Source organism: Psychrobacter sp. M13 (genome assembly GCF_030718935.1).
GTDB lineage: Bacteria > Pseudomonadota > Gammaproteobacteria > Pseudomonadales > Moraxellaceae > Psychrobacter > Psychrobacter immobilis_G.
The window spans coordinates 2,017,572-2,132,914 of record NZ_CP132194.1 but is presented as its reverse complement, the minus strand read 5'-3'; the positions used below and the strand labels follow the sequence as shown (position 1 = coordinate 2,132,914).

General features: G+C 43.2%; 103 protein-coding genes, 1 tRNA gene and 2 riboswitches (2 of these 106 cut by a window edge). Of the genes, 54 read left to right on the top strand and 50 right to left on the bottom strand.

The genetic code is table 11. From position 1 onward, the window contains the following. On the top strand, positions 1-1,252 hold the 3' portion of the coding sequence (locus Q9G97_RS08915; RefSeq protein ID WP_305898514.1) for an HRDC domain-containing protein. Its footprint begins 53 nt before the window's first position; the window shows 1,252 of its 1,305 coding nt (coding positions 54-1,305); the start codon falls outside the window, past its left edge; the stop codon is at positions 1,250-1,252. A gap of 9 nt (positions 1,253-1,261) precedes the next feature. Here Q9G97_RS08915 and Q9G97_RS08910 read toward each other — a convergent pair whose 3' ends face one another. From Q9G97_RS08910 to gcvT, 5 genes are all read right to left on the bottom strand, one after another. Further along, a complete protein-coding gene (locus Q9G97_RS08910; RefSeq protein WP_305898513.1) occupies positions 1,262-1,936 on the bottom strand; it encodes a triacylglycerol lipase in 675 nt (224 codons plus the stop codon). Between the two features lie 268 nt (positions 1,937-2,204). Further along, on the bottom strand, positions 2,205-5,105 hold the full coding sequence (gene gcvP / locus Q9G97_RS08905; protein ID WP_305898512.1) for an aminomethyl-transferring glycine dehydrogenase: 2,901 nt from the start codon (positions 5,103-5,105) through the stop codon (positions 2,205-2,207). Between the two features lie 274 nt (positions 5,106-5,379). Continuing rightward, on the bottom strand, positions 5,380-6,165 hold the full coding sequence (locus Q9G97_RS08900) for a nitroreductase family protein (RefSeq protein WP_201569571.1): 786 nt from the start codon (positions 6,163-6,165) through the stop codon (positions 5,380-5,382). Between the two features lie 124 nt (positions 6,166-6,289). Further along, a complete protein-coding gene (gene gcvH, locus Q9G97_RS08895) occupies positions 6,290-6,670 on the bottom strand; it encodes a glycine cleavage system protein GcvH (RefSeq protein WP_201569569.1) in 381 nt (126 codons plus the stop codon). A gap of 117 nt (positions 6,671-6,787) precedes the next feature. After that, positions 6,788-7,963, bottom strand: a complete 1,176-nt coding sequence (gcvT, locus tag Q9G97_RS08890) for a glycine cleavage system aminomethyltransferase GcvT (RefSeq protein WP_305898511.1) — start codon at positions 7,961-7,963, stop codon at positions 6,788-6,790. A gap of 172 nt (positions 7,964-8,135) precedes the next feature. Continuing rightward, positions 8,136-8,281, bottom strand: a riboswitch (glycine riboswitch). A 56-nt stretch (positions 8,282-8,337) separates the two neighbouring features. Next, positions 8,338-8,468: riboswitch (glycine riboswitch) on the bottom strand. Positions 8,469-8,837: 369 nt separating this feature from the next. Here gcvT and Q9G97_RS08885 point away from each other — a divergent pair. The 4 genes from Q9G97_RS08885 to Q9G97_RS08870 all read left to right on the top strand — a co-directional run bounded on the left by Q9G97_RS08885 (position 8,838) and on the right by Q9G97_RS08870 (position 12,595). Beyond that, positions 8,838-9,158 (top strand): YcgL domain-containing protein, encoded by a 321-nt coding sequence (locus Q9G97_RS08885; protein WP_201569565.1) that lies wholly within the window; start codon positions 8,838-8,840, stop codon positions 9,156-9,158. A gap of 183 nt (positions 9,159-9,341) precedes the next feature. Continuing rightward, entirely contained in the window at positions 9,342-10,163 is an 822-nt protein-coding gene (locus Q9G97_RS08880; protein ID WP_305898510.1) for a hypothetical protein, read from the top strand. 287 nt (positions 10,164-10,450) lie between these two features. Then, a complete protein-coding gene (locus tag Q9G97_RS08875; RefSeq protein WP_201569563.1) occupies positions 10,451-11,299 on the top strand; it encodes a MoxR family ATPase in 849 nt (282 codons plus the stop codon). 60 nt (positions 11,300-11,359) lie between these two features. Next, positions 11,360-12,595 (top strand): VWA domain-containing protein, encoded by a 1,236-nt coding sequence (locus tag Q9G97_RS08870; RefSeq protein ID WP_305898509.1) that lies wholly within the window; start codon positions 11,360-11,362, stop codon positions 12,593-12,595. 27 nt (positions 12,596-12,622) lie between these two features. Here Q9G97_RS08870 and Q9G97_RS08865 read toward each other — a convergent pair whose 3' ends face one another. Together Q9G97_RS08865 and Q9G97_RS08860 are read right to left on the bottom strand one after the other, a co-directional pair. Continuing rightward, a complete protein-coding gene (locus tag Q9G97_RS08865; protein WP_305898508.1) occupies positions 12,623-13,399 on the bottom strand; it encodes a sulfite exporter TauE/SafE family protein in 777 nt (258 codons plus the stop codon). A 16-nt stretch (positions 13,400-13,415) separates the two neighbouring features. After that, on the bottom strand, positions 13,416-14,312 hold the full coding sequence (locus Q9G97_RS08860) for a LysR family transcriptional regulator (RefSeq protein ID WP_305898507.1): 897 nt from the start codon (positions 14,310-14,312) through the stop codon (positions 13,416-13,418). 182 nt (positions 14,313-14,494) lie between these two features. On the opposite strand from Q9G97_RS08860, the gene Q9G97_RS08855 reads away from it, so the two are divergent. From Q9G97_RS08855 to Q9G97_RS08805, 11 genes are all read left to right on the top strand, one after another. Beyond that, positions 14,495-14,884, top strand: coding sequence for a RidA family protein (locus Q9G97_RS08855; protein WP_305898506.1), 390 nt, complete (start codon positions 14,495-14,497; stop codon positions 14,882-14,884). An 88-nt stretch (positions 14,885-14,972) separates the two neighbouring features. After that, positions 14,973-16,448, top strand: coding sequence for an aldehyde dehydrogenase family protein (locus Q9G97_RS08850; protein ID WP_305898505.1), 1,476 nt, complete (start codon positions 14,973-14,975; stop codon positions 16,446-16,448). 39 nt (positions 16,449-16,487) lie between these two features. Continuing rightward, positions 16,488-17,477 carry a membrane dipeptidase gene (locus Q9G97_RS08845; protein ID WP_305898504.1) on the top strand — a complete coding sequence of 330 codons (990 nt, stop codon included), beginning with the start codon at positions 16,488-16,490 and terminating at the stop codon, positions 17,475-17,477. 43 nt (positions 17,478-17,520) lie between these two features. Beyond that, positions 17,521-19,176, top strand: a complete 1,656-nt coding sequence (locus Q9G97_RS08840; RefSeq protein ID WP_305898503.1) for a BCCT family transporter — start codon at positions 17,521-17,523, stop codon at positions 19,174-19,176. A gap of 103 nt (positions 19,177-19,279) precedes the next feature. Next, complete coding sequence (locus Q9G97_RS08835; RefSeq protein WP_305900311.1) at positions 19,280-21,037, top strand: hypothetical protein; 1,758 nt, start codon at positions 19,280-19,282, stop codon at positions 21,035-21,037. A gap of 3 nt (positions 21,038-21,040) precedes the next feature. After that, the gene (locus Q9G97_RS08830) at positions 21,041-21,781 is read left to right on the top strand and encodes a DUF3726 domain-containing protein (RefSeq protein ID WP_305898502.1); all 741 of its coding nucleotides are present in this window, start codon (positions 21,041-21,043) and stop codon (positions 21,779-21,781) included. A 46-nt stretch (positions 21,782-21,827) separates the two neighbouring features. Then, on the top strand, positions 21,828-22,163 hold the full coding sequence (locus tag Q9G97_RS08825) for a GlpM family protein (RefSeq protein ID WP_201569547.1): 336 nt from the start codon (positions 21,828-21,830) through the stop codon (positions 22,161-22,163). 385 nt (positions 22,164-22,548) lie between these two features. Then, a complete protein-coding gene (locus Q9G97_RS08820; RefSeq protein ID WP_305898501.1) occupies positions 22,549-23,160 on the top strand; it encodes a DUF411 domain-containing protein in 612 nt (203 codons plus the stop codon). Positions 23,161-23,292: 132 nt separating this feature from the next. After that, entirely contained in the window at positions 23,293-24,039 is a 747-nt protein-coding gene (locus tag Q9G97_RS08815) for a DUF305 domain-containing protein (protein ID WP_305898500.1), read from the top strand. 247 nt (positions 24,040-24,286) lie between these two features. After that, on the top strand, positions 24,287-24,553 hold the full coding sequence (locus tag Q9G97_RS08810; protein ID WP_305898499.1) for a hypothetical protein: 267 nt from the start codon (positions 24,287-24,289) through the stop codon (positions 24,551-24,553). Positions 24,554-24,849: 296 nt separating this feature from the next. Then, positions 24,850-25,527, top strand: a complete 678-nt coding sequence (locus Q9G97_RS08805) for a hypothetical protein (RefSeq protein ID WP_305898498.1) — start codon at positions 24,850-24,852, stop codon at positions 25,525-25,527. Between the two features lie 84 nt (positions 25,528-25,611). Here the strand turns inward: Q9G97_RS08805 and Q9G97_RS08800 are convergent. Next, a tRNA-Leu gene (locus Q9G97_RS08800) sits at positions 25,612-25,696 on the bottom strand. Between the two features lie 148 nt (positions 25,697-25,844). Then, positions 25,845-26,618, bottom strand: a complete 774-nt coding sequence (locus tag Q9G97_RS08795) for a ferredoxin--NADP reductase (RefSeq protein WP_305898497.1) — start codon at positions 26,616-26,618, stop codon at positions 25,845-25,847. Positions 26,619-27,015: 397 nt separating this feature from the next. Here Q9G97_RS08795 and tsaA point away from each other — a divergent pair, with 397 nt between their 5' ends. The 8 genes from tsaA to gspK all read left to right on the top strand — a co-directional run bounded on the left by tsaA (position 27,016) and on the right by gspK (position 35,116). Then, complete coding sequence (gene tsaA, locus Q9G97_RS08790; RefSeq protein WP_305898496.1) at positions 27,016-27,846, top strand: tRNA (N6-threonylcarbamoyladenosine(37)-N6)-methyltransferase TrmO; 831 nt, start codon at positions 27,016-27,018, stop codon at positions 27,844-27,846. A 95-nt stretch (positions 27,847-27,941) separates the two neighbouring features. Then, positions 27,942-29,780 carry a GspE/PulE family protein gene (locus Q9G97_RS08785; protein ID WP_305898495.1) on the top strand — a complete coding sequence of 613 codons (1,839 nt, stop codon included), beginning with the start codon at positions 27,942-27,944 and terminating at the stop codon, positions 29,778-29,780. Between the two features lie 187 nt (positions 29,781-29,967). Next, the gene (locus Q9G97_RS08780) at positions 29,968-30,756 is read left to right on the top strand and encodes a TatD family hydrolase (protein WP_305898494.1); all 789 of its coding nucleotides are present in this window, start codon (positions 29,968-29,970) and stop codon (positions 30,754-30,756) included. A gap of 283 nt (positions 30,757-31,039) precedes the next feature. Further along, entirely contained in the window at positions 31,040-31,729 is a 690-nt protein-coding gene (locus Q9G97_RS08775; protein ID WP_305898493.1) for a TetR/AcrR family transcriptional regulator, read from the top strand. Between the two features lie 37 nt (positions 31,730-31,766). Continuing rightward, the gene (locus Q9G97_RS08770) at positions 31,767-32,660 is read left to right on the top strand and encodes a prepilin-type N-terminal cleavage/methylation domain-containing protein (protein ID WP_305898492.1); all 894 of its coding nucleotides are present in this window, start codon (positions 31,767-31,769) and stop codon (positions 32,658-32,660) included. Positions 32,661-32,663: 3 nt separating this feature from the next. Next, a complete protein-coding gene (gspI, locus tag Q9G97_RS08765) occupies positions 32,664-33,113 on the top strand; it encodes a type II secretion system minor pseudopilin GspI (RefSeq protein WP_305898491.1) in 450 nt (149 codons plus the stop codon). Between the two features lie 5 nt (positions 33,114-33,118). Next, the gene (locus Q9G97_RS08760; protein WP_305898490.1) at positions 33,119-34,021 is read left to right on the top strand and encodes a type II secretion system protein J; all 903 of its coding nucleotides are present in this window, start codon (positions 33,119-33,121) and stop codon (positions 34,019-34,021) included. Between the two features lie 9 nt (positions 34,022-34,030). Continuing rightward, a complete protein-coding gene (gspK, locus tag Q9G97_RS08755) occupies positions 34,031-35,116 on the top strand; it encodes a type II secretion system minor pseudopilin GspK (protein WP_305898489.1) in 1,086 nt (361 codons plus the stop codon). 74 nt (positions 35,117-35,190) lie between these two features. On the opposite strand, the gene Q9G97_RS08750 is transcribed toward gspK, so the two are convergent. The 4 genes from Q9G97_RS08750 to ychF form a co-directional block, all read right to left on the bottom strand. After that, positions 35,191-35,871: a TetR family transcriptional regulator gene (locus tag Q9G97_RS08750; RefSeq protein ID WP_201569515.1), complete on the bottom strand. Its 681-nt coding sequence runs from the start codon at positions 35,869-35,871 to the stop codon at positions 35,191-35,193. A gap of 94 nt (positions 35,872-35,965) precedes the next feature. Continuing rightward, positions 35,966-37,366, bottom strand: coding sequence for a deoxyguanosinetriphosphate triphosphohydrolase (locus Q9G97_RS08745; protein ID WP_305898488.1), 1,401 nt, complete (start codon positions 37,364-37,366; stop codon positions 35,966-35,968). A gap of 137 nt (positions 37,367-37,503) precedes the next feature. After that, on the bottom strand, positions 37,504-38,076 hold the full coding sequence (locus Q9G97_RS08740) for a hypothetical protein (RefSeq protein WP_305898487.1): 573 nt from the start codon (positions 38,074-38,076) through the stop codon (positions 37,504-37,506). Positions 38,077-38,191: 115 nt separating this feature from the next. Beyond that, the gene (gene ychF / locus Q9G97_RS08735; protein WP_201569509.1) at positions 38,192-39,283 is read right to left on the bottom strand and encodes a redox-regulated ATPase YchF; all 1,092 of its coding nucleotides are present in this window, start codon (positions 39,281-39,283) and stop codon (positions 38,192-38,194) included. A 156-nt stretch (positions 39,284-39,439) separates the two neighbouring features. On the opposite strand from ychF, the gene Q9G97_RS08730 reads away from it, so the two are divergent. Beyond that, positions 39,440-39,844: a hypothetical protein gene (locus Q9G97_RS08730; protein ID WP_305898486.1), complete on the top strand. Its 405-nt coding sequence runs from the start codon at positions 39,440-39,442 to the stop codon at positions 39,842-39,844. Between the two features lie 45 nt (positions 39,845-39,889). Here Q9G97_RS08730 and Q9G97_RS08725 read toward each other — a convergent pair whose 3' ends face one another. The 5 genes from Q9G97_RS08725 to Q9G97_RS08705 form a co-directional block, all read right to left on the bottom strand. Next, positions 39,890-40,714, bottom strand: coding sequence for a phosphodiester glycosidase family protein (locus tag Q9G97_RS08725; RefSeq protein ID WP_305898485.1), 825 nt, complete (start codon positions 40,712-40,714; stop codon positions 39,890-39,892). 134 nt (positions 40,715-40,848) lie between these two features. Then, positions 40,849-42,642: an FMN-binding glutamate synthase family protein gene (locus Q9G97_RS08720; protein WP_305898484.1), complete on the bottom strand. Its 1,794-nt coding sequence runs from the start codon at positions 42,640-42,642 to the stop codon at positions 40,849-40,851. A 203-nt stretch (positions 42,643-42,845) separates the two neighbouring features. Continuing rightward, positions 42,846-43,940 (bottom strand): RNA 3'-terminal phosphate cyclase, encoded by a 1,095-nt coding sequence (gene rtcA, locus Q9G97_RS08715; RefSeq protein WP_305898483.1) that lies wholly within the window; start codon positions 43,938-43,940, stop codon positions 42,846-42,848. Positions 43,941-43,979: 39 nt separating this feature from the next. Next, positions 43,980-44,510 carry a hypothetical protein gene (locus Q9G97_RS08710; protein ID WP_305898482.1) on the bottom strand — a complete coding sequence of 177 codons (531 nt, stop codon included), beginning with the start codon at positions 44,508-44,510 and terminating at the stop codon, positions 43,980-43,982. 333 nt (positions 44,511-44,843) lie between these two features. Beyond that, the gene (locus Q9G97_RS08705; protein WP_305898481.1) at positions 44,844-45,302 is read right to left on the bottom strand and encodes a DIP1984 family protein; all 459 of its coding nucleotides are present in this window, start codon (positions 45,300-45,302) and stop codon (positions 44,844-44,846) included. A 147-nt stretch (positions 45,303-45,449) separates the two neighbouring features. Between Q9G97_RS08705 and Q9G97_RS08700 the strand changes: the two genes are divergently transcribed. After that, the gene (locus Q9G97_RS08700) at positions 45,450-45,902 is read left to right on the top strand and encodes a hypothetical protein (RefSeq protein WP_201569497.1); all 453 of its coding nucleotides are present in this window, start codon (positions 45,450-45,452) and stop codon (positions 45,900-45,902) included. 168 nt (positions 45,903-46,070) lie between these two features. After that, a complete protein-coding gene (locus tag Q9G97_RS08695) occupies positions 46,071-46,754 on the top strand; it encodes a hypothetical protein (RefSeq protein ID WP_305898480.1) in 684 nt (227 codons plus the stop codon). 129 nt (positions 46,755-46,883) lie between these two features. Here Q9G97_RS08695 and Q9G97_RS08690 read toward each other — a convergent pair whose 3' ends face one another. The 3 genes from Q9G97_RS08690 to Q9G97_RS08680 form a co-directional block, all read right to left on the bottom strand. Next, positions 46,884-47,453, bottom strand: coding sequence for an SMI1/KNR4 family protein (locus Q9G97_RS08690; RefSeq protein ID WP_201607235.1), 570 nt, complete (start codon positions 47,451-47,453; stop codon positions 46,884-46,886). Between the two features lie 22 nt (positions 47,454-47,475). After that, the gene (locus Q9G97_RS08685; protein WP_201577172.1) at positions 47,476-47,922 is read right to left on the bottom strand and encodes a hypothetical protein; all 447 of its coding nucleotides are present in this window, start codon (positions 47,920-47,922) and stop codon (positions 47,476-47,478) included. Between the two features lie 298 nt (positions 47,923-48,220). After that, entirely contained in the window at positions 48,221-49,441 is a 1,221-nt protein-coding gene (locus tag Q9G97_RS08680) for an RtcB family protein (protein ID WP_305898479.1), read from the bottom strand. A 243-nt stretch (positions 49,442-49,684) separates the two neighbouring features. Between Q9G97_RS08680 and rtcR the strand changes: the two genes are divergently transcribed. Together rtcR and Q9G97_RS08670 are read left to right on the top strand one after the other, a co-directional pair. Beyond that, positions 49,685-51,367, top strand: coding sequence for an RNA repair transcriptional activator RtcR (rtcR, locus tag Q9G97_RS08675; protein WP_305898478.1), 1,683 nt, complete (start codon positions 49,685-49,687; stop codon positions 51,365-51,367). A gap of 77 nt (positions 51,368-51,444) precedes the next feature. After that, complete coding sequence (locus Q9G97_RS08670; RefSeq protein WP_305898477.1) at positions 51,445-52,173, top strand: ubiquinone/menaquinone biosynthesis methyltransferase; 729 nt, start codon at positions 51,445-51,447, stop codon at positions 52,171-52,173. A 30-nt stretch (positions 52,174-52,203) separates the two neighbouring features. Here the strand turns inward: Q9G97_RS08670 and Q9G97_RS08665 are convergent, their stop codons facing one another. Together Q9G97_RS08665 and Q9G97_RS08660 are read right to left on the bottom strand one after the other, a co-directional pair. Next, complete coding sequence (locus Q9G97_RS08665; RefSeq protein ID WP_305898476.1) at positions 52,204-53,112, bottom strand: hypothetical protein; 909 nt, start codon at positions 53,110-53,112, stop codon at positions 52,204-52,206. 113 nt (positions 53,113-53,225) lie between these two features. Then, entirely contained in the window at positions 53,226-54,041 is an 816-nt protein-coding gene (locus Q9G97_RS08660) for an IclR family transcriptional regulator (RefSeq protein WP_305898475.1), read from the bottom strand. A 223-nt stretch (positions 54,042-54,264) separates the two neighbouring features. Between Q9G97_RS08660 and Q9G97_RS08655 the strand changes: the two genes are divergently transcribed. Both Q9G97_RS08655 and Q9G97_RS08650 read left to right on the top strand, forming a co-directional pair. After that, positions 54,265-55,467, top strand: coding sequence for an acyl-CoA dehydrogenase (locus tag Q9G97_RS08655; protein WP_305898474.1), 1,203 nt, complete (start codon positions 54,265-54,267; stop codon positions 55,465-55,467). 201 nt (positions 55,468-55,668) lie between these two features. Then, positions 55,669-56,913: a CaiB/BaiF CoA-transferase family protein gene (locus Q9G97_RS08650; RefSeq protein ID WP_305898473.1), complete on the top strand. Its 1,245-nt coding sequence runs from the start codon at positions 55,669-55,671 to the stop codon at positions 56,911-56,913. 58 nt (positions 56,914-56,971) lie between these two features. On the opposite strand, the gene Q9G97_RS08645 is transcribed toward Q9G97_RS08650, so the two are convergent. Next, on the bottom strand, positions 56,972-57,742 hold the full coding sequence (locus tag Q9G97_RS08645; protein WP_305898472.1) for an IclR family transcriptional regulator: 771 nt from the start codon (positions 57,740-57,742) through the stop codon (positions 56,972-56,974). Positions 57,743-57,997: 255 nt separating this feature from the next. Between Q9G97_RS08645 and Q9G97_RS08640 the strand changes: the two genes are divergently transcribed. From Q9G97_RS08640 to Q9G97_RS08630, 3 genes are all read left to right on the top strand, one after another. Next, positions 57,998-59,476 carry an NAD-dependent succinate-semialdehyde dehydrogenase gene (locus tag Q9G97_RS08640; RefSeq protein ID WP_305898471.1) on the top strand — a complete coding sequence of 493 codons (1,479 nt, stop codon included), beginning with the start codon at positions 57,998-58,000 and terminating at the stop codon, positions 59,474-59,476. 67 nt (positions 59,477-59,543) lie between these two features. Next, complete coding sequence (gabT, locus tag Q9G97_RS08635) at positions 59,544-60,815, top strand: 4-aminobutyrate--2-oxoglutarate transaminase (protein ID WP_305898470.1); 1,272 nt, start codon at positions 59,544-59,546, stop codon at positions 60,813-60,815. A gap of 371 nt (positions 60,816-61,186) precedes the next feature. Continuing rightward, on the top strand, positions 61,187-62,629 hold the full coding sequence (locus tag Q9G97_RS08630; protein WP_305898469.1) for an APC family permease: 1,443 nt from the start codon (positions 61,187-61,189) through the stop codon (positions 62,627-62,629). An 88-nt stretch (positions 62,630-62,717) separates the two neighbouring features. On the opposite strand, the gene Q9G97_RS08625 is transcribed toward Q9G97_RS08630, so the two are convergent. The 6 genes from Q9G97_RS08625 to Q9G97_RS08600 all read right to left on the bottom strand — a co-directional run bounded on the left by Q9G97_RS08625 (position 62,718) and on the right by Q9G97_RS08600 (position 70,652). After that, entirely contained in the window at positions 62,718-64,091 is a 1,374-nt protein-coding gene (locus tag Q9G97_RS08625; RefSeq protein WP_305898468.1) for an NAD-dependent succinate-semialdehyde dehydrogenase, read from the bottom strand. 88 nt (positions 64,092-64,179) lie between these two features. After that, positions 64,180-65,286: an agmatine deiminase gene (gene aguA / locus Q9G97_RS08620; protein ID WP_305898467.1), complete on the bottom strand. Its 1,107-nt coding sequence runs from the start codon at positions 65,284-65,286 to the stop codon at positions 64,180-64,182. A 57-nt stretch (positions 65,287-65,343) separates the two neighbouring features. Next, positions 65,344-66,216, bottom strand: a complete 873-nt coding sequence (gene aguB / locus Q9G97_RS08615) for an N-carbamoylputrescine amidase (RefSeq protein ID WP_305900310.1) — start codon at positions 66,214-66,216, stop codon at positions 65,344-65,346. Between the two features lie 104 nt (positions 66,217-66,320). Further along, positions 66,321-67,814, bottom strand: coding sequence for a Na+/H+ antiporter NhaC family protein (locus tag Q9G97_RS08610; protein ID WP_305898466.1), 1,494 nt, complete (start codon positions 67,812-67,814; stop codon positions 66,321-66,323). Between the two features lie 143 nt (positions 67,815-67,957). Further along, positions 67,958-69,307, bottom strand: coding sequence for an FAD-binding oxidoreductase (locus Q9G97_RS08605; RefSeq protein ID WP_305898465.1), 1,350 nt, complete (start codon positions 69,305-69,307; stop codon positions 67,958-67,960). Between the two features lies 1 nt (position 69,308). After that, on the bottom strand, positions 69,309-70,652 hold the full coding sequence (locus Q9G97_RS08600) for a glutamine synthetase family protein (protein ID WP_305898464.1): 1,344 nt from the start codon (positions 70,650-70,652) through the stop codon (positions 69,309-69,311). A gap of 330 nt (positions 70,653-70,982) precedes the next feature. On the opposite strand from Q9G97_RS08600, the gene Q9G97_RS08595 reads away from it, so the two are divergent. After that, positions 70,983-71,720 carry a gamma-glutamyl-gamma-aminobutyrate hydrolase family protein gene (locus Q9G97_RS08595; RefSeq protein ID WP_305898463.1) on the top strand — a complete coding sequence of 246 codons (738 nt, stop codon included), beginning with the start codon at positions 70,983-70,985 and terminating at the stop codon, positions 71,718-71,720. Next, on the top strand, positions 71,698-72,375 hold the full coding sequence (locus Q9G97_RS08590) for a cupin domain-containing protein (RefSeq protein WP_305898462.1): 678 nt from the start codon (positions 71,698-71,700) through the stop codon (positions 72,373-72,375). The genes Q9G97_RS08595 and Q9G97_RS08590 overlap by 23 nt, the downstream gene beginning before the upstream one ends. 120 nt (positions 72,376-72,495) lie before the next feature. Here Q9G97_RS08590 and Q9G97_RS08585 read toward each other — a convergent pair whose 3' ends face one another. The 10 genes from Q9G97_RS08585 to Q9G97_RS08540 all read right to left on the bottom strand — a co-directional run bounded on the left by Q9G97_RS08585 (position 72,496) and on the right by Q9G97_RS08540 (position 85,633). Then, positions 72,496-73,827 carry a glycosyltransferase gene (locus tag Q9G97_RS08585; protein WP_305898461.1) on the bottom strand — a complete coding sequence of 444 codons (1,332 nt, stop codon included), beginning with the start codon at positions 73,825-73,827 and terminating at the stop codon, positions 72,496-72,498. Between the two features lie 114 nt (positions 73,828-73,941). Next, on the bottom strand, positions 73,942-74,814 hold the full coding sequence (locus tag Q9G97_RS08580; RefSeq protein ID WP_305898460.1) for a TIGR03915 family putative DNA repair protein: 873 nt from the start codon (positions 74,812-74,814) through the stop codon (positions 73,942-73,944). 60 nt (positions 74,815-74,874) lie between these two features. After that, positions 74,875-76,143: a putative DNA modification/repair radical SAM protein gene (locus tag Q9G97_RS08575; protein ID WP_201569479.1), complete on the bottom strand. Its 1,269-nt coding sequence runs from the start codon at positions 76,141-76,143 to the stop codon at positions 74,875-74,877. Positions 76,144-76,360: 217 nt separating this feature from the next. Next, positions 76,361-77,257, bottom strand: coding sequence for a hypothetical protein (locus tag Q9G97_RS08570; protein ID WP_305898459.1), 897 nt, complete (start codon positions 77,255-77,257; stop codon positions 76,361-76,363). 230 nt (positions 77,258-77,487) lie between these two features. Beyond that, positions 77,488-77,964, bottom strand: a complete 477-nt coding sequence (gene greA, locus Q9G97_RS08565; RefSeq protein ID WP_305898458.1) for a transcription elongation factor GreA — start codon at positions 77,962-77,964, stop codon at positions 77,488-77,490. 247 nt (positions 77,965-78,211) lie between these two features. Next, entirely contained in the window at positions 78,212-81,490 is a 3,279-nt protein-coding gene (gene carB, locus Q9G97_RS08560) for a carbamoyl-phosphate synthase large subunit (protein ID WP_305898457.1), read from the bottom strand. 55 nt (positions 81,491-81,545) lie between these two features. Then, positions 81,546-82,328, bottom strand: a complete 783-nt coding sequence (locus Q9G97_RS08555; protein WP_305898456.1) for a hypothetical protein — start codon at positions 82,326-82,328, stop codon at positions 81,546-81,548. Positions 82,329-82,549: 221 nt separating this feature from the next. Continuing rightward, positions 82,550-83,509 (bottom strand): restriction endonuclease, encoded by a 960-nt coding sequence (locus Q9G97_RS08550; protein WP_305898455.1) that lies wholly within the window; start codon positions 83,507-83,509, stop codon positions 82,550-82,552. A gap of 2 nt (positions 83,510-83,511) precedes the next feature. After that, positions 83,512-84,744: a glutamine-hydrolyzing carbamoyl-phosphate synthase small subunit gene (carA, locus tag Q9G97_RS08545; RefSeq protein WP_305898454.1), complete on the bottom strand. Its 1,233-nt coding sequence runs from the start codon at positions 84,742-84,744 to the stop codon at positions 83,512-83,514. A 337-nt stretch (positions 84,745-85,081) separates the two neighbouring features. Continuing rightward, positions 85,082-85,633, bottom strand: coding sequence for a phosphatase PAP2 family protein (locus Q9G97_RS08540; protein WP_305898453.1), 552 nt, complete (start codon positions 85,631-85,633; stop codon positions 85,082-85,084). A gap of 294 nt (positions 85,634-85,927) precedes the next feature. Here Q9G97_RS08540 and Q9G97_RS08535 point away from each other — a divergent pair, with 294 nt between their 5' ends. The 11 genes from Q9G97_RS08535 (at position 85,928) to Q9G97_RS08485 (ending at position 99,725) form a co-directional block, all read left to right on the top strand. Continuing rightward, positions 85,928-86,464 carry a gamma carbonic anhydrase family protein gene (locus Q9G97_RS08535; protein ID WP_201569462.1) on the top strand — a complete coding sequence of 179 codons (537 nt, stop codon included), beginning with the start codon at positions 85,928-85,930 and terminating at the stop codon, positions 86,462-86,464. Between the two features lie 60 nt (positions 86,465-86,524). After that, positions 86,525-87,199 carry an HAD family phosphatase gene (locus Q9G97_RS08530; RefSeq protein WP_305898452.1) on the top strand — a complete coding sequence of 225 codons (675 nt, stop codon included), beginning with the start codon at positions 86,525-86,527 and terminating at the stop codon, positions 87,197-87,199. Between the two features lie 201 nt (positions 87,200-87,400). Continuing rightward, a protein-coding gene (gene prfB, locus Q9G97_RS08525; RefSeq protein WP_201569458.1) for a peptide chain release factor 2 occupies positions 87,401-88,496 on the top strand; the annotation gives its coding sequence in 2 pieces (ribosomal slippage) (positions 87,401-87,472 and positions 87,474-88,496; 1,095 coding nt in all). 50 nt (positions 88,497-88,546) lie between these two features. Then, positions 88,547-88,831: a pyrimidine/purine nucleoside phosphorylase gene (locus Q9G97_RS08520; RefSeq protein WP_305898451.1), complete on the top strand. Its 285-nt coding sequence runs from the start codon at positions 88,547-88,549 to the stop codon at positions 88,829-88,831. A 207-nt stretch (positions 88,832-89,038) separates the two neighbouring features. Then, complete coding sequence (locus Q9G97_RS08515; protein ID WP_305898450.1) at positions 89,039-90,193, top strand: DNA topoisomerase IB; 1,155 nt, start codon at positions 89,039-89,041, stop codon at positions 90,191-90,193. A gap of 33 nt (positions 90,194-90,226) precedes the next feature. Next, positions 90,227-91,015, top strand: coding sequence for an SDR family NAD(P)-dependent oxidoreductase (locus tag Q9G97_RS08510; protein WP_305898449.1), 789 nt, complete (start codon positions 90,227-90,229; stop codon positions 91,013-91,015). A 108-nt stretch (positions 91,016-91,123) separates the two neighbouring features. Then, the gene (locus Q9G97_RS08505; RefSeq protein ID WP_305898448.1) at positions 91,124-91,699 is read left to right on the top strand and encodes a murein L,D-transpeptidase family protein; all 576 of its coding nucleotides are present in this window, start codon (positions 91,124-91,126) and stop codon (positions 91,697-91,699) included. 295 nt (positions 91,700-91,994) lie between these two features. Beyond that, positions 91,995-94,592, top strand: a complete 2,598-nt coding sequence (clpB, locus tag Q9G97_RS08500) for an ATP-dependent chaperone ClpB (RefSeq protein WP_305898447.1) — start codon at positions 91,995-91,997, stop codon at positions 94,590-94,592. 154 nt (positions 94,593-94,746) lie between these two features. After that, positions 94,747-96,015, top strand: a complete 1,269-nt coding sequence (locus Q9G97_RS08495) for a PQQ-dependent sugar dehydrogenase (RefSeq protein WP_305898446.1) — start codon at positions 94,747-94,749, stop codon at positions 96,013-96,015. 180 nt (positions 96,016-96,195) lie between these two features. Continuing rightward, positions 96,196-97,845, top strand: a complete 1,650-nt coding sequence (locus tag Q9G97_RS08490; protein ID WP_305898445.1) for a BCCT family transporter — start codon at positions 96,196-96,198, stop codon at positions 97,843-97,845. A 227-nt stretch (positions 97,846-98,072) separates the two neighbouring features. Next, complete coding sequence (locus tag Q9G97_RS08485) at positions 98,073-99,725, top strand: BCCT family transporter (RefSeq protein WP_305898444.1); 1,653 nt, start codon at positions 98,073-98,075, stop codon at positions 99,723-99,725. 127 nt (positions 99,726-99,852) lie between these two features. On the opposite strand, the gene Q9G97_RS08480 is transcribed toward Q9G97_RS08485, so the two are convergent. The 8 genes from Q9G97_RS08480 to dnaQ form a co-directional block, all read right to left on the bottom strand. Then, positions 99,853-100,203, bottom strand: coding sequence for a hypothetical protein (locus tag Q9G97_RS08480; protein WP_305898443.1), 351 nt, complete (start codon positions 100,201-100,203; stop codon positions 99,853-99,855). A 193-nt stretch (positions 100,204-100,396) separates the two neighbouring features. Further along, on the bottom strand, positions 100,397-100,741 hold the full coding sequence (locus Q9G97_RS08475; protein ID WP_305898442.1) for a DUF3144 domain-containing protein: 345 nt from the start codon (positions 100,739-100,741) through the stop codon (positions 100,397-100,399). 108 nt (positions 100,742-100,849) lie between these two features. Further along, positions 100,850-102,016, bottom strand: a complete 1,167-nt coding sequence (gene metK, locus Q9G97_RS08470; RefSeq protein ID WP_305898441.1) for a methionine adenosyltransferase — start codon at positions 102,014-102,016, stop codon at positions 100,850-100,852. Between the two features lie 282 nt (positions 102,017-102,298). Further along, positions 102,299-102,994, bottom strand: coding sequence for an endonuclease III (nth, locus tag Q9G97_RS08465; protein WP_305898440.1), 696 nt, complete (start codon positions 102,992-102,994; stop codon positions 102,299-102,301). A 58-nt stretch (positions 102,995-103,052) separates the two neighbouring features. Beyond that, positions 103,053-103,898 (bottom strand): RnfABCDGE type electron transport complex subunit B, encoded by an 846-nt coding sequence (locus tag Q9G97_RS08460; RefSeq protein ID WP_201569436.1) that lies wholly within the window; start codon positions 103,896-103,898, stop codon positions 103,053-103,055. Positions 103,899-103,999: 101 nt separating this feature from the next. Further along, the gene (gene nudC / locus Q9G97_RS08455) at positions 104,000-104,971 is read right to left on the bottom strand and encodes an NAD(+) diphosphatase (protein ID WP_305898439.1); all 972 of its coding nucleotides are present in this window, start codon (positions 104,969-104,971) and stop codon (positions 104,000-104,002) included. 46 nt (positions 104,972-105,017) lie between these two features. Next, positions 105,018-106,712, bottom strand: coding sequence for a hypothetical protein (locus Q9G97_RS08450; protein ID WP_305898438.1), 1,695 nt, complete (start codon positions 106,710-106,712; stop codon positions 105,018-105,020). Between the two features lie 66 nt (positions 106,713-106,778). Beyond that, complete coding sequence (dnaQ, locus tag Q9G97_RS08445) at positions 106,779-108,440, bottom strand: DNA polymerase III subunit epsilon (RefSeq protein ID WP_305898437.1); 1,662 nt, start codon at positions 108,438-108,440, stop codon at positions 106,779-106,781. Positions 108,441-108,720: 280 nt separating this feature from the next. On the opposite strand from dnaQ, the gene Q9G97_RS08440 reads away from it, so the two are divergent. Together Q9G97_RS08440 and Q9G97_RS08435 are read left to right on the top strand one after the other, a co-directional pair. Beyond that, a complete protein-coding gene (locus tag Q9G97_RS08440) occupies positions 108,721-109,290 on the top strand; it encodes a hypothetical protein (RefSeq protein WP_371747868.1) in 570 nt (189 codons plus the stop codon). A 57-nt stretch (positions 109,291-109,347) separates the two neighbouring features. Further along, complete coding sequence (locus Q9G97_RS08435) at positions 109,348-109,641, top strand: hypothetical protein (RefSeq protein ID WP_305898436.1); 294 nt, start codon at positions 109,348-109,350, stop codon at positions 109,639-109,641. A 133-nt stretch (positions 109,642-109,774) separates the two neighbouring features. Here Q9G97_RS08435 and Q9G97_RS08430 read toward each other — a convergent pair whose 3' ends face one another. After that, complete coding sequence (locus tag Q9G97_RS08430; RefSeq protein ID WP_305898435.1) at positions 109,775-110,326, bottom strand: YkvA family protein; 552 nt, start codon at positions 110,324-110,326, stop codon at positions 109,775-109,777. Positions 110,327-110,578: 252 nt separating this feature from the next. Here Q9G97_RS08430 and Q9G97_RS08425 point away from each other — a divergent pair, with 252 nt between their 5' ends. Then, the gene (locus tag Q9G97_RS08425; protein WP_305898434.1) at positions 110,579-111,835 is read left to right on the top strand and encodes an LD-carboxypeptidase; all 1,257 of its coding nucleotides are present in this window, start codon (positions 110,579-110,581) and stop codon (positions 111,833-111,835) included. 138 nt (positions 111,836-111,973) lie between these two features. Here Q9G97_RS08425 and Q9G97_RS08420 read toward each other — a convergent pair whose 3' ends face one another. Next, the gene (locus Q9G97_RS08420; protein ID WP_305898433.1) at positions 111,974-112,891 is read right to left on the bottom strand and encodes a LysR family transcriptional regulator; all 918 of its coding nucleotides are present in this window, start codon (positions 112,889-112,891) and stop codon (positions 111,974-111,976) included. Between the two features lie 161 nt (positions 112,892-113,052). Between Q9G97_RS08420 and Q9G97_RS08415 the strand changes: the two genes are divergently transcribed. The 4 genes from Q9G97_RS08415 to Q9G97_RS08400 all read left to right on the top strand — a co-directional run. Beyond that, positions 113,053-113,505, top strand: a complete 453-nt coding sequence (locus Q9G97_RS08415; protein WP_305898432.1) for a DoxX family protein — start codon at positions 113,053-113,055, stop codon at positions 113,503-113,505. 26 nt (positions 113,506-113,531) lie between these two features. Continuing rightward, the gene (locus Q9G97_RS08410) at positions 113,532-114,350 is read left to right on the top strand and encodes a class III extradiol ring-cleavage dioxygenase (RefSeq protein WP_305898431.1); all 819 of its coding nucleotides are present in this window, start codon (positions 113,532-113,534) and stop codon (positions 114,348-114,350) included. 66 nt (positions 114,351-114,416) lie between these two features. Next, complete coding sequence (locus Q9G97_RS08405; RefSeq protein ID WP_305898430.1) at positions 114,417-114,713, top strand: DUF2218 domain-containing protein; 297 nt, start codon at positions 114,417-114,419, stop codon at positions 114,711-114,713. Between the two features lie 240 nt (positions 114,714-114,953). Continuing rightward, positions 114,954-115,343, top strand: the start of a protein-coding gene (locus Q9G97_RS08400; protein WP_305898429.1) for an aldehyde dehydrogenase family protein. It continues 1,137 nt past the right edge of the window; 390 of the gene's 1,527 nt are visible here — the first part of the coding sequence; it begins with the start codon at positions 114,954-114,956; the stop codon falls past the right edge of the window.

Sequence of the window (115,343 nt, the reverse complement as noted above, 5' to 3'; positions counted from 1 at the left end):
TTCTACAATTAATAAAGATAATGCTGCAAAAAATACTGCTCTAACTATTTTGCCTGTAGAGCCTGATATTGACGCCTTGCTTGATATTGCTGACGCAGCAGCAGTCACTTGGATACGTGAACAGTATCAGCTAGATGAAGTCATTGAGGCGCTAGAAGGCTGCGGACGTGTGGCGCTAGATACTGAGTTTATCAAGCGTGATACTTATTATCCGATCTTGGCGCTCGTGCAGCTTAATACAGGTGATCATGTTTACCTTATAGATGCGCCAAAGTTGCAACTTGACGCGCTATGGCAAGCACTGCTCGAAGTCGATGTCGCCATTTGGCATGCCTGTGGTGAGGATTTGGGGATATTCTATTTACTCTCAGGTTGCCCGCCACTGACCAATATCTTTGATACTCAAATTGCGCTGTCTTATTTGACTGGGCAATTGCAAATGGGCTATCAACAAGCGCTCGATGACCAGCTTGATATGCATATCGATAAAGAGCAGAGCCAGTCCGACTGGTTACGTCGTCCATTATCAGATGAGCAAGAGCAATATGCGATAGATGATGTGCGCTTTCTGCCAGCGCTATACTTAAGTCTTGAGTATGCGCTAAAGTCAAAAGGGCTATATGATTATGTCTGGGCGGATTGTCAGCTATATGCCGCTGAGCTTTACGCTACTCAGCACGTTGAAGACGACGCTATGTATCTAACCATGGCAGATTATCGCTACAACTCGCAGCAAATGGCGATATTGCAGGCGGTGGCGACTTGGCGTGAACAACTGGCGCGCGCGACCAATCAACCGCGCACCTTTGTCATCAAAAAACAAGCGGTGCGTGAGATTATCACCGAAAAGCCGAGCACTATGCGCGAGCTTGCTCATAAAACTACAATGCATCGCAGTATGCTCAGACTATATGGCGAAGAGCTATTAAAGATTATTACCGATGCCAAAGCGTTGTCTGTTGCTGAACATCCAAAGTTATTGCCAGCGCCTTATCGCTCAAAAAATAAAGTGCTGTCAAAAGCGGTACAACAAGCTGTCGCAACTCAAGCTGAACAAATCGGTGTGCCAGAGAGCGTATTAATGCGCAAAAAGTGGCTGAGTCAACTCTATGAAGTGATTGCCTATGATAAAGACTTGTCAGAATTGCCTTTAGGCTTGCAAGGCTGGCGTCATGACTGGGTGACTCAGACTTTAATACCAGCGATTGCAGCACATAAGGTTGAGCTTAAACAGGGGATGGGCGTTAAGTAGTTTGTCTTACTACCGTTCAAACTCACCATGTATTAAAAAGTAAATAGCTTGCTGTGCGACGTTTTTATCGATCAACATGCCAGTATGAGTGACAGGCAGGATAATGTGATCAGAGGCGCTATCAAGTTTAGTCTCTGAGATATAGACCGTGCCATCATGAGCGAGCTTTTCTAAGGGTGTCTCTACGTCCGCTTTGCGCAATTTTCGATTATGATAGGCTAGGATAGGTTGTCCCAAACCCTGCGCTTTATTACCAGCTATAACGCCAAGCTCAATACCTTTTGGCAGCGGTGCAACCGTACCATCTAAAGCTTGCTCATACGATTTGCCTACAATAGCAGGGAGTAGCTGCCAGATATAATCGCCACTAACGCTACCGTTATGCGGTGTTCCTAAAGTAACGCAGCGTCCGATATTCCATTCAGGATAATGCGCTATAAAGTCGCGAATAATTAGCCCACCTAAACTATGCCCGATAAGATCAAAGGGCTTTGCAGGGTTGTGATTGACTTTAAGCCAAGCGTTTAAACGCTGACTATTTACTTTAATACCATCGCGCATACTGCGGTAACTAAATTGATGAGTAGCAAAGCCTTGGGTTTGTAAGCACTTCGCCATTGGACGCATAATGAAGGGCGCTTGATGTAGACCATGAATAAGAATAACGAGGTTTTTTTGGCTCATGTTTAGTCCGAAGTTTTTTAAACTGATTAGTTGTTTATTATAGCGTTAAATTTTATTAGCATACCGCACTCTTAACTTAAAGCAAATGCTTATAGGTTAATGCGCTTAGTCTAAAAAGCGTCAAAATAGTAGAGTTTAAATTTAATTGAGAGTGATTTAAGCATTGTTATTTCTATTAACGATAGACAAAATAAAACCTCCAAATCAGTGACTGACTTGGAGGTTTTTATGATTAAGGAAGGCTGACTTATCAACCTTCAATGCCGTACTACATATAGTTTTCGATACTTGGGCATGAGCACATTAGGTTCTTATCACCATAAGCATCATCGACACGGGCAACGCTTGGCCAAAACTTATTATTACGTATATAAGGGAGTGGGAACGCTGCCGTATCACGGCTATAAGGATGTGACCACTCACCATCAGTAATCATAGCAGCCGTATGCGGTGCGTTGACTAATGGGTTGTCCTCCAAGGTCCAGCCATCATCGCCAGCTTTGGCTTTCATAGCTTCTGCATGGATAGCGATCAGCGCATCGATAAAGCGATCTAGCTCTTCTTTAGATTCAGACTCAGTCGGCTCAATCATAAGCGTACCTGATACTGGGAAGCTCATCGTTGGTGAATGGAAGCCATAATCCATCAAGCGTTTAGCGATATCACTTTCAGTAATGCCTGTTTCTTCTTTGAGTGGGCGAATATCGATGATACATTCGTGCGCGACGCGGCCGTTTTTGCCAGCATAAAGAATCGGATAGACGCTCTTTAGCTTGTCCGCTACATAGTTAGCATTGAGTAGTGCCAAATTAGTCGCTTTTAATAAGCCATCACGACCCATCATGGCAATATACATCCATGAAATCGGTAGAATACTTGCTGAACCATAAGGCGCTGCTGATACCGCTGAGTTGCCTCTTTGAGCATTATGCACAGGTATCAACGTATGATCCGCCATAAACGGTGCCAAATGCGCTTGCATACCGATAGGACCCATACCTGGTCCACCGCCGCCATGAGGAATACAGAAGGTTTTATGCAAGTTCATGTGCAGTACGTCAGCACCAACGTCAGCAGGCTGCATGATAGCGACCTGAGCATTCATGTTGGCGCCATCCATATAGACTTGACCGCCATGACTATGAATAAGGTCACAAATCTTACGAATACCTTCTTCAAATACACCATGCGTCGAGGGATAAGTGATCATCAAGGCACCAAGATTGGCGCTGTGCTCTTCAGCCTTAGCAGTTAAGTCATCAATATCGACGTTACCGTTGTCATCTGTTCTAACGACAACGACTTTCATGCCCATCATAATGGCGGTCGCAGGGTTGGTGCCGTGGGCTGACTGCGGAATCAAACAGACATCACGATTAGTCTCATCACGTGACTCATGATAACGACGAATGGCTAATAGACCAGCATATTCACCAGAAGCCCCTGAGTTTGGCTGCATAGAAACGTCATCAAAACCAGTGATGGCTTTGAGCTGCTCCTGCAAGCTATCAATCATCTCAATGTAACCACTGACTTGATCTAAAGGCGCAAACGGATGAACGTTGGCAAATTCAGGCCAAGTAATCGGTAGCATCTCGCTAGTGGCGTTGAGCTTCATCGTACAGCTACCCAATGAAATCATACTACGGTTCATAGCCAAATCTTTATCTTCTAAAGACTTAAGATAGCGTAGCATTTCATGTTCGGTATGGTGCGAGTTAAATACGGGATGGGTCAAGATATCATCCGTACGTAAATGCTCCGCATCTAAAGAAACCGTCGCTGTCTCAGGTAAGTTATGTGACTTGTTAACGAATAGCTGAGTCAAGACATTGAAGTCTTGTTGATCGCTGGTTTCACTAAAGGCAACGCCTAATTTGGTCTCATCAAGACGCCATAGGTTATAGCCAACATTGTCCGCATTTTCAAAGATTTGGGTGGCAAGCTTTTCAGAGCCACAATCAACAACGACAGTGTCAAAGAACTGCTCATGAACGACAGTTAGTTGGTTATCACCTTTAGCCGTGGTAATGACATCAGCGAAAGCAGTCGCAAAGGCATGGATACGAGTGGCGATGCGCTTCACGCCAGTAGGGCCATGATAGACCGCATACATACCCGCAAGATTAGCTAACAATACTTGTGAGGTACAGATGTTTGAGTTGGCTTTTTCGCGGCGAATATGCTGCTCACGAGTTTGTAGTGCCATACGTAGTGCCGTATTGCCTTGCGAGTCTTTTGACACCCCAATGATACGACCAGGCGCTGAACGTTTCGCTTTATCAGAAAAAGCAAAATAGGCGGCGTGTGGACCACCGTAACCCATAGGAATACCAAAGCGCTGCGTGCTACCTAATGCGACATCAGCACCCATGTCGGCGGGCGACTTGAGTAATACTAAGCTCATGATGTCACTAGCAACCGCAACGTAAGTTTTGTTTTGTTTGACAGCGCTGATAACGTCGGTTAAATCTTTGACATCACCCTCGCGACCAACATATTGGAAAAACGCCCCAAAATAATCGCCAGATTTAGCCAATTCAAAATCACCAACAACGATTTCAAAACCGAAATATTTGGCGCGAGTACGCATGACATCCAAGGTTTGTGGATAAACACGGTCATCAACGAAGTACTGAGTTGATTTGCTTTTGCTCATACGTTTTGACATCGCCATCGCTTCGGCAGCGGCAGTCGCTTCATCAAGTAGTGAGGCACCAGCAAGCTCAAGACCAGACAGATCAATACAAACTTGTTGGAAGTTAAGCAAAGCTTCCAAGCGGCCTTGAGCGATCTCAGCTTGATACGGCGTATAAGCGGTGTACCAGCCTGGATTTTCTAACACGTTACGTTGAATAACGGCTGGCATGCGTACAGGCGAGTAGCCTTGACCGATATAGCTTTTATTAACGGTAACTTTATCCGCCATTTTGCGTAGTTTGGCAAGGGCGGCGTGCTCACTCATAGCCAATGGCAAATCTAACTCTTTATGCAAACGAACAGGCTCTGGCACGGTATCATCGATAAAAGCCGACATTTCTTTATAGCCGATGGCGCTAAGTAGATCCGCTTGTTTGTTGTCGTTTGAGCCTAAGTGACGATAGACAAATTCTGACTCATTAAATAAACCTTCAAAAGTATCAAAGGTAGGGCTGTAAGAGCTGGTCATAATAATCCTTGTTAGCTTCTATAAAGCAAGCTGAAAATGTAGAGCATGTCCCTAATCTGAACGTCTAAGACTAAATTGGCTAAAAAAGGCTAAATATTGGCAGAGCGGTGTCAAATAGCTCATCAATATCTCGATATTAATAGCGCTATTATCCTGGCTTTGCTGCAATTTATCTCATTTTTATCATCATTTTCAAATTGAGGACACGCTCTAATAAGAATAAATAAAAAGGGTTCAAGCTGAATAATATCAGCCTAAAAAGCAACTTTTAATACTAAACATAATGCACAAACTGCTGTTGATTAAAGCGAAACTGAGAATGGTAAACACCATTATCAGCACGTTCGCCGGCACCAATCATCATCACTATATGATGATCATCGCTTAAGTTTAATAAGCGCTTCATCGCAGGTTCATCGAAACCGCCCATCGGGCAGCTATCAAAACCATGAGCGCGTAATGCAAGCATTAAGTTTTGGGCGCCCAAAGCGGTGTTATTAGTCGCCCAGTTTTTGACATCATCAAAGGTATAATAAGGCGATTTTATTGGCCCTTTGACCCGTCTAACCACTTGCGTAGCGCTCCATTTGGCAACCGATAGTGCGTTTACTGGTCCCCGTAAAAAGTCTAAGGTCACAACTTTAGTGTAGTAATCTTTGACTTTTTTGGGTACAGGGTTCGTAGGGTATTCACGCAACACTTGCTGTGCGTGTTCATGCCAAGTATCTGTACGAGCGACGACAGCGATCAAACGTGCTGCGGTTTTCGCAGCGTTCTGATTCATACAGTTTTTAACAGCCAGCTTACGCTTCTCTACGCTATCTATCACATAGAATTCCCACGGCTGTAGGTTACTTGAGTTTGGCGCGAGCATAGCTAGACGTAGACAATCTGCCAACACCGCATCAGGAATCGGAGTATCAGTAAAGCGGCGCACTGAACGACGTGACTCGACTACTTGCTGAAAGGCTTGCAGTTGCGGGGTATGATTAGGGGTTGCCATATCGTTGCCGTTTATATCAGCAGCAATATGGTCATGACTAGTATCAGCTGGTTTCATAAGTGACTCCAGAACAAGATAACGTTAGATGACAGCGAGTGAGGGTTGTAAATGATGGCAGATACTAACTGACGCTAATATCTGCAACTAGCTATTTGGTTAAGTTTGAATTGGCTTATAAAGCTTATAATTCGTTTTCGTACTCTTCAGCGCTAAGTAGTGCTTCATAGTCTGCCATGTTGTCAGGCTTCATTCTAAAGAACCACCCTTCGCCATAAGGATCAGAGTTGATGATTTCAGGATCATCTTCTAGCGCTTCGTTAATAGCAACGACTTCACCTGAGATTGGCGCATAAACATCAGAGGCCGCTTTTACTGATTCGACCACCGAGATCTCATCATCAACAGCGATAGTATCGCCTACATCTGGTAATTCAACGAATACCACATCACCTAGTAAGTCTTGTGCATGGTCAGTGATACCAACGGTAATAGTGCCGTCGTCTTCTAAACGTAACCATTCGTGGCTAGCGATGTACTTTAATTCTGCTGGGACGTTGCTCATAAAAGACTCCTTGGAGGATTATTAAAATAAAAATGATTAATCATATTCTATGACTAACCCACTTACTTAGTCAAAACGTTAACTCAAGATTTTGATCAATTATCAATAAAACGAAAACTAGTCAAATTGCTTTTTGCCATTACGTACAAAAGGCAGCTTTAGAACACGTACGTCTACGAATTTACCTTTACCACGCAAGTCAATTTGCACGCTATCATCTTCTGATAAGCTCATAGGAACACGGGCAATAGCGATAGAATTTTTTAGGCTTGGAGAAAAAGTACCACTAGTAATAATACCCGTTTGCTCGTTATCCGTGCCTTGATTGATGGTCACTGCCATGCCTTCACGGATGACACCACGAGTCGTCAATAGTAAGCCAACTTGCTTCATAGCAGTGTTGTCTTCTTTAGCTTGCTTACGCTTACTGACTAAGGCTTCACGACCGACAAAATCACGCTCGTCTTTTAGCGCCAAGGTCCAACCCATGTTGCACTCATACGGGCTGATGGTCTCATCCATATCATGACCGTATAGGTTCATGCCCGCTTCCATACGTAGCGTATCACGAGCGCCAAGGCCAGCAGGGGTAATGCCAGCTGCTTTTAATTGTTCGAAAAAGGCAGGCGCGTCATCGGCATGCATGATAACTTCGACGCCATCTTCACCAGTATAGCCAGTACGCGCTACGAACCAATCCTGTCCTTCGATATCCGTGAGATCAGCACCAACAAAAGGCGTTATGCGCGCTAGAGTATCCGCCCAAGCAGGCTTAGCTTGCGCCAGTTTTTCAACCGCATTAGGGCCTTGAACCGCAAGCATAGCCAGCTCAGTACGCTCAGTAAGGCTGACATCAAAACCTTCAGCAACCTTGTGGAACTGTGCAATGTCTTTATCACGAGTTGCTGCGTTTGAGACGATACGATAAGCCGTTTGCGCCTCGTTTGATAAATAGACAATTAAGTCATCGATGACGCCACCTTGCTCGTTGAGCATAGGCGAGTAGAGCGCTTTGCCCACTAGCTTTAATTTATCAACATCATTGGCCAGCAGTTTTTGTAACCATGCTTTGGCATCTGCGCCTGTAACATCGACGATGACCATATGAGAGACGTCAAACATACCCGCGTCAGTACGAACCGCTTCGTGTTCTTCGATTTGTGAGCCGTAATTGATTGGCAGCTCCCAACCAGAAAAGTCTACTAATTTGCCATTGCTATCGACATGAGACTGATAAAAAGGAGTGCGCTGAGGGGCGTGAGTTGCAGAGCTTTGAGAAGGGGTATCGGTCATAACGAATCCTTATATATACATAACATCAATGCGCTCTATAAAAGTCGCAAAACTGATATGTTAAAGTAATGAGAAGCAATAGGGCTAGGCGTCAGTGCTAAGCTTTATCGCTACCAAGAGTGTCATAAAATAAAGCCGTCAGTCAACAAAACGCTGAACGTCTCGTTGAACTATAGCCCTATCTGTCCTGTGACCTGAGATTTTCAACACGAACTATCCTAACAATATATCAGATATACGTCGGATATCGCGTTTTCTCCCCTTCGGTGGGTAAGGCATTGATTAAAATCATCCTTACCGCTCTCCAGATTTGTTATGCCGTTGTATTTATGATGACAGCTTAAAAATAAAAACTGCAAATAAATATTAGTGACATGCGTTTTTCAGTCCGTTTACCTGAGCGATTGGCAGGGTAGATGCGCCTTCGGTGGTTTTGCAGCGTATTCTGACAATATATATAATAAATATTGCGCTTTGCCGCAAAACACTCTCCTGAGAAACGCTATTATTATGAAAGGTTCACCGGCCTTTTACAAGTCACTAAATAGATTAAAAGTAACAACTGCTATAAAAAGTTAGTTTTATGGCTAATTTATGGCTACTTAGATTTATAGTGGCATAGTATTTACAACATAATAGTGCTCAGGCGTCAAAGTATAGATAAAATCATGTACTGACTTTTGCCTATTAATCTATCTGTATTACTTGCAAAAAATTTGTGTCCGATGCCCAACGTATGAACGGTTAAGGTAAAAGCGATAATGCTACTCATACGTCATACATAATGTCACTACTGATATAAAAGAGATTTATGCTAGGCTAGCAACCATTACCTATACATTGCTCAAATTCCATTCTTATAGAGGTCTATTCTATGCATTGTGATATTTATAAATTCCCTAAGCATGATGATATGTATGTTTATATTGCTCGTCCAGATTATCCTAATGATACTGACGAGATCAAAGATTGGCTAAGCGTGTTGCCAAAAGACTTTCGGGCCGGTTTGGGTGTTAGTAAGTTTGTGATGCATTTAGACCTAGACGCTACCCCAAAGCTGGCGCGAGTCGATAAAGAGGAAGTATTAGCAAAATTGCAGTCGCAAGGCTACTTTGTACAGCTGCCACCGCAAGACGTTATGCGTAAACAAGCTGAGATGCGTGCTCGCGAGGCTCAAGATAATATTTATGATTAGTATTGTCACTGCTATTGTCATAAGGATGAGTTATTGATGGTTAGCTACTGACAGTTAGTTGCTGATAAAGCTTATCTTGATAGGTAGTTAATGTTTAACATGGTCTATAAAGTCGTGATAAACTAGCGCTTATTAGAGTGTACAACTTTTTCATTAAAGCATAATTCAGGTAGCTAAATCGTCATGGACTTTTTTAGAAGTATCTTACAAAGCTTACCACTTGAGGGGCTAAGCGACATTCTCGGTGAGATTGTTATTTGGTGGAGCCAGATGGTGAGTGGTGTACCCGCTGATGATCTGCCTATGTATGCTTATCTTGGCTTCTCTATCATCGTATTGATACTTTGGCTATTAGTCGCTCGGGTAATACCGCGTCCACTCGGTGGTATGAGCTGGATGGTGCTATTTGCGGTACTGCTTGCACCAGGCACGGCACTGAGTGATCCGAGCACTATTGCACCTGCTAGCATCAGTGTCGTTTATGCGGTTATGATGAAAGATACTGCAGGCGCAGTAGCTAATGCGATACCAATACTAGTCGTATTAGTTGCAGGACTGTTCATCGGTTTTGTTTGGCAATTGATCCGCGGGGCCTTTGAGTCAAGCTTAGATAAAGCGCGCCAACATGCTTCTGCTGATACTATCGCGAACATGCAGCTGGCGGGCGGTAACTATTTAGCAAAAGACATGGTAGCAACAGATGAGCCAATACCGACCTCAGTACCAGCCAAAGATAAAGAGCTGTTGCCCTTTGCCATGCTCAAAAAGAATGCTGCCAAAAAATCAGCTTTTGCGCCTACAGAGTCTATAACCGCTAAAAGTGAGCCTGAATTTGAGCTTAAAGACGAGGCAGTCAGTGACATTGCGCCAACTACTCCTATTATTCCAACTGCTCCTACTATCAAAGAAGAACGTGTAGCTAGAAAGCCAGTTGAAGGTTTTTATAGTAGAAAAATGACGAAAGATATCGTAACTGTCGAAAACAACAGTGACGATGACAAGTAGTATTTTGCTGATAGTATAACTTGCTAATGATATAACTTGTTCAATGAAAAAAAGACACAGTTTCGTGTCTTTTTTTATGGGCGCTATTTGATAGGTCTTTTAAAAGTTAGTCAGTGATCATTTACTCATATCATTTATGCTATTTATAAAAGCGCAGACGCATGAGTATTTTGGCATTGTTAGATGCTGTGCTACTCTAAATCACTATTTATAACCCCTTTTTACGACAGCTTTGAACAACAGCCAAAACACTTAACTCTACCTAAGAAAATACTGAGATCTATACTATGTCAAAAAAAAGATTTACAGGCACTGATAGCTATATCGCCACTGATGATCTGCAGTTAGCAGTCAATGCCGCGATGACCTTGCAAAAACCACTACTTATCAAAGGTGAGCCGGGTACGGGTAAGACGTTACTGGCAGAAGAAGTTGCCGCTAGTTTGGGTATGCCATTAATTACTTGGCATATCAAATCGACGACTAAAGCTGAGCAAGGTCTGTATGAGTACGATGCGGTATCGCGGTTGCGTGATTCGCAGTTGGGCGATGATAAAGTCTATGAGATTGGTAATTATATCAAGCCCGGTAAACTATGGGATGCTTTTACTAGTAAAGAGCGTAGTGTGCTATTGATCGATGAAGTAGATAAAGCAGATATTGAGTTTCCCAATGATTTACTGCATGAGCTGGATAAAATGTCATTTTATGTCTATGAGACAGGCGAGACCATCACTGCTGAGCAGCGTCCCGTGGTTATCATTACTTCCAACAATGAAAAAGAGCTGCCTGATGCCTTTTTGCGTCGTTGTTTCTTTCACTACATTGACTTCCCTGATGAGTCAACGATGCGTCAGATTATCGATGTGCATTTTCCTAATATTCAAGAAAAATTAGTTAACGATGCGCTCGATATTTTCTACAAATTGCGTAATGTGCAAGGCCTCAAAAAGCCACCTTCAACATCTGAGTTAGTCGATTGGCTGACATTGTTATTAGCAGACGACATGGCGCAAGAAGAGCTGGAAGAAAACTTGCGCGGCGCGAAGTCAATTCCACCGCTATATGGTGCATTGCTTAAGAACGAAGCGGATGTCAATCTGTTGCAGCGCTTTGCCAATATGATGCGTCGTTAAAGACTGCGATTTATCAGCTAATAAAATTCGCTACACTTATTTATTGATAGGGCTTGCCTTATGTTTATAAAACTTTTCTATACCTTGCGTAGTTACGGCGTGCCTGTCAGCACTCGCGAATTGCTCGATCTAAATGCTGCGCTTGATCAGGGTCTGATGATGCAGGCGAGTTTTGACGTTCAAACTTCAGAAAGTTCAGAGCCAGCTTTTGCCAGCCGTGAAGATATGTATCGACTTATTCGCTTGTGTATGGTCAAAAATGAGCGTCATTTTGATAAGTTCGATCGGGCTATGGCGGATTATTTTGAAGGGGTTGATAGCTTAGATATCGATGAGCTGATGAATAAGTTGACAGACATCCCACAAGAGTGGTTAGATTTAAAACTTGATCCCAAAAATCTAACCGAAGAGCAGCGACGCCTACTCAAAAAATACGGCTCGCTTGAGGAGTTGATGAAAGCTTTACAGGAGCGCTTAGAGGAACAAAAAGAGCGCCATCAAGGCGGTAGTAAATGGGTCGGTACGGGTGGCAGCTCACCCTTTGGTGCTCATGGTGATCACCCAGAAGGGGTGCGCGTTGGCGGTGAATCCCGTAAAGGTAGCGCGGTCAAAGTCTGGGAGCAGCGTAAATATCGTAACTTGGATGATGACAAGCAGTTGGGTACGCGGCAGATTCAGATGGCGCTACGTAGTCTGCGTCAGTTCGCGCGTACTGGTCAAGCAGATGAATTGGACATCAAAGAGACGGTACGCCGCACGGCCAAAAAAAGTGTGCTTGATATTCATATGCAAGCGGAGCGCCGTAATCGAGTCAAAGTGCTGATGCTGTTCGATGTTGGTGGCAGTATGGATATCCATGTTGAGGCGTTAGAAAAGCTATTTTCTGCCGCTAAGAATGAATTTAAAACGCTGGACTTTTTTTATTTTCATAACTGTCTTTATGATTATGTATGGAAGGATAATAACCGTCGTCACAGTGCGCCGATGCCGACCTATGAGCTATTAAATAAATATGGTCGTGAGTATCGGGTGATATTCGTTGGAGACGCGTCGATGTCGCCCTATGAGCTTTTTACCGTCGGTGGTAGCGTTGAGTATATGAATAATGAGGCGGGTGTGGTTTGGCTAAAGCGGGTATTATCGCACTTTGATAAAGTGGCATGGTTAAATCCAGAAGAAGCTGCGTTTTGGTCGTATACCCAAACCATTAATGAGATTCAAAAGCTATTCGATAATAAGATGTATCCGATGACCTTGCATGGGGTTGAAGATATGACGGCTTATTTGGCGAGGTAGTTGATAATTTATTAGACTAATGATGCTTTAAAGCAACACGTCGATATTTTCGATAATCATAACTAAACCACTAATCACCATCAATAGAATAACCATCACTCTAAACTGGCGAATACTCATACCTGCCAAAAACCGTTTGCCAATGATATTACCAATCACTGCGCCTAGTCCCAACGCCAGACCATAAATCCAAAGCTGCGCGGTTAAGATGCCAAAAAAAGCATAGCTGCCTATTTGAGCGATACCCACAAAAAACGAATTAGCGGTTTTGGTGGCGATAAGATCTTCTTTTTGTAGCCCAGTATTCATATAAAAAGGATTCAATATAGGCCCAAGCCCTCCAACTAAGGTACTAATAAAAGCGGTTACAAATCCTAAAGGTATAAAGCCTATTTTTGGCATAGCAAAGGCTTTAGACACTTTGCCAAACCGATATTGAAAAACGGTAGAGACCAAGAACACGCCGACCAATAATTGAATCCATTCGGCATTCAAACGGCTAAATAATAATGCTGATAGCCAAGCGCCGACAATCGCACTTGGCGCATAGTATTTAATCAATGACCAGTCGATATCCTGCCAAAATAGATAGAGACGGGCAGGACGGCTGATAAAAGTACCTACATTAATCACGGGAGGCGCTGCGGAAGCACCAAGCATCCAAGCTGTCACCGGAATAAGTAATAACGCACCGCCACCACCTGAAATAGTAGAAATAATAAAAGCGATCATGCCCGCTAAGAACAACCCTACCAAATGCCAAGTAGGAATAGCTTGCACAAGATCTAAAATCATAAGCATCATAAATTTTTTTAACCCTTTATATCGAGTAATGTTCTTGCACGTGCTCAATACATAGCTCATAAAAAGCCCCAGCAGCGGGCGAAACTGATTTGTTAGCCAGCTTAAAAATACCAATCTGACGGGTCAATACGGGTTCAAGCAAAGGTAACCAGACTAATTCTGGCTCATTGGTTGGAAAAGCCAGCTCAGGCAAAGTGGTAATACCCAAATCGTTACGTAATAAAGAGAATAGGGATGTGATGTTCTCAACCGTATAACGCGCTTGTCGATTAAGAGCTTCAGCTGGCGTGTTCTCAAGTAGTCTACAAGTACCGTTGTAGATAAAAGGTTGAGGGGTTAATTGTTGCCATTTAAGACCTTGTTTTTTACCACTCTTTAGCGACTGAGTTAGCATATTGTCTTTTAGACAAACTACGCCGATAGGATCTGATAACAACGGCGTAAAGTCGATATCTACCTGACTCATGCTAGCACAATTACCCAGTGCTAGATCCACTTCACCTGCTAGCAGCCTATTAGCTACCCCAACAGAATTATCATCTATCAACACGATTTCGATATCGGGATATTGTTTTGAGTATTCATACAAGACATTAGGCAGTAGCTTCGTCACCAATGACGGCACGCTGGCGATTCTTATTTTACCTTTATTACCTAAAGCAGACGCTTTTAAATCCGCATCCAACACTTGATAGGCTTGCCAAAATGTCTCAATCTTAGGTAAGCAGCTTGCGCCAAATGGCGTCAAGGTTGCGCTATTGCCACTCTCAAATAATGGCTGACCTAGCGTTTTCTCCAGCTCCTTTATCGATGACGACAATGCCGCTTGCGTACGATTGGCGCGATCTGCTGCGGCGCGAAAGCCACCTTCTTCTATTACCAATAAAAAATGCTTTAACTGTTGTAGTTTCATAATAGTCAGCTTCCTTTTCATCACTACAGCTCTCATAAAAATTAAAATGCTAAGTGATAAATTAAATCTATCATATTTAATATTTAATTGGTTAGATTTATCTCATTTAGTTGCGTAGCATAAGAGTTGAGCAAAAAGCCAATAGAAAAATTGATTACCTAAATATTTAAAGGATATAGCAGATGAGCAGCCACTCAACTAAGCAAGCGGTCAAAACCCAACTTTATGCTTCTAAAGCGCCCCTTGAGTGGGCAGTGACTAGTAACGGCACCCTATATACCGCGCAGATTCCTATCGATGATAAAGGTGAGGTAGTTGCAGGTGGTATCGAAGCGCAAGCACGGCAGACTTTTGATAACTTAAAGCACACGCTAGAATGTGCGGGCGCAAGCATGGATGCGGTACTACAAGTGCTGATCTATGTCACTGATCGTGAGTATCTCAAGACTGTCAATCAAATCTATGCTGAATACTTCACTGCGCCTTATCCAAATCGTGCCGCTCTTGTGATATCGGGACTAGCGCGCGAAGAGATGCTCGTTGAGCTCGTCGTCTATGCTGCGGTGCCTTAATAGCTTATTTTTTGACCTATTATTTACTAAATATAAATTTTTCCTGTTCTTTTAACTAATTTTTAATCGTTTTATTAAGGAATATCTTATGTCAGCCACCATCGCACAAACCACTCTAAAGCAAAACCCAACCCAATCACTTTATATTAACGGTGAATGGCAAGCGGGTAGCGATACCGTCACGAATATCAACCCATCCAATACTAGCGAAAGTCTTGGCGACTTTGCACAAGCAAGTACAAATCAAGTCAAAGACGCTATTGCTGCTGCCCGTCGAGCTCAACCAAAGTGGGAGGCGACGCCACTAGAGAAAAAGCAATCTATTCTACAAGCGATTGGCGATGAGATGATCGCCCGTTGCGATGAGCTGGGGACTTTATTGTCTTTAGAGGAAGGCAAGCCTTTTGCTGAAGGTCGTGGTGAGATTTACCGTGCGGGGCAGTTCTTTCATTACTACGCGGCCGAAGTATTACGTCAAATCGGTGATACTGCGGACTCTGTACGCCCTGGTGTCAAAGTCGAAGTGACCCGCGAAGCGGTCGGTGTGGTCGCTATTATCTCGCCTTGGAATTTTCCAACCGCAACCGCTGTTTGGAAAATTGCCCCAGCCTTAGCTTTTGGTAATGCTGTCATTTGGAAACCTGCGAATTTAACCCCAGCTAGTGCCGTCGCCTTAGCGGAGATTATCCATCGTCAAGGATTGCCAGAGGGTACTTTTAACTTACTCCTTGGTGGCGGCTCAACAGTCGGGGACGCGCTAATTAATTCAACAGATATTGACGCGGTCAGCTTTACGGGCTCTGTGCCGACAGGCCGTAAAGTCGCTGCGGCTACCGCGCCAAACTTTGTGCGTTGCCAGCTGGAAATGGGCAGTAAAAATGCGCTCGTTATCGCTGATGATGCCGATTTGCAAGTCGCTATTGATGCGGCTGTTGCGGGTGCGTTTGGCGGCTCTGGTCAGAAATGTACTGCTTCATCACGCTTGATTGTTATGGACAGTATTCATGATGCCTTTGTCGATGGCGTCATCGCTAAGATGAAGGCCCTAAAAGTCGGTCATGCGCTCGATGAAGGTATCTTTATGGGGCCAGTGGTTGATGATAAGCAGCTCGCGTCAAACATGGACTGGATCGAAAAAGGTAAGCAAGCGGGAGGCCATTTAGCCTTTGGTGGCGAGCGTCTAAAGATGAAACATGATGGCTATTATATGTCGCCAACCTTGTTTACTGAAACGGATAACAGCTGGGATATCAACCAAGAAGAAGTATTTGCGCCACTCGCTTGCGTCATGCGCGTGAGCAGCTTAGAAGAAGCGATTGCGATGACTAATGACACGCGTTTTGGTTTGACTGGCGGCATTATTACCCAAAGCTTACGTAATAGCGCGATGTTTAAGGAGCAAGTGCAAGCAGGCTGCGTGATGGTCAATCTAGCCACGGCTGGTACGGATTATCATGTGCCATTTGGTGGACGTAAACAGTCGAGCTTTGGCCCACGCGAGCAAGGTCAGTATGCCAAAGAGTTTTATACCATTGTGAAGACGGCTTATCAAAAAGCGTATTAGCCAGTGGTTACTTATAAAAAAAGTTTAAAGGAATCAACCATGTACCAAGACCATATCGTCATTGACGGTTTGCAATATAGCAACTGGGATCGTGACTATTTTAAAATGCTACAAGCCAGTGGTATCAACGCGGTACATGCTACCTTGGTTTATCACGAGGATGCACGGCAGACGATGACCCGTTTCGCCGAGTGGAATAGCCATTTTGAGCATAACAGTGATTTGATTTTGCCTGTGTATGGCGTTAACGATATCCAGAGGGCAAAAGAGCAAGGCAAAGTCGGTATTTTCTTTGGCGCGCAAAACTGCTCACCAATCGATGACGAGATTGGCTTAATTAGTGTGATGCGTCGTTTGGGTTTGCTGATTATGCAGCTGACTTACAATAACCAAAGCTTACTGGCAACGGGTTGTTATGAGTCAAATGATAGCGGAGTGACGCGTTTTGGTCAGCAAGCAATAGCGGAGATGAATCGAGTTGGTATGATTATCGATATGTCACACAGCGCTGAGCAGTCAACGCTTGAGGCGATAGACATATCGTCGCGGCCGATCTGTATCAGCCATGCCAATCCGACTACTGCTCATGAGGCACTACGGAACAAATCCGATACGGTCATCAGCGCCTTAACGAAAGCGGGCGGGCTGTTAGGTTTCAGCTTATACCCATTCCACTTACCCAATGGTAGCGACTGTACGCTTGCTGACTTCTGCACCATGATTGCCGATTGCGCCGATAAATATGGTGTAGAGCATTTAGCGATAGGTAGTGATTTATGTCTTAATCAGCCACAGTCAGTGCTGGAGTGGATGCGTAACGGACGCTGGTCAAAAGCGATGGATTATGGTGAAGGCAATGCCAATAATTCAGGCTGGCCAGATAATTTGCCTTGGTTCGCAGGTGAAAAAGGTATGGAAAACATCTACAACGGTCTGCTCAAGCACGGCTTTAATGAGTCTGATGCTGGCAAGATTATCGGTCAAAACTGGTTTGATTTCCTTGAGAGTGGCATCAAGCCTTTAGCTTAGATTTTATTTAACTTAACGCATAATCACTAAAGGAAGCCAAGCCATGGCTGATCGAAAAGGACTTACTCAAGACGAGCTAGGACGCTCAACTGCTACTCCATTAGAGGAAAATACTGATACTTTAGGGCTTAAAAACCCCGCGTTTTGGTATAGCGGTGGTTTTATTATTGCTTTTGTGCTTATGGCGCTCTTTGCCGAAGAGCAATTAGCCGTAATCGTTAATACAGCATTTACTTGGTCAGCTAGTGTCTTTGGGCCTTTTTGGCAAATTCTACTGTTAGCGACTTTTGTTATCGCGTTAGCGGTTGGCGCTGGTCGTACAGGCCGCGTTATCTTAGGTAATCTACCTGTGCCTGAAATGGATAACTTTAAGTGGATGGCTATCTTGTTTTGTACGCTACTCGCTGGTGGTGGGGTGTTTTGGGCGGCGGCAGAACCTATCGCTCACTTTGTTTCAGCGCCACCTTTATATGGGGAGGCGCCAGATCTACAACAACGCGCTGTTAATGCCTTGTCGCAATCTTTTATGCATTGGGGGTTTTTAGCGTGGTCGATTGTCGGTAGCTTGACCGCTATCGTCGTGATGCATCTACATTATGATAAAGGCTTACCGCTCAAGCCGCGTACGCTGTTATATCCTGTATTTGGTGAGCGGGTACTCACAGGGCAGTTTGGCGCGATTGTCGATGCGTGCTGCATCGTCGCGGTAGCGGCTGGTACGATTGGGCCGATTGGGTTTTTGGGATTGCAAACCAGCTACGCCTTAAATGAGCTATTCGGTATTCCTGATACTTTTATCACCCAGCTTATTATTATCGTCTTTGCCATTGCGCTCTATACCATTTCAGCCATTAGTGGTCTTGCCCGTGGTATGCAGTTGCTAAGCCGTTTTAACGTTATTTTAGCCGTAGCGCTCATGATATTTATTCTAATATTTGGCCCGACTAGCTTTATCGTTAACGGTTATATCCAAGGTGTCGGCACGATGGTCGATAACTTCATTCCGATGGCGACTTTCCGCGGTGATGAAGGCTGGCTTGGGGGTTGGACAGTATTCTTTTGGGGCTGGTTCTTAGGGTATGGCCCGATGATGGCCATCTTTATTGCCCGTATCTCGCGCGGTCGTACGATTCGCCAGTTGATTACGACGGTTTGTATTATTGCACCACTAGTAACTTGTTTTTGGTTTACGGTAGTCGGTGGTTCAGGTCTCGCGTTTGAGATTGCCAATCCTGGTGTTGTCAGTAGCGCATTTGAAGGCTTTAATTTACCTGGTGCTTTGCTTGCCGTTACGCAGTCATTACCTTTTCCTTTGATTGTTTCAATACTATTTTTGATTTTGACCACCGTTTTTATCGTCACGACAGGTGACTCGATGACTTATACCATCAGTGTGGTGATCAGCGGTGAGCGCGAGCCAAATGCTATGATTCGTACCTTTTGGGGCGTCATGATGGGTGTAACCGCTATCGTTTTAATCTCGCTTGGTTCAGGTGGTGTGACGGCTTTGCAATCGTTTATTGTGATTACCGCAGTGCCTGTGTCTTTTATTTTACTGCCATCGCTATGGAATGGACCACAAATTGCTCAGCAAATGGCACGCGACCAAGATCTTTATCGCCCTAATCGGGTAGAGACTGAACACCGCATCGCTGAGGAAAGTTTGACAAAAACTAATACTGTTGAGTCAAAAGAATAGAGGTTTACTTTTAGTTTGAAAGCATAAAAAATAAGCTGGCATTGGTAATTTAAAAGATACCATGCTGGCTTAACCCCCTATATAAAGGAGTGGGATTGTGAATATGGTCCACGCAAACAATGAAAACGTTAACGTAGCAGCATTGCCTTTACGCCACTCCAATGTGGTTATGAATGCTGAGCGCTTAGGTGCCATGCATCAGACGCGCATTAGCTTTGTACGTACTTTACTACGTAAGATCGATAGGGAAAACTGGACACTAAGCACGCATCTTTGGAATTTAGATAGTCAAGGCTATGGACAGGTTATCTATCGGCTAACAACGCCTGAGCATATTTATAATTTAGTAGTATTCTGTAATGAGCTTGCTGATGATGAGCGTAACGATAGAGTGATAGCAGAGAAATGGGATGTCACCTTTGGGCTAGTCTACGGTGAGATTGGTCAAGAATTACTCGATAATCTAAAAGCGAACGTGCCATTACAAGAAGCCGGTCGTAACTCGAATATGGTAATGGTGCTGGCACGGGCGAATAAAAGCGTGCGGGTGTTCGATCATATTGTCTCATCCTTATCTAATAGCCGCCAACCTGATCTGGAGGTGCTAGCACAAGTCGGCTATATCCTGCGCACTACTGCCGTCTATGGTAATGGTAAGTTTGGTATCTATGACTTTAAGCCACTCGATCATAGCCAAGACTTTGATCAGTCGTTTCGAGCGCAGATGTGCGCAGTGTACTTGCTACGTGAATTTAGTCTCAACTGGGTAGATTACTTGGCTAAGCAGAAGGGCGGTGAAAAGGCTGTCGCTCTACATCCAGAGATTAAGCGCTATTTAGGCATAGGTAACGCGACGGGTCTGGGTATGGCACCGTATTTGATTAATCATCCTTGTATCGTTGATCAATGGCTGACCACGCGTGAGGAGGCATTACAATCAGTATTGGTCTGCACGATTGAGCCTGCCAAGGTAGCTTATCTTGATCGCTTACTGACTCGTGCTATTCAGCATTTTACTGAGATTGTCACCATCAATGAGCAACAAGTTAAGCTAAATGCGACTGTGGTTGAAGAGCTGACCGCGCTACAAAAGGAGTTAGACGCAACCAGTAAAACCTACAAGACATGGGCGCAATTCCTACAAGCTCATGATCAATTAAGTTTTGAGAGCCAAGAAGTGATTATCTCGTGCCTAATGGAGCTTTATCCTGAGCGGGTTGATGGCTTTCAAGAAAAGGTCAATGCCGATGAAACCTTAGCGCTACCCAAGAATAAAACCGTGGCCGATTTGCTAGCGGTATTAGAGGCGCGCTACCAATGGGCGATTAACACTGACTTTAATGAGCCTGATAACCGTTATTGGTTTTGGTATAGATCTATCGATAAAGAAGAGCCGCGCATGGGTGTACGCGGACAAGAGCAAGGGGATAATCGCGAGCTATCGTTAGATATAGCGCGGCAGGCCAATGGCTTATATTTAGCGCTACAGCAGGCAGATAGTCAGCAACTTATTTCGGAATTTATACTAACCAAACCTAAATATCGCTCGATTGCGCGGCGAGTCTGGACGATGAGCCAAAAGCAAATGGGTGACATTCAGATGAATGTGCTGCACAAAGACACGCTGCCGATTCAGCTATTGCGCTGTAAGTTATCGATGTTTGGCGCGACTAAATTTGATCCAAGATCCGATCGCTGGGTACGAGTGACGCTGTTCCAAGGTGCGCCACTGTATGATGAGGTCGATAGCGACGAATGGCTGTTTCCCCTGTTACCAAAGATAGATGAGCTGTCAAAGATAGATGAGCTGCCGAGGATTAATGAGACTGACACGCCAGCAGTACTGCAAGTAGAGGATTAAGACATGATTGTATCGCGTAATGAGATTATCACCACCGTATACAAAGCCTTTTCAGGGATGCATCGAGAAGTAGGCGAGGCCGATCTGATCGCTACGATGGTTGCAGAATTACAGATGGCAGGGCTAGACGGAGTGAGCCAGTTTAATGGTGCCAGCCCTTATATCTTAATAGGGCGAGATATCGCTATCGATATAGTCCATCAAAGCGCAGACGAGATCGGTTTAGATCTGCATAACAGCAGTATAGTCTGTCACCTGCCCTCAATAATAGATTATGCGCTGGAAAAAATGGGTGATCTTGAGCATTACAAGATTACTTTATATAACGCTCATAACCGCTGGTTAGCCTATAGCGAATTGGTAAGCTTAGCATCAAAGGGCATTGCTTGTTTGGCGCGTTGGGATAATGGCACAGCGCCTAGACATACTTTATTCACCCTGAATCAAGGTTTCGTCTATCCTGATTTATACTTTTTTGATAAGCCTCAGGCGGCCCATGAGAAAAAAGCTGGCGAAAAGCAAGATATTGTCATTGAATTATCGACCTCTAATTTCGACATCGAAAACGAGATTCAGCACTTTGATCGTAAGATATCGACAGATGAGCTATTTGCTACTCATAACCGTGCTTGGAAAGAGGGCATTTATGTAGACGATGAGCAATGGAATATCCTCAAAAAAACCGCTATGGCCATACTGGTTGAAAACAGCGAAGTCTCTAGTAAAGGGGCAGGTGGGGTATAGATATTTAAGGTATAATTTTGCTTTTGTATAACGAGAGATCACATTTATGATCTGGTTAAAAATGCTTATTGGCGCCTTAATGGTCTTAGTTATTCAGCTATTTGCCAAAACACGGTTTTTCTACCTAGCAGCTCTTGCGCCGCTATTCCCAACCTTTACCTTGATCAGCCACTTTATCGTTGGCACTCAGCGTAGCGCTGCTGACTTTAGAGTGGCATTAATATTTAGCATGTTAGGTGTCATTCCGCATCTTGTTTATACCTTGATCGTCTTCTTTAGCTTTAGTCATATTGGCCTATTTAAGGCGTTGATGTTAGGCGTGGTAGGCTGGCTAGTCGCCGCTGCTATTTTAATAGTGGTCTGGCAACAACTACAGCTATAAGCGCTTAGCAAATTGATTGAATTCACTATTAAGAAATCGTTACTTAAAGGGACTTAATTATTTAGGATAATTCTATAAAATAGCTCAGGGCGTATTGAACATTCATAAATGAGCACTGCTGATAGCTAAAATGGTTCTAGTCTAAGTAAAAATTGCAGTTAATGCAGATGCCTTGGCTAGATTTTTATAACGAATAGAGCGATTTTAGCATCAGCCTACAAGGACAGGACTCTTTTTTGCCGATTCGTCATTAAAAAGATCCGCTTAGAACGACTAAACTAGATATTTTTAATCTAGAATCGACTAAAAAAATAGTCGCTGTCAGTGCCATGATCGAATGTTCAACACGCCCTAGTATAAAGCCCCTAAGCTAAAGGATAATTTTATGAAAAGTCACAACTCGCTATTTTCTAAATTTTCTTTTTTTAAACCTAGTAAGTTATCAGCTTCAGCCATCTTAGTGGTGTTCAGCACAACATTAGCAGCGTGTGCTCAAACGGATACTCTAGATGTGGCAGACACTTCTAAGACGGAACCTGTATCAAGCAAAAGCTCAGTTGCGCCAATCACCCCAATTACTAATCCAAACTTGCTCAAAAACGTCTCCGCGACGGTCTACAAAGATGCCAATTGCGGCTGCTGTAAAGAATGGATAGATCATGCCCAAGATAATGGCATGAGCGCAACGGGGCAGGATATTACGGACTTAGCTGAAGTTAAACAGCGTTACGGCGTACCTGATAATATGCAATCTTGTCATACTGCGATCACCACCGATGGCTATGTATTTGAAGGTCATGTCCCTGCCAAATATATGGCGCAGTTCTTGGCCAATCCTCCTGCTCAAGCGCTCGGTCTAGCCGTTCCTGGTATGCCTATGGGTAGTCCAGGTATGGAATATCAAGATAAGTTTGATCCGTATCAAATCATGCAAATCAATAAAGATGGTAGCAGCGAAGTCTACGCGAATATCGAGACAACTGAGCAGCAATTATAGCGCTATCCAATAGCAATAATTATTAAAGCAATGCTTATTAAAATAATGATTATCAAACTGATAAATCTTTGCGGATTTATCAGTTTTTATTTAACCTATCTACATTAAAAGTAACCTATGAGCGTTAATAACATGACAATTATTAAAAAATCACGTTTAAGTTTTATCACAGCCAGTATCGGCACCGCTTTGTTGATTAGTGCTTGCCAGCCTACTAACGACACGGTCGCACCAATAGAAGAGGGAGATGCCATAACCGAAACTAGCGCTGCAGATCCGCATGCCGGTCACGATATGAGTGGCGACAATATGAATATGATGCCAGCAGATGAAGCTAATATGAGCACTATGCTCAAAGACTATACCGCCTCGATGACCATGATGCATGAAGAGATGATGAAAGGCATGAGCTATAACGATCCTGATACCGCCTTTGCCCAAGGGATGCTCGGTCATCATATCGGCGCAGTCGATATGGCAAAAGTACAGCTAAAATATGGTGCAGATGCAGAAATGCTTAAGCTGGCACAAGACATTGTTGATGCGCAACAGGCTGAGATTGAGCAGATGCAAACGTGGATAGCGAGTCATCCTGATACTAGCGAACCTACTACTGATACTGAAATGATGCAGCAAGCCTACGCGCAAGGCATGGATGCGATGCATGGGGAGATGATGCTCGGTATTGCCGATCCTAATCCTGATATGGCCTTTGCTCGTGGCATGCTACCTCATCACATTGGCGCAGTCGATATGGCAGAGGTGCAGCTAAAATATGGTAAAGATAAAGAGATGCGTAAGTTAGCACAAGCGGTTATCGATGCCCAGCAGCCAGAGATTGAGCAGATGCAAAGTTGGATTGCTCAGAATAAAGTATGACAACTAGTTTTTATATCTCATCACAAATTTATCTAAAAACTACTTATATTAATGTCTTGTAATTTTAGTAAATTGAGAAGCGTGAGTTAGTTAAGTATCTGTGTCATCTGTCGTGTTTATCGTACCGTCTGTCATGAATAATGAGTGATCCCTATTACAAAAGTTTAATAAAAGACTACACTAATTATAGGTTGTTTGATTTAAAGATTAACGATCAACAGAAGTCGTATAATTAGAGGAGATAGTCATGAATGATACTATTTTTGAAGGTAGTGATTTGGCACGTGATATGCTCGCTAAAGGTGCCAATAAGATATGGTGCGCGGTATCTGATAATAGTGATGAAGAGGCTATGATGGGTCATGATGATAATGATTTTACAGCGAGGATTGAGTCTTTTCATGATGGGGTTTTTTACTGCACAGCGGGTATGGCATGGTCATTTGCTGTTCCTATTAAGATAGTCGCTCTCACAAAGAGTGAGAAAAATCTGTGCACTTATGAGCCCTGTTAATATCGAACATTAGGTCACTATTGTCTTGTCACACTTACGCTAAAGCGCTTTCATACACCTGTGTAATGTCATCAAACTCGTCTGCTCGTTGTAGATGCGCTAAAGTTGTCAGCTTCATTGCATCTTTGAATTTGCGAAGCGGCACTTTATTGATACTGTCTTTTGAGGCAAGCGCTTTTAGTATAATAGGCCGGTAAAACATCAGTGAAACATCAGTCAGACCATATCAAAAAGCCACTGAATAAGCGATAATAGCGGTTAAATATCTCTACTCTGAATCGAAAAGGCTGTCCTGCATGACCACTGATAATACCGCTAATAACCCTTTTAATTTTATTCCTCTAAAGCCCACGGGCAGAAACGAAACCAATAGCGCCAATACCTATACTCCTGATGACATGGTCAAAATATATGAACAGCAGTTTTTGATTCCAGTCCCTGATGACAAGCTCGCAGAGTTTTTACCTGCCCTAAAAGCCTTTTATGATATCGATAATAATACCTTGGATGTTAGCGCGATTATCTTTGAAGCCATAGCCGATTATTGCATTATTTATAACCATAAAGTAAAAGTAGGCGACTACCAGATACTAGGCGAGTTAGTAGCAGAGACGCTGGCAGAGGACTACAAAGACGAAGAGGGTGCAGCGCCACCAGCTTATACTTTAGATTGTGTGCGTACTTTTTATATCAGTGATGTTGCCCTAGATTATCATTTTAATTTATTTATCCAAGGCGATGGTTATTCTACTTTAGCGCAAACAGATACCTTGCTTGAGCAGATGTATTGGCTGGTGCAAGAGGACACGCTAGATGCCATGAGCTTAGCGACTATCAATAAACAGCTAGCAGGCTTTGGTATTCGCGCGGTGGATATGACCACGGTACGTGAGCTGGTCAGCTATATAGAAGACAGCATAATAGGTGACGACATCATTGAGGTGTTGAACAAGCTATTAGATGACGTAGAGTAGATTTAGCAATTTTATGTAGATAACTAAAACTGCCAGACAAAAAAATACCGCTAAGCTTAGATGCTAGCGGTATTTTCTTTTATATGGTACCGGTGGTCGGACTTGAACCGACACGCTTTATAGGCAACGGATTTTGAATCCGTCGTGTCTACCATTCCACCACACCGGCATGTAGGGTTAGCAGTAATATCCTGCTGTGTAGGGTGCGTATTATAGCAGCCTATTTTTAGCCGTCAAGTTGTTTTTATCAAAACCAGCTTTAATAAATCAAAGGCTAATCAAACCAACTGCTGACTTAGCCAGCCCTCAACCAATTCCTAACCAACAAAGGCACGCTCAATCACGTAATCCGCTTGTACGCCCATACGCGGTGAGACGGTCAAACCAAAGCCATCTAAGATTTTGGCGACATCAGCGTTAAACGGCATACTGCCACAGATTAGCACGCGATCATCGTCCTTATTCATCTGCGGCAAACCAACATCTTCGAACAGCTTACCTGATTCCATAAGATCAGTAATGCGACCTGTGTACTTGGAGTCGTCGCGCGTGGTCGTTGGATAATAGATGAATTTTTCACGATACCATTCGCCAAATATTTCGTCATCAGCGAGCTCTTTTTCGAACATCTCACGATAGGCCAAATCAGCAACATTACGGACACCATGTACCAAAATAATCTTTTCAAAACGCTCATACACTTCAGGATCACGAGCCAAGGCTAAAAATGGCGCAAGTCCTGTCCCTGTCGCTAGCATATAGAGATTTTTGCCCGGTAATAGATCATCGAGTACTAAGGTTCCCGTCGGTTTTTTGCTGACCAGTAGCTCATCACCGACCTTGATATGTTGCAGGCGTGAGGTGAGTGGGCCATCAGGTACTTTAATCGAAAAGAATTCCAAATGGTCTTCATAGTTAGGACTGGCAATCGAATAAGCACGCAATAACGGCTTACCATCAACGACAATACCGATCATCGCAAACTCGCCATTACGAAAGCGCAGACCATCGTCACGAGTGGTCTTAATAGTGAATAGAGCGTCGTTCCAGTGATGAACTTCGGTAACCGTTTCGGTGCGCAGTTTTGACATAAAGTCCTCGTTGATATTGTTTTGATAGATAAATATATATGAATAATTATAAAGGGATATTTTACCACTATTATAGGGTTTGGTAAGTTGACTAGTAGGTACACTGCCAGCTACTTTTATAATAAATGCAATGCTACGTATTAAAAATTTATTGCTTTAAAGTCATTATTTTTATGCATCTAAAATGGTAGACGCTGATAGTAGACGCCCGTTATCCTCAATAATTATTGCTGAGTATAATAACAAACTTTAAAGTAAAAATCCGCCTAAGCAATGGCTATTGCCATGATAAAATAGAATATCGTTAGTAAATTATTAGCTATAGTCTAGAAGTTGTTTTGGATTTATATTTTCAACATTGGAAAGGTCTTATGTATCAAGCATTGAGTATGAGAAGATGAGCACTATAAAAAGCCATGCGCTTGAGCATACCACGCCGATTATAGGCTATCACCGTGCGCCGCTATCACAAAAATTCGGAGCGCCGCGTCAGCCTAATTTAGTAGCGCTGTCGAGCGTGATTGAGATGATAGCGCCTTATGATAATCCAGCGGCTTTTGACGGTTTAGAAGCTTTTAGCCATATCTGGCTCAGTTGGCAGTTTCACCATAATTTTAAGCCTAAACATGCCTCAAATGCTCAAGCTCAGTCAAGCGCTGCATCTACCTTTCGCGCGCAGGTGCGACCGCCAAGGCTGGGTGGTAATCAAAAAATAGGGGTGTTTGCCAGTCGTAGTATGTACCGTCCCTCAAATTTAGGATTGTCGGTCGTTAAGCTTGAGCGTATCGAAGTTGTAGAGAATCGAGTGCTATTAATGATTAGTGGTGCTGATATGATCGATGGCACGCCGATTATTGATATCAAGCCTTATGTCGCTTATAGCGATGCTTATAATGAAGCCATTAGCGGATTTGCGCCTACTGAGCCAAAACTATTAGTAGTAAAAGTGACTGATATAGCACAAGATCAATTTGAGAAAATGATGAATAGCGACTCGCTGGATGAAAAAGCGACACCTACGCTCACTGCTACTGTAAATGAAGTACAGCAGCAATTGATTGCAGCAGATATGAATTATATAAAAGCTTTAATTGCCCAAGATCCTAGGCCTGCCTATCGACGTGATGAATTAAATAGCTGCTTTGTTATGCGTTATAAGTCAGTCGATGTGAGCTTTTCGCAGATCACACTTGGTGAGCTGCAAATTACTTTGATTACAAAAGTCTGATGATAGAGTGGTTTTTACGCACCATTATAATTTTTTTATTCCGTGGCTTAGCACTCACGCTACTTATCTAATATTCGTCTAAAAAGAAGAAAAATATGTCAACCCCACAGTACTCAATAGTGATAGATCTACGTTGGTGCCTCGATGAGCTCCTAGCCGATAGAGTAATCGATCAGCGCGCCTACAACCTGGTGATGACCAGCCGCCGTGACAAAGCGCAGCACCCGCTCATTACCATTAGCGAGTTTAATTTGCCCAATGCGCATAATGCAGGCAGTGCTCAGATTGCTAATACCGAACCAAGCGCTCAGGGTGGCGGTAATACAGAAAACAAGAAAAATAGACTGACTTTGCTATGGCTGAACCAATGGCTGGCGGCAAAGGCCAATATGCCATTCGTGCGAATCGATCCATTAAAGACAGATGTGCCAGCGGTCACTAAGCTGATGTCATTTGAGTACGCGCGTACCCAACATATCTTGCCCATAGAGGTGACTGATACAGAAGTAGTCATCGGTACGGATCAGCCTTTTTATAATGACTGGCATCTCAATATGAGCAAAGTCATCAAGTCAAAGACTACTCGTACCGTCTATATCAGTCCTGATCAGATCGGGCGCTATCGTCAAGAGTTTTATCAAGTCACCCAAGCGATTGCTGGCGCGAACAGTGTGCATAAAAGGGCAGCCGCTGACGTCACTAATGTCGAAGCACTATTGCAGTTGGGCGATAATAATAATCCTGATGCTAATGATCAGCATATCGTCAGAGTCGTTGACTGGTTATTGCAATATGCCTTTGAGCAGCGTGCCAGCGACATACATTTAGAGCCGCGCCGCGAGACGGGCAAAGTGCGCTTTCGGATCGATGGTGTCTTGCATACGGTGTATGAGATGCCGCTCGCGATTATGGTCGCGGTGACCTCGCGTATCAAAATCTTAGGTCGTCTTAATGTCGCAGAAAAGCGCAAACCGCAAGATGGTCGCCTCAAGACGCGCACGCATAAGGGTCTTGAGACCGAGCTGCGTCTGTCTACTATGCCGACTGCTTTCGGCGAAAAGCTGGTCATGCGAGTATTTGACCCTGAAGTCTTAGTACGTACGTTTGCTCAATTAGGACTATCAGGCAAGCAGCTTGAGAGCTGGCATGAGCTGACCGCGCATCCTAACGGTATTATCTTAGTGACGGGACCAACGGGCTCAGGGAAGACCACGACGCTTTATAGTACGCTCAAGCAACTGGCGACGGAACAGGTCAATGTTTGTACCATCGAAGATCCGATTGAGATGATCGAGCCGACCTTTAATCAGATGCAAGTCAATCCTGCGATTGATCTACACTTCGCGGATGCTATTCGCTCGCTTATGCGTCAAGATCCCGACATTATCATGGTCGGTGAGATACGAGATAATGAGACCGCCAATATGGCAGTGCAAGCCTCACTGACTGGGCATTTGGTGCTATCAACCTTGCATACGAATGATGCGCCAAGCTCGCTCACGCGCTTGCATGATCTAGGGGTACAGCCTTTTTTGACCTCAGCGACGATACTTGGGGTGATGGCGCAGCGCTTAATCCGTACACTGTGTCCGTACTGTAAGCAAGCAACTCAGATCAAAGCCGATAGCGAGATTGCGATTCAATGGGCGGAGCTAGTACAACCTTGGCGCGCGCCACTGCCTACGCAGATATTCAGTGCTAAAGGCTGTGAGCATTGCCGTCATACTGGTTATCAAGGGCGTATCGGCTTGTACGAGATTATGCCATTGACTAATGAGCTCAAAAAGCTAGTGGCAGCCGATGCTAATTTGGACAGCTTACAGCAGCAAGCGTATCGTGATGGCGTACAGCCGTTACGCTTGTCAGGCGCTAAGCGCATTAGCGAGGGGCTGACGACGATGGAGGAGGTCATGCGCGTGGTGCCTTTGCATTAAAGTTTTTATAACGTTGCGATGATTAAATGGGAACAAAAACAGCTATTAAACCATATATTAAATGTGCTTATATACTACTAGACACGATTATGTAGCTGCCCTTGAAAAACAACGTTATCAAAGCAATATTATTAATGAATAAGTTTAATACTGAAAGTTTTGATAAAATACCAATACGAGAATATTTATGTTTACTGATAGTCACTGCCATCTTAATCGCCTAAATTTAGAAAAATACGACGGACAGCTAGCAGGCGCTATTGCCGCTATGAAAGAGGCTAATGTCACACGCGCGATGGCGATCATGTGCGACTTTGCAGAGTACGATGAGATTGCTGGTATTATTAGCACTTATAGCGATGAGAGCTTAGATCTTGGCATGAGCGTTGGTATTCATCCTTGTGAGGATATAGCACTGTTGCAATCTGCTACAGTTGAGCGTCTCGTTAAAACCGCGAGTAGTGATAAGGTGTGGGCGATAGGCGAGACAGGGCTGGATTATTACTGGTCAACTGAGAACAAGCGGGCGCAGCAAGATAGCTTAGTGCGTCACATACACGCCAGTCAAGCGCTTAAAAAGCCCCTTATTGTGCATATGCGTGATGCCAAAGAAGACACCATCGATATCCTAAAAGCAGAAGGCGCTGAGCATGGCATTATTCACTGTTTTACTGAGGATTGGGAGACGGCAAAGCGAGCTCTGGATTTGGGCTTTTATATCTCATTCTCAGGTATTGTTAGCTTTAAAAGTGCTACCAATATTCAAGATGCCGCGCGAAACATGCCAAAAGATAGAATACTGATTGAGACCGACAGCCCTTATCTTGCGCCAGTACCTAAGCGTGGACGACCTAATGAGCCAGCCTACGTGCCGTATGTTGCCGCCTACTTAGCTGACATATATGACTGTAGTAGTGAAGAGGTTGGCGAGTTAACTGCAAAAAACTTTGTAAAGTTACTAGCACAGTATCATTAAAATCGTTATGCTATGACTAGTCAGTCATTTACTATATATACTGAGATGTAAGTAATTGATCTATAAGCACAAGCAAGATCTTGGACAATAATTAAAGAGTAATATAGAGATTACAACGATATCTCACATTTATTTTGATAAAAATCGTCTGGATAATTAGAGCACTTGTGAAGTCAACAAGGACAAGTTGTCATCATTTATGTCTGTGAAGTACAGCGTTATTAGTATTAATACAGTTACCAATACAAGTATTACCATAAAAATTAGCATCATAGGAGCAGTTATGAGTCGTCAGCACCAGTTCAAAGTCCGCGAAGAGAGCATCTTGGCTATGGCTGAACAGTTGTTACTTGAGTCTGGCAATGGCGATATTACGCTTGATAGTCTAGCCGATCAGTTGGACTTGGCTAAAGGAACTTTGTATAAGCATTTCTCTAGTAAAGATGAGTTGTACCTGCGCATCATTATCCGCTACGAAGAGCACTTGTTTGAGATCAATCGTATTGACGACTGCGCCTCAGCAGGGGTCGCTAGAATGATTTTGCAACAGCTGCTCAACCCACAAAAAGCGATGCTACTCAATCAAATAGAGGAGCGCCTGGCTGCCTCAGCCACGGGTCTTAATCGACTATTTGGTGAGCTGTATGATATCCGCCGTCAGCGTATGAAGCGACTGATCGATATTATCAGTATGCATCTACAAGATAGTCATAGTAATATGAGCACTCGTGATTATTTATCTTCTATTTGGGCTATGGGGCAAGGCGGCGCGGGCTTATTGAATTCTAGCTTTTATCAGCGCTACTTGGGTCGTCGCGATACACTGCGTTATGCTTTAGTCAAGCAGATGCTTGATTTGCCTAGCCACTATCTTAATGACGATGTCGATGAGGTCGTGCTTGATGAGGATATACAAGAGTTGGTTGAGCAGATCGATACGGAGTCAGAAGAGCACCGTAATACGACTTATTAGAGTCTATTTTTATAACGCTTTTTAAAGTAGGTGTACTATGGCGGTCACGTACAAAATCATACCTCGTTTCGTGGTCGCCTATTCTTTATTTTTCAGATTTTTACGTCTGCTCATTAGTCAGCTAAAAGCTAAGTTATCATCACAGTCTGTCAAGCTCTCGTCAGCTCACCTGTTACCAGCCGATCCTCCCTATAAAAAATACATCGCAAAAACAGATTTATCAATGCCAGTTAAGCGTAACTCCTCATTATATTTACCCCAAAAACAAGCAGGTTTTACTTTAGTTGAAATCTTAGTCGTGGTGGTTATTTTGTCGATATTTGCTGGCATGATGAGCTTATCCGTTAGCAGTAGTGACTCTAGAAAAAACCGTGCGTTCTATGAGCATTTGACCGACTCGCTTGATTATGTGCGCCTGTTATCGGCTGAGCGTATGCAGCCGATGGGACTGAGTTTACAGCCTGATCAGCAAGGTCAAATTAGCCCCGTTATCGTTACCTTATCTAACCCTTATGTACGTTATCAAACGCCTATTAACCCGAATAATACAGGCAGTCGCACCAAAAACTCAATGGAGCTATCAGCAGATATCTCAGGTCTGACCAATAATGGCGATAAGACGCCCACTCCAAGCTGGGTACTCGAGCCTGAAGTTAGTTTGCCAAGCTTGCCTGATGGTGTGAGTTTAAGTATTCAAAGATTAGATGCCAGCAGCTCAACCAGTATCAGTAGCCCACGCGGTATGACGGGCTTGGCTGACAGCCAAGTATTACAACCTTGGTTTACTGGCCAAACCGTACCACAAGTACTATGGTTTGGCACTGGACAGGCCACGCCAGTGACGATAGAGGTGCGCGCCAATGCAAACTTAGTTGGCGAGGTGATTACGATTATGCCTGATGGCAGCATTAAAATTGGGCAGAGGTCATAGCGAATGAAGCAGTTATTAGCGAAGCGTCAGACGGGTTTTACTTTGATAGAGGTGATGGTTGCCTTAGCTATCTTAGCCGTAGTGGCGGTAGCAGCGAGCCGTGCTAGCAGTGCGTATCTCAACTCAGTCGATGTACTGCGTACCAGTACGCTGGCGCATTTTGTGGCGCAAAATATAGCGGCTGATATACGTATTCAGCAGACCATTGTAACTACCAATAGTACACAAACGCTCAACTCGCAAGGCCGCGAGTGGCAAGTGGTTATGACTGTCAGCGATACTGCTATTCCTGCGAGCCCCGCGCTCAAACAGGTTAATATCAGTGTTGCGCCTATTATAGATACTCAAGTCCGTAAAGCGGTGACTAACATCGATATCTTAGTAGCCGATGCCACACAAGATACGGGCAGTTTAGATTTAGCTGGCGTTAGCAATAGTGGTGCGCGGTTGTGATGAAGATGATGACAAAAGCTGTAAAACCACAACGCGGTTTTACTTTACTTGAGCTGATGATAGCGATGGCGATATTTGCCGCTTTAGCAGTGTTAGGCTGGCAAGTCTTCGATAGTGTCAATCGTGCTCGCGAAAGCGCACAACGGCACGCTGATGATTTGGCGGTATTACAGTATGCTTATCTGCAGCTGCAACAAGATATAGGACAGATCGTAGCTTACCAAGCGCCTAGCGCTTTGAATGTTAGTAATTCAGAGACTAGTAATAATAGTGCTAACACTGCTTCAGGCTCTACAAATCCGCAAGCCAATGAGCAAAACATCACAACGCCTGAACCCTTTATGACTTTAGATAGTGAGCAGGTCAGCTTTGTGCGTTTTGCGGATCCAGATCCACGCTATCAGACCAGTCCTAGCTTGCAGCGTTTTGAATACGTGTTTAGCGATCAGCGCTTGATTCGTCGGCAATATACTAGTATGGATGAAGCTAGTATAGGCTTAGATAGCGTTATACTCGAAGGCGTAATCGAAGGACGTTGGCAAGCTTATTTGCCACAGCTGTCGGATAAATTCCCGAATAAGGACGCGCAAAACGATACTAGCAATAGTCGTTCTTTTGCTGACTCTAGTGCTTTTGCTCAATCGAATGGCGTAGCTGTCGATACCTCTAAGATTATTTTATTACCTAATGGCGTGAGCGTGAGCTTTAGTTATAAAGAGATACCAATTACGTGGCAGTTTGCACTAGCACCACAAGCGGTGGCTAACAGTAATAAAACTAATAACAGCAATAGCAATAGCAATAGTAACAATAACAATAACAGTAGCAGTAGCAGTAGCAGTAGCAGTAGCAGTAGCAGTAATCCCAGCGGTAACAGCTCATCGCAAAATCAACCCACTGTTCAATAGGGAGCTCTTATGGTAATGCTACAACGCTCCCAGCAAGGAGTTGCGCTGTTGACGGTTTTGCTACTAGTCGTCAGCATTACTGTGGTAGCAGGCTCAATGCTCGCCAGCCAAAAGATAGCCATTCGTCGTAGTGGCTTATTGTTCGATCAAGATAAGCTACTGCAAGCGATTGAAGCAGGTGAGAGGCTTGCGATGACCATTATTCGCGCAGATAATAAGCTCAATGATACTGATAGCTTACAAGATATTTGGGCGCAGCCATTACCACCATATAGTCTAGGTGACTATAGTGTTAGCGCTGAGCTACGCGATGAGGCGGCCCGCTTTAATATTAATAATCTTTATTACAATGGTGCTGTCGATAGTGAAGCGCTTAGTGTATTTCAGCGTCTCCTAACCCAATTAAATCTAGAGCCTGAGATTGCAATTGCTGTACTAGATTGGCAAGATAATGATAGTGAAGTGTATAAAGATGGTGGCGATGAGCAGACAGTTTATGGGCGACAGGGCAGTTTGGCTAACCGTTCTTCATCAAGTGACGCTCTACCTAATCAGCCGTTTATAACGATTGAGCAGTTGGCTGAGGTACGCGGCATAGATAACGAGGTTTTGGCAAGCTTGCGTCCCTTTGTTACCGCTGTGCCTTACTATTTACCTATTAATGTCAATACTGCTAGTCCTGTAGTACTGGCGGCACTGTTTGATGGTGCGACAAGCGAGCAGATGCAGACGTTGGTAGATCAGCGTGATAAGCGAGTAGTAGCCAGTATTGATGGCTTGTGGCAGCTACCGCCATTGAATGCTTTAAGTGCGGAGCAACAGCAAGCTATTGCGCCACTATTGGCAGTCGATAGCACTGCTTTCACGGCACTAGTCACTGCAACGGATAATGGAGCTAAACAACGATTTGCTACTGTATTAATGAGTAATAGAGAGGCTGGCAATACTGCTAATAACAGTGCCAATAATAATGCTAACACTGTTGCTGGCAATAACAGTAATTCTACTGGCAGTAATAGCGCTAACGACACAAAAAGTGCTAAAGAAGTCAAAATCGTCAGTCAAAGACTATGGGCTTTTCGGCCTAGTTTCTGAATAACAGTTTCTAAATGATAGCTTTTAAGATTTCGATATTGATCTGTAGATAGTCTTTCTAACCAAGTCTTTGGTCAGTCACTCAACCGAGTCTCTTCAGTAGATTTCCAGTTATAAGCGCCATAAAATAGCATTTGTGCTTGGCGCGTACAGTTATGCAACATGAGCTGCTTTTTCTCTTCTATTTCGGCTAAGTCAGCTTCATCATCATGATCCTCAGAGTAGCTCAGCTCCAGCCAATCTATGATCCAAGAGAAAAACATATTAATCCCCGCCTCAGAGAGCAGACGTAAATCATAATCATTGATATGAGCAAAAGCGGGCTGCAATGCCAAGTCCTCTGCCAAAATCTGCACATGCATCTTCATCAGCTCGCTGACTGCGCGACGTACCGACTCCGAGCCACCAAAACGCTCACTAACCAAAAACTGCCAGTAGCGGGGCTGGGCGCTAACCGTTTGTAGGAACATCTGAATACTTTTGGCAATCTGGCGATCATAGCTGCGTGTGCGGCCTATTTGTAGACCATCACGTAACGTCGATAAAGTGCCACCTAGCTCCTCAAGTACCAAAGCTTTTCCCAAAGACTCCATATCATCAAAGTGTCTATAAAAGGCAGTAGGTACGACGCCGACCTCACGAGTGACTTGGCGTAAGCTGATTGAGCTAAAAGATTGACCCGTAATACACAGATCTAATACGGCATTAAAAAATGCACGCCGAGTTTGGAGTTTTTTTGCTTCACGACTACTCATAATCATTTAAAAATTACCTAGTTAAGGGGTAGCATACTTGCTTCATTATAATAATACGAATAAAACTGACCATTATAGTAGATATCGATGACTTTTAGACCATTGTGCCCCAATGTCCCTGCAACTCTTGTGCCAGTCGATAAGCTTCGTGATCATTCATACCCGTGATAAAGTCTAAGATGCTCAGGATATTATGATAGATATTATCAGAGAGATGGCGTCGTTGCTCGTCAAGATGAGGCTGCAATAAGCTCAGCAGCCGCTGCTGTTCAAAAGGCTTAGATGCTGAACTCATCGCTGTCCAAGCTAATGGCATAAAAGCATCAAGTAATCGATGCAGACACTGATTGGCCATCAGCTCCATCCGTACTTTATTAGGATGATTAAATATTTTAATCCGAGCCAATTGTTTGGCCTGCATGATACCGTTTTGCACGCTGCTGTCGCAATGGGCAAATAAGCTACCTTCAAGCGTACCATTTAGTAGCGCCTCGCTATTATCTACAAAAGCATCGGTTATGGTATTCACCAGTCGCATCATAGCTCGCGCGCGTAGTGAGGCCAAACTCTGTCTAATAGACACTTGCGTCGGTATCGCTATCGTATCGGGGCGCTCACCAATCAGCTCATAAAATATAGCGGCAACCTCAGGATAGCTGAGCATATTAAGATGAATACCGTCCTCTAAATCTATTAATGCATAGCAAATATCATCGGCAGCCTCCAACAGATAAGCGAGCGGATGACGCGCAAAGCCATCATGGATCGGTGAGCGCGGTAAATGAAGGCAAGCAGCCAGCTGCTCTAATTGCTCAGCTTCACTAGCAAAACAGCCAAATTTTTGAGTCTGAATATCAGACCTAGCATCGTTACTATGCGTGGCTAGCCAAGGGTACTTCATAAAAGCACCAAGTGTGGCACAAGTTAAGCGCATCCCGCCTTTATCCGGATGATGCTCATTACGTACTAATAGTCTAAAACCTTGCGCATTACCTTCATAAGCCAGTAAATCCAAACGCTCTTCGGCACTTAGTTGTTGTAATATCGGCTGACGCTCAGGATGCATAAACCAATCGCGAATCGCATACTCTCCTGCATGACCGAACGGAGGGTTACCGATATCGTGTGCGATACAAGCCGCTTGGACGATCACACCAACATCCGCTGGTGAGACCCCAATAGGTAGGCCGTTAGTCAGCTTGTTGTCGAGTTTTTCAGCAGCCATCATGCCAAGAGAGCGTCCAATGCAAGAGACTTCTAGCGAATGCGTCAAGCGCGTATGGATGCCTAGCTGATTGGTCAAAGGATGCACTTGCGTCTTTTGGTTGAGCTGACGAAAGGAATGCGAAAATACTAGTCTGTCATAATCTTTATGAAAAGAGGTTCGAGCGCTATCTTGCACCGGCGCTTGTTTGTCACTACCCAAGCGCTGAGCGTTGAATAAACGAATCCACTGAGCTGTGACCGATGATGATGAAGCTAAATGGTCTGGCATATCGTAAATATCCACGACTAAATGAGCTTACAGCATAGCAAAATAGTACTCTATTAACCTCTATAGAACGTTATGTTTGTAGAATATTGTGTTTTTTATTCTATAAAAAAGAAATTGGCGATGATAAACACCGATGGCTAATCCGTCACTTTCTGGCAATTAAAAATCACGGTTTCATTGGCAATAGTAATGCTGCCATCTAGTGTTTTATTGCTTAAGGTGGCATTATCGCCAATAGCTTGCCATATTATGCCGTGTGTATTGTCTAGTCCGATATCACTGGTATAAACTTGTGTGCCGTCATTTTTATTATCAGAAGTAGCTTCTAAATCATACTCTATACCGTCGATCAGCAGGTGTGCTGTTTGTGGCATGCTGTCGTTATTATAAAAAACGCTGATTGTGGCCTCAGGTTCACATGCAAATGGTTCGCTCTTACTAGCATGATCGTGGCCCGAATGATCGTGTCCTTCATGGCCATCGTGCTCAGAGTGGTCGTGTCCTGAATGCTCATCCGTCATATCATGGTCTGCGTGCTCATCTCCATGATTATCATGCATGTCATGTTTGCTTGCGCGATCAGCAGCGAAGTCTTTGGTAGCACTGCTATCTTCAGTAGTAGCAGGTTGGCATCCTAAAAGGGCAGCCATGATAGCACTGCTTATTAATGTCAAACGTGTAGAGCGAAATAGCTGAGTGCGATCAGTCATACAATAAATCCTAAGGTAAGTAAAAGAATGCTATTAGTGATATGTTATAGTATAACAATTAGGAAGCAAAATAAAGCCGATGAACGTGTCATCGGCTTTATTAGTGAGCGATTACTTAAACATTGAAGCGGAAGTGCATCACATCGCCATCTTGCACGATATAGGTTTTGCCCTCTAAACGTGATTTACCCGCAGCAGCAGCACCTTTTTCGCCGTTATGTTCGATAAAGTCGTTATAGGCGATAACCTCAGCACGAATAAAGCCACGCTCAAAATCGGTATGAATAACGCCAGCGGCTTGCGGAGCGGTAGCGCCAATAGCAACGGTCCAAGCACGTACTTCTTTTACCCCAGCAGTAAAGTAAGTCTGCATATCGAGTAGATCATAGCCGCCACGAATCACTTGATCGAGACCCGCCTCTTCCATGTTCATTTCAGCCAAGAAATCTTTTTTATCATCTTCATCAAGCTGGGCTATTTCAGACTCAATCTGATTACATAATGCAATGACAATCGACTCATCGCCAGTCGCGTAGTTGCGTACCGCATCCAAATAAGGGTTGTTTTCAAAACCATCCTCAGCGACATTAGCGATATACATCGTTGGCTTAAGCGTAATCAAACCATAGCTTCTGATCAGTTTTTTCTCATCGCTATCTAGATTAGCAGCGCGTGCAGGTTGCCCCTCAGCTAACAAAGGCTCAACCTTCTTAAACACATCAAGTAAGGCTTGCGCGTCTTTATCGCCGCCTTTGGCTTTTTTGGTTTGGTTATGAATAGCACGCTCAACGGCATCTAAATCAGCTAATGCCAGCTCAGTATTGATGGTTTCGATATCATCAATAGGGCTGATACGGCCATCAACGTGTACTACGTTATCATCATCAAAGCAGCGTACCACATGGGCGATAGCGTCAGTCTCACGAATATTGGCGAGGAACTGATTGCCCATGCCTTCACCTTTGGATGCGCCAGCGACTAGACCTGCAATGTCAACAAACTCCATCGTGGTTGGCAATACGCGCTCAGGCTTGACGATGTCAGCGAGTAGCTTTAGGCGTGGATCTGGTACAGGTACGATGCCTGTATTGGGATCCTTGGTGCAAAAAGGGAAGTTCTCAGCGGCGATTCCCGCTTTGGTCAAGGCATTAAACAAAGTGGATTTGCCCACATTTGGTAGGCCGACGATACCGCAATTAAAACCCATAATAGTCTCTCAATCTAGTGATGTATCAGTGATGTACAGTAATGTAATATAAAAAAAATTGGCGCTATTGTAGCAAAGTTTAACTACTAAGGGGCGCATAGATGTGCTAATTTCTTATCAAGGTATTTATAAAAAATACGATATAAAGGTCGGGATATGAGTAGCATAAACGATAAAGCAAGCGATCAGGTAAGTGGGCAGTCCAATCAACGTCAAGCGGTTTGGATGGCGCTATCAGACTTGTTTATCGATAACGAAATCGGCTATGAGTCCATAGCTGAGCGGGTTGCTCATCTTAGCATCCCTGAGATACAGCATATTTTATTCTATGAGGTTGCACCTGTGTGTATGAGCAATTTATTGGTGCTCACTCCCGCAAACTCCAAAGGCTTTACTGAGGGTTATATATTTCCCAAAGTAGAGCAGCATCTGCAAAAGATGAAGACCGATCGGTTGTACCGAAACAAGGTACGTATAAAATCTAAGTTTTATAAAGTGGTTTTGAAGCAAGATTGGCTAAAAGTTATGGATATCATACGCCAAATCCAAGCTGAAACTTAAAAGCTTTGTCTACTACATCATCATGCTGCATAAACTTATTGAATACTATTTATTCCGAGTTTCAACCACACCAATAATGACGCCCATATCTTTTTTATCGTGGCTTTCAATGCTCGGCGCATAAAAGCTTGAGGCGATACCACCATCCAAAAACAGCGCGTTGGGACAGCCTAAATCATCTTTAAAAAGAGTGGCAAATTGATAGAAAGTCACAGGCTGATTGCTATTCACAAACTGTACAGTGCTACCATCGCCATCGCTACAGACGCCGATACCATTACGAAACTTGGCGGAGGTGCTGTCAGGATTAAACTGCGGATGTATCTCATTGTCTATCACTAGCATCGGCCCTGATTGACTGGCATACCAAGGCGCAGCTGTACCATTGTTAAGCTGTTCACTCAAAGACTTACTTTCAGTAATTTGCACTTTGCCCGCTTGATCCCACCAGACCACGCCGTTCGGTAATAGGTGAAAATTACCACCGCCTTCTTTTAGATTCAGTGATTTTATCTCTTCGCCTTCTACAACGGTATAGCCAATCGGTGCATAACTATCGTTATACATGCCTGCATTCATGGCAAAACTGAGCGTTTGGTTTTCGGGTAACGCTGTCAACAAATTATCAAAAGTAAGAAGCGGCTCTGCGTTATTGGACGGCTGCCAAAATAGCTGCAGTGAATAATTAGAATTTTGCAGAGCATCCGCATTGATTTGGCAGGCGCTATAACTAAAAGGCGAGTCTTTAGATTGGCACGACCAAGCGGTAGTAGTATCCGTCTTGTTAGCTGAATTAGGCTGGCAAGCACTAATGATTAGAGCTAGCAGAGGGATAACAGGAGCTACAAAGACCAAGCGTCGCATAAACATTTTTCAATACACCTTATTTTCAAAAGGTTTTAATACATCAAAAGCCAGAAATCTCAAAATAATTGAGGCATACTAATCCAATAGTACGCCTCAATTATTACTGTTTGGTAAAATTCACTACTAATTTTTGAGTCTTAAGTTTCTGGTAACTCGCCAAGGTTATGATTGACGTTACCCACCATACCACTATCATAAATATTGATTGTGCTATCATTCTGGCGCTCAGTTGGGGCGCTAGTCTGTTTGCCTTTGTCACGCGAATCTTTATTATAAGCAATCAGCGCGTCGTTATCCGCCAAAAAGCTATCAGAATTGGCCATGACCCACATCTGATTAAACACATCGGCACGCGCACTATTATTAAGTAATGCGCCTTCATCGGTAAAATAAAAGAACTTCGATAACAGCTTGATTTGACCATCATCTAAACGGCGCGCGATATGATAAGGTTGTAGCTGGCTAGGATGCTCAAGTCCTACCGCCCCAACGATACTAGCAAGTGACTTAACCGTATTCTTATGGAAGCTGGCAACGCGCTCTGCTTTACTTGGCACATCAAGCGCTTTTTGACGATGCGGATCTTGAGTGGCGACCCCAGTTGGGCAAGTATTAGTATGGCATGAGCGTGATTGAATACAGCCAACCGCAAACATAAAGCCGCGAGCTGAATTACACCAGTCAGCACCTAATGCAATCATCCGTGCTATATCAAAACCTGAGACGATCTTGCCACTCACCCCAAGTTTGATTTTGTCACGGATGCCGGCACCCACTAAAGTGTTATGGACTAATAAAAACCCATCTACCATCGGCATACCGACACTATCCATAAACTCAACAGGCGCCGCTCCTGTACCGCCCTCAGCGCCATCAATGACGATAAAGTCAGGGTAATTATCCGCTTCTATCATAGCTTTTACAATCGCCATAAACTGCCATGGCTGACCTATGCATAATTTGAAGCCAATAGGTTTGCCGCCTGATAGCTCACGTAATTGCTGCCAAAAACCGACCAGCTCATGCGGCGTACTAAAAGCGGTATGCGTCGCAGGAGAGACGCAATCTTGACCCATCGGTACTTGACGAGTATCGGCAATTTCCTCAGTGATTTTGGAGCTCGGTAGTACGCCACCTTTACCAGGCTTGGCCCCTTGTGAGAGTTTAATCTCAATCATTTTTACTTGATCATCTACCGCCTTTTCGGCAAAAGATTGTGGATCAAAATTACCCTGCGCGTTGCGGCAGCCAAAGTAACCCGTACCTAGCTCCCAAATCAAATCGCCACCAAATTTGCGATGATAGGGACTAATCGCGCCCTCTCCAGTATCATGGGTAAAGCCGCCGAGTTTAGCACCTTGATTGAGCGCCATAATGGCATTGGCAGAGAGACTACCAAAGCTCATCGCTGAGATATTAAAGACCGACATATCATGTGGCTGCTTGCAGCGCTCGCCACCAACTATAATACGAAAGTCTTTATTCTTTAGCGGCTGACTAACGGCTGACTGCAAAAACCACTCTTTACCATGCGCATATAAGTCATCAAGCGTACCAAAAGCATTGGTATCACTAACATTTTTAGCCCGTTGATACACCAGCGCGCGCTGCTGGCGAGAGAAAGGCACTTGCTCTTTATCATCTTCTAACAGATACTGCCGAATCTCAGGACGAAAGTCCTCCAGCACGTAACGTATATGACCCGCTACTGGGTAGTTCCTCAAAATGGCATGTTTAGACTGCACCATGTCATAAATGCCTAGCACCATACCTAAGCCACCGATGACGATCAGCCACCAATTCATCAGCACTATACCAACCATAAACAGCACGATGGCAACACCGAATACGCTGTAGCGTAGCAGCAGACCGACTATATAAGGATGGCTCTCTTTGGGTTCAGGGTCTAGGTTGGTACGGGATTGGGGCATAGCGAAGCTCGGCTGTCAGTGAAGCAAGAATATAAAACGAAAAAACGCGGCAATAAATAAAATTAATACCAAACCGCAAATGAAATGACTACGATATTCTGGTTTTAATGTCTTATTGGCGCGTATATTATCGAGCTATTATAACATGGTTAACTCTAAACTTAGGTAACGACGTGCTAACGTAAAATAGAGGATTAGTGCAGCTAATCAATCACCCTCACCAAAGTTTTATTCTCAGCAATCTGCTCAAATTTAATATCAACAGATAAGAACTGCTCAATCAGCCAAGCCTGGGTTTCGGCATGCTGACTAATCACTCGCGCAGTAAACTCGCCACCACCTGCTAGCGCCAAGGGTAATAACAGCTGATCGGTTAGATATTCATCGACTAGCGCATCCGTTTTGAACACATAACGCTTAACTAAGCCTGCCAAGCGATTGCCCATCTTCTCCGCTGAAGTGCGCTTAGCGCCGAGTAAAGTAAAAACCTCGCTATGAGATGACTGGCTATCGACCATTTGATAAGTCACTACCGCATAGCAACTGTTACCTTCTCCAATACCTTGTAATTTATTAGACTGAGTCGTTATTATTGCCTCATTAATACCTGCTTCAATAAGTACTGATTTTGCGCTGGCAAGCTCGCGGGTACAGATGTCATAGTCGAGATTAACGATGCTGGCAACTAGCTCAATATTCGTCAATTTACCACGCTCGGTAAGCTCAAACGGTGCGGTATCAGCACGGCGCATAAACGGCATGATGGTTGCTGTAATTTCACCACCACCAATAGGTGCAAACCCTGCTTTGATCAATTGGACATCGACTTGCATACCGAGTTTCGCCAGTGCTGGCACGAAGGCTAGCTGTAAAAAGTCCGACGTTGGTGCTAGTGGATTATGCGTACCGCCTCTAATGGTTACTGTTGATTGGGCAGAGCTATCTGTATTAGTAAATAGGAGGGCAGGGAGCAGGGTTTGTAGCACTAGCGTCGTACTACCTGCCGAGCCAATATCAAAGCTATAGTCGCCTGACTTGATGCTATTTGGCGTAAAGCTCAATGCTGTACTACCTAAATGCGCACCTGTAACGCTGGCATTTGAGATCTGTTGCGCGGCTTGCACACATACTAAGTGTTGACGCATCAGACCAGATTTGGCGCGACCTGCTCGAATATTAGTGATTTCAATAGGAATACCCGTAAGCATAGATAATGATAAGGCAGTACGAATAATCTGTCCGCCGCCTTCGCCTGTGCTGCCGTCGATTTTTAGAGTTTTGATTTTAGGTACTGACATAAAAATGATTCTTCTGAAAAATGTTATAAAGGCCAATTGTTAATGAAAGCCTAGCCACTCAATAAATACTGTTCTCTGTTTACTTACTACCAAATAATAATGCCAACTGAGACCTACCTCAAAAGGAGGATACATCGCATATTCAGTTATTCTTGTAATTTCACCTAAAGTTTCAACGAACGTTTTAACTAAAAAATCTCTGAAAACTTCTACGCGGTCATTATCGAAAATAAATAACTGACTTTTCTTATCAAATGCACTAACAGTGAATCGTGTATCATAAGCTATCATCTTATCAATGAGTTGCTCTAGTGAGTCTATAGGAGTGCCTTTGCTTATAGAGGATTGTACGATCTGCCAATCCTCTGAGATGAGACTTTCTCTTTCGTTGACGTCATAACAATCGGAGTAAAAGTCTAAATAAGCAGACTTTAGTGATTCTTCGTCAGTTAAATTAGTATCGTTAACGCTGAGCACTGTCAATTCTGTCCATGAGCAATCTTCATCACTTATCTCAGATTGAATAGCTATGCTATCTAACACTCCAGATAAGTAGTCTAAATTTTTCATAGTAAGCGCCTGATAAATAAAATTGAAATCGACTGTCAGTGTCTGGTGGTAAGGTCTAAATAGTACCTTGTTAGCTGTGACGGGTACGGGACATTAATGGTAAATAAAACGTCTGCCCGCAACGCACAGTAGCCACTACAGTATGTTTTCAACCCCCTGCTGTGGGGATACGGGGTCTGACATTCGCCCAATCGATTCCAAAGGGATATTCTATGCCCTTAAAATAAGTACATAGAAAGTTCTAAAATATAAGGTTTAAAATAGTTATTCGATAAGGTTGTTGTAGGGTGCTTTTTAAGCACCATAACAGCTAAAATAAATCGAATAAGCTATCTATTCAACAAGGTCAATCTGCCAGTTATTGGACTGAATGACAATGTTAATTTTACGCAGCTTCATGGCGATATCATCGGCTTGCTTTTGCAATCCTGCGACTGAGACTATGATGTTCCATTTGATCTCACGATGGCTATAACGATCCGCCTCAGTCTGCGTGGCTTCAATTGAATCGATCAATAGCTTATGGCGCATCTCTAAGGTATCGCGCTCAACGAGTAGCGTCAGCATCGACTGACCGTTATCAGTTTTGGCAATAGCATTAGTCCGATGAATCCGCTCTATTAAATGACTCAATTCACTAATAATTTGGCTAGCATCAATCATAAGCTCATTTGGGTCCTCAGATGGCGTATCGCCTTCTTGAACTTTGACATTGGCTTTGATACGACCTTTAAGTTGGGCAAGCTTTTTTTGCATATCGCTACGGATTAGTAGGGCTTCTGCGAGTTTCATTTTAGTTCTCTCTTATTATTAAAAATTCTTTTACTTGATAATAATTTTTGATATAAAAATTAAATTAAGAATAACGTTTAATTTAAAAAATTTTAGAAGTATAATCAACATAATTTTGGTTGTTTTACTTTTTATAAGGATTGTAAATTGAAAAAATTTCTCAGCTCATTTGTCATTTGCTCTGCATTGGTGTTGTCGGCCTGTGGTGGTGATAGTGATAGTTCATCAGATGCCAGCAACAACGGCTTCGTTGGATACAAGACATTAGTAAGCGGTAATAGATATATGTGTTCTACTAGAGAAGCAAATAGTCTATGTGAAGACGATAAAACCTGCGCTGCTAACTGCAAGCTAATCGCCACTGATGCTAATCCAGCTAATCCTATTGATCCTTCTGTAACCAATCCTTGCGAGACTGAAGGTGTCAATGTCTATGGTAAAAAAGGTAGCGCTTGTCTAATACCTATCTCTAGCTTTAACAATAGCGAGGGCAAGAGATACAATTTAGTTTGTTCCTCTACTGGTGGAGCTAGTATTGGGAATAGCATCAAAGCAGGCGGTAGTATTAATTTGAACGGCTACAATTTTAGCTGTCGTTAAGCTATTAATTTATCGTTAATAAAAGGGTGCAATTTATTAAGTTGTGCCTTTTTTATTTAAGCTTAAGTAACCTCTTATGAAAAATACAGTTTTATGAAGAATACAGTCTCAACACTTTTTACTATTTTAGTATCTTTTTTGCTTGGCGCTTTTGTTGTATATATTGCGATGAGTAAGCAACAAATGGATGCTGTACTTGTTGGTCAAACAACCTCTCAAGAAACACAACCTGTTCAAACTATAAACGATTCAAGTGGTCAGATTAATAAAGAGGCGGTCATACAATCTCAGCAGATAATCAAACGAGGCGACAGTGGTAAACTTACTACTAACGACTACTCTAAGCAGCAAGCCAAACAACTCATAGATAATATGCCTGATTATGCACTAGAGCAGTACGTAAATAAGTTTATGGCAGCAGACGCCAGCGACGTTATTCAAAATAAAAGACGCTTTGCAGAACGTGCTGTTGAAGAGCTTTATAATGAAAACGATAATCAAAAGCTAGTTGGTAATGCCAAAGTAAGTTTTGATTACTTTATGCCAGAAGTAAGTGCTAATACTAATCAAGTTACTAAATTCGCTAAAATTTACGCACATCTTGATACTCGTGGCGAAATCCCTACCGACAAATATGTCTTCGTCAAATGGATAAATAATCAGACAGGCCAAGTCCTATTGTTTGAGAAAAAAAATATTTCAGCCAACAGTGATCATAATTGGGTAAGCTTTATTCCTACTGAGGGCTGGCAAGCAGGTAGTTATGACGTACGTTTTTATCAGTTTAATTCAGAATTACAGCCTATCGCGCAAACCACTTATAATATTTACGAAGTGGTTGATTTAAACTAAATTAGCCAATAGGCGACAAAGTTACATTTTTCAATTAGTCTTTAAGCTGAGCGAGCTTTTTTTGCATATCGCTACGAATAAATAGGGCTTCTGATAGTTTCATTTTGGTTCTCTCTTATTTCTTAATAATTAAAAATCACCCCAAAACTTAATATGTCTTGGTTTGTCTAGTTTTATAAAATCATTCGATAACTCAAAATGAAACTCATTAGCAAGATAGTGTGCTAAATCATATCCATAGTAAATGATGTCTGTCTGATAAATAGAAAAGACAGGGTTAGCAGCTTTATAAGGTTTACTAGGAATATAGCGATGCGAGCGAATCGGTATCATTTTAGGATAAGTTTTATAATGACGTTTAGCAGTAGCTATATTTTCGCTAACATTATCAGACTTTGTGCCCCATTCCTCTATCCAAAATCCATTTTTCTCTATATCAAATACCATTCCATCAAAAGGCCAGTCCAGTTTTTTGCGGATAGCAATGGCCTCACTTTTTGACTTTAGACCTGATCGCCAGTTGACAAAATCATTAGATACAGGCAGCTCTTTTTGCAAAAAATACAGTAGATCAGGAGGAAACTTTAAATTGAATTTATTTTCAATTTGTTGCACTTCTTCATCAGATAGTCCATGTTCGAATTTAACTTTTTTGGCTTTAAGTTTTCTTATGATTTCTATAGTTTGAGCATGTTTCATAGTGTTTTCCTTTTAATCATTGCTAAAACCATTCATGACCAATAACTTTCCAGATTTCATCGCCATAACCATTGAGATTTTTAGGCATGTTAGGATTACCTAGATAGTCAATATTTTGTGAACGCATAAATTCTACAATGCTCGATTTCAATGCTTCGCAAAACTTCAGTCTATCGAAGTGAAATTTGTCTGCGCTATTTGCAGTAGGTAACCCCAAAACTAACCAGTCCATTGGTGGGTTTGGTGAAACCTTGAATTTAACCTCACGGCTGTAGTCATCGATTACGAAGTAATGCACGTTCCTCAAAGGCTCTTGTTGTAATACAAAACCAATCTCAACTAAGTTTAGAATATTTTTGAAAAGATCTAAAAATTCACACTTTAATATAGCTTTTTGATTAACATTAAATTCAATGTAATAAAAGCCCTGTAAATAGCCAATTTCGAAAACTATTTTATCTAATTGCATCGCTTGACACCCCATTCTCAACTTGGTATGAAACATTGTAGGTTGGTGTGGAGCTTGCGACACCCAACGATTTAATTTAGCAATTTGTTGGGTCTCGTTCCTCGACACCAACCTACGTAAGACACGAAAGCTGTGCTTATGTGCGAGGGACGAGCACCGAGCTAAGCTCTTAAAAAAAAGCAAAATTATGAAAAGCATATTTACCAGCGTTTAAAGAACTCAAATGTTGAGGCCATGCTTTTTAAGCTTTTGCTTTTTTAGCTAAGCGCATAACCTCTAATCATCTCTCATCTCTCATTTAACCTTTAACACAAACCACCTGCCGCAAGGTATGTACTATTTCCACCAAGTCACGTTGAGCGTGCATTACGTCATCGATGTTCTTATATGCTGCCGGAATTTCATCAATGACTGAGGCATCTTTACGGCATTCTACGCCTTCGGTTTGGGCAATTTGATCCGCTACGGTAAATTGCTTTTTCGCTTGCGTCCTTGACATCACCCGACCTGCGCCATGTGAGCAGGAGCAGAACGATTCTTCGTTGCCTTTACCACGTACGATAAAGGATTTTGCGCCCATTGAGCCTGGGATGATACCGTATTCACCAATGCGGGCACGCACTGCGCCTTTACGAGTGACAAACACGGATTCGCCGTAATGCTCTTCTTTTTCCACATAGTTATGGTGACAGTTCACTGCTTTAACCTTGGCATCAAAAGGCTTAGTGATGATTTGGCGGAGCGCTTTAATCGCGTTTTCCATCATGATTTCACGGTTTTTAAAGGCAAAACGCTGCGCCCAACCCACGGCAAACCAATAGTCATCAAAGTGTTCCGTACCTTCTGCAAAATAAGCCAAATCTTTATCAGGCAAGTTGATAAACCACTTACGCATATCCTCACGGGCTAGCTCAATAAAATAGCGACCGATGGCGTTACCGACACCGCGTGAGCCTGAATGCAGCATAATCCATACTTGATTGGTCTCATCCAAGCATACTTCGACAAAGTGGTTACCAGTACCTAGCGTTCCCAAATGCTTTAGGTTATTGGTATTTTTTAGACGCGGATGCTTTTGGCATAGATAGTTAAAGTCATCCGCTAGCGTTCCCCAGCCATTCATTACCGTATCATCAGGATTTGTCCATGAACCTTTATCGCGACGTCCACGTGGCGTACGTCCGTGCGGAATGGCTTTTTCAAGCTCGGTACGTAGACCCAGCAAGTTATCAGGCAAATCATTGGCATTCAGCGTGGTTTGCACTGCCATCATGCCACAACCGATATCGACACCGACCGCTGCTGGGATAATCGCTTCTTTGGTCGGAATCACGCTACCGATAGTCGCACCCATACCCAAATGTACATCGGGCATCACTGCCATCCATTTATAGATAAACGGCATTTTTGAGGTATTAATCAGCTGCTCGCGAGCTTGGTCTTCGACAGGGACACCTTGCGTCCATAGACGAATCGGCGTACCACCTTCTTGGATTACATTATGGTTAGAGGGTTGCATGTGTTTGCTCCTTAGCTTATAAAATGATTTATCTGTACTTTATATACTGCTAAGGGTGTGCCAAGTTTTAAATAGTTTTGATTTAAATTTATAAGTTATTGATTTGTTTTAAATAAATATTTGTTAGTTAGATTGAAATAAGTTGCGCTAAATTTATATAAAATTAAAATGTTAGATATATTTCTATAATAATAGAATTTAATATAAGATATTAGCTTATCTGATATTAGGCTACTTAATTAAATGACTAATAAAACCGCCGTTATAGGCTTTCTCGGCACCACCTTAGATAACGGATTTAATGATAAGCGTTGGCAGCGCTGGCGTCCGACAGTTAGCTTAGGCTTGCATGATGAACTACTCGTTGATGAGTTGCACATTCTCTATAGCAGGCGTGATAAGCGACTGTTTAAGATAGTGGTTGATGACGTAGCGAGAGTTAGTCCGCAAACGCAAGTAATTGGTCATCATGTGGCGCTATCAAGCCCGTGGGATTTCGCTGATGTCTATGCCGAACTTTATGACTTTGTCGCAAGCTTTAACTTCAATGCGCAGACCGATTATCTACTGCATCTCACCACGGGCACTCACGTAGCGCAGATTTGCTGGTTTTTATTAGTTGAAGCGGGATTTATTCCTGCGAACTTTATTCAAACCTCGCCTTGTCCTAGGCCTGACCAAGCGGACCCGCAAGGCCGTTATCAAGTTATCGATTTAGACGTTTCGCGTTATGACAGCTTACGGGCGCGTTTTGAGGCGGAAAAGGCACAGCATTGGCAAACATTGCAAGCCAATCTAGTTACCCAAAATGCTGCTTATAAGCAATTGATATCTGATATTGAAAAGGTCGCCACTCGTTCAACAGCGCCAATACTATTAATGGGTGCGACAGGGGCAGGTAAGTCGCAGCTGGCCAGCCAAATCTATGCCATTAAAAAGGCGAAAGCCGATAGCGCTACCCAAGCTAAATATGCGCTCGATAAATTCGTTGAGGTTAATTGCGCAACGCTACGTGGTGATACCGCAATGAGTGTATTATTCGGTCATGTGAAGGGTGCGTTTACAGGCGCTGCTGCTAGTCGGGAAGGGCTGCTAAAATCTGCCGATGGTGGTCTGTTATTCTTAGATGAAATAGGCGAGCTGGGTCTTGATGAGCAAGCCATGCTATTGACCGCACTAGAGGAACAGCGCTTTTATCCATTAGGTAGTGATACGCCGATTAACGTCTCGTTTCAGTTAATGGCAGGCACCAATAAGGACTTGCGCCAAGCAGTCGCCAATGGCGAGTTTCGTGCGGATTTGTTTGCGCGGTTGAATACGTGGACGTTCTTTTTGCCATCGCTTAAGGATCGGTTAGAGGATTTGCCCGCTAATATCGATTATGAGTTGGCACGCCTAGGCAGTGAGCAGCAGCAGCAATATCGTTTTGAACTGAGTGCGCGACAGTCGTATGAGGACTTTGCAATTAGTCCGCAGGCAACATGGCAAGGTAACTTTCGAGATTTGACTGCTAGTATGATTCGCTTAACCACACTTGCCGATAGTAAAGTCATTAGAGCAGTGGATGTGCAGGCAGAGATTGAACGTTTGACTGAGCTATGGTCATCATCGATAGACATACAATCTAAAAATAGCCTAAGTAAAAATAAACCTGAAACAGGGTTAGATAGTGAACTATTAGAGCAGGGTAGCCATGAGCTTTTAAGCCAATATCTTGACGAAGAAATGCTTGAGTCTATCGATCCTTTTGACGCTATACAATTGGCTTATGTTATTAATGTTTGTATTGATCATAAAAATCAAGCAGCAGCAGGGCGCTACCTCTATGCCAACTCCCGCAATAAACTCAAAAACCCTAATGACAGCGATCGTTTACGTAAGTATCTGATGAAGTTTGGATTAAAGTTTGATGAGTTATCGTTTTAATAAAGGTAACAAGTATTTGACGCACTTGTTACCTTTATTATTTACACTATTCTCTATTCTAGGTACACCCACTTATTATGAATAATTCTGCTGATTTCACGCCAAAAGATGATGATGTATTCGGTCGTATTGCCAATCGCTACGATATCCTTTGTGATTTATTTAGTTTTGGTATTCATAGGTTTTGGAAGCGTAGGGTTGCCTATATCATTGGCAACGCGCCTTGGCAAAACCTATTAGATGTGGCTTCAGGTACAGGTGATATCGTCTATCGAATTTTGCAACAGCGGCAATTTAGTAGTGCTACGGATAACTTGCATCATATTATCGTCTCAGATATAAGTGTGCAAATGCTGGATAAGGCTAAAGAGAAAATGACTAACTACAGTGCGAACACTTCATTTATGCCTTTAGACGCTGAAAATATGATACAGATTGAGAGCGCCAGCCAAGATGTGGTATCTATCTCTTTAGGATTGAAAATATGTGATAGACATAAGGCATTGCAAGAAGCTTATCGAGTATTAAAAGCAGAGGGTAGGCTAGTCGTTTTAGAAGCTTCTAACATTCCTATTAACTGGATTCATAAATTATATTTAGGATATATGTCAGTGGTAATGCCACTGATTGGTTGGCTGGCAACGGGTGGTGACAGCTCAGCTTATCAGTACTTGCTTAAGGGCGTAAAAGACTTCCCTAGTGCCGAAGTCTTAGCGCAAGAGATGAAAGATATTGGCTTTGGTGAGGTCAATTTTGAGCGCTTAAGCTTTGGCATTGTCGCTATTCATATGGCACGTAAACTATAGTCAAGCTACTGCTATGATATGCACACACGCTCAATCGCTGCTATTTTCAAAGTCATAGCCTTTGACCGCTGGCGTGCTTTTAGAGAAATCAATTTGATAGTTATGAGTCTGATCTTTATCATCGATAAGTCCATTACCGTCACTGTCTGAGTGAGTGATAAAATAATAACGCGATAGTTGAGGTAGCCATTTGGTGGTTTGGATAAATTCATTATCAGGATGCAGTTTGAGCAACTTATCCCCTTTATCGTCACTCATATATAGCGCTTGCTGTTTAAATAAATTTTTATCTTTGGCATCTTTTTGATTTGGCGTCTCATTAATATGATAGATAGCATGCTTAAATAAAGTGTTTACGGTCTCAAAACGCGGCGTTCTATAAACTTCGTCTGTAGCATTATCAGACTCTATATCTTTCACGATATTAGCGTCCACAATAGCATCATCATTTGAATTTATTTTTAAAATACGTTTTCTGGTGACATGAGGAATAAAGATACTACGGATAATAAAGCTATCGTCAACCAATAACTTTTTTTCTACGCCAGTTGCGAGGTCTTCAAAGACGATATTACTGATGTAGGTTTGATAGGTATAAGGCTCCGTTTCTGCAAAAATGGTAGGTTGCCATTTATCCCTAGATTTTGTGCTACTTAAACTTTCATCCTGCTCAGCAGTCAAGCTAAGTGGCGAGATCGGATGAAGCAGAGTAGGCCAGCCTTTAATATAGTGCGGGAACTCTATTTGCGTGGCGATGGGCGCTGGAGTAGTAGCAGTACTGGCATCTGAATTATCAGTCTGAGTTGGACTATCAGTTTGAATGCTGTCTGTAGCGTCACGGTTATTACTGGGCTGACAACCGCTAAGTGATAACGCAAGTGCTAAACCTATGCTCAGGAATAAGGACGATTCTGCTAGATGTTTATTATAACTAATCATGATTATGCTATCCAATATCAATGAAGTTATATTTAATCATACGCATATACTTTATTATTTCAATAAAGTTACATGGAAAGTTGATGGAATAGATATCGCTATGCTACTTTTATTTAAATCCCATTCCCAATCTGTTCAGCCAATGTCTGCAACTTAGGCACTATCATTGCTGCATATTCCTTTGCATCCCAGTTCGCTCTTGGCACACTAGCGTTCAACGAGTAGCCATACTGTCCTGTCGTCACATCAAATACCCCAACGGCTACTGCTAAGATATCTGCTGAATACTCGCCATCAGATAGTGTATAGCCGTGAGTTTGGTGATACTGCGCTGATTTTACTAGAGTCGCTCTTGCCTGAAGAGCATTCGCTTCACTGAGTCGATTTCGCAAATTAGCATCAATAACACTCTGTCTAGTCAATGAGCTTACGGCATAAAATGCCCGACCAATAGCGGTATCAGCAATAGGGACAGCGGAGCCCACTTGCAGATTTACCGATAGCCGTGCAGGGCTACGATAGCAGGCTAAATAACGCATCTCTCCTTCAATCTCGGTGGCTAAATTCACTGACACTTCATTGTCTAACGCAAACTGACGCAATAGAGGCTCTGCAAATGCCACCAAATCATGCTGACTCCAAGCGCTAGCGCTTAAACGAACCGCACTGCTGCCTAGCTGATATTGACCCTGCGCAGTGGTACGCAAGAATCCAAGGGTAGTCAACGTATAAATCAGTCGCGTAACGGTGGCTTTGGGTAGCCCAGTCATCTGACACAACTGTTGATGGCTTATTTGCGGTTGATGCTCAAATGCAGAGAGCAACAGTAAACCACGGCCAAGCGCGGTGATAAATCGCCGATCTTCAGCTTCTTTACTGTGTATGAGCTGGTTATTAATGTTCTCTAATAAAAGCGTGTTTTTTATCATTTTATAGCCATAGTTAGCGATAGGGGTTTACAGCAGTCTATAATTCTGCTTAAATGGTTTCATAATATGAAACTAAGTTTCGCATAGTGGAACTGATAAAGCAAGCAGCAAATTTAAGATAAGTAAACTAACGCTTAATACTCATATTCACAGTTCTATTATAAATATAGCGTTTTACCCCCTATCAACACCTATGTTACGCAAACCCGTCAAGGAGCACGATATGACAGAACCTACTAGCCTACGTACTACTACCAGCCCAAGTTTCGATTGGGAAGATCCGTTTTTATTACGCGATCAGTTAACGGATGAAGAGCGTATGGTCACCGATACCGCGCACCAGTTTTTTCAAAAAGAGCTGATGCCTAATATCGTTGAGGCCAATCGCAATGAGGTTTTCGATCGTAATATCATGCGTCAAATGGGTGAGATGGGTCTGCTTGGTGTGACTATTGAGGGCTATGATTGCGCGGGTATGTCCAGTGTTGCTTATGGTTTACTGGCTAAAGAAGTGGAAGCGGTTGACTCAGGCTACCGCTCAGCGATGAGTGTGCAGTCAAGCTTGGTTATGCATCCTATCTATGAGTACGGCACTGAGGAGCAACGAGAAAAATTCTTGCCAAAATTAGCGTCTGGCGAATACGTAGGCTGCTTTGGCTTGACTGAGCCGGACTCAGGCTCAGATCCTGCCTCTATGTCAACGCGTGCACGCAAAGTCACTGGCGGTTATGAGATGACTGGCACAAAGATGTGGATTACCAACAGTCCTATCGCTGATGTATTCGTCGTTTGGGCTAAGGATGATGAGGGTATTATCCGTGGCTTTATATTAGAAAAAGGCATGAAAGGCTTATCAGCACCCAAAATTAGCGGTAAGTTTTCACTACGTGCCTCGGTGACTGGCGAGATTGTCATGGACAAAGTGTTCGTCCCTGAAGCTAATGCCTTTCCAGATATTCGTGGACTCAAAGGCCCTTTTGGTTGTTTAAACAAAGCTCGCTACGGCATTGCATGGGGCTCAATGGGGGCTGCAGAATTCTGCTGGAAAGCAGCACGTCAATATACCTTAGATCGTAAGCAATTTGGTCGTCCGCTAGCAGCGACTCAGCTAATACAGCTCAAGCTTGCCAATATGCAAACGGAGATTACTCTTGGTTTGCAAGCGGCGCTACGGGTCGGCCGCCTGATGGATGAGCATAATGCAGCGCCTGAGATGATATCGCTGATTAAGCGTAATAACTGCGGCAAAGCGCTCGATATCGCCCGTGTCGCCCGTGACATGCATGGTGGTAATGGTATCTCTGATGAGTTTCATATCATCCGTCACGTCATGAACTTAGAAGCGGTCAACACTTATGAGGGCACTCATGATATTCATGCGCTTATCTTAGGTCGTGCTCAGACGGGTATCCAAGCGTTTTATTAAGACGTCTTAGCTAATCATAAAAAGCGTGCGCTACTGTTCAGCTCTTAGTATAGCGTCCAGTAACGTACGCTTTTTATTGGCTATTGATTACCAAAAAATCTATCAAAAGCGCTTATCAATTATTAATAGCAGCTTTTAAGTAAAAAATAATGAATCGCTGAAGAAAAGTGCGCAAAGACTTATTAAGATATAGGAGGTTTTATGACCACAAATACGGTTAATGCCAATAGTGATAATAGTGCCAGTAATAACAACATTGATAATGGTGCTTTGCACGGTATCAAAGTTTTAGATTTATCTAGAGTATTAGCAGGGCCATCGTGCACTCAAGTATTGGCGGATTTAGGCGCAGAAGTCATAAAAGTCGAGCGTCCACATATTGGTGATGAGACGCGACATTGGGCACCGCCTGCTTTTAGTGATGAGACTTCAGCGTATTATGCGACGATTAATCGCAATAAAAAATCACTCACTGTGGATATCACTACGCCAGCTGGGCAAAATATTATTAAACAGCTGATAGCCGATAGCGATATTTTGGTAGAGAACTTTAAGGTTGGAGGTCTAAAGAAATATGGTTTGGATTACGCCAGTCTTAAGCAAGACCATCCACGCTTGATATATGCATCTTTGACTGGTTTTGGGCAAACTGGCCCTGATGCTAAGCTGCCCGGTTATGATTATATTATCCAAGGGCTATCAGGATTGATGAGTATTACTGGACCGAGCGCTGGTGAACCGCACAAAGTTGGGGTCGCCGTCGTTGACTTATTTGCAGGTTTGCAGCTGACGATAGGTATTCAAGCTGCCTTGATAGCACGGCAACATAGCGGGCGTGGACAGCATGTCGATGTGGCACTGCTCGATAGTGCGCTGGCGATGCTAGCTAATGTCGGTATGAATCATTTAGCATCTGGTGAAGTACCGCCCAGACTTGGCAATCAGCATCCTAATATTGTCCCTTATCAAGTGTTCGCAGGCGAGGGCGATCAGCACTTTATCCTAGCTTGTGGCAACGACAGCCAGTTCGCTAAGCTATGCGCAATATTAGAGGTTAGTTGGCAGCGGGATGAGCGTTTTGCTACTAATCCAGCACGAGTAAAGCATCGCAAACTACTGTGTGAATGGTTAAGTAAAAAGTTTGCTCAGCAGCCTCGGGCGTATTGGTTACGGACATTATCACAAGCAGGTGTCCCTGCGGGTGCTATTCATAATGTCGCTGAAGCCTTGGCTATGCCACAAGCGCAGGCGCGTGAGATGGTTGTAGATTTTGCTGCACAAGGTAGTCCAGTGCGAGCATTAGGAAATCCGATTAAGCTATCAGCATCGCCCGTCAGTTATCGTACGCCGCCACCACGATTGAGTGAGCATACCGATAGTACGCTGGCATCACTTGGCTATGACAGCGAGATGATTGCTAAGCTTATAGCGGATGGTATTGTTTAGTAGTTACTCCTTTACAGTCTTGCTAATTAAGGGAGTGTTTAGGCGTAACATTATCCAGTTATGCTGAGTGCGCGGCATGAAAGCCCAGACGCTGCTCTATCTGTTCAGCCAGCTCAATGAGAGCGGCACTGACCTCAGCTCGTTTGGACTCGTACTCTGCTTGCAAAAAGCTGACTGCCATCCCTATAGTAGCATTGCCTGAAGCATTGCGGATATAAGTGCCTAAGCAATACATGCCATCGCGTAGCTGTCCATCGTCGAGCGAGATACGACTACCGTTAATAGTGCTAAGCTCAGCAGATAATTTGACAAAGCTATCTACACCATTTTGGGTGATGGGCGAAGGAAACTTGCTTTCATATATAGACTCAATAGTCTGCATAGATAGGGTAGAGAGCATAGCTTTACCCGTAGCCGAAAACACCGCAGGCACTCGTACGCCAGCACGGAAAGTAAATCCTAAAGAGGCAGGAGCTTCATGACAGGCCAAAAACACCACCTCACCCAAGTCAAGCTTGGATAAAGTCACCGTATGCTGTAGTAATACAGGATACTGGATAATTAAGTCTTTGAATAACTGTATAACACCTTGCTGCTGCTCATATTTACCGGCCCAATATAATAGATAGGAGCCCAAATGAAAGCGACTATCAGCGTCTTTGTAGATCACATGTTTGGCGAGCAAACTTTGTAAAATATTATGAGTAGAGCTACGAGGCAAGTCTAATTGCCGAGCGATATGCGCAGCTGTTAGCGGCTGACCACTATCAGTAATCAAATCTAATATTTGAAAAGTCTTGTCCAAAGCGGGAACGGCGGTAGTGCTCATATATTTCCTATGCCCTAAAAATGGCGACCAAAGTCATCATAATATTATTAATAATAAAGGTTGCAAAGTACAGCCTATCGTTCCTATAATGAGTCTCATATATAGAACACGTGTTCAACATATTGAACAATGTATAGTATAGAACAAAGTACTGGTTATCAATCATTTATTGAATCATAGCTTATATTCTGTATAAACGAACGAATAATAAAATCAATAAGCTTGTAGTAAAGCTTAACGACAAGGAGCGTTTTGATGTCAAACACCTCAGCAACAACAGCATTCAATTTATCTGATCCAAGCTTATTTAAGCAGCAGTGCCTTATCAAAGATGGCTGGTATGCGGCCAGTGATGCTGCCACTATTGACGTCACCAATCCGTTTAGTGGCGATGTCATTGGTACTGTTCCAAGCCTGACGACCCAAGATGTCAATGATGCGGTGAGCTATTCTCACGAGGTTCAAGTTGCCTGGACGGCCAAAACCGCGCAAGAGCGTAGCACACTATTACAGAAGTGGGCTGATCTTATTGATGCTAACCTCGAAGATCTAGCGATTATCATGACCGTTGAGCAAGGTAAGCCTCTGAGCGAATCTCGCGGCGAGATTGGTTATGCCAATAGTTTTATTCGTTGGTTCGCTGAAGAAGGCAAACGAGTCTATGGTGATGTCATTCCTTCTAGCAAAGCAGAGCTGCGCTATGTCATTCTAAAGCAGCCTGCTGGGGTTTGTGCGGCGATTACTCCTTGGAACTTTCCTGCAGCGATGATTACTCGTAAAGCGGCACCGGCACTGGCAGCAGGTTGTACGATGATTATCAAGCCTGCTACCGAAACTCCGTTTTCGGCACTAGCTATAGTCGCTTTAGCTGAGCAAGCGGGTATTCCAGCTGGCGTGATTCAAGTGGTTACCGGTAAGTCTTCAGTCATCGGCGACATCCTAACCGGTGATGCGCGTATCCATAAACTCTCCTTTACAGGGTCTACCGAAGTCGGTCGTACCTTAATGGCGCAGTGTGCGCCAACGATCAAAAAGCTATCGCTAGAGCTGGGCGGTAACGCGCCTTTTATCGTCTTTGAAGATGCCGATTTAGACAAAGCTGCTGATGGCTTGATTGCTTCTAAGTATCGCAATGCAGGTCAGACGTGTGTTTGTGCCAACCGTGTCTATGTACAGGACAGCATCAAAGAAAAATTCTTAGACATCTTCATCAAAAAAGTCGCTGAGCTAAAAGTCGGTAATGGGCTAGATGAAGGGGTTAACGTCGGTCCTTTAATTAATGAAAAAGCACTAGAGAAAGTACAAGCATTACTAAAAGACGCTTTGGATAAAGGGGCCACTTTAATCACTGGTGGCAGCACTAATAATGCCTCAGCGCTCAGTTATAACCCGACGGTAATCAGCGATATTAGCAGCGACATGGATATCGCAAGTGAAGAGATATTTGGCCCTATCGCACCGATATTTACCTTCTCAAGCGAAGAAGAAGTTATTCATGCCGCTAACGATACTATTTATGGCCTAGCCGCTTATTTTTATACTAGTGATTATGCGCGGGCATGGCGCGTCACTGAAGGTTTAGAGTACGGTATGGTCGGTCATAATACGGGTATGATTTCTACTGAAGTCGCTCCGTTTGGTGGCGTTAAGCAGTCAGGGTTTGGCCGCGAAGGCTCAAAATACGGCATAGAAGAATATGTCGTGACTAAGTACTGGTGTTCAGACATCAGTTAGCTTTATTCGTTAAATAAATCACTAATCACATAACTTTTATATCTAAAATACAGAAAAGGACATTCTTATGACGACTACAGCCACCAATAAATCGTTACTTGAGCGCCGCAAAGCAGTACTACCCACTGGACTTGGCATCGCGTTTCCTATCTTTGCAGAAAAAGCCAAAAACTCAGAAGTTTGGGATGTTGAAGGCAATCGCTATATCGACTTTGTTGGTGGTATCTCGGTACTGAATACGGGCCATAGCCATCCTAAGATTACTCAGCGCGTCCATGAGCAGCTCGATAAGTTTACTCACACCGCAGCGCAAATGATCAACTATGAATGCTATGTTGAGCTGGCTGAAAAGCTGTGCGAAAAAGCGCCGATTAACGGTGATAAAAAGGCATTATTTTTGACCACTGGCGCAGAAGCGGTCGAAAACTGCATCAAGATTGCCCGTGCTAAAACAGGTCGTCCTGGTATTATCTCTTTTGTTGGCGGCTGGCATGGTCGTACGCTGATGTGCATGGGCTTGACTGGTAAAGTCATACCGTACAAAAAAGACTTTGGCCCTATGCCAGGCTCTATTTTTCATGCGCTATTTCCTTGTGAAGAGCAAAACGTCACTGAAGCACAAGCATTGCATAGCCTTGAGATGATTTTTCAAGCGTCTATCGATCCTAGTGAAGTGGCGGCGATGATCATTGAGCCTGTACAAGGTGAAGGCGGTTTTCATCAAGTGACGCCTTCATTTGCCAAAGCGCTACGTGCTATTTGTGACGAGCATGGCATCGTATTGATATTTGATGAAGTGCAGTGTGGCTTTGCTAGAACCGGTACATTATTTGCCACTGAGCAATTAGGCGTTGAGCCTGATTTGATGACGTGCGCCAAAAGCCTAGCGGGTGGTTATCCGATCTCAGCTGTTATCGGTCGCGCCGATATTATGGATGCGCCGAAAACAGGTGGTCTTGGCGGTACTTATTCGGGTAATCCACTAGCTTGTGTCGCCGCTTTAGCCGTGATGGAAGTGATTGAGGAAGAGAACCTGCTTGCGCGTAGTATCGAGATTGGCGACAAAATTGAAAAATTCCTAAAAGATATGAGCTTGAGCAGTATTGGTCATATCCGTCACAAAGGCGCGATGCTAGCGTTTGAGATAATCGATAGCGAAGGCAACCCAGATGCCGCCGCGACTGCTCATTTAAAAGCCAAAGCTTTTGAGCATGGGCTATTACTAGCGTCGTGTGGTATGCATGGCAATGCCATCCGCGTCATGGTACCGCTCACTGTCGAAGACAAGGTACTACAAGAAGGTCTTGATATCATCAAGACTATATTAACCGCTGCATAAGTAGTCGTTTATAAGCGGCTGTTTATAAGCCCTAATTTATAAGCCCTAATTTATAAGCCCTGATGTATAAGTAATAAGATTTGATAATTCAAATCTTAAGCAAGGCACTGCTTAGCGCTTATGACCTTACGTTTAATATCGGTCTGAGTAACACAACGGCGCCTTGCACGACAAGACGCCGTTGTTGTTTGTAGCATTACTTCATCGGTAGCGTTTAGATAAATTAAAAACACTGATAAATAATAAAGATTAGGATTAGTAACACAGGTTTGATTGATTAACGAATAGCTTACTTAGTAGCTGTTAGTTGAGCAGCTAAGGCGGTCAAATGTTTGATCTATCAAGGATGACACTAAGACAAGGAGTAGGTTATGTCTGGATTAAAAAAATCGCTAGGGGTGTTTGATATTATCGCCTTAGCATTTGGAGCGATGGTTGGTTGGGGTTGGGTCGTTTTGGCAGGGGGTTGGATTATTGCTGCTGGAACTTGGGGTGCGATGTTAGCATTTTTATTAGGGGGCATGGCAGTGATCCTAATTGGGGTGACTTATGCTGAGTTGGCAGCGTCAATGCCTATTACTGGGGGTGAACATACTTATACGCATCGAGCGTTAGGGGTCAACGTCTCCTTTATTTGCTCATGGAGTATTCTATTTGGTTACTTCTCTGTAGTAGCTTTTGAAGCTGTTGCATTACCGACGGTGGTTGAATACTTTATTCCCAACTATAACCAAGGCTATTTATGGACTATCGCTGGTTGGGATGTTTACGCCACTTGGGTCGGTGTAGGGATGCTTGGCTCAGTGGTTGTCACTTGGCTAAATATTCGTGGCATGGAGGTCAGCGCTTGGTTCCAAAAAACCGCAGTCGTTGGTATTTTGTTCGTTGGTATACTGCTATTTGTTGGTGCTATATTGTATAACCCTGCCAATTCAACGGCAGTACAAGCACCTGCGTTTATTGGTGGTGCAGCTGGCGTAATGGCGGTTATCGTGATGGTGCCCTTTATGTTTGTAGGGTTTGACGTTATTCCACAAGCCGCAGAAGAGATCGATCTTACTCGTCCTAATATCGGTAAGTTTTTGATTATCTCAATCGTCATCGCGGTATTATGGTATGTTGCTGTGGCTTGGAGTGTTGGCACTACGCTACCATTAATACAAGCAGAGAACTCGACATTGGCAACGGCTGATGCGATGACCAACGCCTGGAGTGGTAAATGGGCAGGAATTTTACTGGTCATTGGTGGTGTACTCGGTATTTTATCGAGCTGGAATGCGTTCTTAATTGGTGGTAGTCGTCTGCTTTACGCGATGTCTAAGGCACGGATGTTACCAGCATTTTTAGGTAAGCTGCATCCAAAGTACAACACCCCTGTGAATGCTATTTTATTGATAGGTGGCCTTGCTACACTTGCGCCGTTATTTGGTCGTAAGATGTTGGTTTGGATTGTTGATGCCGGCGGTTTTGGTATTGTGATTGCCTATACATGCGTGGCGATCTCGTTTCTGGTGTTGCGTTATCGCGAGCCTGATATGGTACGTCCCTTTAAAATACCAGCAGGTAAGCTTGTCGGTGTAGTCACTATTATTCTCAGCTTTGGCTTATTGACCTTGTATATGCCAGGCATGCCTTCAGCACTTATTGGTGTTGAGTGGTGGATCTTTATAGGGTGGACATTACTTGGTATTGCTTTGTATAGCTATGCAAGAATCAAATACCCTGGCATCAGTGAATCTATCATGGCTGAAGAATTACGTGAGCTGAAAATCGTTAACCAGCTTTGGCTAAAAGATAATCCTCCTAAAAGATAACTTATAAGTCACTGTTTTGTTCTAAAATAGCTCAAGAAAAAGGCCTAACTTTTATAGTTAGGCCCTTTTCTTGAGCTAAGTCTATCGATTAAGACTTATCACGAATGAGTTTATAGTTTAAGAACTCAGTGATACCGAGGGTACCTAACTCGCGACCAAATCCTGAACGCTTAACACCGCCAAATGGTGTATTAGCTTCAGAACCAGAAGGGGCATTGATAGTGACCATACCTACCTCAAGCTTATCAGCGATATCAGCAGCAAGATCGGCATCTTGAGTTTGAATAGAAGCGCCTAGACCAAAAGGCACGTCATTAGCAATCTCAATTGCATGAGCGATATCGCGCGCTTTATAGATGACAGCAACCGGACCAAATAGCTCTTCGCTATAGACATTCATAGAGCTATCGACGTCAGCGAGGACGGCAGGTGCAAACCAAGCACCAGCTTTGTCTTTAGTCATACCGCCTTCAACCAGTACCGTTGCACCGTCTTGAATAGCGCTATCTAGCTGCTTTTGTAAGTTCTTAGCAGCACTCATTGAAGACATAGGACCGATAAAAGTATCTTCTTGCATAGGGTCAGCCGCTGAAATACCGCGTACCGCATCGGTGAAGCCTTTTACAAACGGCTCGTACACCTCTTCTACTACTATAAGACGTTTAGCTGCATTACAAGCTTGTCCTGTATTGCCAAAGCGACCGACAATAGCGTTTTGAACCGCTTGCGCGATATCAGCATCTGCTGCCACGATAAAGGCATCAGAACCACCAAGCTCTAACACGACTTTTTTGAGGGCGCCGCCAGCTTCTTTGGCAACCGCTGCACCAGCACGTTCAGAGCCTGTTAATGAAATACCTTGAACCCGCTTATCTTGGATAATAGTTGCAGCTTGCTCGTTAGTGGCAAAGATATTGTTATAAACGCCTTTAGGTAGGCCGGCATCCTTGAGGATATCGACGATAACTTCAGCAGTCTTAGGGCATTGCGGCGCGTGCTTGAGGATAATAGTATTACCCGCCATAACGTTTGGTGCGACAAAACGTGCAACCTGATAATGCGGATAGTTCCACGGCATGATACCGAGTAGTGCACCGACGGGATGTTTTTCTACCGACGCTGAGCCTGTATCAACCTCAATTTTACTAGTCGCTAATAGCTGCTCTGCGTTATCGGCATAGTAGCGGTAAATGTCAGCGACTAGGCCGATTTCACCTTTAGCTTGCGCGACAGGTTTGCCCATCTCTGTTGCTACAATTTGTGCTAGCTCATCTTGACGCTCAATATAAATATCAGCGACTTTATGCATCAATGCACTGCGTTCATTTAGCGAGACATGACGCCAGTCTTGATAGGCATCATCCGCACTTTTGATCGCATGTTGGATGTCACTGTCATTGGCAGCTGGATAGGTAGCTTCAAGCTCGCCAGTAGCTGGGTTGTTAACTTGATAATCGCTCATAAAATTCCTTGGGTTAAAGTCCGTTTTTGGTTTTTATTTAAAGATAGAGCATAAAATAACACGTTATCACTATGTGTTTATTTTGCGTCTATTTTGCACCTGTCGTTGGCTGCTGCTGTGTAATGCAGTGAATATTACCACCGCCAAATACAATCTCTTTTGTGCGTACACCTACTACTTGATGATGAGGAAAGATCTTTTCAAGTTGTTCAATAGCTAAACTGTCATTGATATCATCGTATTGCGGTACGATAACACCCTCGTTACAAATCAAAAAATTGGCGTAAGAGGCGATACAGACATCATCGCTAAGCCGTGGTTTGGCATCATCAGAGGATACAATATCGTGGTCATCAGGCAAAGTTACTGGGTTTTTAGTACAGCAAAGTTTATGAACTTTTAGACGTCTACCTTTGGCATCGGTCATGGCACACAGCTGTGCGTAGGCTTGTTGAGTAGCCGCATAGAACGGATGACTAGAGTCTTCAGTAAATAAGCAGACTACCTCGCCTGGACGGACAAAACAGGCTAAATCATCGATATGACCGGTAGTTTCATCAGGATCGATACCATCGTCAATCCATAGTACCTTTTCGACATTGAGATAATCTTTGAGCTTATCTTCGATTTGGTGCTCATTTAAGTGTGGATTACGTCCAGGGCTAAGTAGGCACATACGTGTAGTGAGTACCGTACCCTCACCATCGACATGAAACGCGCCGCCCTCCATCACAAAGCCCTCAGTACGGTAGCGCTTGATAGCCAACTGCTCACATAAGCGCTCAGCAAGCTTGTCATCATCATCCCAAGGGGAGTACAGGCCATCATAATCGCCGCCCCAAGCATTAAACGTCCAATCACAAGCGCGCAGCTCGCCATAATCATTTATTAAAAAGGTAGGCACAGTATCACGCGCCCACGCATCGTTGCTTGGCATTGCCATGACTTCAATATCATTTGGCAGTTGATCTTGGCAACTCTGTAGATTATCAGCATCCACCAGAATGCTAACGTTACAGAACTGCTTGATGGCTGTGGCAACGGCTGCATAAGCGGCTTGCGCTGGAGTAGCCTGCTGGCGCCAGTTATCCGTTCGATAAGGCCATACCATCCACACCTTATCTATAGGCGCATATTCTGCTGGCATATAAAAGCCATCATGTTTAGGTGTTGAGTTTTGAATGAGGTTAGACATAGGCTTGTCCTTTTATCAGTATTACATTAGATAGTGATTTAGTAAATTAATGACAGTTTAGCCATGAGTCAACAAAGTGCCATACATCGATGGACGGCGATCACGAAAGACACCCCAATGCTGACGATCACTTGCTAGCTTATTCAAATCAAAAGTAGCACTAATAATTTCTTGCTTATCCTTTGAGGCCTCTTTGATCATCTTGCCGCGACCATCAGTAATGAAAGAGCTGCCGTAAAATGTCATAACGCTATCAGTCCCATTTTGCGTAATCGTCTCAGTACCAATCCGATTAGAGGCAATAACGGGCATCAGATTTGCCGCTGCGTGTCCTTGCATACAGCGCTGCCAATGATCTTTTGATTCGACATTCAATGTTGGTTCATCACCAATAGCGGTTGGATAAAACAATAGCTCAGCACCCATGAGCGCCATGCTACGCGCGCATTCAGGGAACCATTGATCCCAGCAGACACCGACACCGATCTTGGCGTACTTAGTATTCCAAACTTTAAAGCCTGTATCGCCTGGAGTGAAGTAAAACTTTTCAGCATAAGGAATACCATCTGGTATATGCGTTTTACGATAAGTGCCTAATATTTTGCCATCTGCGTCAATGATAGTGACGCTATTAAAAAAAGCATTACCTGACTTTTCATAAAAACTAATGGGTAGTACCACTTCTAACTCTTTCGCTAGTTTTTTAAAGTGAGTGATAGCGGCATTATCTTCAACTGAAGTGGCCAGCTTGAAGTAGTCAAAGTCATGTACTTGGCAAAAATAAGGCGTCTCAAACAGCTCTTGCAGTAAAATAATATTGGCACCAGCTTTGGCCGCTTGGGTGACCAGCTCAGTTGCAGTATCGATGTTTTGCTGAATATCCCAACCACAAGTCATTTGGGTCGTAGCGACGGTAACGTTACGCATAATATAAATCCTTTTATAAACAATTTTGACAAAAGGCGTCAATGAATCAGATAAACATGGGTAGCTACTAGCTAGCAACTACCCAAAATCAGAGATTGATAGTAATATCAAGCCATTGCAAAACCCATACCTAAGAAGCTAACAGCCGCTAGTCCTGCGCCAAGCATTGCATAAGGGAACTGGGTAAAGGCATGTTGCATCGGTGAACAACCCGCACCTTGTGCTGCTAATAACGACGAATCACTAAAGAAGCAAGCATGACTACCAAACGATGATGCAGATAGAAGTGCACCGATCATCAAGGGCGTACTGACACCAAGTGCTAATGAGATTGGGAATACAATTGGCATCGCAAGAACATACAGACCCCAGCTCGATGAGGTGGCAAAAGTCAAAAACGCCATAACGACAAAGATAACGGCAGGAAAGATAATGATAGTCATATAAGGCGTAATAGCATCGATAACATAAGTCGTCATACCAAGACTATCATTGACTTCTTTTAAGAAAAAGCCACCAATAACGGTTGAGAGAGGATAAAGCATAACCTTAAAGCCTTTAAAAATGGCTTCAACTTGAGTATTAAAACTTAAGATACCCTGTATCCAGTAGATAATAACCGTGACAAAACAGGTGAATAATGCACCACGTAATAGATCAACCTCAAAATAAACTGTTGAAGCGATAAGCAGAATCATAGGAAAAGCGAAATTGGCGATGTTGGCTTTAAAGGATAATTTACGTTTGGCCTGCACGTTAGAGACAAGCTGCTCCTCAACGAATTCTTCCGGTACAGGATTACCTGCTTTAGCGCGTGCCTCTGCTTTTTTCATCGGACCCCAATCACCTAAGATACCGTAAGCGACCAAAAATACGATCAGTAGAGCAAACCAAGCGTAGGCCATATAAGGAATAGCACTGATATAAAGACCCAATCCCTCACCGTCTCCTGCTACACCATTTTCTTCTAATAAACCAGAAAAATATACCGCCCACGTAGAGATAGGTACAATAATACACATCGGTGCTGCGGTTGAATCAACAATATAAGCCAGCTTCTCGCGTGATACCTGATAGACGTCCGTGAGTTTTTTGACTGAGGTTGATACTGCTAAGCAATTTAGATAGTCATCGATAAAAACCACGACTCCTAATGCAAAAGTCGCTAATAACGACTGCCTGCGTGATTTGATAATTTTCTGTAGCCATTCACTAAAGCCATCCAAACAGCCACTGATCTCAAGCAGCTGAATAAGACCACCCATTAGTCCGCAAACCAAGACGATCCAAATGATCGTCTCATTACCTAATACTATCGATATATTATCTGCAAAGGGGGAAACTAAATCGAAAGGATTAAGCATGACGAGGCCAGCGATACAACCTGCTATCATCGATTCAAAGGGACGCCTAGAGACGATAGCAGTGACCAACACCAATAGTGTTGGCAGCAAAGACAATGCACCCCAAGATTCTGCCTCGTCATGATTAAATGACATCCAAGCAAAAACGAGATATATGATAATCCCCGCTGCCAAGGTCATAAACATACGCTTGTTTTGATACTGGTGTTCGACCGCATCATTGAGTTTCATATTCATAGATACATTCCCTGTAAGACTTCGTTATTTTTAATAGAACAGTCCTGTTCTTAATCTTAAAATGCGATCATGGCAGCCCTATCAACAACCATGGCATAAAAATAAACGACTTATTTAGTATAGCTCTCGATATCAGACTATAGTTACATACCAGTACTGTCCTTCAGCGAATACCACCATGAGCCCATTACCGAATACGGTACTCTCAAGGCGCGCCCACCAGGAAAAGGTATCCATGGAATCAGCGCAAAAGCGTCAAACTCATCCTTTTTACCATTGATAGCGTCAGCCAATATCTGTCCAAACAGATGAGAGCCTGTCACACCATGCCCGCTATAGCCATGCGCAAAATAAACTCGCTCATGTAACTTACCTAACTGCGGCACGCGCGAAAAAGATAAGGCAAAGTTGCCGCTCCAAGCATAGTCGACTTTGAAGTCGCGCAGCTGCGGGAATATTTTATACATGTTGGGTTTGATTTTATTAGCGATATCGGCAGGATCTTGGCCACCGTACACAGAGCCACCACCAAACAGCATACGCTTGTCCGCTGACAGACGATAGTAATCTAGGATATAGCGTACATCCTCAACACAAACATCCGATGGAATTAGCTCATCCGCTAGATCACCCAATGGTTCAGTGGCGATAATTTGGGTAGAGACGGGCATGACCCGATCGGTAAGCTTAGGGATCACTTTGTTCAAATATGCATTGCCACATAGTACCGCTTGCTTACAGGTGACCGTGCCAAATTCGGTAATAACTTTGATAGAGTCATCCGCGTATTCGATATCAACGACAAGCGTGTTTTCATAAATAGTGCCGCCACCTTGCTCAATAGCAGTCGCCTCGCCAAGCGCTAGGTTTAATGGATGAATGTGCCCACCTGAGTGATCAATGATGCCGCCAATATAGGCATCGGTATTGATGTACTGCTGGATGCTGTCTTTATCTAACATTTCGCGCTCATGCATACCATAGCTCTCCCACAAGTTGTGGGTGTCTTGCAGATCCTTTAGCTGGCTGGTATTAAAAGCGGCAAATATATTTTTCTCTTTTAGGTCACACTTAATATCGTAATCACGGATAAATCGGCGCATAATCTTGCCGCCGCGCGTGACCAGTTGACTGACAAAATCAGCGTTTTGTTGACCATAAGACTTTTTGATTTTTTGCAAGCTGGCATTTAGGCCATTGACGATCTGCCCGCCATTGCGCCCTGAGGCGCCCCAACCAATCTGTGCACCTTCTAAAATGACGACTTCGTGACCGGTCTCTATAAGGTGTAGCCCAGCTGATAACCCGCTATAGCCACCACCAACTACACAGATTTCAGCCTGAATATCGTTTTTTAATGTTGGTCTATCAGGCTTAGGATTGCGACTAGCCGCATAGTAACTGTCAGGATACTGTCCCTTATCTGAATAATGAGGAATATTGCGGCGGTTGTTATTGGCCGACGCGTCGTTAGGTAAAGTGGTATTTGACATATTAGACATCCTGTAAATAAGTACGATATTCAAGATTAGTAACTTGCTGAGCAAAACGTTTGGCTTCTTGCTTTTTGACGGCAATTAACAGCTCGATCATCTCATTTGGGAATAACTCATTAATCACATCGCTATTTTCAAACTCTCGAATTGCCGACAGCCAGTCTAAAGGTAAAGTTTTTAGATCGGTATCATCATAAGTGATGCTATTGATCGGCTCAGGTGCTTCGAGTTTGTTTTCTATACCGTAGAGCATACCGGCTAATACCGCGCTACAGACCAGATAAGGGTTGGCGTCTGCCCCAGATACACGGTGCTCGATACGGCGTGCTTTGGTATCGCCACCAGGGATACGTACCGCTGCCGTACGGTTCTCATAGCCCCATGAGATGTTATTAGGAGCAAGCGTGCCTGGAGTGAAGCGGCGATAAGAGTTGACATGAGGTGCAAATAATAGCGTGCAATCTGCCATAGTCTTGAGCAATCCGGCGACTGCGTGACGTAAGGTATCAGAACCTGCATCGCTACCATCATCAAAGATGTTATTGCCATCTTTATCGAGCAAACTACAGTGCACATGAAAGCCGTTGCCGGACTGTAAGCCAAACGGCTTTGCCATAAAGGTTGCCGTCAATCCGTGACGCGTCGCTACAGACTTGACCACTTGCTTAAATAAAATAGCGTCATCTGCCGCTTTAAGCGGATCATCGACATGCAACAGATTAATCTCAAACTGACCACAGCCGTTTTCTGCCAAAGCGGCATCAGCAGGGATATCTAGTTTTTTACATTCTGTGTAAACGCCATCTAAAAACTCATCGAACTGTAGCAAATCGGTGATACTTAAAATAGAGGTTTTGTTTAATCTAAGGCCACTTTTTGGACGAATAGGCGGTTTAGGAGTTTCTCCCTCCACATAATCCACCAAATAAAACTCAAGCTCAGTTGCCATAACTGGTGTCAAACCAAGTGCTTTGAATTTTTTACTGATAAAGTCCAATACGTGTCTGGCGTCACCATAGTAAGGTTCATCGTCTTCGGTATATAACCAGACTGGTAGAAGCGATGATGGGGCACTGGTATTTAACAACTTAAAAGCGGCGCGTCCAGTAGGACGGACAAGAGCATCAATGTCACCATTGCATTGTGAGGATTCAATGACATCCGCGCCCCAAATATCAACGCCTAAAATAGATAAAGGCAAGCGTACGCCGCCATTTTGAGCCTTGTCCATCTGATCAAACGGGATGCGTTTGCCGCGTAGTAAACCGTTGATATCACCTGCTGCAATATATACGTACTCAGTATTGTTTGCAGATTCGACCATTCCATTGGCTGCTGTCATGTCTACTATTCCTATTATTTTAGAGCTTCTCAGGGTTGTTTAGCATTTTTTATCTATGGTATTAACGACTTAGAGTGCTTGGATATAACGACCTAATCGTGGGCTTCTACTGTCAATATCTTACTTACTGTTAGTGATGTCCTTTAATATAGATATGAAATTTATAGTTGTCAATGTTTATTTTAAATCATGAAAAAGTAATTTATATTATTCATTGATTAGGATTATTAACTATAATGAAACTTATAGTTTACATTTGTAAGAATACTGTGCTAAATTTTACTTAAATAGAAATTAGACTTTAGCCAACCTTATTTAGGAAAATAAAATATGCTTATTATCAGACCTATAATCGCCATCGTATCTTGTCATAAAATGGTCGATGGTCAGCCAGCACAAGCGGTGTATCAAAAGTATATCGATGCCGTACAGCACTATGGTGGCAACCCGATATTACTACCCTATACTGCTGCTGAGAGCGTGAACCTTGAGGCGCTGATGACAGTAGTAGATGGTATTTTATTGACAGGCAGCTATAGCAATGTCGCGCCCATGCGTTATGGTGCGTCGCATAGTGAAGAAAAGCAGGACGTGAATCGTGATGCGCTTAGCTTTAAGTTATTGGCTTCTGCTGAGCGATCAGGTATGCCTCTATTAGCAGTGTGCCGAGGACTACAAGAGATGAATGTCTATTTTGACGGAACTCTACATCCTGATTGGCGTGAGGTTGAAGGATTTTATGAGCCGCATCTAGAGGACAGTACTGCGCCATTAGAGGTGCAATATCAGCCTGTTCATGACGTGCTTATTCAACCTGATGGTAGATTGGCTACTTTTGGCGACGAGTGGCATGTAAATTCTTTGCACAAACAGGCCATTAATGAGGTCGGCAAAGGATTGTTCGTAGAAGCGCTGGCACGTGATGGATTGGTTGAGGCTATCAGCTTAATGAAACATCCGTTTATGATTGGTGTACAATGGCATCCTGAGCTAAATTATGCGAAAGATGACTTATCCAAATTTTTGTTTACGGAATTTATTCACTATGCCAGTCAAAAACACTCCTAATGTTTCTCAAGCCGATGAGCCTAAGTCAGCGTCGGTTAAAGAGCAGATGTTAGCTGATTCGTATCAAAATCAGCTAAACGAGCAACAGCTAGATGAGCAAATAGAAGAAGACATTGGCCAAAAGATAAATCAGCTACGGCTGACGAAAGGATTTTCGCAAAGGAAATTAGCACGGCTAGCTGGCGTCACTAATACCTCGATAAGTGCTATAGAACGCAATAAAGTGAGCCCAGCGATCAACACCCTAAAGGCGATCTTGACGGTATTGGACTCTGATCTTAGCACCTTTTTTAGTGATGAGTGGCAGGAGCGCAAGGCAAGAGTGGTCGTGACCCCTAAAGATTTGATTGAGATCAGTGAGCCTAATAGTCAGGTTTCAATCAAGCAGGTTTTTAATGGCAGTCCTACCAAGAATTTAGGATTTTTGATTGAAGAGTATCAGCCCAATAGTTCAACTGAGGATCGAATATCTCATGAAGGCGAGGAGATTGGCACGGTGATCGAAGGTAAGATTTTGATTCGTATTAATGAGGTGACTTACTTATTAAACGAGGGCGACAGCTATGTTATTAACACCAGTCATCCGCATACCTTTTTAAACCCTAGCAACGGCATTACCCGTATCGTTAGCGCCCATTCACCAGCAACATTCTAACTTCTCAGAAGTATGTACTATTAAAAAAGCCTAGCGTTAAACGTTAGGCTTTTTTAATAGTACATACTTCTGGATAAACTTACTTTAATAAATCGATGCCAAAAGAGATATAAATAGAACTTATTTCAGGTCTCGATTTAATGCTTTTTTGACAGCTTTTTGTTTTACAAGTGATACCTTAGCATCGCCTTTGAGCTTGTCATTGGGTCTGATATCTTCATTACTAATAAAATGATCTGACACTTTACTAAAGGGTTTAGCAGCGGCTTTAAGATGCTTTTTAATTTTGCTTGTCGTATAAGCGTCCAGACGGGCCTGCTCTTCACTTAGCGCTTCTTCATACAATTTTTGATAAACTTTTATGGTCTCATCAATCATCTCACGCATGGTAAATTGATTTGTCATCTCAGGACGGGTCACGCCTTCTAATTGGTTTCTAACCGCTTTACATAGTGCTTGTGCATTGTATTTTTTGACTAACCCTTGCGGATATAGTGGCTGCAAAATTTCACTAAAAGCGGCTTGATCCCAGCCGACAACGGGCGTGCCTAAGTGAATAGCTTGCAGAGCATTAATACCGATGGACTCAGGCTGATTGGCTAGTGCCATAACGATATTGGCCGCTGATAGCCATTCGCGCATATCATTACGCTTGCTGCCGACATACGTCACCCGCTCACCTAATCCAAGCGCATTCATACGTTGGCGAAAGTCCTCATGTGCTACATCGCCTTCTCTATAATCCTCATCCATAATAATTGCATGAATCAGGGGGAACTGCTCTTGCAAATTGCCCAAGATGTCGATCAGCCACTCTTGACCGTATTCATTGCCGATAACGGTTGGAAATACGAGCCACTTTTTATGCTCAAGCTCAGGGAATTCTGCAAAGGTACGCCTTAGCCAATACACTGATGGATTATGTCGATAAGGGTAACGGCGGGTGTCGACACCGCGATAAATACGCTTGATGACTTTGCGACCCATCTCTTCACGGCGCAAGCCCTTGGTTAGGTAATTAGTCACACTATCAGAGACAGTAATAATTGTGTCGACATCGAGTAGGGCTTGTGAGTATTTATTAATCGGATAAAACCCATACATCGTCGAGACTATCTTGGGCAGACGTTTGACGCGTGCGCGGCGTAGTGCTAAATGCAAGATCCAAGCGGGTGTACGCGAATGCACATGAATCACATCAGGATTGTATTTTTCAATAAGATGACGTAAAGGAATAATCTGTAATAACGCGGCCCATGACTTTTTATTCATATACAGCTGATGATACAGGTTACCCTCACGCTCCAAGCGCTTAACCAGCTCATTATCATTATCCGCGCTGGAGATGATAATTGACGTATGATCTTTTTTGACCAAAGCACGGCCAAGATGAAAGATGCCCCGTTCGGACTCATCATGTTTTAGGGAGGATAACAGGCGCATCACTATCATAAAGAAGATATACACATCAACGAGGTTAAGGTGCTATTGTCAGTCAGAAACGTAAAAAACTCAACCTTAGAGATGAATTAGCTAAAAATTTAATAAGATAATAGCTCATAAATGTTAACGTTTCTTTTGTAGGTACTCAGCATTAGGTAGGATTTGCTTTTCGCTAAGGTACTTCCAATAGCGCTGCGGCATATGCTGCTTATGCAGGCGTGTATTTTTGCGCTCTTTAATATTGACATTAGTAAAGTACCCCTGCCAAAACCTTTGATAACGCTGCTCATCAGGACTATGAATGCTGGTAGGATTACGTAGTACCGCATCATCAAGATCAGTAATAGTTTGTAGCTCAGCAGGTCGCGATGGCGTACTGCCAGATTTATCATAGTAGATACCATAGCCACGAACTAAGTCATATATCGCCCAATGCTGATCCTGATAGCGCTGACGAAAATGCTCACCGATAATAGGCAGCACATTAAAGTCAGGCTCTACACGCGCAAAGTAAATATCGTCAGTGGTATGCTCAAAGCGTACAAAGGCCTCCATGCGATGCTTTTCACGATGTACAGATTTGACCGTTTGCGCCAGTTCTAACACATCCAAATGACCTAAATCTTCTAGAATATTTCGCTTAGGATAGTAAATGGCGTATTTGACGATATGAAATAATGTCGTGCCAATGTTAGGTTTCTCCGACAAAAAGCCCCAAAGTATTTGGCGCATGCCTGAGCGCCCTAATAGCTTATTCAGCTTTTTTAGTACCCGCTGCGCTTGCTCATCATCGGTAATCACACTAGTTGCGCCACTAATCAAAGATGGTATATAGCGATTCTCGGCAATTAATTGCAACGACTCATCATGCTGCATTTTACGCTCATATACTTGATAAACCGCACTGAGCCACCCTTCAAAGCTTGGCTCGTATAATAAGATACTTGGTGTTAGATGACCGACTGCAAAATCGTCTTTTAAAGCGAGCTGAGTCATAGGTTATCCTAAAATAATTTAAAGGCTTTTCTTAATAAGAATATAAATACAAACTATCGTCTAGAATAACGCTAACTGCCCACTACGTTGATCTTTAAACTTCGTTTGAGTTTGCGCGAGCACATATTGACGAAAGTTATCACGAGTCAAATGTGAGAGATGCTCATTCTTGCCTGTGGTCGCAATAAAGTACTTCGCACGATTAACCGCAGCACCCATTTTCTTTAGATGATATAGCGTTAACTGATTGAACTTACGCGCCTTGACAATCTTTCTTGCCGTCTTAGTACCAATACCAGGAATACGTACAATCATCTCATAGGAGGCGGTCTGAATATTAACAGGGAAGTGCTCGCGATGACGTATCGCCCAAGCTAGCTTAGGATCGCAATCTAAATCCAAAAATGGCGAGTCTGGCTCAACGATCTCATGCGCGCCAAAGCCATAAAAGCGCATGAGCCAATCCGCTTGATAGAGACGGTTTTCGCGAATCATCGGCACAGGCGTACCAATTGCTGGCAGGCGACTATCCGATAACATCGGCACGTAACCTGAGTAATAGACACGCTTGAGATCATACTCTTTATAAAAGTGACTCGAGAGCTGAATCACTTGCAAATCCGTCTCGTTACTCGCGCCGACGATCATCTGACTGGTCTGACCTGCTGGCACGAATTTGGGCGCTTTTTTATGGGTTTTACGGCTCTCACGGATAGTAATGATTTCCGTCTTGACCGTTTCCATGGGCGCTTTTAACTCGTCATGTGACTTCTCTGGTGCGAGCAGCGCTAGACCAGATATAGTAGGGATTTCAATATTGACACTTAAACGATCAGCATAAAGACCCGCTTCTAATAGCAGCTCTTTTGACGCGCCTGGAATAGTTTTTAGATGAATATAGCCGTTAAAGCGCTCGCGGGTGCGTAGTATCTTTGCCACCTCAACCAAACGCTCCATCGTATAATCGCCACTTTTAAAGATACCTGAGCTTAAGAATAAGCCTTCGATATAGTTACGACGATAAAACTGCATAGTTAAATCAACCACTTCTTCGACGCTAAAAGCGGCACGCGGGGTGTCGTTACTTTTACGCGAAGTGCAATATGCACAGTCGTAGATACAGTGATTGGTCAGTAGGATTTTGAGTAAGCTGACACAGCGACCGTCTTCGGTATAGCTATGGCAAATACCAGTAGCTGAGGCATCACCAAGGCCACCGCCCTGATTTTTGCGGGTACCAGCGGAGGAGGAGCAAGAGACATCATACTTTGCCGCATCGGCTAAAATATTGAGCTTACCTTGTAATCTATCATAATTAATCGTTGCCATAAGTAAATAGTTACCAAGCCATTAATAGAGGGCTATTTTAACAAAATACAGTGTAAGTCACTGTAATTATTGACAAAGTATAGACGCTATACGACAACGGTTGTCGTATATATGATTTTTACAACATCAAAAAAAGGCCCTGAATATTCAAGACCTTTTTACATTTTTTCTTAGTCAAATTTTAATGCTTTATCGCACTATCATCCTCAAATCTAAGCTACTGTACTTTAGCGCGAATAACTACTGTCTGCGGAGTATTAGCAGCAAGATTAACAAGATTCCATCTTAGACCAGAGTAGTTTTGTTGAATCACTACATCATTACCCATTTGCCCAATGGTTTGATAATTATCGCCACCGATAGTACCCATAGTCGATAGCGGACTGTTTAACGATACCAGCTTGACACCATTGGGCAAAGTCACTGTCGCACTCAAGTCACCTATAGGCTGAGCGCTGTTATTAATATACGTAGTATGGTATTCAATAACGTCACCAGGAGCAACATTATTAGCAGGAACGGCAATGTCGCGTCCAGCGCTATTCTTTAATATTTTCATGATTTTAGTATTGGCACTGGCAACATTGGGTGTACTGAAAGTTGGCGTCAGCTGTAGCGTATCTATAGAGGTCGTTGAGATAACCTGATTGTTAGCTATAGAGCTATTGACAGCTGGGGTACTGATAACTTGATGATTGACTATAGGAACAGTGGTAGTGATAGGGGTCAACACTTGAGTAGGCGCTATAACGGGCGCCGTAATAGGAGTCGTGACCACTGTATTGCCGATCTGCTGGGTGACTTGACCCGTTATCGGTGCTGATACTACTGGGCTGGTAGTGACGACTGTAGAGGCCCCTTGACTGATAGTATAGCGAGGTACAGTGGTGATTTGGGTTGCATAAAAGGGCGCACCATCACGCATACTGATGCCGTTAGGTGTTGCGGTAATCGTCGTAGTTTTGCCATCTGCATACTGCTCAACTAGCGTGGAGCTGGCAGTACTGCCCTGATTAACGACTACCATCGGGGCAGCATTGCTAGCGCTAGCCAATAAGCCTGCAATCAGCGCAGTAGCTAGGGCTGTTTTTTTGATAGGTGTGTTTATAGTCATAATATTTTCCTTAAAAAGGGGTTTAATAATTAGCAAATAAATTAACTTTTGAATGCAGATGATTATTCTATAAAGCAACGACTATAGAACAGCAGCATCGTGTAAGAACAGCCACATTGTGTAACTGGCAGACAATAAAATGCCTGCGTTGGATTAAGTATGAATTAATCCAACGCAGGCATACAAAGCATTGCTAACACTTTAAACTTTCTGTCTATAACTATAACTAATTAGCTATAAATTACTTTCATCACTTCGTACTCAACCACGCCTTTTGGGGTTTCGATACGGGCTTCATCGCCTTCAAACTTACCAATTAGACCGCGAGCGATAGGCGAGTTGACCGAGATTTTACCCGCTTTGAAGTCGGCTTCATCATCACCGACGATTTGATAGCGTTTTTCTTCTTCGGTGTCCATATTTTCAATGACGACAGTGACGCCAAATACTACGCGGCCTTCGTTTTTGAGCGTTGAGGGATCAATTACTTGCGCGCCGCCAAGCTTGGCTTCGATATCACGAATACGTGCTTCACAAAATCCTTGTTGCTCACGAGCAGCATGGTATTCAGCGTTTTCTTTTAGATCGCCATGTTCGCGTGCTTCGGCGATAGAGGCGGTAATACGCGGACGGTCAATACTTTTTAGTTGCTTAAGCTCACTCTCAAGAGCGGCGTGTCCTTGTGGAGTCATAGGGTAACGTTGCATGTTTTTTCCTTAAGCCAATAACATCACACCACCTCTTACTGAGATGGTGTGATAAAGATTAATAGGCTATTAAAATGAATATAAAATATAAAATGGATGTATTTGGTTGAACCGCTAAAAACAGCAACTCGTAATCAACTTACGTAATAAAAAGCATAGTCGCAGTTGGGCCACTATGCTTTTTAAGGTTGCTGCTATAAGTTGCTTTTAATAAATAAGCGAAATCGTTATGCTTAATCTACGCAATTTATTGAGCCACGTCAATAGACTTTGCTTGCTGATGTAAATCTTGCAATTTATAAACATCAAACGGTAACTCAATGTCATAAGATTTACAGACCGCATCGGCTGCGCCCAAAGTCGTCACGTAGAACACTTTACCTTGTAAGGCACTGCGGCGAATAGAGAACGAATCCTCTTGCGCTTGCTTGCCCTCAGTCGTATTAATAATCAAATCGATCTTACCGTTTTTGACGGCATCAACGATATGAGGACGACCTTCGGTGACTTTATTTATTTGTGTACACTTAATATTGTGAGCATCCAAAACCTTTTTGGTACCCGTTGTTGAGACAATAGTAAAGCCAAAGTCGGCTAACTGACGGGCAATAGGTACGACTTGCTCTTTATCGCTGTCACGTACTGAGATGAATACCGTTTTAATTTCGCCATCAGTAGGCAAGCCTGGCAGACGCTCATTACTACCGATAACCGCTTTGTAGAATGCCTCGCCAAAGGTCTTGCCAACACCCATAACTTCACCTGTAGATTTCATTTCAGGGCTTAGGATAGGATCGACGCCAGGGAATTTGGCGAATGGGAATACCGCTTCTTTTACTGCAAAAAATGACGGCACGATCTCTTTAGTAAAGCCTTGATCTTTTAAAGAAGTACCCGCCATACAGCGCGCGGCAATTTTCGCGAGTGACGTACCAATACATTTAGAGACAAAAGGTACGGTACGAGCTGCGCGTGGATTGACCTCCAAGATGTAGATGGTTTCACCTTTTACCGCAAACTGTACGTTCATCAGACCAATGACACCAAGCTCTTTTGCCATCGCCACTGTTTGCGCGCGCATCACATCACACAATTCTTCTGATAACGAATAGGGTGGTAATGAGCAAGCCGAGTCACCAGAGTGCACGCCTGCCTGTTCGATATGCTGCATGATACCGCCGATCACCACGTCTGTACCGTCACAAACACAGTCCACATCGACCTCAATCGCGTCATCTAAGAAGCGATCTAATAGTACTGGTGCCTCGTTAGACGCTTGTACCGCAGTACGCAAGTAATGTCTTAATTCTTCCTCGTTGTAGACGATCTCCATAGCGCGACCACCCAACACATAGGATGGGCGTACCACTAATGGATAGCCGACGTCTTTGGCTTTAAATAAGCCGTCTTCTAAGCTAGTCGCCAAGGCATTAGTTGGTTGGATTAGATTTAATTGCTGAATCATATGCTGAAAGCGTTCGCGGTCTTCAGCACGGTCGATAGCGTCAGGACTCGTACCAATGATTTTGACCCCAGCAGCTTCTAGAGCGCGGGCGAGCTTCAATGGTGTTTGCCCACCGAACTGTACAATTACGCCATCTGGGTTTTCAATACGGACGATTTCTAACACGTCTTCAAGGGTGATTGGCTCAAAGTAGAGACGGTCTGAGGTATCATAATCGGTTGAGACGGTTTCAGGGTTACAGTTGACCATGATAGTCTCGTAGCCGTCTTCGCGCATGGCAAGCGCAGCATGAACGCAGCAATAATCAAACTCGATACCTTGACCGATACGGTTTGGACCGCCGCCGATGACCATGATTTTCTTTTTGTCAGTCGGGTTGGCCTCGCACTCGCTGTCATAGGTCGAGTACATATAAGCGGTGCTAGTCGCAAACTCAGCCGCGCAAGTATCGACACGCTTATAAACAGGATAGACATTTAAGTCCCAACGCTTTTTACGCAGCTGCTTTTGTGAGACGCCAAGCAATTTAGCCAAACGCAAATCGGATAAGCCTTTGCGCTTAAAGCTACGTAAATTAGTCTCATTAAGACCACCAAACCCTAGCGATTTGACCGTTGCTTCCACTTGAATAATATCTTCGATCTGTACTAAGAACCAGCGATCGATGTTGGTTAATTTAAATACTTCATCGACGCTCATACCGATACGGAAGGCATCAGCAATATAGAAGATACGCTCAGGGGTCGGAATAGTTAAGCGATTGGTAATCTCAGAGCGGGCTTTATCTTCGCTGAGTTTGCCATCTTTGATAGCGGCAAAATCGATCTGCTCATCAAAACCGTCTGCGCCAGTCTCAAGACCACGTAGCGCTTTTTGCATGGATTCTTGGAAGTTACGACCGATCGCCATGACTTCACCAACCGACTTCATTTGCGTCGATAAAATGTTGTCTGCTTGTGGAAACTTTTCAAAGTTAAAGCGTGGAATCTTAGTAACCACATAATCCAGAGTCGGCTCAAAGCTCGCTGGAGTTTTACCGCCGGTGATTTCATTTTGTAATTCATCTAAGGTATAACCAACCGCTAACTTAGCGGCGATACGAGCGATAGGAAAGCCCGTTGCTTTTGACGCTAGCGCTGAGGAGCGTGATACGCGCGGGTTCATCTCAATCACCACCATGCGTCCGTTATCAGGATTAATACCGAACTGTACGTTTGAGCCGCCTGTTTCAACGCCAATCTCACGTAATACCGCAATCGACGCATTACGCATGATTTGATATTCTTTATCGGTTAAGGTTTGCGCTGGCGCGACGGTGATAGAGTCGCCTGTATGTACGCCCATGGGATCAAAGTTCTCAATAGTACAGATGATGATACAGTTGTCGTTTTTATCACGGACCACTTCGGTTTCGTACTCTTTCCAACCGATTAGTGATTCATCAATTAATAGTTGATGGGTCGGTGATAAGTCAAAACCACGCTCGCAAATCTCGATAAATTCTTCGCGGTTATAAGCGATACCGCCGCCTGAGCCGCCCATAGTAAAGGAGGGACGAATGATACACGGAAAGCCCATTTTCTCTTGAGTAGAAAACGCCTCTTCCATGGTTTCAGCAATCTCAGCGCGTGGACATTCAAGGCCGATACGCTTCATGGCCTTATCGAATAAGTCGCGGTCTTCTGCCATCTCGATAGAGTCTTTGGTCGCACCAATCAGCTCACAACCGTACTTAGCTAGCACGCCATGTTTATCTAACTCTAAGGCACAGTTCAGCGCGGTCTGACCGCCCATGGTTGGCAAGATAGCATCAGGGCGCTCTTTATCGATGATTTGCTCGACGGTCTGCCAAGTAATCGGCTCAATATAAGTCGCATCAGCCATGTCGGGATCGGTCATGATAGTAGCGGGATTGGAGTTGACTAAGATGACGCGGTAGCCTTCTTCACGAAGCGCTTTACACGCTTGTGCGCCTGAATAGTCAAACTCACAGGCTTGGCCGATAACGATAGGGCCAGCGCCAATGATAAGAATGCTTTTTATGTCGGTACGTTTTGGCATAAAGTATGTAAGTCCTATTTCGGTATGTAAAAGTGGCAAATTTTATTGTAATAATCTACGGCATTAGCTGAGGTGAATGTAGTTGAGGCAACAGGGGCTTTGGCGGAGCAAATTTATACACACAGTACATACTATTAGCGTATAAAAATGTCGGCATTGGTCCCTTATCTTCTGAATCCATAATCACCATATCTTTTATAAAATCATACTGTGGTGAGGTATAAAAATCCTGATAGTGTGCATAATTATCATTTTGCTTCAAATTAGCGAAGAAATCAGTACTTAGGGTTATATCATTACCTTTTTGCGTTTCTAAAGCCAGCTCATCAATAAATGGATAATTGAGCATGGTTATCGTATCTCGAACTTCTGCTAACGGCGTTATATTTACATAGTTAAAAGCTGCGCGGCGAATATATTCTTTATATCTATTCAATTGATTCATGTCTACGACACACTCAACTGCTGCTTTATCGCTGTCAGTTGAAGATTCATTAGGATCTGCGGTTAAGACTTGATACATCATCAAAACCTGCATATTCGCTTTGTCAAGCATGTGCTGATAATAGGCAGCTGGATACAGATTGTAAAGTCGACTATATATATTTAGGGCCAACTGATTTTGCTCAGTCGTTAATTTGGGAAGTACAGCACCAAATTGCTTATAGAACTCAGCCTCTAGCTCAGAATCAAGCTTGCTGTCAGTATTTGCAAGCATCTGAGTTTTTTGTAATGGCGTCGAGGTGATAGTTTCTGGTGAGATAGCGGTATGCTGACTTGCCGTACATCCACTAACAAGTGCACTCAAAAGTATCAGGGTTATTTTAAGTTTTAACATTACACAAATCCTCTGCTCTTGACTTAAAAGTCTGTCAAAACTGCGAAATATAATCTTTAAAATGGTTAAAAGTTAGTGACTACTATTAGATTCTTATCATCAAAGCTTAACCATTAACGTTAGAGCCATATAAATGTCAAAAATATCTTTTATGTCGGTACGTTTTGGCATTTGTAAGACCTTTTTTTTTCAAATTTACATGTTTTGGATTTGATACAAAGTTATATAGAAAGTTCAGTCATAGTTAAATTAACGTCATCAGGCATAACATCCCAATAATCGGTATCAAGTTTCTTTATGCTAATTGTTTGTTCAATCTGTACACCCAATCCGTACTTATAAATATATTCAGCTAGTTTTTGACCATCTATTAGTGCGATTCTTGCATTCGATAGATTTTGGGCGTAAGTGATGGCATCAGCAGAAAATCTTGAAGTAGTAATGAAAACACCTTTATTAGCATTATCACCTAATAAGGCACCAGCAAAACTTTGAATATCAGGACGACCAATAGTATTGCTTTTTTGATAGCGTTTTGCCTGAATATGTATTCGTCCTAAGCCCAATACGTCTTCATAGATTTCACCATCAATTCCGCCATCTTTTGTATACTGCGTTACTCGCCCTGCCTTTTCAACAGCGCCGCCATAACCCATATTTTGCAATAACTCAACAACCAAACGCTCGAAAGCTATAGGTGTTTTTGTTAGGATGGTATCTAATATTTCATCATAGGTTTCTTGGCGAATGGTTTCGTAAGATGCATAAAGCTGTTCTTGCGGTGTATTACTATTCTGATTGATATTATTCTTTTGAATATCTTTGTCTAAATCAGTTTCGTTCAACTTTTCCGCTTGTCTTTCTGCCATTTTTTGCTTAACAAAAACGTTAACCTCTTCATCTGTTTTATCTAAAAAAGATTTACCTAAAGAACTAAGAATATAATAACCTCTTTTAGGTCTGTCTAGTATTCCTGTAAGGGCAAAATAACTCAATGCCCAAGAAATTCTATCAGCAAAAATAAGACCATTACCTGACTCGTATTCTTTTGAGGCTTCTTCAGTAGTAAGATTAAAATGCTTTATCAAAGGTTGAGTAAATTCTGATTTTTTCCATACTTCACCATTGCTTGAAAGCATTAATATAGGTTTTCTTAAGTCATCAAAATGTGGAATGCTCATCTTTATCGCTTAGCCTTTTCCATCATCTCAGCAAAGCGATCAAATAACCCATCAGCATCATGTGGGCCAGGGCTGGCTTCTGGGTGACCTTGGAAGCTAAAGACAGGCTTATTGGTCAACTCCATGCCTTGGTTAGTGCCATCAAATAATGAGCGATGGGTTGATTTTACATTATCAGGAAAAGTATCTTCATCGACCGCAAAGCCATGGTTTTGACTGGTAATCATTACCACACCAGATTCTAAATCTTGTACAGGATGATTGGCACCATGATGACCCGTTTTCATCTTAATAGTATTAGCGCCGCTGGCTAGACCGATGAGCTGATGGCCTAAGCAGATACCAAAGGTTGGAATATTAGTCTCTTCAATGATATGACGCACGCTATCGATAGCGTAACTACAGGCCGCAGGATCTCCTGGACCGTTTGACAAAAAGATACCGTCTGGATTCATCGCGATGACATCTGCAATAGGCGTTTGTGCGGGCACAACCGTTACTTTACAGCCACGGTCAACCAGCATACGTAAGATATTAGTCTTTGTACCAAAGTCATAAGCGACAACGTTGTATTTGTGCTCGATGTGCTCCCCAAGCTGCTTAAAAAAGCCACCCGTACCGCTATCATGGCTACCAGGTGCATCACGATTTAGGAGCGTATCAGACAACTCCCAAGTGCCTGCTGTCCACTCAAACCCATCAGGATGACAGCACTCTTTGGCGAGATCCATACCCTCTAGACCTGCAAAGCCTTGTGCTAACTTGATCGCTTGTTGTACGTCTGTATCGCTGATAGTTTCGCCATCTGATGCCGTCATAATACAGCCGTGCTGAGCACCTTTATCACGTAATATACGGGTGAGCTGGCGAGTATCGATCTCAGCGATAGCGACAGTATCATTATTTTGTAAGTAGTCAGTTAGTGACTCGGAATTACGGAAGTTGGAGGTGACCATAGTGGCATCACGAATGATAAGACCTTCTGCCCAAACTTTATGAGCATTACCTGATTCACTATCCTCAGTATTGGTGCCTGTATTACCGATATGTGGGTAGGTTAGGGTGACTAGTTGACGGGCATAACTAGGATCGGTTAGGATCTCTTGATAGCCTGTCATCGCTGTATTGAATACTACTTCACCGACACGATGACCGTTACTGCCAATACTTATACCGCGAAAAATAGTACCGTCTGCTAGTGCCAAAATGGCTTGGGTTTGGGTCGATGAGTTCAATGGTATTCTCCGCTATTGTTGATGAGTTTGCTGTCTTTTGTTGCAAAGGTGTTTTATTTATTGATGCAAATATGTGGTTTTTCAATGTCTGTATTTACTGTAAATGCTTATTACAATGCTTACTACTAAGACGAATTTTTTCCGCAAAAAAGCGAGAAGACAAATAGATGAAAAGATACTTAGTTCACGTTAAGGTGAAGAGTAACTCACATCATGTCCACTCGCTTAGGGTCAGATTTTGTGCATTGTACTAGAATTTTGGCTTAAGAGCCAGTATTTAAAAAGGTGAGGGAGTGCTAGCATTCGCTTTTATTTTTTTACGGTGCTTTTAAGACAATCAGTGAAATTCATAATGCATAGATACCCCATAATAGTCTGGCGCTAGATCGGTCGCGATATGCAACTGCTCATTATAGCTCTTGGTTAGGTACATACTGCTGGCAATCCCTAAAGCGGCACCAGCTAACACATCAGTAGCATCGTGCTCATCTACCTCTAAGCGAGTATAAGCAACAAACCCTGCACCGACATAAGCAGGAATGCTATATTCCAAACCATAACGTTTGTGGATAAAACTAGCCCCTTGAAAGGCTACTGAAACATGGCGTGAGGGAAATGAATCGTCATCACTGCCATTGGGTCGCTCTTTATCAATAGTCGACTTGAGCACTTGGGTTGCCGCAAGATTAGTAGCGAATGATTTATAAAATTGCTGACGACCTACTTTATCATTCCTATAATAGGTGCTACCGTAGGCAAGCGCTGGGATGGCAACTGCGATGATATCACCTGCCAGCTCAAGATCAGAATTATCGGCAGCACAAATAGGACTGGCGAGGATTAAGCTTGAAGATAGCAACAGTAGCGAGGCGTGATTTTTATAGCGCATAGCCTTATTCCTAAAGATGTTTTTGCTTTAATTCTATTGTAAAGGGCATAATGCTATTATCAATTTCTTATCTGCTCATAAGTCATATTAAATGAGCTAGAACTGGTGTTACGGCAATGGTACCATTTGCGGCAATTGTACTATAAAGTACGGCTAATATCTGATTATCTACTACTAATAACTATTGATAATCAGTACTTGATAGCAACGAATAATAGTAACGACTGTTAGGCAAGTGTTTTTAACTAATAATGTAAGTTTAACCAATTACCTTAACAACAATAAGGCTAGACTATGATTTATCAATATTTGGATAAAGCCCCTGAATTTGCCAGCCCGTTCAATGGATGGGTGGCGGATACGGCACGAGTCATTGGCGATGTGTATTTAGGTCATCAAGCGAGCGTTTGGTTTGGTGCGGTGATACGCGGCGACAACGAGCGTATCCATATCGGTGATTATAGTAATGTACAAGAGAATAGCGTGATTCATACTGATGCAGGTATTGAGGTTAAGATTGGCGATTATGTGACCATTGGCCATTTAGCGATGTTGCATGGCTGTGAAGTCGGTGATAATAGCTTAATCGGTATCGGCGCTGTGATATTGAATAACGCCAAAATCGGTAAAAACTGCATCATTGGTGCCAAAGCCTTAGTGACTGAAGGCAAAGAGATTCCCGATAACTCTCTCGTTATGGGTGCTCCTGCAAAAGTGGTCAAAACCCTAACGGATGAGCAAGCGGCACTATTAAAGCTATCAGCATTGCATTACGCGGATCGCTGTCAGAAGTTTAAAACGGGTCTTATTGAGGTTGAGCAGCCTGATTAGGGCGTACACTCTTCAACGCTTATTTTTTAACTGATAACCTTATTATTTTGAGCATTGTTTATGAAAATTTTAGCTTTATTCGACTTAGACCATACTTTACTTGACGTTGACAGTGACTACTTATGGGGCGAGTATATCGTCAATCATGGTCTTGTTGACGAGGCCGAGTACCGCACAGCCAATCAAAAGTTTTATGAAGAGTATATCGCAGGCACGCTTGATGCGACGGAGTACAATGAGTTTGTCGCCCAGTTTTTGACTAGCTTGCCAATGCCGCGTTTGCATGAGTTACGTGAAGATTATATCAAAACTGAAATTGAGCCGCATATCCGCCCAAAGGCGATGGAAGTATTGTGTCAGCACATTGAGCTGGGTCACGAGGTAGTTATCATCTCCGCTACTAATGACTTTGTAGTATCTGCGATTGCCAAGCGCTTTGGCATTGAAGATGGCAATGTACTATCGACACCGCTTGAGATAAAAGAGGATCGTTATACGGGCAAATTAGCTGATAAGCCAAACTTTAAAGAAGGTAAGATTTATCACTTGGACAAGTGGATTGGCAAGCAGCAACTGGCTGACATTCATTATGATAAAACCTACGCTTATTCTGATTCCAAAAACGACATTCCTCTGCTTGAGTGGGCGGATGTGGCTATCTGCGTGTCTCCTGATGAAGCGTTACATGCGCATGCGTTAGCTCATCGCTGGGCGGTTGAGGATTGGTCGATTTAGTTTTATTATTATCAAGGTTCATGGAAATTCTATCTAAAGAATTTCCCTTGCAAAGCTAAAATTGCAGTGCAATTTTTTAATGCTTTTCAGGGTTATCACTCACGCTACAATAGCTAAGATAATAGTAAGAATTACCCAAACATTTTGGGCAAATCTCATTTAAAATAGCGCATCGTATTTTTAACACACACAGGAACACTTATGGAAATCAATCCGTATCAAGAACAAATTAAAGACTTATCTGAGCGTGGGCAGGATCTTCGGAGGTATCTTTGACTTCGATGGTAAGCAAGAGCGCTTAGAGGAAGTCAATTTAGAAATGGAAAGTCCTGAGCTATGGAACGATCCAGAACGTGCGACGAAAATCAGTAAAGAAAAAAGTCATCTTGACGGTGTTATCGATGTGGTGGTCTCGCTTGAAACTACGCTAGAAGATGCTGCAGCGATGCTGGAGCTGGCCGTTGAAGAGAATGATGAGTCACTGTTAAAAGAGGTACAAGCAGAATTAGATAATGCTGAAAAACGCGTCGCTGATCTAGAATTTCGTCGGATGTTTAGCGGTGAGATGGATCCCAATAACTGCTACTTAGATATTCAATCGGGTAGTGGTGGTACCGAAGCACAAGACTGGGCTGAAATGCTCTTGCGTATGTACACGCGTTGGGCGGAAGCGCACGGCTTTAAGGTTGAGGTGATTGAGACCTCATCAGGTAGCGTGGCGGGTATCAAGTCGGCGACTATCGAGATCAAAGGTGATTATGCCTTTGGTTGGTTGCGCACGGAGATCGGCGTGCATCGGTTAGTACGTAAGTCACCCTTTGATAGTAACAACGGTCGCCATACCTCATTTGCCGCTGTATTTGTGTCGCCTGAGATTGACGATGATATCGAGATCGATATCAATCCAGCCGATTTACGTATTGATACCTATCGTTCATCGGGCGCAGGTGGTCAGCACGTTAACACCACAGATTCTGCAGTGCGGATCACTCATGAGCCAAGTGGCGTCGTTGTCACCTGTCAAAATGAGCGTAGCCAACACGGTAACAAAGCAACCGCGATGAAAATGCTACGCGCCAAACTCTATGAGCTGGAAATGCAAAAACGTATGGAGAGCCAGCAAGCCGTTGAGGATGGCAAGTCTGATGTCGGTTGGGGCAGTCAAATCCGCTCTTATGTCCTTGATGACTCGCGTATCAAAGATCTGCGGACTGGCGTTGAAACTTTTAATACAGGCGCGGTGCTCGATGGTGATTTGGATCAATTTATCGAAGCCAGCCTAAAAGCAGGCTTGTAATGTTTAAAGCAGTTTTTAGATAAAATACAACCAAAACTTAAGGAAATTTTATGCCAAGCGTTAATCAATATTTCGATAATAAAGTGACTTCTATTGCCTTTCAAACAGCGACCCTTCCTGCCACTGTCGGCGTCATGGAGGTTGGTGAGTACGAGTTTGGCACCAGCGAATTTGAAACTATGAGTGTGGTTAGCGGTGCATTAACCGTGAAGCTGCCAGAGAGTGATGAGTGGCAAACCTTTAATGCAGGTCAACAGTTTACCGTTGAAGCTAATAAAAAATTTAACGTAAAAGTCGAAGTAGAAAGTGCTTATTTATGTGTTTATGGTCAATAGCAATTAAGATTTAATCGCTCTGATTTGAAAGTTTTTATAAACGCCAAGTGTTCAGCATTTGGCGTTTTTTTAGTTTTATTACGCCCAGCTTTTACACAGCCTTACATATTATCTGCGCCAAGCAAACAGTAAACTTGTCTTTATTTAATTATGCTAAAACAATATTAATATAGTTAAAGTATCATTAATTACAAGGCGCATTCTCTTATGGCAAAATCTGCTAAGCAAACCACTATTGAAGACTTGCGTCACGATTATGAGTCTCTAGCTCGCCGCGCCAAACTGCGTTACGTCAGTGATGATGAGCCTGGCTTTGAGCGTCGCCGTCATGGGCGTGGCTTCACCTATCGGGATGCGACTGGCAATACAGTTAAGGATAAAAAATTGCGTAAACGCTTTGATGCTTTGGTGATTCCACCGCTATGGTCAGAGGTGTGGATATGTCAGGACGAAAAAGGCCATCTGCAATCAACAGGACGCGATGATAAAGCACGTAAGCAATACTTGTATCATGAGCTATGGGATACGGTACGTGACCAAGCTAAATTCGATGCGATGCTAGGTTTTGCTGAAGCTTTGCCTAATCTGCGTGCGCAAGTTGAAGTGGATTTAGAAGCTGAGTCGTTGTCACGCGCTAATGTACTTGCCGCAGTGGTTAAATTGTTAGAAACGACTTTAATTCGTATCGGCAATAGTCGCTATGCAAAGCTCAATAAAAGCTATGGTCTTAGCACCTTACGTAGTAAGCATGTGAGCGAAACAGATAATGGCTTGGCGTTTGATTTTGTGGGCAAAAGCGCGAAGACTCATCATATCGAATTGCAAGATGAGCGTTTAATTGACATTGTGCAAGCGTGTTCTGAGCTACCAGGCTATCAGATATTCAAATATCTTGATGAGGACGGTGACAAGCAAGTCGTTGATAGCAGTGATATTAATACTTATTTGCGCGAGCATCTCTGTGCTGATAGTAGCAGTAGTGACAGCGATGACAGTATCGATAAACGTTATAGTGCTAAAGACTTTCGGACATGGATGGCTAGTGTCTTAGCAGCCAGCTACCTTTATGATGAGTTGCAAACCTCTGATAACGAGGAGATACTAGCCAGCGAGCCTGATAGCAAGTCTAGGCAAAAACTGGTTACTGAGATGGTCAAAGAGGTGGCTGATGAATTAGGCAATACTCCAAGTGTTTGTCGCTCCTCTTATATCAATCCTATCATCATTGAGCAATTCTTGGCAGGACAGTTTTATGAGCCTTACAAGCAAGCTCGCCGTGGTCGCACCAAAAAGCATCAAAGTGTTGAGGAAAAAGCCTTGCTTGGGTTCTTGCATACTTTAGAGCAAAATCGTTTAGACTGATTGCCACTATTAAAAGATAATGGAGAGAAAATCATGCAAGTTCGGGATAATAGCTTTTTAGTAACAGGCGGTGCATCAGGTCTAGGTGAAGCAGTGGTACGCGGAATCAACGCGCAAGGCGGCAAAGTCGTTATAGCTGATCTAAATATAGAAGCAGGACAGGCATTAGTTAATGAGCTAGGTGACAAAGCGCGCTTTATTCGCTGCGATGTGACTAGTGGCATTGATGTACAAGCTGCTGTAAATTTGGCTGAAAAAGAGTTCGGTAGTCTGAATGGCTCTATCAACTGCGCTGGTATTGCAGTAGTACAGAAGCTACTAGATCGTGATAATAATCCCTCTAGTCTTGAGGATTTTAGCCGTGGCGTAACCATCAATCTTGTTGGGTCTTTTAATGTCGCGCGATTGGTAGCAGCTAGTATCGCTAAACGTGTCGCAGCTAATATGAGTCAAAGCGAAACTGAACAAAACGCTGATCAAGGCATCGTTATCAATACCGCCTCTATCGCCGCCTATGATGGACAAGTCGGGCAGGCCAGTTATGCCTCATCCAAAGCAGGGGTTGTGGGTCTAACCCTACCATTAGCGCGCGAGCTGGCACGTCATGGCATTCGAGTGATGACTATCGCGCCCGGTATATTTGCCACACCGATGATGAATAGCATTCCCGAAAAGGCACGCGAGCAACTAGAGTCTGCCGTTCCGTATCCTAAGCGTTTAGGCGATCCTAATGAGTTTGCCAAACTAGTGCTACATATCATCGATAATGCCTATCTCAATGGGGAAGTCATTCGCTTAGATGGCGCGATTCGCATGGTGTAATCGATAGTGCTTAATTTATTCATAACTTTTGCACAAAACTTGCCCTAGATTTTTGTTATCTTATAACTTATGAGTTTTTTAAAATATTAATTATAATAAGTCACTACTATGTTATTTTCTCGTTTAAAAGCTTACAACATCAAGACTTCGCTATGGGCTACCGTCACGCTAATGTTTTTGGGGCTCATTAGCGCGAGCGCGATAACGTATGCTAAGAGTAGTACGAAAAATACAGCACAGCGAACCATCCTTACAGATGTCACTATTGATAAAGTCTTCGTCGATAAGTCTGAGCGCGTGTTGAAGTTATTAAGCGATGATAAAGTGATTAAGACGTATCATATAGCGCTTGGCGACAGTCCAGCAGGTCACAAACGACAGCAAGGTGACGAGCGTACGCCAACAGGCAGTTATAAGCTCGATTATAAAAACGAAAAATCTAGCTACTATCGCTCTATCCATGTCAGCTATCCCAACGCAAGCGACAAGGCGCAAGCCCGTAAACGCGGCGTTAGCCCAGGTGGCGACATTATGATTCATGGTCAAAAAAATGGCTTTGGACATTTAGCTGCACTAACGCAAAAGCGTGACTGGACCGATGGCTGTATTGCGGTGACTGATGATGAGATGGATGAGATTATGTCTGTGTACAAGGCAGGGATGCTGATTGAGATTGTAGAATAGATATAATTTATGCTTTTTATTTAACTATTATCTTTAGCGTTTGTTCTTTATCGAGCAAGCGCTTTTTTTTAGATTTATAGTGCCGTATTTATCTTGAAATACTCTTTAAGTACGCTTATATACAAGCTGAGAATAATATCATTACTTCTAATAAGGTTTTATTGTTTAACTTGCTTGAAATGTAAGTGAAGCTACCTTATATAGAGGACAGACAACGGTAAGCTGTTTCATTAAATAGTGATAAAAATACGCTGCCGTAGGTATACATTGATACTAATTATAAAAGGATAATCACATGAGATTTGAGAAATTTACCCAGAAATTACAATCTGCTATTCAAGAAGCCCAAAGCCTAGCTTTAGGCCGTGATAATACGGGTATTGACCCTGTGCATTTATTGGCAGTGCTATTACAAGATGAAGCTAATCTGTCCATTTGTCAGCAGGCAGGTGCGTCTATTCCAGCACTCAAGAACGGTGTGGCAAAAGCGTTGAATAATCAAGCAACGATTAGCGATCCGACAGGTGACGTCAATCTAAATCCAAATTCAGTCAAAATATTGAACTTAGCTGATCGTCAAGCGCAAAAAGAGGGTGATGATTTTATTGCGACTGAATGGGTATTGTTGGCGCTCGCTGAGCAAGGCGAGACCAAAAAAATATTTGAAAGCGCAGGCGTGACAGCGACGAAGCTAAAAGAGGTCATTGAGCAACTGCGAGGCGATGATACGGTCAATAATCAAAACGCTGAAGATCAGCGCGATGCACTGAATAAATATACGATTAACCTGACTGAGCAAGCAGAGCTTGGCAAGCTTGATCCTGTTATCGGTCGTGATGAAGAGATTCGTCGTACTATTCAAGTGCTCTCGCGCCGTACCAAAAACAACCCTGTGTTGATCGGTGAGCCAGGTGTTGGTAAGACTGCTATTGTCGAAGGACTGGCGCAAAAAATCATCAATGGTGAAGTGCCAGAGGGTATGCGTCACAAAGAAGTACTATCGCTAGATTTGGGTTCGCTGATCGCTGGTGCTAAGTTTCGCGGTGAGTTTGAAGAGCGTCTAAAAGCCGTTCTCAGTGATCTATCTAAGCAAGAAGGTAATGTCATCTTGTTTATTGATGAGCTGCATACCTTAGTCGGTGCAGGTAAAGCCGATGGCGCGATGGATGCAGGTAATATGCTCAAGCCTGCACTAGCTCGCGGTGAGTTGCATTGCGTTGGTGCAACAACTCTAGACGAATACCGTCAATATATTGAAAAAGACGCTGCTCTTGAGCGCCGCTTCCAAAAGGTTCTCGTTGATGAGCCAACGGTAGAGGACACAATTGCGATTTTGCGTGGACTCAAAGAGCGTTATGAGCTACACCATGCAGTCAGTATTCAAGATAGCGCGATTATTGCTGCGGCGCGGATGAGTCATCGCTATATTACCGATCGCAAATTGCCTGATAAAGCCATCGATCTGATCGATGAAGCGGCCAGTCGCTTGCGTATGGAGATGGATAGTAAGCCTGAGTCACTAGGCAAGTTAGATAGTCGCTTAATTCAGCTAAAAATGGAGCGTGAAGCACTCAAAGGTGAAGAAGATGCTGGCGCTAAGGCCGAAACTAAACTGCTCGATACACAGATAGAAGGAATAGAGCGAGAGCTTGCTGACTTAACAGAGATTTGGCAAGCAGAAAAAGCATTGGTTGAAGGCAGTAAACAGCATAAAGAGGACTTGGACAAAGCCCGTATACAGTTAGAAAAAGTGACTCGTGAAGGTGACGTGGCCGAGATGTCACGACTCAAATATGGGGTGATACCTGAGCTTGAAAAGCAAATTGCTACTCTTGATTCGGCAGAGCAAAAAGAGCAGAACGGTGAGCCTATCGAAATCAAACTGCTACGTAACAAAGTCACCGATAACGAGATTGCCGAAGTGGTCAGCGCTGCAACAGGGATACCTGTTAATAAAATGATGCAGGGCGAGCGTGATAAATTGCTGGCGATGGAAGATAAGCTCCATGAGCGCGTTATTGGTCAAGATGAAGCGGTTGAGTCCGTCGCCAATGCAGTACGTCGTAGCCGGGCAGGGTTATCAGATCCCAATCGTCCGTCAGGCTCATTTTTATTCCTAGGACCTACAGGAGTTGGTAAAACGGAATTGACCAAATCGCTGGCGAATTTCCTATTTGATTCAGAGGATTCACTAGTAAGAATTGATATGAGTGAGTATATGGAGAAGCACAGCGTCAGTCGTTTAGTGGGCGCGCCTCCTGGCTATGTTGGTTATGAAGAAGGCGGGGCACTCACCGAAGCGGTACGTCGTAAGCCTTATAGCGTCGTGTTATTCGATGAAGTCGAAAAAGCGCATCCTGATGTGTTTAATATTTTACTGCAAGTATTGGATGATGGTCGTCTAACCGACTCGCAAGGTCGAGTCGTCGATTTTAAAAACACCGTTATCATCATGACTAGTAATTTAGGCTCACATAAGATTCAAGAGATGGTCGGCGAGAGCTATGAAGACATCAAGTCTGAGGTTATGGAATCAGTGGGCGAGCATTTCCGTCCTGAGTTCGTCAATCGTATCGATGAAATCGTAGTGTTCCATGCGTTAGGGCAAGCGCAAATGGCGGGTATTGCCGATATTCAGATGGAGCGTTTACGTAGCCGCTTGCAAGAGCGTGAGCTCGATATAGCCTTGAGTGATGAGGCGATGAATCAGCTGGTTGCGGTGGGTTATGACCCTGTCTATGGTGCGCGCCCTCTGAAACGTGCCATTCAGCAGGAGATCGAAAACCCACTATCTTTAAAACTGCTGGCAGGTGATTTTGTCGCAGGCGATATCATCAAAGTTGACGTTGGTGACAATGATAAGCTGACTTTTAACAAGCTTAGAATGAGTTAGTTTTCCTTTTACGTACATCCCTTAATAAACAAAATAACCCCTTACTTGCAATAGCAAATAAGGGGTTTTATTTTTTTACCTTCTAAGTATTAACATTGTGCTATAAATAAACTAAATGCAAAATATTTTTATAGATTTAATAAGGATAGATAACATGATAACGCCTAAGCTTATAAGTGTACCTTTAGCCTTACCTTTAGCCTTACCTTTAGCCGTAATGGCACTACTCTTTAGTACAGCCGCTTGCTCCGACTCTTCGACAGACACTACGCTAACAGAAACTCGTAGCGTAAAAACTAGCGATCAAAGTGATAAAAGTAGTCAAGTTGCTGACCAAGTTAATGATAAAAAACCTAGCTTTACCACTCGAGCGATAGCGACCTTCGATGAGCCATGGGCGATGACCGCATTACCCAAACAGGACGATTCACCACCTAAGCTATTAGTTACTCAAAAGACAGGTGAGCTGTTTATTGTCGATACTGAGTCAGGTATAAAAACAGCTGTCAGCGCTGTGCCAAAAGTCGCTTATGGCGGGCAAGGTGGTTTGGGTGATATCATTCTGGCGCCAGACTTTGCCGCGACTAACAGGGTTTATCTAAGCTATGTTGAAGCAGGTGAAGGAAGTGACAGTAATATATTTGGTGCAAAAGTTATCAGCGCGAAACTGATGGGATTGAATAGTAATTCGCCAAGTTTGACGGCCATTGTGCCTATTTGGCAGCAGACGCCAAAGGTTAAAGGTCAAGGGCATTACAGCCACCGTTTGCTGTTTTCGACTGATGGAAAATATTTATATATCAGCTCAGGTGATAGACAAAAACAAGATCCAGCGCAAGATATGAGTGTCAATTTAGGCAAGATAATAAGGTTAAGTCCTGATGGTTCCGTGCCGATGGATAATCCATTTTTTGACAATGATAGTAAAGTCGCCCAGCAATTTTGGACGCTGGGCAATCGTAATGTATTAGGTATGGCATTTGACGATAGTGGTAGATTGTGGGCCAATGAGATGGGCCCACGCGGCGGTGATGAGCTGAACTTAATTGAAAAAGGTAGTAATTATGGCTGGCCTGTGGTGTCAAACGGGCGCAATTACTCAGGTATTGATATACCTGATCATGATACGCAGCCTGATTTTACAGCGCCCAAAATCAGTTGGACACCAGTCATCTCACCCTCTTCTATGAGTATTTATAGGTCTGGAATCTATAATGATTTTCCAGCGTGGCAGAGTAATGCCTTGGTTAGCGGCTTGTCATCACAAGCTTTGATTGTTGTTGACTTGAAGGGTCTTAACGCCTCTGAGCGTTACCGCTATGACATGGGCAAACGTATGCGCAATGTGTTAGTGGTAGAGGGGCAAGTGTGGGCATTAGAAGATGGCAATGGTGGCAAATTACTAAAGTTACTACCAAATTAAGCCTAATTGCCATTCAATAAAATTGCTGACCACTCAGTTACTTAATGCTTGTTTTACTATTGGTGTTAAGCTAAGTTATTGAAAATATTTTAATTATTATATGGTTTTAATTTTTAAGGCTTATTGATAATTAGTAATCAGTTTGTTACAGTAACTTTCCTTAAAAATTGAGAATCAACGATGGATCATGTGAAAGTGGGCAGATTGGGTCCGTTTCCAAAAGTAAGTAAACCTGTTTTTGTTACCTCAGCGCTGCTTATTGTTGGATTTATTATTTTCGGTGTATTTTTTACCGAAATGGCTGGAGCTTTATTTAGTTATTTACAAAGTTTTATTACTAATAAATTTGGTTGGATGTTCATTATTTTGATGAACACCGCGCTAGTTTTTTGTATTTATTTAGCAGCGAGCCGATACGGTGATATTCGTTTAGGCAACCAAACAGAACAACCACAGTACAGCTTGTTCTCATGGATTGGGATGCTGTTCTCCGCGGGTATCGGTATTGGCCTTGTCTATTGGGGAACGGCTGAGCCTTTATATCACTTTATGGCGCCTCCATTAGGTGAGGCTCAAACCGTTGAGGCCGCCAAACTTGCAATGAATATCTCATTTATGCATTGGGGATTACATGCTTGGGCGATCTATACTATAGTGGCGCTATCGCTGGCCTATTTTCATTTTCGCCGTGGACTGCCGCTATCTATTCGCTCAACGCTATATCCAATATTGGGTAAAAAGATATATGGTGGTTGGGGACATACCGTCGACATCTTAGCCGTATTTGGTACGATGTTCGGTGTTGTGACTTCATTAGGTCTTGGGGTGATGCAAATTAACTCAGGCCTTGAGAATTTATTTGGTATTCCAAACTCGTTGACCGTACAATTTATCATTATCGCTTTTGTGACGGCTTTAGCTTGCGGATCGCTGATGCTAGGGCTGGATAAAGGTATTAAGCGCTTAAGTGATATCAATATGGGCTTTACAGGCGTGCTACTCGCCTTTATGGTTATTTTGGGCCCAACCTTATTTATCTTTGATAGCTTTATTGAAAACATCGGTAACTATTTGGTGGCTATGATACCGCTATCGACATGGGGTGAGTCTTATAGCAATACTGACTGGCAGAGTGGTTGGACGATATTTTATTGGGCGTGGTGGGTAAGTTGGGCACCGTTCGTTGGTATATTTATTGCGCGTATTAGTCGCGGTCGTACTATCCGTGAGTTTGTGTTGGGTGTGCTATTGATTCCAATGCTGATTTTGTTCTTTTGGTTTACTACCTTTGGCGGTGTTGCTATTCATATGGAGCTATTAGCGGCTCTTGATCCTGCGCTTGTCAGTCCAGGATTGGTTGAAGCGGTACAAGCGGATACGGGCAGTGCTATTTTTAAATTGGTTGAATATTACCCTCTAACCAAGCCCATAACGCTCTTAATTGTGATTATGATTGTGCTTTGGTTTGTGACGTCATCGGATTCAGCCAGTTTCGTCATTGATATGCTAACCGCAGGTGGTGATACTAACCCACCTAAGATTCAGCGCTTGTTTTGGGCGACGATGGAAGGTTTTATTGCGGCGATATTATTAGCAGCAGGTGGACTTGGCGCATTACAAGCCGCCGCTATTGTAGCGGGACTACCCTTTGCTATAGTTATATTTGTGATGATGTACGCGCTATGGCGTGGTTTAGGTCGAGATCGACTCATACTTTATCGTGCTGAACAGCGCTTTATTACGGCAGAGTCAGTTGATCATAATACCGCTGATGAATTCATTGATGAGGAATATCTTAAGGGTCCGCCTAAGATTGTAAAAGGTGACTAAGTTATAACTAAGATATAAGCGGTTAAGCTCATTTATAAACTCATCTTAACAGTGCCACAATGTTTTTTTAATTATTGATTTAAAGACAAAGCCCCAAGATACCTTGCTATCTTGGGGCTTTTTTACTTGCTAAAACTGCCAAGTTTTGTATCAAGTTTGATAGTTAGGTTATAACTTGTTAAGGTATGCCACTTAAAAATTTGAGACGATACTTTCGAGACAATATTATGGATCATGTAAAAGTTGGCCGCTTGGGCCCTTTTCCACGGGTAAGTAAACCTGTGTTTTTGACTTCTGCAATACTGATTATTGCCTTTATTATTTTTGGTGCATTTTTTAATGAGCAGGCTGAGTTAGTTTTTAATCAAGCCAAAGCCTTTGTATCAGTACGTTTTGGCTGGTTTTTTATTGTCGTGGTCAATCTTGCATTGGTTATGAGTATTTACATGATCTTTAGTCGCTACGGTGACATTAGGCTTGGTCATCAGACAGAAAGGCCTGAATACAATCTCATTTCTTGGATTGGCATGTTATTCTCAGCAGGGATTGGTATTGGTCTGCTGTACTGGGGTACTGCTGAGCCGCTGTATCATTTTATGGCACCGCCATTGGGGACGCCTGAGACGGTGGAAGCCGCCAAACTTGCAATGAATATCTCATTTTTGCATTACGGTTTTCATGTGTGGGCGATCTATGGCATGGTGGCTTTGGCTTTGGCTTATTTTCACTATCGTGTCGGTTTGCCTTTAGCGATTCGCTCAACGTTATATCCGCTAATCGGCAAAAAAATCTACGGCCCTATGGGTCATACGGTCGATACTTTAGCGGTATTTGGAACGATGTTTGGGGTGGTGACGACTTTAGGTTTAGGCGTATTACAGATCAACTCGGGTCTTAATGCTTTATTTGGTATTCCTAATAATATTACGGTACAGATTATCCTGATTGCTTTTATCACTATGCTAGCAGGGCTATCCTTATTCATGGGATTAGATAAAGGCATCAAACGCTTAAGTGATATCAATATCTTATTTACCGTAGTACTGCTTAGCTTTGTGATTATCTTAGGGCCTACGCAGTTTATTTTTAATAGCTTTGTCGAGAATATCGGTAATTATCTGCACCAAGTTATCCCACTTGGCATGTGGACTGAGTCTTACAATGGCGAAGAGAACTGGCAGTCGTCGTGGACGATATTTTACTGGGCATGGTGGATTAGCTGGTCGCCATTTGTAGGCGTATTCGTTGCGCGTATCTCTCGTGGTCGTACTATCCGTGAGTTTATACTAGGGGTGCTATTAATCCCTATTACGATTTTATTCTTGTGGTTTACAGCGTTTGGTGGCGCGGCGGTACATTTAGAGATGTTAGCAGCGGCTGATCCTACTATGGCAAGTCCTGGTCTTATCGAAGCGGTAAAAGCCGATACAGGTAGTGCTATCTTTAAACTAATGGAATCTTATCCATTGACCTCAGCGGTTAACTTGCTTATTGTGATTATGATTGTACTGTGGTTTGTGACTTCATCGGATTCAGCCAGTTTTGTCATCGACATGCTGACCTCAGGAGGTGATACTAATCCGCCAAAGATTCAGCGTCTATTTTGGGCAGGTACAGAAGGGGTTATCGCAGCGGTACTATTAGCGGCTGGTGGACTTGGCGCACTGCAAGCGGCCTCGATTGTTTCAGGTTTCCCGTTTGCGATAGTCATCGTGATTATGATGTACTCGCTACTGCGTGGCCTGAGTCGCGATCATTTGATTCTCTATCGTAATCAGCAGTGGTTTACCACCGAAGAATCAGCCGAGCACAATTCTGCCAATGAGTTCCGTGATGAAGAGTTATTAACAGGACCACCTGATATCGAAAAAGATAATTAATAGTAAGTCGTCTTATGAAACTAAAAAGCCCTAGCTTATAAGTAAGCTGGGGCTTTTTTTATTAAAAACTATCGTATCAGAAGATTTATAAGGGGCTATAGCTGTTAAAAATTACTGAATAACGAAACTAAATGCATTCACCCTTCACATAACCCTCTGCCTCTGGCGTCGCACATGCCGAGCAAGCATTGCTAGCAGTGCGCAAGCTGACTACAGAAGAAACTAGGGACTTGACGCAAACGGGTTCGTATTGTGCTGTACAGGTGGTATTCGCTGGATTAAAAGGGGGACACATATAGAAGGCTCCAGTGCTTGGCATTTGATTGCCAGCAGTAGGGGTAGGAATGGATGTAGTATCAGGCGTGACAATAGTGGCCATTTCGCTACAGCCTGCCAAACCAAATATCAATGACAAACATAATGCCGAGCAAGAACCAACCAAAAACTGCCATGAAGTTGTTAAAATTTTACTAGACATAGTACCTCCTCGTTTATAAATTAGTTAACGCCCGGTTATTTCTAATTTACTATAGCTCTTTTTGTTAGAAATTGTAAGACAGTCATATTAAAGATAGTTGATGGACAATAAATAAATTTGCCAATGCCTTTTGGTATAAAAAAAGCCTATCTTATAGATAGGCTCTTCAATATATGAATAGTGATATTGCTAATTAAGACTGTTTTTCAATATTAATGTATTTTTCAAAATTCTGTGCATAATCCGTTAAGTTATCACTGAGCATCTGACGATATTGCTTGGTATAAAACTCAACGATGTCATCTTTTTCTTGAGCAAAGTCATCGCCTTTTACAAAGCCGATTGAGGCCACAGAAGCGCTATAGCGCGCTGCTGCATAGAGTAGGGAAGCACCGACTTGACCTGAATGCGCATTGTCACCTAATTGACTATTAGCGACACCAATTATCTCATCGGCACGTTGATAAAACGCTTGCATTTCAGGGGTGATCTCAACGCTTGAATCAGCATTATTGTTTTCAATGTCATTTTGAGCCATAAGAGTGTCCTAATAAATATAAGGGATAGCGTTACTTATTTTGATTATACTAAGTTTTTGATCAGACCAAGTTTTTGATCATGTCAGGTTTTTGATCGTATTAAAAGGTTATAAACCAGCATCCGCTTTTAGCATTTCAGCTTTGTCGGTTTTTTCCCAAGTAAAGGCAGTCTCAGAGCCTTCGCGACCAAAATGACCAAAGGTAGAAGTCTGCTGGTACATAGGCTGCAACAAGTTTAGCATACGGGTGATGCCATAGGGGCGCAAATCAAAATGCTTACGAATCAGATGAATGATCTCATCATTATTGATCTTATTGGTACCAAAGGTATTGATAGAGATAGAAGTCGGCTCTGCCACGCCAATCGCGTAACTAATCTGCACTTCACAGCGATCCGCAATACCAGCGGCGACGATATTTTTGGCAACATAGCGCACCGCGTAAGCGGCGCTACGATCGACTTTAGAAGGATCTTTACCACTAAAAGCACCACCGCCATGACGCGCCATACCGCCATAAGTATCGACGATGATCTTGCGACCCGTCAAGCCTGCATCGCCAACAGGGCCACCGATGACGAATTTTCCTGTTGGATTGATATGATAGCGCGTGCCTTTATGCAATAAATCTGCTGGCAGTACCTGCTTAATGATGTTTTCCATTATCGCCTCTTGCAGATCTGTCTGTGAAATGCTCGGATCATGCTGAGTCGATAGTACAACCGCGTCGATAGCGACAGGACGATTGCCATCATACTTGAGCGTTACTTGCGCTTTGGCATCAGGACGTAGCCAAGGTAGCTCACCTGCACGGCGCAATTCGGACTGACGCTGCATCAAGCGATGCGCGTATTCGATAGGCGCTGGCATCAGCACTTGAGTCTCGTTGCTCGCATAGCCAAACATCAGACCTTGATCGCCTGCACCTTGCTCTTCTGGATTCTGACGGTCAACGCCTTGTGCAATCTCAGGCGACTGCTTGCCCAGCATATTGATAATCGCACAAGTTTCGCCATCAAAGCCAAGGTCTGAATGATGATAACCAATGCCATTTACGGTATCACGGACGATACGCTCAAAGTCAATGTTGGCTGTAGTTGTAATTTCACCCGCTAACACTACTGCGCCCGTTTTGACTAAAGTCTCACAAGCGACACGCGCATTGATGTCTTCTCGCAAAATAGCATCAAGTATAGCATCGGAGATTTGATCAGCCATTTTATCAGGATGGCCTTCACTTACAGATTCTGAGGTAAATAAATTGTATTCACGCATAGTAGGATCGCTTAATTGCAGGGACTGTTATTAGATATTCAATAATTTTCAAAGATGATTAGAAAAAGTGAGTCAAAAAAATTACCATATCTTACCGTGATTTTGACTAAAACTCTAGGCTAGGTTTGATAATAGCCGACCAGCGCTAGCAAAGCTGCGATTACTGGAGGGCATAGCCGTTGCTTTGATACTCGTGCTATTTTGATATCTATATCATGGATGAAATAAGAGTCAATCAATCTAGCGTTTCAAAGCTATCAAAAAATAGTCGAAAGTTAATAGCTATAGCTCTAAAAAATCAGCTTTATCTTTAAACATACACTCATCATAGACAGGGCACTTGCCACATTTAGGCGTACGCGCTTGACAGGTATAGCGTCCATGTAAGATCAGATAATGATGGGCATCTATTATCATGTCTTCAGGTATGCGCGCGACCAGTTTTTGCTCAACGATCAATACGTTTTTGCCAGTGGCAAGGCCAGTACGATTACCGACGCGGAAGATGTGAGTATCAACCGCCATAGTAGGCTGTCCAAAGCCAGTATTCAATACGACGTTAGCTGTTTTGCGACCGACACCCGCCAGCGACTCTAGATCCTTACGATTGTCGGGGACGGTACTATCGAATTTGTCTATTAAATCACGGCAAGTCTTAATAACGTTTTTTGCTTTAGCATTATAAAGGCCAATATTTTTGATGTAGGGAATAAGACCTTCAATGCCTAATGCCCATATGGCTTCAGGGGTATTTGCCACAGGATAGAGCTGGTCGGTGGCAATATTGACACTAACATCAGTCGCTTGGGCGGAAAGAATCACCGCAATAAGTAGCTCAAAGTTGCTATCAAAACGCAGCTCTGTGACCGGCTCTTCAATCGTCGCCGCTAGCTTTTCAAAGAATGGCCTAACGTTACGCATAGGCATAAGCCGTGACGGCGGGGTATCTGCGGTTTTATATTTGACGGTTTTACTCATAATTGTTGTTATCTAATTGTTGGTATCTAGGCGAATTAAGAGGGCTTGTTTTCAGTGTTTAAAGCAGAGCCAGTTCTGTCTTTAGAGCGTCAAGCTCTTCTTGTTTGGTAGCATTGGTACGGACACTGATCTGCTTTTCTAGCTTTTTAATTTTACTACGCAATTTTGCTGCTGCAATAGTGTCTTTTGCTTGCTGCTCGCTTATATCGAGACTTTGACTGGCCGCGTTATTCAATTTGGCCTCAACCATGCTGACGACGGGTCTAGCATTGCTACTATCGGCAAGCTGCTCAGTTACCCGATTAAGATGAGTATGATAACGCAAGCGCAGATCGTTTTGTTCTTGCATGCGCTCATCAATAGTCAGCTCACGCTCAATGACGACTAAATCGATACAATCAACAGGGCAAGGGGCTATACATAACTCGCAGCCCGTGCACAGGTCAGTGAAGATGGTATGCATATGCTTGCCCGTACCGACTATCGCGTCAACAGGACAGGCGGGAATGCATTTTGTACAGCCGATACAGTCATCCTCACGGATAATAGCGCGTACCTCTGTAGGGCGCTGTGATGATAAGTCTAGAGGCCATTTTGATGGCTCAGCGCTCAGTGACCCTTTATCATCCGCCTCAATAATTAAGGCAATAGCGTCGGTCACTGGCTGACCACCAGGCACACATTTATTGTAGGGTTCGCCATCTACAACAATAGCTGTTGCATAGGGCAGACAGCCGTCAGGGTGCTCGCATAGACCACATTGAGTCTGTGGCAGACAGGCGTCAATAAGCGCTATTCTTTGTTGTACTGCTAGCGGCATGGTCTCAATCGTTAGCGTATCAAATAGCAGTGGTAGCTTGTCTAAGCGCTTATTATTAGGAAGGAGGGTCGAGTTATTTGGCATCTGATGACTGGCCTATAGGCTGGTATAAAAGTAGTCGCTATGTTTTTTAAAAAACTAATTATCTTCAAAAATAACGAGCATATTTAAGAATCAATAAAGGTTTAAATCACTACGCCTTGCTCTTGGGCAATTTGGGCAATCAAATCGTAAGCGATACTGCCCTTAAAAGGTATCTTCGGTAAAGCTGATAAATCAAAAAACTCTGCATGCGATAGCTCATCTTCTTGCAGTACAATATCACCGCTTTGATAGCTGGCGCGAAAGCCCAGCATTAAGTTTGAGGGAAAAGGCCAAGGCTGACTGCTGACATAGCGGATATCACTTAGAGTAATACCAACTTCCTCAGCAACTTCACGTACCACAGCGTGCTCTAAGCTTTCACCCACCTCGACAAAGCCTGCAATCAAACCGTACTGTAGCGGCAAGCTGGTCTGACCATAACGATGATGATGAGCGAGCAATATCTGGGTCTCGCCTGTCTCTGGATTAGGGCGCGTTATGGCAGTGATGACGCAGGGCTGTACGCGTGGATATTGACGCAATCGACATACCGAGCACACCATCGAGCGCTCGCCTGATTTAGCGCTATTGACAGCAGCACCACAACGACTACAGAACTGGGTATCTTCACGCCAGCGTAGCAGTTGAATGCCTTGACTGAGCGTATCAGCTACCGAGCTTGGCATTAGTGTGATCAGCTGCCGATAGGCAATAAAGGCGGCGGTATCGGCATGACAAGCGGTCAAATCATTGATATGGTCAGCGTCAACGATTGTGGGTAGCGCCAGCTTATGGCTTAGCGCATAGGCATGACTGATAGCAAACAGCGTTGCCGCGTTTGGCTCTTTATTAGCGCCTGTTTCATTAGCGCTTGGTGATGATAATCTATTTGTCTCATGAACCTCTATAGCAGCGAATAAGGGCACGCACCCAAGCTGATAGACTGGAGTATGTTGAGCATCAGAGGTTTGATTTGATGATGGGGTAGAAAGCGAAACTGGTAGCGGACGTATGCCATCTGCGGTTTGATGGCATAATACCGTTTCATCTTTAAATACAAACGCGCAAGTCATAACTTATCCAATATTAAAAAAGTGTTTATCGCCAAACGGGTATAGATTAGGCAGCAAGCAACTGACTTAAGCTGTGTTGTCCTACATTTAAGGATTGCTTACTAATAGGCCTGTTATGTTGAGAGTTTTCTAGATAATAATCAATAGACATCATGACATTAGCAATATTGGCGAGTATATCGTCATTAAAAGGCAAATTACCTGCAAAACGCTGCTCCAGAAATTTTGCCAATTGATTGAGCATAGTCGCTGAAATCGACAGCTGTAAAAAACGCATCGCCCCAGCAACTTGGTATAACATTTCAGGTAAATGCTCTAAAATTAGTGAATTATTCTCTGTTATCGTCAAGTAATCATCAATGATTTGTTCAGCACGAACTAAGGTGACGCGGCTCTCTTTGAGCAAAGTTTCATAAGCACTATTGAGCTGATGTAGTGAAATATTAGTATTACTGATACACAAGTAGATCTCGCCGGGTGTATGCTTCTCAGTCATAGTGATCATCGCGTTTTCAGCGCTCATCAGCGCCAGCAATAAATGATCAAAATCATCAGGGCTCGGCTTTTGCCACTGCATAACCGCTTGGCCTGCATCTTGTATAGCCGCCGCTGCATTATCCAAAACCAACAAACGTAACGTTGAGCTCAGTTCTAACAGATCAGTGGCGATTGCCGTTGCTTGAAATTTGGCAGTCGTCACTGCAAAATTCGAAAAATTGCCACGCGAGTAGCTGTCGACTTTCTCTTTAATATTATTTATCTGAAGTTGAAACAAAGCATGCAGCGTGTTGACTACTTCTCGATTGGGACCAAATAAAAAATTCTTCAACTGCAGACGTTGCGAGCTATCCAAGGTATTTCTAGAGTATTGCTCGCAGAGCTGCTCAGCCTGCACATGATTACGCTGGCAAGCCAAACTGACTAAATCAGCGAAGCGAGTGTCGACAACGGGTAAATAGTTTTGAAACTGCTGCTCCAAATAAATTAGCGTATGCTTATAGCGAATATTCAGCGGCAATATCTGCTCAATGTCAGTCACGATGGCATTAGCCGCTTGCCAAAACAGACTTTGAGAATGAGTGGCAATCAATGCACAAGCAGCGCTCATAGCCTCAACCTTTGGCTTCTCAGCAGCACTAACTTGACCATCAGTATTCGCAAGCACAACCGCAAGACCACTACGATAGGCATGGGTTAGCAGCTCCGTATCTACATCAAGTGCGCTCAATGGCTCAAAGTTTTGTTCAGGGTTAGCGATGACGACACTACTGCTACCAAAGCGAGAAAAATAATTTTCATCTATCGCCTCCTTTGATTGGTGCGCATGTAGCTTATTTATAATGGTTGCTAGTAAAGTAGGCTCTACGGTCTCTGTCAACAGCACAAATTCGACGTAACGATCAAGCGTCATAATAGCTTCTGACAAATCCATAATCAGCGCTGTATTATCATCGTTTTCACTATCAAATAAATGCTGTAATCCGCCTGCTATGGCACTACTTAAAACCTCTGCACCTTTTAGCGAGATCATCTCAAAAATACCAGCCAGCTGCTTAAAAACTTCTACTGAGTCCAATAATAAATCGACCTGCTGTTGGTCATCATTAAATTCACTAAGATGAAACTCAGCATCTTTTAGAGTGAGGGCAATCTCTTTATGTAATAAATGAAGGGACGGTAGATCAAAATTGGTAATACTAAGTATGGGCGTGCTCAGTCCTAATGGTTCAGATTGGCGCATAATTATCTTCCTTAAAAAGAGACAAACTAAAAGTATAAAAATTATTATTGTAAGATTATTTAGACCCTAGACCCATTGCGACATCTTATTTTTAATCTCAGGATGTTCTGTTGCCAAATTAGCAAACCAAGTGTGATTGGCCGCAGTATTACTGCTCGACTCCAATAATAACGTTGCAAGGGTAGCAAAGTTGGCATGAGTCGTCGAACCGCCATCGCTTTGCGCGTCCTCTTCAATAGCTAGCGTCACTTGACCGCCCGTCATCGCCAGATAAACTTCAGCCAAAATCTCTGAATCTAATAGCGCGCCATGAAAGGTACGATCTTGTTTACCGACATCTAGGCGACGTACTAAAGCGTCAAGGGTGTTTTTCTGTCCTGGGTATTGCTGCTTGGCCATGAGAAGGGAGTCGGTAACTTGCACACGCTGTGCAAAGTCGCTCATACCTACTTTATCAAATTCCATTATCAAAAAGTTCATATCAAAAGAAGCGTTGTGAGCGATGATCTCAGCGCCATCCATAAACTCATAAAGTGACTGTGCCACTTGATCAAAGGTCGGCTTATCGGTCAAAAAAGCCTCTGAGATACCATGGATTCTTATGACTTCTTCATCCATTCCACGCTGCGGATTGATATAAACATGCAGCTTCTCACCGGTAAATTTGCGCCCAACCATCTCAACGATACCCACTTCAATCACTCGATCGCCCTTGAGCGCATCTAAGCCTGTGGTTTCGGTATCCATAATCAGCTGACGATCATTCTCACCGCGATGGATAGGCTTTGGTAATAAGGGACGAAAATGTGGATTAGCGCGACTGGTATCACCATCGAATTTTGGTAGGTCTGTTTGATGATCATTATCTGTATTTACAGGGTCTAAAATCATAGGGTCTGAATTCACTGGGTCTAAAATCACAGTATTTGAAGTTGTAGTATTTGCAATCATCGTATCGGTACTCATCGGCTTAGTTGTCGACATCTCGGATATAGGTGTTGTATCATAAGGCTTATGGTTCGCTGCAACGGTCAAAATTTTTTCTGTAGTGACAGAGTCGTTTAACAAAACAGTATCTTCTAGTTCTTGTGCCTCTTCATCCTCAAAGTCATCAAGACCTAGCGGGTCAAAGCTTAGCCAATCATTATCAGCATCAATCGCTAAAGGCTGTTTTTTTTTAATAGCGTTTTTAATAGCGTTTTTAATAGCGTTATTAGTATCGCGCTCGCTACTTGACGTGACCCCTAAATTGGCCAGCTCATCGGCTTTTTCGTTACCCGCGTGTCCTGCGTGGCCCTTTACCCAATGCCAATCTACATCACGTGCGTTATTTAGCGCATCTAATTGCTGCCATAAGTCTTGATTGGCAACGCTCTTTTTACTTGCCGTTTTCCAGCCGCGTTTTTTCCAATTAGCAATCCACTCGTTAATGCCGTTTTTGACGTAACTCGAATCCGTCCATAGCTCTATTTTTATATCCTGCGGACTGTGCTTGAGGGCGGAGATTGCCCCCATCAGCTCCATACGATTATTGGTCGTTTCTGGCTCGCCGCCATATAGGTCTTGACTGCTGCCATCACTAAATATAAGGTGCGCGCCCCAACCACCAGCGCCAGGATTACCCTTACAGGCACCATCGGTATAAGCGATGGTCACATTTGGTTTTGCTGCCATAGGATTAGTTGTGTGATGGTTACTTAAGTTCTCTGACATAACGTTTTCTGACATAAAAGCTCATTGATAAGGGCTAGTTATTTTAGTTTAGAGATAACACTAATTTTATTGAGACCAGCTATTTTTGGTATGACCGTTAAAGCGCTATTTTATACCGCTTAGTGTAACAAGTAGTGTAGCAAATTAAACCAAGGTGATGATAATAAATACACTCGAGTATGAAATATAAAAATAGGAAGCTTTGCTCCTTAAGCGCACATATCAAAACAGAATTATCCTCAATATTTGTTAAAATATCACTACCATTTTATTTTTAATGCAGGATAACTACCTTATGCCTATATGCTCAAAAGCTGCTTGCCAACAACCTTTTCAAGATAACAAGCTAAAAGCGCTTATGCTAACGGCTGTTATCGGTAGCATGTTGTCATTAACTGCTTGTAATAATACCGACAGCGTCGCTGAGACTGAAGTTGCCGCTGCCGTTGATTTGTCTGTCTTTGAGGGCTGCTATACCGTCAGTTTCGATGAACCTGCACAGATCAAAGTCAGTGAGCAACAAGGCGCGTGGGTCATGCAAATGAAAGAGCCGGCCAGCGCTAACCGAGTTTGGGATGATCCAGAGGAATTAGAAGTGGTCGATAACAGTGAGATTCCAAAGTTCTTTTCTATCGATCCAGATAACGTCGATGGGGTAATCGCGCGTCCTGATCGAGTGTTAGTATTGGCTCACGTCAAGCCCGTCTATGCTAATATAGACCCTTTATTAGATAGTGAATATTTATCTTATATTTATAAAGGCGCGAATACTATTTATCGGGTTGAGTGTGATGAGGTTAACACTGATATCTTGGCTAATCCGCATGCCAATATAGTCATCGACAACGTCAATGAGAGTATTTGATCCATAAAAAGATAACAACGCCCTATAAAAGTAAAAGCATTATAAGAGTCAACAGCTATGAATTTTTTGAGTTATGTCATATTAGGCGGCTTATCTTATGCCGCAGGTTGGGCTATCCGCAATCAGGTACTAGACAAGCAGCTTGAGTCTGACACGCCTTATACCCTAAAGCATCCTGCTATTTTGGGGTATCTAGGTGGGTTTTTTATTATTATGTTGATTATCTCATGGATGATTGGGCGTTATATGTTGGGTCATATTCAGCTGGACTTGATGTTTATTATTATTAATAGCATTGTGGCGACTTTTGTATTCTCATTTGGCTTAAAACCAGAAAAGTCATTGATTTGATAAGCCTTTTTTATTAATGTTGAATACTTGTTGGGGCGAAACTGTCAAATACGCTATTTCAAAACTATATAAGCAAAAACACGGTCAAAGAAAATATTTTCTGACCGTGTTTTTTGTTAAAGCTAACGGTTATTTAAGTTTTAGACTTTGAATCTTCATCATTACTATCTACCTCTGATACTATTTTTTTATCTTCATCATCACTATTGGTTTTCTCGTCGTCAGCTTCTTTGTCATCATCATTATCAGCTTTGCTGTTATCTTGCTCATCGCTGGTTGCGCTATTGGCTTTATTCTTTGACTGCTTATCTTCGGTTTGCCCATCCTTCCAGTTTTTATACTTAAGTAAGTCCTTTTCAATTAACTTTAGACAGAACCCCAATACCAAAGCGTCATCCACTTGACCAATAAAGGGAATAAAGTCAGGAATGATATCGATCGGGTTAATCACATAGAGCAAGCCCACAACAGCGGCGGAGATAGTCTTATAAGGGACGTCGCGGTAATTACCTTGATAATAATCTTTGGCTAAACTGAATAGTAATAGCAGATCCTTAGCGTAACGTTGCAAGCCTTTACCATTATTAAGTTGATCATTAATTTTACTCTCTTTGCTGACAATCAGCTTTAGGCTATCTAAAAGGCCTTTTTCATCTTTTTCTTTGTTTTCATCGATATCAGTCATTTTTTATCATCCTTGTTATTATAAAACATTATACTTTAATGCTGTTTACGCTTAGCTACTATTTATATCTGATTATTACTAATACTCAGCTGCCATTCACGTTTAACTACTATAGCAAGAGTAACAGCATGCGCCAAACAAGCTGATAAGGTATTATGTATCGTTTTATTTAAGGCAATGACAAGCTTTGAAGTAAGACTAGGGGCTGTATAGTCTGTGATGAGCGCTTAAAATCAAATGAAAGGTAGAGTGATGAAAAATAGGACTGATATGCTTAGTCGCCGACGGTTTTTGTGCAAGGTGGGAGTAGGGGCAAGCGCCAGCTTACTTGCCAGTCAAAGTATCGCCCAAGCACTATTAAATACTGATACTGCTGAGCAAAACAGAAACGATGCGCAACTGACCAAAGATGATCTGCCAACCTCTGAGATAGATAGTAATCAATTAATATCGTCTAGTGCTGCCGATGCTAAGCCTCAAGCAAATTGCATAACGCCTACTATCGAGACGCGTCTATTTGCCAGCTCCAATGTTGGTGCTAATGATACCCGCAATCAGTTAGCTCTACAACGTATGGCTTGCTCGGGATTTAAAGTTAACAATCCAGCGGTTACTGATCGTCAGTATTTGCGTTTTGCGGGTACTGATAGCCAACGCGCCAGTGATCTACAGAATATCGCTACGGGTGCTATCGCTGCGCCCAAGCTGTTATTAGGGGTGCGCGGCGGTTATGGCGCTATGCGCATTTTGCCGCTGATTGATTGGCAAACGCTTGGTCGCATTATGACCGAGCGCGGAACGATACTGGCAGGATTTAGCGATGTTACCGCTATTCAGTGTGCGCTACTGGCGCAAGGGAATATGAGCTCACTTGCCGCGCCGATGCTGTATAGCGAGTTTGGCAAAACCAATCCCGATCAAGTCAGCTGTCGGCAGTTTGCCAAAACCCTGACTGATCCGAACCTCATTATCGATGTTGCCAGCGCTGCGATTACGAGTGAAAAGCTACCTACCGTATTAGCGACTAACGCCACACAAACGATAACGGGCACGATTTGGGGTGGTAATCTCAGTGTGGTATCAGCGCTGGCAGGTAGTCCGTATTTGCCACGTATCAAAGGCGGAATTGTGTTCTTAGAGGACGTCGGTGAGCAGACTTATCGCATCGAGCGTATGCTTTATGATTTGTACTTAGCAGGCGTGTTCAAAGATCAGCAAGCGATAGTATTCGGCGCGATTACGGGTACAGGTGAGGACAGCTATGACGCGCGCTATGATATCTCTATCGTCATTCAAAACTTGCATGAGCTGACAGGATTGCCTATCTATAACGGTATGCGCTTTGGGCATATTGCACAAAAGCAAAGCTTTCCGCTTGGGGCGACTTGCGAGATAAGTGCTGATAATAGTGGCGGTTATCGATTACGTTTTGCCGATTACCCTGTTATTGATGCTGGGGCTGTGAATGTTGAGGGGTTATGGCATATTTTTCCCTCAACGCGCCAATGATGTCGTCACTATTTTTAATAACAGTATTATCGGGCGATGCTGTAGCAATGAGCCATAATTATTATCTTTTTTGTTCGTTTCTAACACAAGAATAGCAAACTTTAAAAGTGTTAATCATACAGCTATCCAAGCGGTTAGTTAGGTGACCGTTATTTGCTCATCCCAATACGGCGGCGCACCATAATAGTCCGTCATAAAATCAATAAAACACCTAATCTTATAAGGTAGCAGCTTTTTGTGGGCATAAACGGCATATAAGCCTAAAGGGTTTGGCTCATATTCAGGCAGTACTATGACTAGTTTGCCAGCATTTAGTGCTTTACTAGCAATAAAAGTTGGTTGTAACACCAATCCTGCGCCTTCAATAGCGGCCTCTACTAAGACATCGCCATTGTTACTCCGAAAAACACTACTTTCCTTAAGCTGTTTTGCTTTTAAGTATTTAAATATTTCTCCCTTAGTCTCTACATTCATATAGCTGTAATGCAAATAGCGATGTGCTTCTAGATCCTCAAGTCGTTTAGGAGTGCCATGAACCTTTAAATACTCAGGTGACGCGCACAGTACTACGCGAATGGGTGCGATTTTTTTAGCAATAAGTGATGAGCTTTCAAGTTGTCCGATACGCAGGGCAATATCAAAGCCTTCTTCAACGATATCCACCTTTCTATCACTTAGTTGTAAATCAACAGTGACTAAAGGATAGCTTGCCTGAAAGTCAGCAATCAATTTTGCCATATGCTTTAAAGCAAATGAGACAGGGGCACTGACTCGAAGAGTACCCTTAGGATGCTGCTGTAAGCCGCCTAATTGCGCCTCCATATCATCGATACTCAATAAGATCTGCTGCGCGTGGATAAAATATTGGCTGCCAGATTCAGTCACGCTTACTTTACGAGTAGTGCGATTGAGCAGGCGAGTATGTAACTGCTCCTCTAACTTTGCCACATACTTACTCACCAACTGCGGGGAGAGCTGCATAGTAATGGCAGCCTTGCTAAAACTGCCTTCTGTCACTACCGCTACAAAAGCACGCATCGCGTCGATTCTATCCATGTCTCGTCCTTTATTTATCTTAGTAATGAATTTATTATAAATGATATGTTGATTATCATTCAATATATCTTGTCTTAATCTTTACTGCTGTTGATAGTAAAGTATGTCTATACCTAATGGCTTAACCGCCTATTTATTGAAATGCTATGGAGTAATCCTCGATGAAAAACTCATTATTGAATAAAGCTTTTGCAACAGATGCTGGATCGGCAGCTTTAATTCTTCGTGTACCTGTAGGCTTGATTTTGATGGCTCATGGAGCCCAAAAGCTATTTGGTTGGTTCGGTGGTAATGGACTGGCAGGAACAGCTCAATGGCTAAGCAGTATGGGTATGGAGCCTGGCTTACTAATGGCAATACTAGCAGGAAGCGCTGAATTCTTCGGTGGCCTTGCTTTAGTGCTGGGACTGCTGACGCGACCTGCTGCCATAGTTGCAGCCTTTACTATGCTCGTTGCTATTTTTTCTGTGCATATCGGTAATGGATTGTTTGCGGCTGATGGTGGCTATGAGTACGCACTAGTGTTGATGGTGGCGCTAATTGCGTTAGCCGTACAAGGCGGTGGCTATCTCAGTATTGATAATGCATTCTCAGAGAAAACAGGGCAGGTTTAACGATTATAAATAAAGGCTTCGTGCTTATGAACCGTCAAATAACCCTAGTCAAGCAGCCAGTATTGTTTATACCTCACGGTGCAGGACCATGCTTTTTTATGAAGTGGCAACCAGTTAGTACCTGGGACAAAATGGCTGAGTTTTTGACAGGTATTTCTAATCGTCTGCCACAGCGTCCCAAAGCTATTTTGGTAATTAGCGCCCATTGGCAGACGCCTGAGTTTAGTATTACCGCGGGCATGCAACCTGAGCTTATTTACGATTATTTTGGCTTTCCTGAGCATACTTACCAATTGACTTATCCTGCATTTGGCGCCCCCGTATTAGCTAAAAAGATCAGTGAGCTGCTTACCGATGCAGGTATAAATAACAATCAAGACCGCTCTAGAGGTTTTGATCATGGGATGTTTATACCGTTGAAGCTTATGTTCCCTGAGGCAGACATTCCTGTAGTACAGCTATCGCTGCGCAATGATTTAAATCCAAAGGTGCATATAGCTACTGGTAAAGCACTAGCTTCATTAAGACAAGAAGGGGTGCTAATCATCGGTAGTGGTATGAGCTTTCACAATATGGATGGCTACAACGATGCAACTTTTACTGTGCCATCAGAGCGTTTTGATGAGTGGTTAACGACCACGGTTGCAGCTGATCAAGATGAGCGCTTTGCTGGTCTTTGTGATTGGAAGCAAGCGCCCTATGCCTTGGATTCTCATTTGTTAGGTGCAGAGGAGCATTTGTTGCCACTTATGGTAGCAGTAGGCGCAGCAGAGGGAGATAAAGGTCATAAGGTTTACTCCCAGCAAGTGCTTAAGACTCAGTTATCAGCCTTTCAGTTTGGCTAACTTTAATGAGCAGATACAAACCTAATTATTAATAAACTAACGCTCATTTATCAACAGGAAAATAGAATGAAAACTGAACTTGATGGCAATAAAAGCTTATCTAGTGCAACTATTCTAACGCAGAGTCCACAGCGGATAATGAATCGGCTATGCAAACACTGGGCACACAAACTACCAGTGACTCTTAGCCCAGATCAAGGTGAGATTGAGCTGCCTATGGGTATCTGTCGATTGCATTGTACCGATTTACTGACAGTGGAGCTTAGCAGTGATACCGAACAGATGGCAAGGTTACAGGAAGTAGTAAGCGATCATCTGCTACGCATGGCAGGCAAAGAAACGCTTATTATCGAATGGACTTGATTTGTTAATATAGCTGGACAGACTCTAGTGCCTTGGCATGTCTCTATCGGTACACTGGTATTGGTTAAAGTTAAATTCAACCTTATCAACCTAACGAAAAGCATACATATTTTTTACTGAAAACAGCTCTAGAATGAACTGTGATTTGAAAAAAAAGTCATCGTTATAAATATTAGTAAATTGATCAGGAAGAACAATTTAAGGCAGCTTATGCCTCTGTAAAACAACAAGGAGTGGTTTATGTTATATCCGTATCCAAACAGCAATGACAGCAGTGTTCAATTTAAAGAAAAATACGACAACTTTATCAATGGCGAGTGGACCGCGCCCGTCGATGGTGAGTACTTTGATAATACTAGCCCTATCGATGGCAAAGTTATCTGTCAAGTGGCACGCTCTAAAGAAGCGGATATCGAAAAGGCATTGGATGCCGCTCACGCTGCTAAAGACGCTTGGGGTAAAACCAGCGTGACAGAGCGCTCTAATATTTTGCTCAAGATCGCTGATAGTATGGAAGCCAATCTAGAAGCCATCGCTATTGCTGAGTGCTACGAGAACGGTAAGCCCGTACGCGAGACACTGGCCGCCGATATTCCCTTAGCTATTGATCATTTCCGTTATTTCGCTGGT

Bases quoted from the DNA above. Each gene is read 5' to 3' on its own strand.
- nudC (WP_305898439.1), bottom strand. From the start codon at position 104,971: ATGACTTGCGCGTTTGTATTTAAAGATGAAACGGTATTATGCCATCAA.
- Q9G97_RS08515 (WP_305898450.1), top strand. From the start codon at position 89,039: ATGGCAAAATCTGCTAAGCAAACCACTATTGAAGACTTGCGTCACGAT.
- Q9G97_RS08670 (WP_305898477.1), top strand. From the start codon at position 51,445: ATGAATAATTCTGCTGATTTCACGCCAAAAGATGATGATGTATTCGGT.
- Q9G97_RS08665 (WP_305898476.1), bottom strand. From the start codon at position 53,112: ATGATTAGTTATAATAAACATCTAGCAGAATCGTCCTTATTCCTGAGC.
- gspK (WP_305898489.1), top strand. From the start codon at position 34,031: ATGGTAATGCTACAACGCTCCCAGCAAGGAGTTGCGCTGTTGACGGTT.
- Q9G97_RS08840 (WP_305898503.1), top strand. From the start codon at position 17,521: ATGGCTGATCGAAAAGGACTTACTCAAGACGAGCTAGGACGCTCAACT.
- Q9G97_RS08490 (WP_305898445.1), top strand. From the start codon at position 96,196: ATGGATCATGTGAAAGTGGGCAGATTGGGTCCGTTTCCAAAAGTAAGT.
- Q9G97_RS08530 (WP_305898452.1), top strand. From the start codon at position 86,525: ATGAAAATTTTAGCTTTATTCGACTTAGACCATACTTTACTTGACGTT.
- Q9G97_RS08575 (WP_201569479.1), bottom strand. From the start codon at position 76,143: ATGGCAACGATTAATTATGATAGATTACAAGGTAAGCTCAATATTTTA.
- Q9G97_RS08535 (WP_201569462.1), top strand. From the start codon at position 85,928: ATGATTTATCAATATTTGGATAAAGCCCCTGAATTTGCCAGCCCGTTC.
- dnaQ (WP_305898437.1), bottom strand. From the start codon at position 108,440: ATGTCAGAAAACGTTATGTCAGAGAACTTAAGTAACCATCACACAACT.
- Q9G97_RS08495 (WP_305898446.1), top strand. From the start codon at position 94,747: ATGATAACGCCTAAGCTTATAAGTGTACCTTTAGCCTTACCTTTAGCC.
- Q9G97_RS08630 (WP_305898469.1), top strand. From the start codon at position 61,187: ATGTCTGGATTAAAAAAATCGCTAGGGGTGTTTGATATTATCGCCTTA.
- Q9G97_RS08745 (WP_305898488.1), bottom strand. From the start codon at position 37,366: ATGCCAGACCATTTAGCTTCATCATCATCGGTCACAGCTCAGTGGATT.
- Q9G97_RS08540 (WP_305898453.1), bottom strand. From the start codon at position 85,633: ATGCGCTATAAAAATCACGCCTCGCTACTGTTGCTATCTTCAAGCTTA.
- Q9G97_RS08875 (WP_201569563.1), top strand. From the start codon at position 10,451: ATGTCAAAAAAAAGATTTACAGGCACTGATAGCTATATCGCCACTGAT.
- Q9G97_RS08415 (WP_305898432.1), top strand. From the start codon at position 113,053: ATGAAAAACTCATTATTGAATAAAGCTTTTGCAACAGATGCTGGATCG.
- Q9G97_RS08725 (WP_305898485.1), bottom strand. From the start codon at position 40,714: ATGTTTATGCGACGCTTGGTCTTTGTAGCTCCTGTTATCCCTCTGCTA.
- greA (WP_305898458.1), bottom strand. From the start codon at position 77,964: ATGCAACGTTACCCTATGACTCCACAAGGACACGCCGCTCTTGAGAGT.
- clpB (WP_305898447.1), top strand. From the start codon at position 91,995: ATGAGATTTGAGAAATTTACCCAGAAATTACAATCTGCTATTCAAGAA.
- Q9G97_RS08770 (WP_305898492.1), top strand. From the start codon at position 31,767: ATGGCGGTCACGTACAAAATCATACCTCGTTTCGTGGTCGCCTATTCT.
- Q9G97_RS08555 (WP_305898456.1), bottom strand. From the start codon at position 82,328: ATGTTAAAACTTAAAATAACCCTGATACTTTTGAGTGCACTTGTTAGT.
- Q9G97_RS08910 (WP_305898513.1), bottom strand. From the start codon at position 1,936: ATGAGCCAAAAAAACCTCGTTATTCTTATTCATGGTCTACATCAAGCG.
- gspI (WP_305898491.1), top strand. From the start codon at position 32,664: ATGAAGCAGTTATTAGCGAAGCGTCAGACGGGTTTTACTTTGATAGAG.
- Q9G97_RS08510 (WP_305898449.1), top strand. From the start codon at position 90,227: ATGCAAGTTCGGGATAATAGCTTTTTAGTAACAGGCGGTGCATCAGGT.
- Q9G97_RS08595 (WP_305898463.1), top strand. From the start codon at position 70,983: ATGCTTATTATCAGACCTATAATCGCCATCGTATCTTGTCATAAAATG.
- Q9G97_RS08835 (WP_305900311.1), top strand. From the start codon at position 19,280: ATGGTCCACGCAAACAATGAAAACGTTAACGTAGCAGCATTGCCTTTA.
- Q9G97_RS08405 (WP_305898430.1), top strand. From the start codon at position 114,417: ATGAAAACTGAACTTGATGGCAATAAAAGCTTATCTAGTGCAACTATT.
- gcvH (WP_201569569.1), bottom strand. From the start codon at position 6,670: ATGAGCAACGTCCCAGCAGAATTAAAGTACATCGCTAGCCACGAATGG.
- Q9G97_RS08685 (WP_201577172.1), bottom strand. From the start codon at position 47,922: ATGCAATTAGATAAAATAGTTTTCGAAATTGGCTATTTACAGGGCTTT.
- gabT (WP_305898470.1), top strand. From the start codon at position 59,544: ATGACGACTACAGCCACCAATAAATCGTTACTTGAGCGCCGCAAAGCA.
- Q9G97_RS08590 (WP_305898462.1), top strand. From the start codon at position 71,698: ATGCCAGTCAAAAACACTCCTAATGTTTCTCAAGCCGATGAGCCTAAG.
- Q9G97_RS08430 (WP_305898435.1), bottom strand. From the start codon at position 110,326: ATGACTGATATCGATGAAAACAAAGAAAAAGATGAAAAAGGCCTTTTA.
- gcvP (WP_305898512.1), bottom strand. From the start codon at position 5,105: ATGACCAGCTCTTACAGCCCTACCTTTGATACTTTTGAAGGTTTATTT.
- Q9G97_RS08775 (WP_305898493.1), top strand. From the start codon at position 31,040: ATGAGTCGTCAGCACCAGTTCAAAGTCCGCGAAGAGAGCATCTTGGCT.
- Q9G97_RS08855 (WP_305898506.1), top strand. From the start codon at position 14,495: ATGAGCAGCCACTCAACTAAGCAAGCGGTCAAAACCCAACTTTATGCT.
- Q9G97_RS08660 (WP_305898475.1), bottom strand. From the start codon at position 54,041: ATGATAAAAAACACGCTTTTATTAGAGAACATTAATAACCAGCTCATA.
- Q9G97_RS08880 (WP_305898510.1), top strand. From the start codon at position 9,342: ATGGACTTTTTTAGAAGTATCTTACAAAGCTTACCACTTGAGGGGCTA.
- Q9G97_RS08600 (WP_305898464.1), bottom strand. From the start codon at position 70,652: ATGACAGCAGCCAATGGAATGGTCGAATCTGCAAACAATACTGAGTAC.
- Q9G97_RS08710 (WP_305898482.1), bottom strand. From the start codon at position 44,510: ATGAAAAATTTAGACTACTTATCTGGAGTGTTAGATAGCATAGCTATT.
- Q9G97_RS08650 (WP_305898473.1), top strand. From the start codon at position 55,669: ATGACCACAAATACGGTTAATGCCAATAGTGATAATAGTGCCAGTAAT.
- Q9G97_RS08485 (WP_305898444.1), top strand. From the start codon at position 98,073: ATGGATCATGTAAAAGTTGGCCGCTTGGGCCCTTTTCCACGGGTAAGT.
- Q9G97_RS08750 (WP_201569515.1), bottom strand. From the start codon at position 35,871: ATGAGTAGTCGTGAAGCAAAAAAACTCCAAACTCGGCGTGCATTTTTT.
- metK (WP_305898441.1), bottom strand. From the start codon at position 102,016: ATGCGTGAATACAATTTATTTACCTCAGAATCTGTAAGTGAAGGCCAT.
- Q9G97_RS08785 (WP_305898495.1), top strand. From the start codon at position 27,942: ATGTCAACCCCACAGTACTCAATAGTGATAGATCTACGTTGGTGCCTC.
- Q9G97_RS08645 (WP_305898472.1), bottom strand. From the start codon at position 57,742: ATGAGCACTACCGCCGTTCCCGCTTTGGACAAGACTTTTCAAATATTA.
- Q9G97_RS08550 (WP_305898455.1), bottom strand. From the start codon at position 83,509: ATGAGCATTCCACATTTTGATGACTTAAGAAAACCTATATTAATGCTT.
- Q9G97_RS08815 (WP_305898500.1), top strand. From the start codon at position 23,293: ATGACAATTATTAAAAAATCACGTTTAAGTTTTATCACAGCCAGTATC.
- rtcR (WP_305898478.1), top strand. From the start codon at position 49,685: ATGACTAATAAAACCGCCGTTATAGGCTTTCTCGGCACCACCTTAGAT.
- Q9G97_RS08695 (WP_305898480.1), top strand. From the start codon at position 46,071: ATGAGTAAGCAACAAATGGATGCTGTACTTGTTGGTCAAACAACCTCT.
- Q9G97_RS08740 (WP_305898487.1), bottom strand. From the start codon at position 38,076: ATGACTGATCGCACTCAGCTATTTCGCTCTACACGTTTGACATTAATA.
- Q9G97_RS08440 (WP_371747868.1), top strand. From the start codon at position 108,721: ATGCCTATATGCTCAAAAGCTGCTTGCCAACAACCTTTTCAAGATAAC.
- Q9G97_RS08475 (WP_305898442.1), bottom strand. From the start codon at position 100,741: ATGGCTCAAAATGACATTGAAAACAATAATGCTGATTCAAGCGTTGAG.
- Q9G97_RS08805 (WP_305898498.1), top strand. From the start codon at position 24,850: ATGACCACTGATAATACCGCTAATAACCCTTTTAATTTTATTCCTCTA.
- Q9G97_RS08605 (WP_305898465.1), bottom strand. From the start codon at position 69,307: ATGTCAAATACCACTTTACCTAACGACGCGTCGGCCAATAACAACCGC.
- Q9G97_RS08625 (WP_305898468.1), bottom strand. From the start codon at position 64,091: ATGAGCGATTATCAAGTTAACAACCCAGCTACTGGCGAGCTTGAAGCT.
- nth (WP_305898440.1), bottom strand. From the start codon at position 102,994: ATGAGTAAAACCGTCAAATATAAAACCGCAGATACCCCGCCGTCACGG.
- Q9G97_RS08460 (WP_201569436.1), bottom strand. From the start codon at position 103,898: ATGCCAAATAACTCGACCCTCCTTCCTAATAATAAGCGCTTAGACAAG.
- Q9G97_RS08680 (WP_305898479.1), bottom strand. From the start codon at position 49,441: ATGCAACCCTCTAACCATAATGTAATCCAAGAAGGTGGTACGCCGATT.
- Q9G97_RS08690 (WP_201607235.1), bottom strand. From the start codon at position 47,453: ATGAAACATGCTCAAACTATAGAAATCATAAGAAAACTTAAAGCCAAA.
- Q9G97_RS08420 (WP_305898433.1), bottom strand. From the start codon at position 112,891: ATGGATAGAATCGACGCGATGCGTGCTTTTGTAGCGGTAGTGACAGAA.
- aguA (WP_305898467.1), bottom strand. From the start codon at position 65,286: ATGTCTAACCTCATTCAAAACTCAACACCTAAACATGATGGCTTTTAT.
- Q9G97_RS08520 (WP_305898451.1), top strand. From the start codon at position 88,547: ATGCCAAGCGTTAATCAATATTTCGATAATAAAGTGACTTCTATTGCC.
- Q9G97_RS08580 (WP_305898460.1), bottom strand. From the start codon at position 74,814: ATGACTCAGCTCGCTTTAAAAGACGATTTTGCAGTCGGTCATCTAACA.
- rtcA (WP_305898483.1), bottom strand. From the start codon at position 43,940: ATGTCAGTACCTAAAATCAAAACTCTAAAAATCGACGGCAGCACAGGC.
- Q9G97_RS08820 (WP_305898501.1), top strand. From the start codon at position 22,549: ATGAAAAGTCACAACTCGCTATTTTCTAAATTTTCTTTTTTTAAACCT.
- Q9G97_RS08885 (WP_201569565.1), top strand. From the start codon at position 8,838: ATGCATTGTGATATTTATAAATTCCCTAAGCATGATGATATGTATGTT.
- carB (WP_305898457.1), bottom strand. From the start codon at position 81,490: ATGCCAAAACGTACCGACATAAAAAGCATTCTTATCATTGGCGCTGGC.
- Q9G97_RS08705 (WP_305898481.1), bottom strand. From the start codon at position 45,302: ATGAAACTCGCAGAAGCCCTACTAATCCGTAGCGATATGCAAAAAAAG.
- Q9G97_RS08850 (WP_305898505.1), top strand. From the start codon at position 14,973: ATGTCAGCCACCATCGCACAAACCACTCTAAAGCAAAACCCAACCCAA.
- Q9G97_RS08730 (WP_305898486.1), top strand. From the start codon at position 39,440: ATGAGTAGCATAAACGATAAAGCAAGCGATCAGGTAAGTGGGCAGTCC.
- gcvT (WP_305898511.1), bottom strand. From the start codon at position 7,963: ATGACCGATACCCCTTCTCAAAGCTCTGCAACTCACGCCCCTCAGCGC.
- Q9G97_RS08610 (WP_305898466.1), bottom strand. From the start codon at position 67,814: ATGAATATGAAACTCAATGATGCGGTCGAACACCAGTATCAAAACAAG.
- ychF (WP_201569509.1), bottom strand. From the start codon at position 39,283: ATGGGTTTTAATTGCGGTATCGTCGGCCTACCAAATGTGGGCAAATCC.
- Q9G97_RS08435 (WP_305898436.1), top strand. From the start codon at position 109,348: ATGAATTTTTTGAGTTATGTCATATTAGGCGGCTTATCTTATGCCGCA.
- Q9G97_RS08795 (WP_305898497.1), bottom strand. From the start codon at position 26,618: ATGTCAAAACTGCGCACCGAAACGGTTACCGAAGTTCATCACTGGAAC.
- Q9G97_RS08640 (WP_305898471.1), top strand. From the start codon at position 57,998: ATGTCAAACACCTCAGCAACAACAGCATTCAATTTATCTGATCCAAGC.
- Q9G97_RS08655 (WP_305898474.1), top strand. From the start codon at position 54,265: ATGACAGAACCTACTAGCCTACGTACTACTACCAGCCCAAGTTTCGAT.
- Q9G97_RS08410 (WP_305898431.1), top strand. From the start codon at position 113,532: ATGAACCGTCAAATAACCCTAGTCAAGCAGCCAGTATTGTTTATACCT.
- Q9G97_RS08810 (WP_305898499.1), top strand. From the start codon at position 24,287: ATGAATGATACTATTTTTGAAGGTAGTGATTTGGCACGTGATATGCTC.
- Q9G97_RS08825 (WP_201569547.1), top strand. From the start codon at position 21,828: ATGATCTGGTTAAAAATGCTTATTGGCGCCTTAATGGTCTTAGTTATT.
- Q9G97_RS08860 (WP_305898507.1), bottom strand. From the start codon at position 14,312: ATGAAACTACAACAGTTAAAGCATTTTTTATTGGTAATAGAAGAAGGT.
- Q9G97_RS08845 (WP_305898504.1), top strand. From the start codon at position 16,488: ATGTACCAAGACCATATCGTCATTGACGGTTTGCAATATAGCAACTGG.
- Q9G97_RS08585 (WP_305898461.1), bottom strand. From the start codon at position 73,827: ATGATAGTGATGCGCCTGTTATCCTCCCTAAAACATGATGAGTCCGAA.
- Q9G97_RS08900 (WP_201569571.1), bottom strand. From the start codon at position 6,165: ATGAAACCAGCTGATACTAGTCATGACCATATTGCTGCTGATATAAAC.
- Q9G97_RS08780 (WP_305898494.1), top strand. From the start codon at position 29,968: ATGTTTACTGATAGTCACTGCCATCTTAATCGCCTAAATTTAGAAAAA.
- Q9G97_RS08830 (WP_305898502.1), top strand. From the start codon at position 21,041: ATGATTGTATCGCGTAATGAGATTATCACCACCGTATACAAAGCCTTT.
- Q9G97_RS08760 (WP_305898490.1), top strand. From the start codon at position 33,119: ATGATGACAAAAGCTGTAAAACCACAACGCGGTTTTACTTTACTTGAG.
- Q9G97_RS08870 (WP_305898509.1), top strand. From the start codon at position 11,360: ATGTTTATAAAACTTTTCTATACCTTGCGTAGTTACGGCGTGCCTGTC.
- Q9G97_RS08480 (WP_305898443.1), bottom strand. From the start codon at position 100,203: ATGTCTAGTAAAATTTTAACAACTTCATGGCAGTTTTTGGTTGGTTCT.
- Q9G97_RS08450 (WP_305898438.1), bottom strand. From the start codon at position 106,712: ATGCGCCAATCTGAACCATTAGGACTGAGCACGCCCATACTTAGTATT.
- Q9G97_RS08425 (WP_305898434.1), top strand. From the start codon at position 110,579: ATGAAAAATAGGACTGATATGCTTAGTCGCCGACGGTTTTTGTGCAAG.
- tsaA (WP_305898496.1), top strand. From the start codon at position 27,016: ATGAGCACTATAAAAAGCCATGCGCTTGAGCATACCACGCCGATTATA.
- Q9G97_RS08720 (WP_305898484.1), bottom strand. From the start codon at position 42,642: ATGCCCCAATCCCGTACCAACCTAGACCCTGAACCCAAAGAGAGCCAT.
- Q9G97_RS08570 (WP_305898459.1), bottom strand. From the start codon at position 77,257: ATGACTATAAACACACCTATCAAAAAAACAGCCCTAGCTACTGCGCTG.
- Q9G97_RS08505 (WP_305898448.1), top strand. From the start codon at position 91,124: ATGTTATTTTCTCGTTTAAAAGCTTACAACATCAAGACTTCGCTATGG.
- Q9G97_RS08865 (WP_305898508.1), bottom strand. From the start codon at position 13,399: ATGATGCTTATGATTTTAGATCTTGTGCAAGCTATTCCTACTTGGCAT.